The sequence below is a fragment of the Pseudomonas sp. SJZ078 genome (assembly GCF_007828255.1).
GTDB lineage: Bacteria > Pseudomonadota > Gammaproteobacteria > Pseudomonadales > Pseudomonadaceae > Aquipseudomonas.
In genome coordinates, this window is record NZ_VIUG01000002.1 from 1 (window position 1) to 112858 (window position 112858).

Annotated in this window: 105 protein-coding genes; 52 read left to right on the forward strand and 53 right to left on the reverse strand. The window is 60.8% G+C overall.

Annotated elements, in window-relative coordinates; translation table 11 throughout:
- The first annotated feature begins 178 nt into the window (after positions 1–178).
- A complete protein-coding gene (locus FBY02_RS01860; protein ID WP_144922643.1) occupies positions 179–1720 on the forward strand; it encodes an alkaline phosphatase in 1542 nt (513 codons plus the stop codon).
- Between the two features lie 131 nt (positions 1721–1851).
- Here FBY02_RS01860 and FBY02_RS01865 read toward each other — a convergent pair whose 3' ends face one another.
- Together FBY02_RS01865 and FBY02_RS01870 are read right to left on the reverse strand one after the other, a co-directional pair.
- Entirely contained in the window at positions 1852–4377 is a 2526-nt protein-coding gene (locus FBY02_RS01865; RefSeq protein ID WP_144922646.1) for a sulfite reductase flavoprotein subunit alpha, read from the reverse strand.
- A gap of 267 nt (positions 4378–4644) precedes the next feature.
- Positions 4645–6963 (reverse strand): TonB-dependent siderophore receptor, encoded by a 2319-nt coding sequence (locus FBY02_RS01870; protein WP_144922648.1) that lies wholly within the window; start codon positions 6961–6963, stop codon positions 4645–4647.
- Positions 6964–7172: 209 nt separating this feature from the next.
- On the opposite strand from FBY02_RS01870, the gene FBY02_RS01875 reads away from it, so the two are divergent.
- From FBY02_RS01875 to FBY02_RS01890, 4 genes are all read left to right on the forward strand, one after another.
- Positions 7173–7853 (forward strand): Fe2+-dependent dioxygenase, encoded by a 681-nt coding sequence (locus FBY02_RS01875; protein ID WP_144922651.1) that lies wholly within the window; start codon positions 7173–7175, stop codon positions 7851–7853.
- A 3-nt stretch (positions 7854–7856) separates the two neighbouring features.
- Positions 7857–8609, forward strand: a complete 753-nt coding sequence (locus FBY02_RS01880) for a tetratricopeptide repeat protein (protein WP_144922655.1) — start codon at positions 7857–7859, stop codon at positions 8607–8609.
- Positions 8610–8867: 258 nt separating this feature from the next.
- Positions 8868–11087 (forward strand): alpha-xenorhabdolysin family binary toxin subunit A, encoded by a 2220-nt coding sequence (locus FBY02_RS01885; RefSeq protein WP_178115346.1) that lies wholly within the window; start codon positions 8868–8870, stop codon positions 11085–11087.
- 94 nt (positions 11088–11181) lie between these two features.
- The gene (locus tag FBY02_RS01890) at positions 11182–12060 is read left to right on the forward strand and encodes a hypothetical protein (RefSeq protein ID WP_144922658.1); all 879 of its coding nucleotides are present in this window, start codon (positions 11182–11184) and stop codon (positions 12058–12060) included.
- Between the two features lie 46 nt (positions 12061–12106).
- On the opposite strand, the gene FBY02_RS01895 is transcribed toward FBY02_RS01890, so the two are convergent.
- The 5 genes from FBY02_RS01895 to FBY02_RS01915 form a co-directional block, all read right to left on the reverse strand.
- Positions 12107–13270: a type III PLP-dependent enzyme gene (locus FBY02_RS01895; protein WP_144922662.1), complete on the reverse strand. Its 1164-nt coding sequence runs from the start codon at positions 13268–13270 to the stop codon at positions 12107–12109.
- A 421-nt stretch (positions 13271–13691) separates the two neighbouring features.
- Positions 13692–14849, reverse strand: a complete 1158-nt coding sequence (locus FBY02_RS01900; RefSeq protein WP_144922665.1) for a betaine/proline/choline family ABC transporter ATP-binding protein — start codon at positions 14847–14849, stop codon at positions 13692–13694.
- Positions 14846–15499, reverse strand: coding sequence for an ABC transporter permease (locus FBY02_RS01905; protein ID WP_144922667.1), 654 nt, complete (start codon positions 15497–15499; stop codon positions 14846–14848). Before FBY02_RS01905 ends, FBY02_RS01900 begins: the two co-directional genes overlap by 4 nt.
- Before the next feature lie 10 nt (positions 15500–15509).
- A complete protein-coding gene (locus tag FBY02_RS01910) occupies positions 15510–16403 on the reverse strand; it encodes a glycine betaine ABC transporter substrate-binding protein (RefSeq protein WP_144922670.1) in 894 nt (297 codons plus the stop codon).
- A 24-nt stretch (positions 16404–16427) separates the two neighbouring features.
- The gene (locus tag FBY02_RS01915; RefSeq protein ID WP_144922673.1) at positions 16428–17144 is read right to left on the reverse strand and encodes an ABC transporter permease; all 717 of its coding nucleotides are present in this window, start codon (positions 17142–17144) and stop codon (positions 16428–16430) included.
- A 330-nt stretch (positions 17145–17474) separates the two neighbouring features.
- On the opposite strand from FBY02_RS01915, the gene FBY02_RS01920 reads away from it, so the two are divergent.
- The 3 genes from FBY02_RS01920 to FBY02_RS01930 all read left to right on the forward strand — a co-directional run bounded on the left by FBY02_RS01920 (position 17475) and on the right by FBY02_RS01930 (position 20252).
- Entirely contained in the window at positions 17475–19058 is a 1584-nt protein-coding gene (locus FBY02_RS01920) for a peptide chain release factor 3 (protein WP_144922676.1), read from the forward strand.
- A gap of 403 nt (positions 19059–19461) precedes the next feature.
- Positions 19462–19683 carry a hypothetical protein gene (locus FBY02_RS01925; RefSeq protein ID WP_371921389.1) on the forward strand — a complete coding sequence of 74 codons (222 nt, stop codon included), beginning with the start codon at positions 19462–19464 and terminating at the stop codon, positions 19681–19683.
- A 107-nt stretch (positions 19684–19790) separates the two neighbouring features.
- Positions 19791–20252, forward strand: coding sequence for a hypothetical protein (locus FBY02_RS01930; protein WP_144922682.1), 462 nt, complete (start codon positions 19791–19793; stop codon positions 20250–20252).
- Positions 20253–20324: 72 nt separating this feature from the next.
- Here FBY02_RS01930 and FBY02_RS01935 read toward each other — a convergent pair whose 3' ends face one another.
- The 9 genes from FBY02_RS01935 to FBY02_RS01975 all read right to left on the reverse strand — a co-directional run bounded on the left by FBY02_RS01935 (position 20325) and on the right by FBY02_RS01975 (position 32895).
- Positions 20325–21305, reverse strand: coding sequence for a peptide ABC transporter ATP-binding protein (locus FBY02_RS01935; RefSeq protein WP_144922685.1), 981 nt, complete (start codon positions 21303–21305; stop codon positions 20325–20327).
- Positions 21305–22273 carry an ABC transporter ATP-binding protein gene (locus FBY02_RS01940; RefSeq protein WP_144922688.1) on the reverse strand — a complete coding sequence of 323 codons (969 nt, stop codon included), beginning with the start codon at positions 22271–22273 and terminating at the stop codon, positions 21305–21307. The genes FBY02_RS01935 and FBY02_RS01940 overlap by 1 nt, the downstream gene beginning before the upstream one ends.
- Before the next feature lie 10 nt (positions 22274–22283).
- Positions 22284–23195 carry an ABC transporter permease subunit gene (locus FBY02_RS01945; RefSeq protein ID WP_041020610.1) on the reverse strand — a complete coding sequence of 304 codons (912 nt, stop codon included), beginning with the start codon at positions 23193–23195 and terminating at the stop codon, positions 22284–22286.
- Between the two features lie 10 nt (positions 23196–23205).
- A complete protein-coding gene (locus FBY02_RS01950; protein WP_144922691.1) occupies positions 23206–24216 on the reverse strand; it encodes an ABC transporter permease subunit in 1011 nt (336 codons plus the stop codon).
- Between the two features lie 75 nt (positions 24217–24291).
- On the reverse strand, positions 24292–25887 hold the full coding sequence (locus FBY02_RS01955; RefSeq protein WP_144922695.1) for an ABC transporter substrate-binding protein: 1596 nt from the start codon (positions 25885–25887) through the stop codon (positions 24292–24294).
- A gap of 75 nt (positions 25888–25962) precedes the next feature.
- Positions 25963–27336, reverse strand: coding sequence for an OprD family porin (locus tag FBY02_RS01960; protein WP_144922698.1), 1374 nt, complete (start codon positions 27334–27336; stop codon positions 25963–25965).
- Positions 27337–27504: 168 nt separating this feature from the next.
- A complete protein-coding gene (locus FBY02_RS01965) occupies positions 27505–29109 on the reverse strand; it encodes an ABC transporter substrate-binding protein (RefSeq protein WP_144922701.1) in 1605 nt (534 codons plus the stop codon).
- Positions 29110–29409: 300 nt separating this feature from the next.
- Positions 29410–31038: an ABC transporter substrate-binding protein gene (locus tag FBY02_RS01970; protein ID WP_144922704.1), complete on the reverse strand. Its 1629-nt coding sequence runs from the start codon at positions 31036–31038 to the stop codon at positions 29410–29412.
- Between the two features lie 255 nt (positions 31039–31293).
- On the reverse strand, positions 31294–32895 hold the full coding sequence (locus FBY02_RS01975) for an ABC transporter substrate-binding protein (protein ID WP_144922707.1): 1602 nt from the start codon (positions 32893–32895) through the stop codon (positions 31294–31296).
- A gap of 991 nt (positions 32896–33886) precedes the next feature.
- On the opposite strand from FBY02_RS01975, the gene FBY02_RS01990 reads away from it, so the two are divergent.
- The 3 genes from FBY02_RS01990 to FBY02_RS02000 all read left to right on the forward strand — a co-directional run bounded on the left by FBY02_RS01990 (position 33887) and on the right by FBY02_RS02000 (position 35142).
- On the forward strand, positions 33887–34267 hold the full coding sequence (locus tag FBY02_RS01990; protein ID WP_144922716.1) for a DUF6124 family protein: 381 nt from the start codon (positions 33887–33889) through the stop codon (positions 34265–34267).
- A gap of 316 nt (positions 34268–34583) precedes the next feature.
- A complete protein-coding gene (locus FBY02_RS01995; protein ID WP_144922719.1) occupies positions 34584–34868 on the forward strand; it encodes a type II toxin-antitoxin system Phd/YefM family antitoxin in 285 nt (94 codons plus the stop codon).
- Entirely contained in the window at positions 34834–35142 is a 309-nt protein-coding gene (locus FBY02_RS02000) for a Txe/YoeB family addiction module toxin (RefSeq protein WP_144922722.1), read from the forward strand. The genes FBY02_RS01995 and FBY02_RS02000 overlap by 35 nt, the downstream gene beginning before the upstream one ends.
- A gap of 190 nt (positions 35143–35332) precedes the next feature.
- Here the strand turns inward: FBY02_RS02000 and FBY02_RS02005 are convergent, their stop codons facing one another.
- A complete protein-coding gene (locus tag FBY02_RS02005) occupies positions 35333–36046 on the reverse strand; it encodes an SIMPL domain-containing protein (RefSeq protein ID WP_144922725.1) in 714 nt (237 codons plus the stop codon).
- Between the two features lie 213 nt (positions 36047–36259).
- Between FBY02_RS02005 and FBY02_RS02010 the strand changes: the two genes are divergently transcribed.
- From FBY02_RS02010 to FBY02_RS02025, 4 genes are all read left to right on the forward strand, one after another.
- Entirely contained in the window at positions 36260–37522 is a 1263-nt protein-coding gene (locus FBY02_RS02010) for an ATP-binding protein (protein ID WP_144922730.1), read from the forward strand.
- The gene (locus FBY02_RS02015) at positions 37515–38075 is read left to right on the forward strand and encodes a response regulator transcription factor (protein WP_003177957.1); all 561 of its coding nucleotides are present in this window, start codon (positions 37515–37517) and stop codon (positions 38073–38075) included. Before FBY02_RS02010 ends, FBY02_RS02015 begins: the two co-directional genes overlap by 8 nt.
- Positions 38076–38169: 94 nt before the next feature.
- Complete coding sequence (locus FBY02_RS02020; protein ID WP_144922734.1) at positions 38170–39897, forward strand: ABC transporter ATP-binding protein/permease; 1728 nt, start codon at positions 38170–38172, stop codon at positions 39895–39897.
- Between the two features lie 266 nt (positions 39898–40163).
- Positions 40164–40910, forward strand: coding sequence for a FadR/GntR family transcriptional regulator (locus FBY02_RS02025; RefSeq protein WP_144922737.1), 747 nt, complete (start codon positions 40164–40166; stop codon positions 40908–40910).
- Between the two features lie 96 nt (positions 40911–41006).
- Here FBY02_RS02025 and FBY02_RS02030 read toward each other — a convergent pair whose 3' ends face one another.
- Positions 41007–41363 (reverse strand): hypothetical protein, encoded by a 357-nt coding sequence (locus FBY02_RS02030; RefSeq protein ID WP_144922740.1) that lies wholly within the window; start codon positions 41361–41363, stop codon positions 41007–41009.
- 370 nt (positions 41364–41733) lie between these two features.
- On the opposite strand from FBY02_RS02030, the gene kdgD reads away from it, so the two are divergent.
- From kdgD to FBY02_RS02055, 5 genes are all read left to right on the forward strand, one after another.
- Complete coding sequence (gene kdgD, locus FBY02_RS02035; RefSeq protein ID WP_144922743.1) at positions 41734–42645, forward strand: 5-dehydro-4-deoxyglucarate dehydratase; 912 nt, start codon at positions 41734–41736, stop codon at positions 42643–42645.
- Positions 42646–42774: 129 nt separating this feature from the next.
- The gene (locus tag FBY02_RS02040; RefSeq protein ID WP_144922746.1) at positions 42775–44220 is read left to right on the forward strand and encodes an aldehyde dehydrogenase family protein; all 1446 of its coding nucleotides are present in this window, start codon (positions 42775–42777) and stop codon (positions 44218–44220) included.
- 84 nt (positions 44221–44304) lie between these two features.
- A complete protein-coding gene (locus FBY02_RS02045; protein ID WP_144922749.1) occupies positions 44305–45675 on the forward strand; it encodes an MFS transporter in 1371 nt (456 codons plus the stop codon).
- Between the two features lie 13 nt (positions 45676–45688).
- Complete coding sequence (garD, locus tag FBY02_RS02050; protein ID WP_144922752.1) at positions 45689–47242, forward strand: galactarate dehydratase; 1554 nt, start codon at positions 45689–45691, stop codon at positions 47240–47242.
- 205 nt (positions 47243–47447) lie between these two features.
- Positions 47448–48389 (forward strand): AEC family transporter, encoded by a 942-nt coding sequence (locus tag FBY02_RS02055; RefSeq protein WP_144922755.1) that lies wholly within the window; start codon positions 47448–47450, stop codon positions 48387–48389.
- A 121-nt stretch (positions 48390–48510) separates the two neighbouring features.
- Here the strand turns inward: FBY02_RS02055 and FBY02_RS02060 are convergent, their stop codons facing one another.
- From FBY02_RS02060 to gatC, 6 genes are all read right to left on the reverse strand, one after another.
- On the reverse strand, positions 48511–48891 hold the full coding sequence (locus FBY02_RS02060) for a carboxymuconolactone decarboxylase family protein (RefSeq protein WP_144922758.1): 381 nt from the start codon (positions 48889–48891) through the stop codon (positions 48511–48513).
- On the reverse strand, positions 48888–49949 hold the full coding sequence (locus tag FBY02_RS02065; RefSeq protein ID WP_144922761.1) for a calcium/sodium antiporter: 1062 nt from the start codon (positions 49947–49949) through the stop codon (positions 48888–48890). Before FBY02_RS02065 ends, FBY02_RS02060 begins: the two co-directional genes overlap by 4 nt.
- 49 nt (positions 49950–49998) lie before the next feature.
- Complete coding sequence (locus FBY02_RS02070; RefSeq protein ID WP_144922764.1) at positions 49999–50376, reverse strand: septal ring lytic transglycosylase RlpA family protein; 378 nt, start codon at positions 50374–50376, stop codon at positions 49999–50001.
- Positions 50377–50528: 152 nt separating this feature from the next.
- On the reverse strand, positions 50529–51974 hold the full coding sequence (gene gatB / locus FBY02_RS02075) for an Asp-tRNA(Asn)/Glu-tRNA(Gln) amidotransferase subunit GatB (protein WP_144922767.1): 1446 nt from the start codon (positions 51972–51974) through the stop codon (positions 50529–50531).
- Between the two features lie 10 nt (positions 51975–51984).
- Complete coding sequence (gene gatA, locus FBY02_RS02080; RefSeq protein WP_144922770.1) at positions 51985–53436, reverse strand: Asp-tRNA(Asn)/Glu-tRNA(Gln) amidotransferase subunit GatA; 1452 nt, start codon at positions 53434–53436, stop codon at positions 51985–51987.
- A 16-nt stretch (positions 53437–53452) separates the two neighbouring features.
- On the reverse strand, positions 53453–53740 hold the full coding sequence (gatC, locus tag FBY02_RS02085; protein WP_047699507.1) for an Asp-tRNA(Asn)/Glu-tRNA(Gln) amidotransferase subunit GatC: 288 nt from the start codon (positions 53738–53740) through the stop codon (positions 53453–53455).
- 214 nt (positions 53741–53954) lie between these two features.
- On the opposite strand from gatC, the gene mreB reads away from it, so the two are divergent.
- The 8 genes from mreB to tldD all read left to right on the forward strand — a co-directional run bounded on the left by mreB (position 53955) and on the right by tldD (position 65213).
- On the forward strand, positions 53955–54992 hold the full coding sequence (gene mreB / locus FBY02_RS02090; RefSeq protein WP_002555108.1) for a rod shape-determining protein MreB: 1038 nt from the start codon (positions 53955–53957) through the stop codon (positions 54990–54992).
- Between the two features lie 138 nt (positions 54993–55130).
- A complete protein-coding gene (mreC, locus tag FBY02_RS02095; protein ID WP_144922773.1) occupies positions 55131–56273 on the forward strand; it encodes a rod shape-determining protein MreC in 1143 nt (380 codons plus the stop codon).
- Positions 56270–56758 carry a rod shape-determining protein MreD gene (gene mreD, locus FBY02_RS02100; RefSeq protein ID WP_144922777.1) on the forward strand — a complete coding sequence of 163 codons (489 nt, stop codon included), beginning with the start codon at positions 56270–56272 and terminating at the stop codon, positions 56756–56758. Before mreC ends, mreD begins: the two co-directional genes overlap by 4 nt.
- A gap of 30 nt (positions 56759–56788) precedes the next feature.
- Entirely contained in the window at positions 56789–57385 is a 597-nt protein-coding gene (locus tag FBY02_RS02105; RefSeq protein WP_144922779.1) for a nucleoside triphosphate pyrophosphatase, read from the forward strand.
- Positions 57386–57441: 56 nt separating this feature from the next.
- Entirely contained in the window at positions 57442–58899 is a 1458-nt protein-coding gene (rng, locus tag FBY02_RS02110) for a ribonuclease G (protein WP_144922782.1), read from the forward strand.
- Positions 58900–58960: 61 nt separating this feature from the next.
- Complete coding sequence (locus FBY02_RS02115) at positions 58961–62764, forward strand: YhdP family protein (protein WP_144922785.1); 3804 nt, start codon at positions 58961–58963, stop codon at positions 62762–62764.
- A gap of 137 nt (positions 62765–62901) precedes the next feature.
- Positions 62902–63765: a carbon-nitrogen hydrolase family protein gene (locus FBY02_RS02120; RefSeq protein WP_144922788.1), complete on the forward strand. Its 864-nt coding sequence runs from the start codon at positions 62902–62904 to the stop codon at positions 63763–63765.
- 5 nt (positions 63766–63770) lie between these two features.
- On the forward strand, positions 63771–65213 hold the full coding sequence (tldD, locus tag FBY02_RS02125; protein ID WP_144922791.1) for a metalloprotease TldD: 1443 nt from the start codon (positions 63771–63773) through the stop codon (positions 65211–65213).
- 44 nt (positions 65214–65257) lie between these two features.
- Here tldD and yjgA read toward each other — a convergent pair whose 3' ends face one another.
- Positions 65258–65782 carry a ribosome biogenesis factor YjgA gene (gene yjgA, locus FBY02_RS02130; RefSeq protein ID WP_041020876.1) on the reverse strand — a complete coding sequence of 175 codons (525 nt, stop codon included), beginning with the start codon at positions 65780–65782 and terminating at the stop codon, positions 65258–65260.
- A gap of 107 nt (positions 65783–65889) precedes the next feature.
- Between yjgA and pmbA the strand changes: the two genes are divergently transcribed.
- Positions 65890–67236 carry a metalloprotease PmbA gene (gene pmbA, locus FBY02_RS02135; protein ID WP_144922794.1) on the forward strand — a complete coding sequence of 449 codons (1347 nt, stop codon included), beginning with the start codon at positions 65890–65892 and terminating at the stop codon, positions 67234–67236.
- 118 nt (positions 67237–67354) lie between these two features.
- On the opposite strand, the gene FBY02_RS02140 is transcribed toward pmbA, so the two are convergent.
- The 10 genes from FBY02_RS02140 to FBY02_RS02185 all read right to left on the reverse strand — a co-directional run bounded on the left by FBY02_RS02140 (position 67355) and on the right by FBY02_RS02185 (position 74427).
- Positions 67355–67636 (reverse strand): HPr family phosphocarrier protein, encoded by a 282-nt coding sequence (locus tag FBY02_RS02140; protein WP_144922797.1) that lies wholly within the window; start codon positions 67634–67636, stop codon positions 67355–67357.
- Positions 67637–67651: 15 nt separating this feature from the next.
- On the reverse strand, positions 67652–68509 hold the full coding sequence (gene rapZ / locus FBY02_RS02145; protein ID WP_144922800.1) for an RNase adapter RapZ: 858 nt from the start codon (positions 68507–68509) through the stop codon (positions 67652–67654).
- Positions 68510–68511: 2 nt separating this feature from the next.
- Positions 68512–68976 (reverse strand): PTS IIA-like nitrogen regulatory protein PtsN, encoded by a 465-nt coding sequence (ptsN, locus tag FBY02_RS02150; RefSeq protein ID WP_144922803.1) that lies wholly within the window; start codon positions 68974–68976, stop codon positions 68512–68514.
- A gap of 12 nt (positions 68977–68988) precedes the next feature.
- Positions 68989–69297, reverse strand: a complete 309-nt coding sequence (gene hpf / locus FBY02_RS02155) for a ribosome hibernation-promoting factor, HPF/YfiA family (protein WP_003178005.1) — start codon at positions 69295–69297, stop codon at positions 68989–68991.
- 77 nt (positions 69298–69374) lie between these two features.
- Positions 69375–70871: an RNA polymerase factor sigma-54 gene (locus tag FBY02_RS02160; protein WP_144922806.1), complete on the reverse strand. Its 1497-nt coding sequence runs from the start codon at positions 70869–70871 to the stop codon at positions 69375–69377.
- A 219-nt stretch (positions 70872–71090) separates the two neighbouring features.
- A complete protein-coding gene (gene lptB, locus FBY02_RS02165; protein ID WP_144922809.1) occupies positions 71091–71816 on the reverse strand; it encodes an LPS export ABC transporter ATP-binding protein in 726 nt (241 codons plus the stop codon).
- Positions 71816–72361 (reverse strand): lipopolysaccharide transport periplasmic protein LptA, encoded by a 546-nt coding sequence (gene lptA / locus FBY02_RS02170; RefSeq protein ID WP_144922812.1) that lies wholly within the window; start codon positions 72359–72361, stop codon positions 71816–71818. The genes lptB and lptA overlap by 1 nt, the downstream gene beginning before the upstream one ends.
- The gene (lptC, locus tag FBY02_RS02175; RefSeq protein ID WP_144922815.1) at positions 72348–72920 is read right to left on the reverse strand and encodes an LPS export ABC transporter periplasmic protein LptC; all 573 of its coding nucleotides are present in this window, start codon (positions 72918–72920) and stop codon (positions 72348–72350) included. Before lptC ends, lptA begins: the two co-directional genes overlap by 14 nt.
- Before the next feature lie 7 nt (positions 72921–72927).
- Positions 72928–73452, reverse strand: coding sequence for an HAD family hydrolase (locus FBY02_RS02180; RefSeq protein ID WP_144922818.1), 525 nt, complete (start codon positions 73450–73452; stop codon positions 72928–72930).
- The gene (locus FBY02_RS02185; protein ID WP_144922821.1) at positions 73453–74427 is read right to left on the reverse strand and encodes a KpsF/GutQ family sugar-phosphate isomerase; all 975 of its coding nucleotides are present in this window, start codon (positions 74425–74427) and stop codon (positions 73453–73455) included.
- 274 nt (positions 74428–74701) lie between these two features.
- Between FBY02_RS02185 and FBY02_RS02190 the strand changes: the two genes are divergently transcribed.
- The 10 genes from FBY02_RS02190 to hisC all read left to right on the forward strand — a co-directional run bounded on the left by FBY02_RS02190 (position 74702) and on the right by hisC (position 82675).
- On the forward strand, positions 74702–75511 hold the full coding sequence (locus FBY02_RS02190; RefSeq protein WP_041020865.1) for an ATP-binding cassette domain-containing protein: 810 nt from the start codon (positions 74702–74704) through the stop codon (positions 75509–75511).
- Entirely contained in the window at positions 75511–76308 is a 798-nt protein-coding gene (gene mlaE, locus FBY02_RS02195; RefSeq protein ID WP_144922824.1) for a lipid asymmetry maintenance ABC transporter permease subunit MlaE, read from the forward strand. Before FBY02_RS02190 ends, mlaE begins: the two co-directional genes overlap by 1 nt.
- Positions 76308–76775 (forward strand): outer membrane lipid asymmetry maintenance protein MlaD, encoded by a 468-nt coding sequence (gene mlaD, locus FBY02_RS02200; protein ID WP_041020863.1) that lies wholly within the window; start codon positions 76308–76310, stop codon positions 76773–76775. The genes mlaE and mlaD overlap by 1 nt, the downstream gene beginning before the upstream one ends.
- 11 nt (positions 76776–76786) lie before the next feature.
- Positions 76787–77440 carry a phospholipid-binding protein MlaC gene (locus tag FBY02_RS02205; RefSeq protein ID WP_041020862.1) on the forward strand — a complete coding sequence of 218 codons (654 nt, stop codon included), beginning with the start codon at positions 76787–76789 and terminating at the stop codon, positions 77438–77440.
- 8 nt (positions 77441–77448) lie between these two features.
- A complete protein-coding gene (locus FBY02_RS02210; RefSeq protein WP_144923472.1) occupies positions 77449–77754 on the forward strand; it encodes a lipid asymmetry maintenance protein MlaB in 306 nt (101 codons plus the stop codon).
- A 115-nt stretch (positions 77755–77869) separates the two neighbouring features.
- Complete coding sequence (locus FBY02_RS02215) at positions 77870–78109, forward strand: BolA family protein (RefSeq protein WP_144922827.1); 240 nt, start codon at positions 77870–77872, stop codon at positions 78107–78109.
- A gap of 22 nt (positions 78110–78131) precedes the next feature.
- Positions 78132–79397 carry a UDP-N-acetylglucosamine 1-carboxyvinyltransferase gene (gene murA, locus FBY02_RS02220; RefSeq protein WP_144922830.1) on the forward strand — a complete coding sequence of 422 codons (1266 nt, stop codon included), beginning with the start codon at positions 78132–78134 and terminating at the stop codon, positions 79395–79397.
- Between the two features lie 127 nt (positions 79398–79524).
- Positions 79525–80160 carry an ATP phosphoribosyltransferase gene (gene hisG, locus FBY02_RS02225; protein WP_047699553.1) on the forward strand — a complete coding sequence of 212 codons (636 nt, stop codon included), beginning with the start codon at positions 79525–79527 and terminating at the stop codon, positions 80158–80160.
- 123 nt (positions 80161–80283) lie between these two features.
- The gene (gene hisD, locus FBY02_RS02230; protein WP_144922833.1) at positions 80284–81621 is read left to right on the forward strand and encodes a histidinol dehydrogenase; all 1338 of its coding nucleotides are present in this window, start codon (positions 80284–80286) and stop codon (positions 81619–81621) included.
- Between the two features lies 1 nt (position 81622).
- On the forward strand, positions 81623–82675 hold the full coding sequence (hisC, locus tag FBY02_RS02235) for a histidinol-phosphate transaminase (protein ID WP_144922836.1): 1053 nt from the start codon (positions 81623–81625) through the stop codon (positions 82673–82675).
- 255 nt (positions 82676–82930) lie between these two features.
- Here the strand turns inward: hisC and FBY02_RS02240 are convergent, their stop codons facing one another.
- The 3 genes from FBY02_RS02240 to algW form a co-directional block, all read right to left on the reverse strand.
- Complete coding sequence (locus tag FBY02_RS02240; protein WP_144922839.1) at positions 82931–83650, reverse strand: DUF4198 domain-containing protein; 720 nt, start codon at positions 83648–83650, stop codon at positions 82931–82933.
- A 14-nt stretch (positions 83651–83664) separates the two neighbouring features.
- Positions 83665–85770, reverse strand: coding sequence for a TonB-dependent siderophore receptor (locus tag FBY02_RS02245; RefSeq protein ID WP_144922843.1), 2106 nt, complete (start codon positions 85768–85770; stop codon positions 83665–83667).
- A 227-nt stretch (positions 85771–85997) separates the two neighbouring features.
- Positions 85998–87158, reverse strand: coding sequence for a Do family serine endopeptidase AlgW (algW, locus tag FBY02_RS02255; RefSeq protein ID WP_024777501.1), 1161 nt, complete (start codon positions 87156–87158; stop codon positions 85998–86000).
- A 104-nt stretch (positions 87159–87262) separates the two neighbouring features.
- Between algW and FBY02_RS02260 the strand changes: the two genes are divergently transcribed.
- The 4 genes from FBY02_RS02260 to cysN all read left to right on the forward strand — a co-directional run bounded on the left by FBY02_RS02260 (position 87263) and on the right by cysN (position 91587).
- A complete protein-coding gene (locus FBY02_RS02260; RefSeq protein WP_144922849.1) occupies positions 87263–88021 on the forward strand; it encodes a Nif3-like dinuclear metal center hexameric protein in 759 nt (252 codons plus the stop codon).
- A 252-nt stretch (positions 88022–88273) separates the two neighbouring features.
- Positions 88274–89191, forward strand: a complete 918-nt coding sequence (cysD, locus tag FBY02_RS02265; protein ID WP_144922852.1) for a sulfate adenylyltransferase subunit CysD — start codon at positions 88274–88276, stop codon at positions 89189–89191.
- Positions 89192–89293: 102 nt separating this feature from the next.
- On the forward strand, positions 89294–89635 hold the full coding sequence (locus FBY02_RS02270) for a four helix bundle protein (protein ID WP_041020851.1): 342 nt from the start codon (positions 89294–89296) through the stop codon (positions 89633–89635).
- A gap of 53 nt (positions 89636–89688) precedes the next feature.
- Positions 89689–91587 (forward strand): sulfate adenylyltransferase subunit CysN, encoded by a 1899-nt coding sequence (gene cysN / locus FBY02_RS02275; protein WP_144922855.1) that lies wholly within the window; start codon positions 89689–89691, stop codon positions 91585–91587.
- 164 nt (positions 91588–91751) lie between these two features.
- On the opposite strand, the gene FBY02_RS02285 is transcribed toward cysN, so the two are convergent.
- From FBY02_RS02285 to FBY02_RS02295, 3 genes are read right to left on the reverse strand one after another with little or no spacing between them, the layout of a single operon-like run.
- Positions 91752–92660 (reverse strand): acyltransferase, encoded by a 909-nt coding sequence (locus FBY02_RS02285; RefSeq protein WP_144922861.1) that lies wholly within the window; start codon positions 92658–92660, stop codon positions 91752–91754.
- Positions 92661–94760 carry a phosphate acetyltransferase gene (gene pta, locus FBY02_RS02290; RefSeq protein ID WP_144922864.1) on the reverse strand — a complete coding sequence of 700 codons (2100 nt, stop codon included), beginning with the start codon at positions 94758–94760 and terminating at the stop codon, positions 92661–92663.
- 60 nt (positions 94761–94820) lie between these two features.
- Complete coding sequence (locus FBY02_RS02295) at positions 94821–95159, reverse strand: DUF3565 domain-containing protein (RefSeq protein ID WP_144922867.1); 339 nt, start codon at positions 95157–95159, stop codon at positions 94821–94823.
- Between FBY02_RS02295 and FBY02_RS02300 the strand changes: the two genes are divergently transcribed.
- The 3 genes from FBY02_RS02300 to FBY02_RS02310 all read left to right on the forward strand — a co-directional run bounded on the left by FBY02_RS02300 (position 95128) and on the right by FBY02_RS02310 (position 97475).
- Positions 95128–95613: a peptidylprolyl isomerase gene (locus FBY02_RS02300; protein ID WP_024777507.1), complete on the forward strand. Its 486-nt coding sequence runs from the start codon at positions 95128–95130 to the stop codon at positions 95611–95613. The two genes, FBY02_RS02295 and FBY02_RS02300, sit on opposite strands and share 32 nt — an antisense overlap.
- Before the next feature lie 105 nt (positions 95614–95718).
- On the forward strand, positions 95719–96201 hold the full coding sequence (locus FBY02_RS02305; protein WP_144922870.1) for a glutathione peroxidase: 483 nt from the start codon (positions 95719–95721) through the stop codon (positions 96199–96201).
- A gap of 170 nt (positions 96202–96371) precedes the next feature.
- Positions 96372–97475, forward strand: coding sequence for an NADH:flavin oxidoreductase (locus FBY02_RS02310; protein ID WP_144922873.1), 1104 nt, complete (start codon positions 96372–96374; stop codon positions 97473–97475).
- A 136-nt stretch (positions 97476–97611) separates the two neighbouring features.
- On the opposite strand, the gene FBY02_RS02315 is transcribed toward FBY02_RS02310, so the two are convergent.
- Both FBY02_RS02315 and cysZ read right to left on the reverse strand, forming a co-directional pair.
- Positions 97612–98808 (reverse strand): glycosyltransferase family 1 protein, encoded by a 1197-nt coding sequence (locus FBY02_RS02315; protein ID WP_144922876.1) that lies wholly within the window; start codon positions 98806–98808, stop codon positions 97612–97614.
- Positions 98809–98848: 40 nt separating this feature from the next.
- Positions 98849–99604: a sulfate transporter CysZ gene (cysZ, locus tag FBY02_RS02320; RefSeq protein ID WP_144922879.1), complete on the reverse strand. Its 756-nt coding sequence runs from the start codon at positions 99602–99604 to the stop codon at positions 98849–98851.
- Between the two features lie 308 nt (positions 99605–99912).
- Here cysZ and trxB point away from each other — a divergent pair, with 308 nt between their 5' ends.
- Positions 99913–100875 carry a thioredoxin-disulfide reductase gene (trxB, locus tag FBY02_RS02325; protein ID WP_003205459.1) on the forward strand — a complete coding sequence of 321 codons (963 nt, stop codon included), beginning with the start codon at positions 99913–99915 and terminating at the stop codon, positions 100873–100875.
- A gap of 183 nt (positions 100876–101058) precedes the next feature.
- On the opposite strand, the gene FBY02_RS02330 is transcribed toward trxB, so the two are convergent.
- The 6 genes from FBY02_RS02330 to folM form a co-directional block, all read right to left on the reverse strand.
- The gene (locus FBY02_RS02330; protein ID WP_144922882.1) at positions 101059–102309 is read right to left on the reverse strand and encodes an aspartate aminotransferase family protein; all 1251 of its coding nucleotides are present in this window, start codon (positions 102307–102309) and stop codon (positions 101059–101061) included.
- A gap of 199 nt (positions 102310–102508) precedes the next feature.
- Complete coding sequence (locus FBY02_RS02335) at positions 102509–102847, reverse strand: HopJ type III effector protein (RefSeq protein ID WP_144922885.1); 339 nt, start codon at positions 102845–102847, stop codon at positions 102509–102511.
- Positions 102840–103136, reverse strand: coding sequence for a DUF1244 domain-containing protein (locus tag FBY02_RS02340; RefSeq protein WP_144922888.1), 297 nt, complete (start codon positions 103134–103136; stop codon positions 102840–102842). The genes FBY02_RS02335 and FBY02_RS02340 overlap by 8 nt, the downstream gene beginning before the upstream one ends.
- 97 nt (positions 103137–103233) lie before the next feature.
- Positions 103234–103614: a dihydroneopterin triphosphate 2'-epimerase gene (gene folX, locus FBY02_RS02345; RefSeq protein ID WP_144922890.1), complete on the reverse strand. Its 381-nt coding sequence runs from the start codon at positions 103612–103614 to the stop codon at positions 103234–103236.
- On the reverse strand, positions 103615–104175 hold the full coding sequence (folE, locus tag FBY02_RS02350) for a GTP cyclohydrolase I FolE (protein WP_024777516.1): 561 nt from the start codon (positions 104173–104175) through the stop codon (positions 103615–103617).
- 18 nt (positions 104176–104193) lie between these two features.
- On the reverse strand, positions 104194–104904 hold the full coding sequence (gene folM / locus FBY02_RS02355) for a dihydromonapterin reductase (protein WP_144922893.1): 711 nt from the start codon (positions 104902–104904) through the stop codon (positions 104194–104196).
- 241 nt (positions 104905–105145) lie between these two features.
- On the opposite strand from folM, the gene FBY02_RS02360 reads away from it, so the two are divergent.
- Positions 105146–106105: a MerR family transcriptional regulator gene (locus FBY02_RS02360; RefSeq protein ID WP_144922896.1), complete on the forward strand. Its 960-nt coding sequence runs from the start codon at positions 105146–105148 to the stop codon at positions 106103–106105.
- 39 nt (positions 106106–106144) lie between these two features.
- Here the strand turns inward: FBY02_RS02360 and FBY02_RS02365 are convergent, their stop codons facing one another.
- Positions 106145–106750: a hypothetical protein gene (locus FBY02_RS02365; protein ID WP_144922899.1), complete on the reverse strand. Its 606-nt coding sequence runs from the start codon at positions 106748–106750 to the stop codon at positions 106145–106147.
- A 52-nt stretch (positions 106751–106802) separates the two neighbouring features.
- On the reverse strand, positions 106803–107276 hold the full coding sequence (locus FBY02_RS02370) for a PAS domain-containing protein (RefSeq protein WP_144922902.1): 474 nt from the start codon (positions 107274–107276) through the stop codon (positions 106803–106805).
- A gap of 158 nt (positions 107277–107434) precedes the next feature.
- On the opposite strand from FBY02_RS02370, the gene FBY02_RS02375 reads away from it, so the two are divergent.
- The 4 genes from FBY02_RS02375 to FBY02_RS02390 all read left to right on the forward strand — a co-directional run bounded on the left by FBY02_RS02375 (position 107435) and on the right by FBY02_RS02390 (position 110911).
- Positions 107435–107890, forward strand: a complete 456-nt coding sequence (locus FBY02_RS02375) for a flavodoxin (protein WP_144922905.1) — start codon at positions 107435–107437, stop codon at positions 107888–107890.
- Positions 107891–108026: 136 nt separating this feature from the next.
- Positions 108027–108809 carry a class II aldolase/adducin family protein gene (locus FBY02_RS02380; RefSeq protein WP_144922907.1) on the forward strand — a complete coding sequence of 261 codons (783 nt, stop codon included), beginning with the start codon at positions 108027–108029 and terminating at the stop codon, positions 108807–108809.
- On the forward strand, positions 108809–109720 hold the full coding sequence (locus FBY02_RS02385) for an alpha/beta fold hydrolase (RefSeq protein WP_144922911.1): 912 nt from the start codon (positions 108809–108811) through the stop codon (positions 109718–109720). Before FBY02_RS02380 ends, FBY02_RS02385 begins: the two co-directional genes overlap by 1 nt.
- Positions 109721–109999: 279 nt before the next feature.
- A complete protein-coding gene (locus tag FBY02_RS02390; RefSeq protein ID WP_144922914.1) occupies positions 110000–110911 on the forward strand; it encodes an SDR family oxidoreductase in 912 nt (303 codons plus the stop codon).
- Between the two features lie 44 nt (positions 110912–110955).
- On the opposite strand, the gene FBY02_RS02395 is transcribed toward FBY02_RS02390, so the two are convergent.
- Positions 110956–111723, reverse strand: coding sequence for an N-acetylmuramoyl-L-alanine amidase (locus tag FBY02_RS02395; RefSeq protein WP_144922917.1), 768 nt, complete (start codon positions 111721–111723; stop codon positions 110956–110958).
- 350 nt (positions 111724–112073) lie between these two features.
- Entirely contained in the window at positions 112074–112856 is a 783-nt protein-coding gene (locus FBY02_RS02400; RefSeq protein ID WP_144922919.1) for an ATP-grasp domain-containing protein, read from the reverse strand.
- Positions 112857–112858: the final 2 nt, after the last annotated feature.

Genomic DNA, 112858 nt, shown 5'->3' on the forward strand with positions numbered 1-112858 from the left:
CCTCTCCAGATATCTGCACTGCCAAGAGCTGTGAGAGCTTTTGCTGCCTTGAAAAAGAATGGCTAAATAAATCATCCAAGACAGTTGCTCCCACATTTCGTTTTGCGCTGTTCATAAAGCTTCTGTCACACCCGATTAACACGAGCATGCTCTAGTTTCCCCATTTGGGAGGAACACTATGAGTGAGTTCGACCTGGGCCGTCGCCGTGTGATGCAGGCCGTGGGGGCGGGGTTGTTGTTGCCGGGATTGGCGCCGGCGGTGATTGCCTCGGTCAAGGACCGGCCGGTACTGACTGATGGCGTACAGTCCGGTGACTTGCAGGGTGACCGGGTGATGATCTGGAGTCGCAGCGACCGTCCGGCGCGCATGGTGGTGGACTGGGACACCCGTAGCGGTTTCCTCAACCCCCGGCGCGTTGTCTCGCCACTGGCCGACAGCCGCAGCGACTTCACTGCCCGGGTCGAACTCACCGGCCTGCCGCCCGACCAGGCGATTTTCTACCGCGTCCATTTCGAAGACGCCCAGAGCGGCGTCGCCAGCGAGCCTTGGTTGGGTCATCTGCGCAGCGCGCCGCAGTTCAAGCGCGATATCCGTTTTGTCTGGAGCGGCGACACCGTCGGCCAGGGCTTCGGGATCAACCCGGACCTCGGCGGCATGCGCATCTACGAAGCCATGCGCCTGCGCCTGCCGGACTTCTTCATCCACAGCGGCGACACGATTTACGCTGACGGTCCGGTGCCGGCGCAGATCACCACGGAAGGCGGGCGCATCTGGCGCAACCTCACCACCGAAGCCAAGAGCAAGGTGGCCGAGACGCTGGACGAGTATCGCGGCAACTACCGCTACAACCTGATGGACGAAAACGTGCGGCGTTTCAACGCCGAGGTGCCGCAGATCTGGCAGTGGGACGACCATGAGGTGGTCAACAACTGGTCGCCGGGCAAGCAGCTGGACGAGCGCTACCAGACCCGGGATATCGGCACCCTGGTGGGCCGCGCACGCCAGGCCTGGCTGGAATACGCGCCGATGCGCTTGCAGAAGGCCGATGGCGGTGGGCGGATCTATCGCAGGCTCGCCTATGGGCCGATGCTGGATGTGTTCGTGCTCGACATGCGCAGCTACCGCGAAGCCAATGATGCCAACCTCGGCGCGGCCAAACCGTTCCTCGGTCGCGAGCAGTTGGATTGGCTCAAGCGCGAGTTGAAGCAATCCCGCGCTCAATGGAAAGTCATTGCCGCCGACATGCCCATCGGCCTGGGTGTGCCCGACGGCGAAGTCAGCCCCGGTGTGCCACGCTGGGAAGCCGTCGCCAATGGTGACCCGGGCCAGGCCCAGGGCCGCGAAGTGGAAATTGCCGAACTGCTCGGCTACCTGCGCAAGCAGCAGGTGCGCAACTACGTCTGGCTCACCGCCGATGTCCATTATTGCGCCGCCCACCACTATCACCCGGAACAGGCCGCGTTCCAGGATTTCGAACCGTTCTGGGAGTTTGTCGCCGGGCCGCTGAACGCCGGCAGCTTTGGACCCAACGTCCTGGACAAGACCTTCGGTCCCGAAGTGGTGTTCCAGAAAGCGCCCCCGGCCCAGAACACCTCGCCGTTTGCCGGTTATCAGTTCTTTGGCGAGGTGAACATCGACGGGCAGAGCGGGGAGATGAGCGTGGTATTGCGAGATCTGGAAGGGGTGGCGGTGTTCGAGAAAAAACTGCAGCCGGTGTGATCTGCAGATCACAGGGGGACCTTGTGGGAGCGGGCTTGCTCGCGAAGGCGTCGTGTCAGTCATGCATCTATCAACTGATACACCGCTTTCGCGAGCAAGCCCGCTCCCACAAAGGGAAACAGGGTTGTTGGTCAGTAAACATCCCGCCGATACCGCCCCTGCTCGATCAGCCGCTCCACTTCCTCAGCCCCCAGCACATCGTTGAGCACCTGATCCACCCCTGACGCCATGCCCTGCAAGCTGCCGCAGACATAGATCACCGCCCCATCGGCCAGCCATTGCTTGAGCAGCGCAGCGGACTCGCGCAGGCGGTCCTGGACGTAGATTTTCTGTTGCTGATCCCGGGAGAACGCCAGGTCCAGGCGTTCCAGGTCGCCGCAGGTCACCCACTCCTGAAGCTCATCGCGGCAATGGAAGTCATGCTCGCGCTGGCGCTCGCCAAACAGCAGCCAGTTGCGTTGCGGGCCTTCGGCGACGCGGGCCTTGAGCAGGCTGCGCAGGCCAGCCAGCCCGGTGCCGTTGCCCAGCAGGATCATCGGCACGCCCTGGGGCGGCAGGTGGAAGCCGCTGTTGCGTCGAACCCGCAGGCTGATGGCGCTGCCCAGCGGGGCATATTCGGTGAGCCAGCCGGAGCCGATGCCCAGGCTGCCGTCGGCATGGCGTTCCTGACGCACGATCAGTTCCAGCACGCCATCGGCCGGGATCGAGGCGATGGAATATTCACGCAGCGCCAGCGGGGCCAGCGCGTCCAGCAGTGCCTGGGCGTGCAGGCCCACCAGATGGGCGCGGTTTTCCGGCAACTGACGGGTCGCCAGGGCCTGCTCCAGGTGTTGCGGCAAGCCGTCGACCTGGACGCGCGCATTGCCGGCGATACCCAGGCCCTCGAGGAAATGCTCGATGGCCAGCAGGTCGTTGCGCGGTAGTATCTCCACCAGGTCACCGGCCAGCCAGCTGCTTGGCCCAGGGGCGCTGAGGCCCAGCAGATACACGCCCGAGCCACTGCTGTCGGGGTTGAGCAAGGTGCGCTGGCTGAGCGTCCAATGCTCGAAATCGGGGGCTTTCCAGGTGTCCGCCGGCGCCTGTCCGGTCAGTTCGGCCAGTTGCTGTTGCCAATGACGCAAGGCATAAGGGTCGCCGCTGTCGACTTCCACCGGAGCGAACAGAGTCTTGCCGCCGTGCTCCGCCAGCCAGGTGTGCAGGCGTCGAGCGAAACCGCAGAAGTTGTCGTACTGCCGGTCGCCCAGGCCCAGCACCGCATATTGCAGGCGCTCCAGGCCCAGGGGGCGACCCAACACCTTTCGCTCGAAACTCCGGGCGCTGTCCGGTCCTTCGCCGTCACCGAAGGTACTGACCACAAACAAGGCGTGGGTGGAGTTGCTCAGGTCCTGCTCGCTGACACCGGCCAGTGGTTGGACATTCACCGGCAGCCCGGCGGCCTGGAGCTGGCCGGCGGTCTGCCACGCCAACTGTTCGGCAAAGCCGCTCTGGCTGGCAAAGCCGATCAGCCACGCGGGCGCGTCGCCGTGGCTGGCCGCCAGCCCTTGGCGCGCCTGGCGGGCTTGACGTTTCTTGCGGCGGCGGTCCAGGTACAGTAACCAACCGGTGATGAAGAACAGCGGCATGGTCAGCGCCGCCACCGTCACCAGGATCCGCCCGATCAGGCCGAAATAGCTGCCGACATGCAGGGCATAGACGCTGGTCAACAGTTGCGCCTTGAGGCTCTTGTCGCTGTAGCGGCTGTGGCGGCTGACGACGCCGGTGGCCGGGTCGAGGATGATCTGGTTCAGTGCCCGATCATGGGGCGAATCCTTCAACAGGTAGAACACCGTCGCCGGCTGCCCGGCCACCGGCGGCAGGCGCACATTGTAGGACGCCAGGTCCGGGCCGGCGGCGCTGTAGATGCTGCTCCACATGGCCCGGTAATCGGCCACCGGCGGCGGGCCTTCAGGCGCGGGGCCGCGGTTGCGCACTCGTTCTTCCTTCGGCGAGTCGGAGAGCAGGTGGGTCACGCCTTTGTTATACCAGTCGTAGGACCAGGTCAGCCCGGTCAGGGCCGCCAACAGGTAGAACACCAGGCACCAGGTACCGGCTACCGAATGCAAGTCCCAGTTGAAACTGCGGCCTTTCTTCTTCCAGTCGAGGGTCAGCCAGGCACGCCAGCTTCGCCACTGGCGCGGCCAACGCAGGTACAGTCCGGACAGGCAGAAAAACACCAGGATCAACGTGCAGGCTCCAGTGATCTGCCGGCCTACGTCGTCCAGGGCCAGGATGCGATGCAGCTTGAGCAGCAGGCCGAAAAAGTCCTGGCCCGCCACATCGCCCATGAATTGAGCGTTGTACGGGTTGAAGTAGCGCATGGGCCCGCGCTTTTCCCCCGGCGGCGCGGCGAAGATCGCCCGTGCGGCATTGCCGCTGTCGGTCTCGACCCAGAGCATGGCCACGGATTTACCGGCGGCGGCTTCGATCTGTTCCACCAATTCGGCGGGCGGCAGGACACCGGCCGGTTGTTTCTCCACCGTCAGCACCTGCGGGTTCAGCGCCCGCAGGATCTCGTCCTGGAACGACACCGCCGCACCGGTAATGCCCATAAACGCCAGGACCAGCCCGGCACTGATGCCGAAAAACCAGTGCAACTGGAACAGGGTTTTCTTCAACACGTCGCCCGCCTTTCATTCAGTACTGTTCATCACGGCGTGCATTATGCCGTGTGTTATCGAGAAGCATTCATAAACACACATAAAAGCCCCGCTCATGAAGATGGGCGGGGCTTCTATGGGTGGTCAGCGATGGCGAGTCAAACCCTGTGGGAGCGAGCCTGCTCGCGATGGCGGCATGTCAGACGATAGTGTGGTCGACTGATCCACCGCTATCGCGAGCAGGCTCGCTCCCACAGGTGACCGCATCACGGCCCCAGCCATTTGCGATCAGAAATGGAAATTGGTGCTCAGCAACGCCGTTCGCCCCGCCGCCTGGTTGGCAAAGTGGTTTCCGAGCGCCTTGTCGTAGTAGGTTTCGTCGGTCAGGTTCTGTACGTTGAGTTGCAGGTCCAGGTGCTTGCTGACCTTGTAGGCGGCCATGGCGTCATAGCGCACGTAGGAGTCGACCATCGTGGTGTTCGCCACGTTGCCGAACACGTCGTCGACGTAGAAGGCGCCGCCGCCGATGCTCAGCTTCGAAGTGAGTGCGTAGGTGGTCCAGACACTGGCGCTGTTCTTCGGCGTATTCGGCAACTGGTTGCCGTTGGTGACGCTCAACGGGCCGCCATCGACCTGTTCGCTGTCCAAGTAGCTGTAGCCGGCGAACACTTGCCATTTGTCGGTGATCTTGCCGCTGGCCGAGAGTTCGAGGCCGTCGACACGGGTCTTGCCGGCGTTCTCATAAGTCGTGGTATCGACCTGGACCCGGGCGTTCTCTTTCTCGGTGCGGAAGACTGCGGCGGTCAGCGAGAGGCGACTGCCCAGCAGGTCCCATTTGGTGCCGATCTCGTAGTTCTTGGTGGTTTCCGGCTCCATGTCACTTGCCAGCAGGTTGCCGTTGCGGTCCGGCGTACCGCCCAGCGGATTGCCTTCGATGCCTTCGCCGACCATGTTGCCCGGCGGTGTGGCCGAAGTGGCATAGGACGCATAGACGCTGCCGTTGTCGGCCGGTTTCCAGACCAGGCCCAACTGGCCGGTGACGAATTCACTGACATCGTCGCCCTTGGACGTGGTGGTACCGGCGGCGTTGTAGGTCTTGTACTTTGTGTCGAAATGATCGTAGCGCAGGCCCATGTTCACCAGCCATTGCGGTGTCAGCTCCAGAGTGTCGAACGCATAGAGCGCGCGGGTGACGCTGGTGGTGTCGGTGCCGGCATAGTTGCGGGCGATGGTGCCGTTCCACGGATCGTCCGGGTTCGGGTTGGACAACGAGGTGCAGTTGAAGCCACTCGACGAACCGATCATTGACGGGGTGCAGTTGGTGTTCGCGGCGGCGGTGCTCGCTACGGTGTCGGTGTTGACGGCGTAGGAAGATTTTTCACCTTTCTCGCGGCTCAGCTCGATGCCGGTGGAGAAGCTGTTCTTGAACCCGGCGACGTAGAAGTCACCAAACAGGTCGGTCTGGTTGGTGGTGGTGTCGACGTTGCTGACCCGGCTGTTGGCTCGACGCCAGACCGTCCCGTTATTGACGTTGCCTTTGCTGTCGTCGGGTTGGGTCAGGATGTAGTCCTGCATGCTGGAGCCATGGCGCAAGGTGTTCTTGACCGTCAGTGCATCGCTCAGGTCGTGTTCGATGGCGAAGGTCGCCGTGTCGACGCGGGTCTTGCGGAAGTCGCGGTCGGTGAGGCCATAGAAGTTGCTGCTGTCGCCGCCGTCGTTGGGCTTGTCCGGGTTGGACTTGGTGCGGTCGGTCGTTCTTCCTGAAGCTGGCATGCTGTAAGGGATGCCCGCGTCCGGCAGATCATTGCTTTCGAGATGGTAGTAGTCGAGGTTGACCCGGGTGTCCGTGCCGAGGCCGAACGCCAGCGATGGGGCGATGCCCCAGCGGTCGTTATTGACCTTGTCGCGGCCGGCGACGTTGTTCTCGTGGCTCATCAGGTTGAGGCGGCCGGCGGCGCTGTCGCTGAACTGATAGTTGCCATCCAGGGTGTAGCGCTGGGTCTGGTCCGAGCCCCAGGTGAAGCCACCATCGAAGCTGTCGCCCAGGTGGGCCTTCTTGCTCACCAGGTTGATGGTGCCACCTGCCGCGCCACGACCACCGATGGCCGAGTTCGGGCCTTTGCTGACTTCAATGGATTCAATGGCGAAGATCTCGCGGCTTTGCGAGCCAGTGTCGCGCATGCCATCCAGGTAGGTGTCGCCTTGAGCATCGAAACCGCGGATGAATGGACGGTCACCCTGGGGATTGCCGCCTTCACCGGCGCCGAAAGTAATGCCCGGCACGGTACGCAGGGCATCCTGCATATTGAGCGCGCCGGTGTCCTTGAGCACTTGCTGGGGGATGACGGTCACCGAGCGCGGGGTGTCGACCAGCGGTGCGGTGTATTTCGGGGAAGAGGCTTTTTCGACTTGATAGGAGGTCGCGTCCTGGGCTTCGCCGGTGATGCTGGTGGCATCCAGGGCAATGGCCTCGCGCGGGGATTTCTCATCGGTATTCTCCGCCGCCTGGGCCAACTGGGCTGCGGACGTCGCACTCAGCGCGACGCCAATGGCGGACGCCAGCAGACGGGGCGATTGGACCGGTAATTGTGGTGATTGACGCGACATGAAGGTTGCCTTCCCCAAGGTTTCGAGGCCGCGGAATATAGGGTAAACGTGTATTTGTATCAATTGCGAAATATTGCTATTTGATAGGAATTTACGTTCTTTACAATTGGCTCTCACTCCTTGGGCTCCCGTCACACACAATGGGGTTGTGCACAGACAATAAGAATCACTACCATTGGCGTCCCGTTTTTATCCACAGGCTTGATCCCATGCTGCTGCACATTCCCGGTGTGTTTTCTCCTGAAGAAGTGCAGCGCATCCGCGAGGCGCTGGAACAGGCCGAATGGGCAGACGGAAAGATCACCGCCGGTTATCAGTCGGCCAAGGCCAAGCACAACCTGCAATTGCCCGAGGGCCATCCCCTGGCCAAGGAAATCGGCGCCGCGATGCTCGAACGGTTGTGGGGCAACCCGTTGTTCATGTCCGCCGCGATACCGCACAAAGTCTTCCCGCCGCTATTGAACTGCTACACCGCTGGCGGCAACTTCGACTTCCACATCGATAATGCCGTGCGCCAACCCAAGGGCAGCGCCGAACGGGTGCGCACCGATCTGTCGGCCACCTTGTTCTTCAGCGATCCACAGAACTACGACGGCGGCGAGCTGGAGATCCAGGACACCTACGGCTCCCAACGGGTCAAGCTGCCGGCCGGAGACATGGTCTTGTATCCGGGCACCAGCCTGCACAAGGTCAACCCGGTGACCCGTGGTGCCCGCTATGCGTCGTTCTTCTGGGTCCAGAGCCTGGTGCGCGAGGACAGCCAGCGCGCGCTGCTGTTCGAGATGGATGGGGCGATCCAGGCGTTGACCCGCGACGTGCCGGATCACCCTTCGTTGATTCGCCTGACTGGCACCTACCACAACCTGTTGCGCCGCTGGGTCGAGGTGTAGAGGGTGGATGTTCGTCTGCGCCGCAAGGAAGTGCTCGACGGCGAGCGTCTCAAGGCCATGCTGGATGAAAGCCCGGCGCGGGCGGCTCAGGCGATCCTGCTCGCGGCGGGCGAAGGCGTGCTCGATGCCCAGGCGTTGCTGGGGCAGATCCTGCTCGATGGCCAGGGCATCGCCCGGGATCCGGTACTGGCGGTACGTTGGTTCGACATTGCCGCGCGGCGCGGGCATCCGATGGCGCGCAACATGCTGGGGCGTTGCCATGAACACGGTTGGGGTTGTGTCGCTGATGCCAGCGTCGCCGCCCGGCATTATCGCCAGGCCGCCGAAGCGGGACTGGACTGGGCGATGTACAACTACGCCAACCTGCTGGCGACCGGCCGGGGCGTGCCTCGGGATCAGGCGCAGGCATTGAGTCTCTATCGCCGTGCCGCCGAACTGGGCCACGCCAAGTCGATGAACCTTCTGGGGCGCTACCTGGAGGACGGGTGTTTCTGTCCGGCCGATCCGCTGGCGGCTGCCCGATGGTATCGACGTTCGGCCGAAGGCGGCGATTTTCGGGGGCAGTTCAGTCATGCGGCAGTGCTGGCGGGGGAGGGGCTCATTGACGAGGCCCTGGGCTGGTTGCGCAAGGCGCTGGCCACCGGGAACGTGAATTTCCTGCGAGTGAGCGGTGAATCATTGTTGCAGGCCCCTCACCCAGAGATTCGCGCCATGGCGCATGTTTACCGACTACGTTTCTTGCAACTGAACCAATAGTGTCATCAATTCCCGCTGGTTACTTTAGGTTCAGGAAAAGCGCGGTTAACGCTTGGTAATGACTGAATGTTCATCATTGGCTCAGCGCTTGTCTGGGCTGACGAGTGATTGTCTTGTTTTCTAATATTTGAAGAGTAGTGGACGTGCGCGCAACTGCTTTAGAGTCATTTGGCGCGACAGGTAATTATGTTTGTGATTTTTTACTCTGATTACCATCAGCGAAACTTCAATATTATTTTAGAAGACAGGAAGTCTACGATGGAATTTAACTTGGACGATAAGATCGTTGAGGCCGCCATGCAGGCGCCCAAGGTTTTTGTAGAGGCGTCTCTGGGCAGCGGGCGCGAATATAACCGGGAGCCCGGCATACAACTTACCAAAGAGCAGATCGTCAGTTTGCGCAGGTATGAAGTGCTCGGCTTGTCGCTACCTTACCGTTATAACGATGTTGTGGCTTATTTGAATTATGGCGCAGGCGATGATGGCGGTCTTGGGCTGACAGCCAGGGATTTTTTGCGTACGTTCACAGTGACCTATGACCATGCCAAGCGTTGGGCGCCGTTGCGTCGGGAGATCATGCTGACGGGCACTCATCTGAAATTATTTGCCGAAAAGATTATCGAGAATGGCGAAGGGATTGTTGAGGTTTATGAGGACAGTGAAATATCGAAACATCTCCGGGAACATGGAATCAGCACCGTAGAGGGTTACCTGCAGCTCAAGCTCAAACACCCCGGCCTCCCCGACGTGACGCTGCCTTCGGGGGATATTCCAGAGATCAAGTACTACCTCAATGCCATGCTTGCCGATGTGAAGGATTGCCAGGCGAAGGCAGAAAGTGTCAGGTCGGAGCTGGACCGCTTCGGCACGGACCTGCGGGAAAAGGTGCTGCCGGAGGTCAAGCTGCGATTGAAAGCGGTGAGCGAGAACTCCTATCGGCAGGAAGTTCAAGTGCTTCAGGATGATATCGACCAGCGCGCTGCAGAACTCGATGAGCTCAACAAGAAATACGACCAGATGGTGAAGGAAGCGATTATTGCAGCGGCCTCCCTTAATGTTGGTGGACTGATTCTTGGCATTTATCAAGGGGTCCAGGCCGAGAAAATACGCAATCAGCGCAAACAACTGAAGGAAGTGCAGGATATTGCCATCCAGAAAATGGCCAGCAAAAGCCAGACACTCAGTTCTTTGAATCGCGTGCGAGGTGACCTGCAGAACCTGAGTGCCGTTACGATTGAAGCTGAAGTGGCCACCCAGAACCTCATGCTGGTATGGGAAGCGCTCGGCTTATATATCACTTCCTCGGTAAAGGAGGTGGATAAGATCAATGACGCCGTGAGCTTGAGGGGATTTATCCGCAACGTGAAAAAAGTGTTCACGCCCTGGCGGGATATCCGTACCAGTTCCGATGCATTGCTTGCCGTATTTGCAGAAGCTCAACGGGAGTACGAAATGAGTAATTTGATGTCAAGGAGGATGGGGCGAATGATGTTGAGGAGCACCGATTATCCGGCTCTTGAGGTAATGGCGCTACGCAGTCATAACTCGAATGTTCAGAACTCCAGCGTTCGGGCACAGATGCTGTTCCAAAGGCATGCTTATCTGCCGGGTGTAGTAGAGAGAATGACAAGCCTGGCACTTATGATTGACAGTACGACCTTTGGTTTGCGCAGCCGTGCGCAGACAACGATGTATGTATTGGACCGGGCACTGGGCAACCTCAAACAGATTCAGGAGGATTTTGAAAACGCCCATGACAAGAATGAACTACATGAAATTTCCAAGGAAATGGAAGATGAGCTTCATGAGGTGTTCGTTGCCATTGCCCAGCAGACCCGCGAATTGAAAACACTCCAGGTCGACCTTGGCGCCCGCTATGACAAGAGCGCCTCGGCGCAATGGATCGCCACACTGGAGCAAGACCGGGCATTTGCAGAAGATCAAAAAAACAAGGCTGAGGCCAAGCGAGCCGAGTTGGACTCGCAGATGAAATCGGTTGCCGATGCGATTGCGTTGATTGAAAGAAGCGGCGTGGAAAAAATCGGTCAGCAGGCTCAGTTGACTGTGGATAACCTGATGGCGATGGGCATGGCGCCTCCCCAGGTGCAGGTTGCAATGCTGGCCATGGAGACGCTGAAGAAAACGCTCTCCGGCATCGCCGAAACCATTTCCTATCTCAACATGCTTGCCGGGTACAGCCGGCTTCAGGAAAGGGCCAGGCAACTGCGCCTGGAGACAGAGGCGTATACCAGGGACATCACCTTGATCCAGGGCAAAGTCGAACTGGTTCAGACACTAGACGCATTGGACAGTGGACGTGGGAGTTTTCTTAAGGAGTTCCTGAATATCGTTGCGGTGTTTGAACAGTTCACGGGCGTTTTCCAGCAGGATAAATCACAACCTGTCGAGGCGCGCGTGCGCGCCGTATGTGGCCTTATCCCAGGCATGATCAACCATTTGCGCCCCCTCCGCGAATAACCCACGCATCGGAGCGGAGTCTTCCTGACCGCAATGGACATTCCCATTAATGAAGCGATGGCGGACCCGTGTCTGCCATCGCCAAGGGCAGCCTATGGATCAACTTGGCCATGAATGGACGAGGGCACAGCGAAAGACTCTGGATCGCTACGCTCGCTTCCTGGGTTCCCTGCGCTCGATCTTGAATAACATTTCGGTCGTTCTTGAACGGCGTCGAAGTGCGGGTCATCAGCCATCCGTGCCGGCGATGGATTCAAGGTGGAACAACGCATTCTTCAACGGACAGTATCTATCGGCGCTCTGGGGCTACGTCAATGCTCTCGACATTTCCTTGAAAAAGGATGTGGAAGTACTGGCGGTGTTCAGCCGGGATGCTCTCGACGTCACCGCGCGGTTCTCCAGAAGGGAAGCGATTGAACAGGTGGATTTCAGACTGTTCAATTTGTCCCGTTCAGCGCGATGGTTGCTGGCGCCTCCGACAAAGGTAGAGGACCTGACCCATGAGCTTCACCTGCGCTTTATCAACCACAGAAGCGCGATCAGACAGTGGGTGTTTCGTTTCGATGAGCTGTATCGAGAGTCACTCGGGTTGAGCCCGGTGTTCATCAGCGCCATGGATCATCGCGCTTGTCGTTGCCACACCCAACCGAGCGTGGCGCAGATGTTATTTCAAGAAGCGGTTACCACACCCGCCTGGGACCTGGTTTATTCCTCTCGGGACGCTTCGATCAGGGCGGTGGAATACAAGGCCGACATTGCCTTGTTGTTCAAGGAATTCAATAGCCTGATTGGGCAGATGGGCGTGTTCGCGCAGGATTTATATCGGCGTATGGAGGACGTGGTCCTGACCCTCAGGCGCGCGAGCTACGCAGTGCGGCTGGGAGAACTGAATTCAAGATTGAGCGCTGTCATGAATGCGCTGGGTCAATGCATGGCGCTGCTGGAGAATTTCGAGACCTGGCTGCGCAAATAAAAAAGGTCCATGCACGCTGCATGGACCCTCTTATCGACAGATCGCGTTATACGTAGAACGACTTCAGCGGCGGGAAACCATTGAATTCCACGGCGCTGTAGCTGGTGGTATAGGCGCCGGTCGACAGCCAGTACAGGCGGTCGCCGATGGCCAGGTTCAATGGCAGGCCGTACTTGTAGTTCTCGTACATGATGTCGGCGCTGTCGCAGGTTGGACCGGCAATGACCACTTCTTCCATCTCGCCTTTCTTCTCGGTCCAGATCGGGAACTTGATGGCTTCGTCCATGGTTTCGATCAGGCCGGAGAATTTGCCCACGTCGGTGTAGACCCATCGCTCGACGGCGGTACGGGATTTACGGGCGACCAGCACCACTTCGCTGACCAGGATACCGGCGTTGGCAATCAGCGAACGGCCCGGCTCGAGGATGATTTCCGGCAGGTCGTCGCCGAAGTCTTCCTTGAGGAAGCGGATGATTTCCTCGGCGTAGGTTTCCAGGCTGTTGGTGCGGGTGATGTAGTTGGCCGGGAAGCCGCCGCCCATGTTGATCAGTTTCAGCTCGATGCCGTCTTCTTCCTTGAGGCGCTCGAAGATCACCTTGACCTTGGCGATGGCGGCGTCCCAGACGCTGATGTCGCGCTGTTGCGAGCCGACGTGGAACGAGATGCCGTACGGCACCAGGCCCAGGTCGCGAGCCAGGATCAGCAGATCCATGGCCATGTCGGTCTGGCAGCCGAATTTGCGCGACAGTGGCCAGTCAGCGGTGGTCGAGCCTTCGGTCAGGATGCGTACGTAGACTTTCGAACCCGGCGCTGCCTTGGCGATGTTGCGCAGGTCGGCTTCGGAGTCGGTGGCGTACAGGCGCACGCCCTTGTCGTAGAAGTAGCGGATGTCCCGGGACTTCTTGATGGTGTTGCCGTAGCTGATCTGGTCGGGGGTTACGCCCCGGCTCAGGACCTTGTCCAGCTCATAGATCGAGGCAATGTCGAAGTTCGAGCCTTTTTCCTTGAGCAGGTCGATGATTTCCACCGCCGGGTTGGCCTTGACGGCGTAGTAGACCTTGGCGAATTCGAAACCGGCGCGCAGGTCGTCGTAGGCCTGGGAGATCATCGCGGTGTCGATCACCACGAACGGGGTTTCCTGCTTGTCGGCGAACGCCTTCATTTTCTGAAAGGTTTCGCGCGCGAAATAATCTTCGACCTGGATCGACATACGTTGGGACTCCTACTGGCAAACATCAGGATCAATGGGTTTGAGGGCAAGCTGCCCCCGTGAACGTCCTCCGTATCCCCACTTTGGTTCGCCTACTTCCCAAGGCATGTCGCCGAAAGCAAAAAGGCCATGGGCTGCGTGCTGCCCTTGGCCTTGCTGTCTCGTCGTCAGTACTTGAGCCGGATGGATCGTTTCCAGCATGGACGTTCGGCGCGAACTTTAGGGCGTGAGGGGCCTGAGATCAACTAAAAATGTCGCGTTTTTGCACACATCCGTCGTGCGGTCCGCGACAGCTCTTGATGTAACCGACCTGTGTGACGGATTGATGTTCCCCTGGATGAGTGTTTGGAACCGCTGATGTGGCTTCTGCCCTCGCCACAAGAGCAAAAAGCCAATCTCCCGGGTAGGGAGTGATCAGAAATCAAGCCTGCGCGATCTCGGCCGGCGACACGATGCTGGTCTTGCCCCCACGGGACTTGCCGGAGCTCAAGTACTCAGCAATCGACTCCTGGGTCACCTCGCCGAGGAACACCCGCTCGGCGTCCATCACCGGCAGCCACGAGCGGTTGAACTCGTACATGCGCGACAGCAGGATCCGCAAGTGCTCGTCGTAGGCCGCCGTGGCATTGAATTCCCGCAGGAATTGCCCGCAAGTGCCGGTCTGGCGGTGCAGATCGCGACGGCGCACGTAGCCCAGGGCCTTGTTCTCGGCACAGGTGACCACCACGTAGCGACGGTCATGCTCGTCCATCAATTCCAGCGCCTCGGCCACCGGGGTTTCCGGGCTGACCGAGGGGGCGTTGTCGGCCGCGTCCTCGGCCTTGACCAGCAACAGCCGTTTGAGGGTGCTGTCCTGGCCGACGAAATTGCTGACGAACTCGTCGGCCGGATGCGCCAGCAAGGTGTCCGGGTGGTCGCACTGGATCAGCTTGCCGGCGCGGAAGATCGCGATCTTGTCCCCCAGCTTGATGGCTTCGTCGATGTCGTGGCTGACCATGATTACGGTCTTGTTCAGTGCCCGTTGCATCTCGAAGAACTCGTTCTGGATCATCTCGCGGTTGATCGGGTCCACCGCGCCGAAGGGTTCATCCATCAGCAGCAACGGCGCATCGGCCGCCAGGGCGCGGATCACGCCGATCCGTTGCTGCTGGCCGCCCGACAGTTCACGGGGGTAGCGATGCAGGTACTGCTTGGGTTCGAGCTTGATCATGTTCATCAGTTCGCGGGCGCGGTCGTGGCATTTCTGCTTGTCCCAGCCGAGCAGCTTCGGCACTACCACGATGTTCTCCTCAATGGTCATGTTCGGGAACAGGCCGATCTGCTGGATCACGTAGCCGATGTTGCGACGCAGGGTCACCTCGTCGAGGCCGGTGGTGTCTTCACCATTGATCAGCACCTTGCCCGAAGTGGGCGGGATCAGCCGGTTGATCATCTTCAACGTGGTGCTCTTGCCGCAGCCCGACGGCCCGAGGAACACGCAGATCTCGCCTTCGTTGACGATCAGGTTCACCGAGTCCACGGCCTTGACGTCCTTGCCGTTGCTCTTGAAGGTTTTGCTGAGGTTTTGAAGTTCGATCATTTTAATAGCCCTTTTGGAGTCAGCGAGCGTTGCAGCCATTGCAGAAGCAGGTCGGCGAAGATGGCCAGGAGGCTGACCAGCACGGCGCCGACGATCAGCATCGACATGTCGCTGCGGCTGATGGAAGCGAGAATGAGCACGCCCAGGCCACCGGCGCCGATGGTGGCGGCGATGGTCATGACGCCGATGTTCATGACCACGGCGGTGCGCACGCCGGCGAGGATCACGGGTACAGCGATGGGCAGTTCGACCATGCGCAGGCGCTGGCCGAAGGTCATGCCGATGCCGCGGGCGGCTTCCCGGATGCCCGGTTCCACGCCGGTAAGGGCCAGGTAGGTGTTGCGCATGATCGGCAACAGCGAATAGAGAAACACCGCGGTAATCGCCGGCATCGGCCCCAGGCCCTGGCCGAACTTGGAATAGAACGGCAATAACAGGCCGAACAGGGCAATCGATGGGATCGTCAGCAGCACTGTCGCGCTGGCCTGCAAGGGGCCGGCGAGCGCCGGGAAGCGGGTCATGAAGATCCCCAGCGGCACGCCGATGACAATCGCCAGGGTCACGGCGATGCCCACCAGGGTGATGTGCTGCCAGGTCAGGTGCATCACCTGCTGCCAGTCGAGATGGGAAAAGGCGTTCAACAGTTCCATGGCTTTTTCCTCAGTCGATGGGGTGCTGGCGCAAGAAGTCGGCGGCCACCACGGAAGGGCTTTCATGGTCGACGTCCACGCGGGCATTGAGCTGGCGCATGGTTTCGTCGTCGAACAGCTCGGCCAGCGGTTTGAGTTGCGCGGCCAGTTGCGGATGGGCGTCGAGGAATGCCTGGCGCACCACTGGCGCGGCGGTGTAGTCGGGGAAGTAGTGCTTGTCGTCCTCGAGCAATTTCAACTTGAAGGCATTCAACCGGCCATCTGTGGTGTACACCAGCCCGGCGAACACCTGAGCGTTGCGCAGGGCGGTATAGACCAGCCCGGCGTCCATCTGCCGGATATTCTTGCGGGTCAGGTTCATGCCGTACTGCTTGACCATGCCCGCCAGTCCGTCGGAGCGGTTGGCGAACTCGGTGTCCAACGCCACCAGGTGGTTCTCATCCGCTTCGGCCTGCAGCACGCTGTTCAATTGGCTGATGTTGCGGATCTGCGGGTACTGGCGGGCGACTTTCTCCGGCAGGGCCAGGGCGTAGGTGTTGCTGAATTTCGACGGTGCCAGCCAGGCCAGGCCCTTTTTCGCGTCGAGTGCTTTCACCCGGGCGTAGGACTGGGCGCTGTCGAGTTTCTCCGTGACATGGTTGTAGGCCACCAGGGACACGCCGGTGTATTCCCAGAGCAGGTCCAACTGCCCGGTTTCATGGGCGCTGCGGGCTAGGTTGCTGCCCAGCCCTCCGGTGATCTGCGCGTCGTAGCCTTTGCTGCGCAGGTATTGTGCGGTGATTTCCGCCAGCAGCGTCTGCTCGGTGAAGACCCGGGCGCCGAGGCGGATCACAGGTTTTTCCGCCGCTTGTGCAAAACCGGCGAACAGCAGCACGCAGCCCAGTATCAAGCTCAACTTCTTCATGATGATTCCTTTATCCAGCCGGCTTTATGACGGTCGCAGACCACGTTCCAACCAGAGGCGGCTGGCCAGTGTCGCCAGGCCGTCGAGCAACAACGCCAGCAGAGCGGTGCAGGCGGCGCCGAGCAACAGCTGCGGCTGGTTGTTCAAGGCGATGCCAGGGAAGATCAGGCTGCCAAGGCTGTTGGCACCGATCAGGAAAGCCAGCGGTGCGGTGCCGACATTGATCGCCAGGGCGACCCGCACGCCACCGACGATGATCGGCACGGCGTTGGGCAGTTCGACTTTCCACAGCACCTGGCGTGGGGTCATGCCGATGCCGGTGGCGGCTTCCTTGAGCGAACCCTGGACGTTTTTCAGGCCTTCATAGGTGTTGCGCACGATAGGCAGCAGCGAGGCGAGGAACAGGGCGAAGATGGCCGGCCCGCTGCCGATTCCCAGCACGCCGAGGGCGATGGCCAGTACGGCCAGGGGCGGCACGGTGTTGCCGATGTTGAAGACTTGCATGAAGCGCTCGGCGCGCCCGACCATGCCGGGGCGGCTTAAGGCGATACCGGCGGGGATGCCCACGATCAAGGCTGCCAGCATGGAAACCAGTACCAGCATCAGATGGGCTTGCAGGTAGAACAACAGGTCGTCGCGATAATGTCGGATCGTATCGATGCCGATCCAGTGGACCAACAGGGCCAGGAGGGCGACGACGACCACGCCTCCTGTCAGCCCTTTGCCATAGCGGATAGCCACAGGCGGACTCCTTTGTCTTTCAATCGGCGCACGCTTTCCCAGGCGACAGGCCGTAGGGTTGCCGGGAAAACGTTCGCGAAAAGCAGCTCTTTTCGATACCGGTAAACCGGCATGTGGATGGAGCCATGGGCGCTGCCTCGTCAGGCTAACTTGCTGATTTTTCAGCTCCTGACGAACAAATGCAGCAGGGGGGTGGACGTCTCCACGGCGCAAAAGGTTCCCCAGTCGGGAAGCTTCTGGCCACCTTCGATGTGCTCAACGGTTCGGTTCCTGGCACAAGTTGAGCTATAATCGCCGCCCTTTTTTGAATCACCTGCCAGGCGATTTCCCATGACCAAACAGGCCGCCGAAGTCGCGAAACGCCGCACTTTCGCCATTATTTCCCACCCCGATGCCGGTAAGACCACCATCACCGAGAAGCTCCTGCTGATGGGCAAGGCGATTGCGATCGCCGGCACGGTGAAGTCGCGCAAGTCCGACCGCCATGCCACCTCCGACTGGATGGAGATGGAAAAACAGCGGGGTATCTCCATTACCACGTCGGTCATGCAGTTCCCATATCGCGAACACATGATCAACCTGCTCGACACCCCAGGCCACGAAGACTTCTCCGAAGACACCTACCGCACCCTGACCGCGGTGGACTCGGCGTTGATGGTGCTCGACGGCGGTAAAGGCGTCGAACCGCGGACCATTGCGCTGATGGAAGTCTGCCGCTTGCGGGACACGCCGATCGTCAGCTTCATCAACAAACTCGACCGCGACATCCGCGACCCGATCGAACTGCTCGACGAGATCGAGGCGGTCCTGAAGATCAAGGCTGCGCCGATCACCTGGCCGATCGGCTGCTACCGCGACTTCAAGGGCGTGTACCACCTGGCCGGTGACTACATCATCGTCTACACCGCCGGTCACGGTCATGAGCGCACCGAAACCAAAATCATCGAAAGGTTGGACTCCGACGAAGCGCGCGCGCACCTGGGCGACGAGTACGAGCGTTTCGTCGAGCAACTGGAGTTGGTGCAGGGTGCCTGTCATGAGTTCGACCAGCAGGCGTTCATCGATGGTCAGATGACTCCGGTGTTCTTCGGAACCGCGCTGGGCAATTTCGGTGTAGACCACGTGCTCGACGCTGTAGTCGACTGGGCGCCGCGTCCGCTGCCGCGGGTCGCCAACGAGCGCACCGTGGAGCCGGTGGAAGAGAAGTTCTCGGGCTTCATCTTCAAGATCCAGGCGAACATGGACCCCAAGCACCGCGACCGCATCGCCTTCATGCGCATCTGCTCCGGCAAATACGAAAAAGGCATGAAGATGCGCCACGTGCGCACCGGCAAGGACGTGCGCATCGGCGACGCCCTGACCTTCTTCTCCTCGGAACGCGAACAACTGGAAGAGGCCTTCGCCGGTGACATCATTGGCCTGCACAACCATGGCACGATCCAGATCGGCGATACCTTCACCGAAGGCGAAGCCCTGGGTTTTACCGGCATCCCGCACTTCGCCCCGGAGCTGTTCCGCCGCGTACGCCTGAAGGATCCGCTCAAGTCCAAGCAACTGCGTCAGGGCCTGCAGCAACTGGCCGAAGAGGGCGCGACCCAGGTGTTCTTCCCGGAGCGCAGCAACGACATCATCCTCGGCGCCGTCGGTGTGCTGCAGTTCGATGTGGTCGCCAGCCGCTTGAAAGAGGAATACAAGGTCGAGTGCTCCTACGAGCCGATCACCGTGTACTCGGCTCGCTGGATCGAATGCAGCGACAAGAAGAAGCTCGAGGAATTTTCCAACAAGGCTGTGGAAAACCTCGCCTTGGACGGCGGCGGTCACCTGACCTACCTGGCCCCGACCCGGGTCAACCTGGCGCTGATGGAAGAACGCTGGCCGGACGTGAAATTCCGCGCGACCCGTGAGCATCACTAAGCGCTGAGTAGCAGGACCGAAACCCCGTTGCGAGAGCTTCGGGGTTTTTTGTTGCTGCTCTCTTCCCCTGTGGGAGCGGGCTTGCTCGCGAAGAGGCTGTTACATTCGGCATCTTCATGGGCTGTCACACCGCCTTCGCGAGCGAGCCCGCTCCCACAACAGATCTCCAGTGAATAAAAAATTTTGCTCCCGATCCACATCCCCCTGTGTGGGAGCGTGTTCCAGACATAACTGTTCGAACTAACTTCTATTCGAAAGCGGTCTGTCGCCCAGGGCATTCTGTCCCAGGTTCTGCGTCCTACTCTTGTAAGCCAACCTGTTCGGGACTGTTTCCTGAACGCCGTCGGGTCGCGGCTTCATTTCAGAAGAGAGGGCATCGGTTATGAACAGGTTTCTACGCGTCATGTTGTTGCTGAAAGTCATGGTCATGCTGTCACTGGGATCCGCCGCTGTGTGGGCGCAGTGCGATAAGCATGAACAGCACGCTTCAAGCGGGCAAGTGGTGGAGAGTGGACTGCTGCTGGCTGCCGATGAGCAAAAAGACACCGGCGACGAGGAGGATGACGGTCCGACTACCGATGATGAACCGGATGACGGTGGCGATGAAGAGGATAGCCAATCCTGAGTGTTAACTCTCGCCACGATGATCGTGACCTGTCAGTTCTGACAGTAGACGCTTGTGCGGTCGGCTCTTATAACTCAAGTGCAATGTACCTGGGAGCGGAGAGCAAAATGAGCACCAACGACCAGTCAGCACAAGCGACGGGGTACTTGAAGGGATGGGTAGGCGACGTCGCGTTTGATTCAACTTCGCTCACGTTGATGGCTGACGGGAGCAGTGAGGATTTTGTGATCCAGGCCATCTGGACAGGCGACGACGGGCGTCAGAGAGAGCTGATCTTCTATATTCCCGAGCGCGACCGGGAGCCCAAGGTTTATCGGTTTCCTTCGGTTGAAGGTGCTGGCGCCTACTATGAGATCGCGGGAGAGCGAACCATGGATTGGCAGGGCGGTTCCATCACTCGGGAGCGAGTGGATTTTACGTCGTCCGACTCAAGGCAATGGCAGGTAGTGCTGGGGTTCAATGTTGAAGTCAGCCTCGATGGTCAGGCCGTGTGGATCAAAGGAGAGGGGCAGGCCACCGGCGCATCGCCCTGGGGCAGGAGCATGCGCCAGCGCTTTGCCTTAGCGTGAACCTGACTTAGCCCTGTGGCGAGGGGCGGTGTTGTTCTTGAATGAACAACACCGCCCTTTCAACCAGACTCCTTATGCCGCGCCGTCGAGAAATTGCTCGGCGTAGTGGCAGGCGACCAATCGATTATCGAGTGGACGCAGGGCCGGCTCTTCGGTCTTGCAACGTTCGGTGGCGTACGGGCAGCGCTTGTGAAAGGCGCAGCCGGGCGGCGGGTTGAGCGGGTTCGGCAGTTCGCCGACGATCTTGATTTTCGGCTTGTTCGGGTCCGGGTGGATGGTCGGCGTGGCCGACAGCAGCGCCTGGGTGTAAGGGTGCAACGGACGGCTGTAGATCGACTCGTTGGGACCCATTTCCACCGGGCGGCCGAGGTACATCACCATCACGTCGTCGGCCACGTGTTGCACCACCGCCAGGTTGTGGGAAATGAACACGTAGGCAGTGTTGAATTCCTGCTGCAAATCCATGAACAGGTTGAGCACCTGGGCCTGGATCGAAACGTCCAGCGCCGACGTCGGTTCGTCCGCCACCAACACCTTGGGTTGCAGCATCATGGCGCGGGCCAGGGCGATGCGCTGGCGCTGGCCGCCGGAGAACATGTGCGGATAACGCTGGTAATGCTCGGGACGCAAGCCCACCTGCTTCATCATCGCCTGGACTTTTTCCCGCCGCTCGGAGGCCGACAGGCTGGTGTTGATCAACAACGGCTCGGCCAGTTGATCGCCGATCTTCTGCCGCGGATTGAGAGACGCATAGGGGCTCTGGAACACCATCTGCACGTCTTTGCGCAATTGCTTGCGTTCGGCCTTGTTGGCGCCAGCGACTTCCTGGCCGGCGATTTTCAGGGAGCCGGAGGACGGCTCCTCGATCAGCGTCAGGGCCCGGGCCAGGGTGGATTTGCCGCAACCGGATTCGCCCACCACGGCCAGGGTCTTGCCGGCTTCCAGTTCGAACGACACACCGTTGAGGGCACGCACGGTCGCATGGCCCTTGAACATGCCACGGGACACTTCGTAATGACGGGTCAGGTCACGGGCGGTAAGAACGACGGCCATCACGCCACCTCCTGGTTCAGCGGGTAGAAGCAGCGGGCGAGGCTGTTGGATTTCGGATCGAGGGCCGGGCGTTGTTGACGGCAGTTATCCTGCACGTAAGGACAACGCGGCGACAGCAGGCAGCCCTGTGGACGGTCGTATCGGCCGGGCACGATGCCTGGCAATGTCGCGAGGCGCTCGGCGCCCATGCTGTGTTCCGGAATCGCCGCCAGCAATGCTTCGCTGTACGGGTGGGCCGGAATATCGAACAACTGCGGCACCTTGCCCACCTCCACGGCTTGACCGGCGTACATCACGCACACCCGCTGGGCGGTTTCCGCGACGACGGCGAGGTCGTGGGTAATCAGCACCAGGCCCATGTTCTGCTCTTTTTGCAGGGCCAGCAGCAGGTCCATGATCTGCGCCTGGATGGTCACGTCCAGGGCGGTGGTCGGTTCGTCAGCGATCAACAGCTTCGGCTCGCCGGCAATGGCCATGGCAATCGCCACGCGCTGGCTCATGCCACCGGACAGTTGGTGCGGGTAGGCGTCCATGCGGCTCGCGGCGCCCGGGATCTCGACCTTTTCCAGCAGTTCGATGGCACGCTTGCGGGCGGCCTTGCCGGACATCTTCAGGTGCAGGCGCAGCACTTCTTCGATCTGGAAGCCCACGGTGTAGCTGGGGTTGAGCGCGGTCATCGGGTCCTGGAACACCATCGCCAGGTCCTTACCGACGATCTGCCGGCGCTGGCGGGCACTCAGCTTGAGCATGTTCTTGCCGTCGAAGTTCAGCGCATCGGCGGTGACGATGCCGGGATGCTCGATCAGGCCCATCAGCGCCATCATGGTCACGGATTTACCCGAGCCCGATTCGCCAACAATGGCCAGCACTTCGCCTTTTTCCACGCTCAGGTCCAGGCCATCGACCACGGGTACGGCGTTGGCGTCGCCGAAGCGGACGTTGAGATTCTTGATTTCTAGCAGTGACATGGGAATCTCCTCAGGCGGCATTCTTGAGTTTCGGGTCCAGCGCATCGCGCAGGCCGTCGCCCATCAGGTTGATTGCCAGCACGCTGAGCAAAATGGTCAAGCCAGGCAGGCTCACGACCCACCAGGCGCGTTCGATGTAGTCCCGAGCCGAGGCCAGCATGGTGCCCCACTCCGGAGTCGGCGGCTGCACGCCCAAGCCGAGGAAGCCCAGGGCTGCGGCGTCGAGGATGGCCGAGGAAAAGCTCAGTGTTGCCTGCACGATCAGGGGGGCCATGCAGTTGGGCAGCACAGTGATGAACATCAGGCGCGGCAGACCGGCACCGGCCAGGCGGGCGGCGGTCACGTAGTCGCGGTTCAGCTCGCCCATGACGGCGGCGCGGGTCAGGCGCACGTAGGACGGCAGCGACACGATGGCGATGGCGATCACGGTGTTGATCAGGCCTGGGCCGAGGATGGCGACGATCGCCACGGCCAGCAGCAGCGAAGGCAGGGCCAGCATGATGTCCATCAGGCGCATGATGGTCGGGCCGAGGATGCGCGGGAAGAACCCGGCGAACAGGCCCAGCAGGATGCCTGGGATCAGCGACATCACCACCGACGACAAGCCGATCAGCAGTGACAGGCGCGAACCCTGGATCAGCCGGGACAGCAGGTCGCGGCCCAGTTCGTCGGTGCCCAGCAGGAACTGGATCTGCCCGCCTTCGAGCCAGGCCGGCGGCGTCAGCAGGAAGTCACGGTACTGCTCGCTCGGATCGTGGGGCGCGACCCATGGCGCGAAGATCGCGCAGAACACCACCAGGATCATGAACATCAGCCCGGCCACGGCGCCCTTGTTACGGGAAAACGCCTGCCAGAATTCTTTGTACGGGGACGGGTACAGCAGGCTTTGATCGACTGCTACCGAAGGAGTTGGAGTACTCATGGATTTGATCTCAGCGCTGGTGACGGATGCGTGGGTTGGCAAAGCCGTAGAGGATGTCCACGACGAAGTTGACCAGAATCACCAGGCAGGCGATTAACAGGATGCCGTTCTGTACCACGGGATAGTCCCGGGCGCCGATGGCCTCGATCAGCCACTTGCCGATGCCCGGCCAGGAGAAGATCGTTTCGGTCAGGACCGCGCCGGCCAGCAGTGTGCCGACCTGCAGGCCGACCACGGTCAGTACCGGGATCAACGCGTTGCGCAGGCCGTGGACGAACACCACGCGTGTCGGCGACAGACCCTTGGCCCGGGCGGTGCGGATGTAGTCTTCGCGCAGCACTTCCAGCATCGAAGAGCGGGTCATGCGGGCGATCACCGCCAGCGGAATGGTGCCCAGTACAATGGCCGGCAGGATCAGGTGGTGCAGCGCGTCGAGGAACGCGCCCGGCTCATCGGCGAGCAAGGTGTCGATCAGCATGAAGCCGGTTTTCGGTTCGATGTCGTAGAGCAGGTCGATGCGTCCCGACACCGGGGTCCAGCCCAGGGACACCGAGAAGAACATGATCAGGATCAGGCCCCACCAGAAGATCGGCATCGAATACCCCGCCAGGGAGACGCCCATCACCCCATGGTCGAACAGCGATCCTCGCTTGAGTGCCGCGATCACCCCGGCCAGCAGGCCCAGGATACCGGCGAACAACAGGGCGGCCATGGACAGCTCCAGGGTCGCGGGAAACAGTGAGCTGAACTCGGTCCAGACGCTTTCGCGGGTGCGCAGCGATTCGCCGAGATCACCGTGGGCCAGGTTGCCGATGTAGTCCAGGTACTGGGCGTACAGCGGTTTATTGAGGCCAAGGCGTTCCATTGCCTGAGCATGCATTTCGGGATCGACCCGACGTTCGCCCATCATCACTTCCACGGGGTCGCCGGGGATCATGCGAATCAACGCGAAGGTCAGCAAGGTGATGCCGAAGAACGTGGGGATCAATAATCCCAGTCGGCGGGCAATAAAACTAAACATCTTCAGGTGTACCTCATCAGCCGGTTAGGCGTGCCCGGCAGCCCTGGGGTCAGGGATGCCGGGGCATCTTCTTATCTACTTCACCTGGGTGGTGGCGAAGTTATTGGTGGTGAGCGGGCTAATGGCGTAGCCCTCTACGTTCTTGCGCATTGCCGTGAACATCCGGGTGTGGGCCATGCTGATCCACGGTTGGTCCTGGTTGAAAATCACCTGGGCCTGTTCATAGAGCTTGATGCGCTCCTCGGGGTTCACTGTGGCGCGGGCCTGGTCGATCAGCGCCTGGAATTTCTCGTTGCACCAGCGGGCGTAGTTTTCGCCGTTCTTGGCCGCCTCGCAACTGAGCATAGGCGTCAGGAAGTTATCCGGGTCGCCGTTATCGCCCGCCCATCCGGCGGAGACCATGTCGTGCTCGCCATTTTTTGCGCGCTTGAGCATTTCGCCCCATTCCATGACGCGGATATCGACCTTGATCCCGACTTTCGCCAGGTCAGCCTGCATCATCTGCGCGCCGAGCATCGGGTTGGGGTTGGTCGGGCCGCCGCCATTGCGGGTGAACAGGGTGAACACGGTGCCTTCCGGCACGCCGGCTTCCTTGAGCAGCTGGCGGGCCTTGTCCAGGTCCCGGGGCGGATTCTTCAGCTCGTGATTGAAGCCCAGCAGCGTTGGCGGGTAGGGGTTGACCGCCACGGTGGCGTTACCCTTGCCGAACAGCGCGTTGACGTAGGCTTCCTTATCGAAGGCGATGTCGATGGCTTTGCGCACCCGCACATCGCTCATGTACTTGTGCTGGGTGTTCATGGCGACGTAGGACACGGTCATGGCGTCCAGTTCATCGACCTTCAGGTTGGCGTCTTTCTTGATGCTCGGGATGTCATCGGGCTTGGGATACAGCGCGACCTGGCACTCGTTGGCCTTGAGCTTCTGCAGCCGAACGTTGTTGTCGGTGGCGATGGCCAGCACCAGTGCATCGGCCGGCGGCTTGCCGCGGAAGTAGTCCGGGTTGGCCTTGAAGCGAACCTGGGCGTCCTTGTTGTAGCGCTGGAAGATGAACGGCCCGGTGCCGACCGGCTTGCTGTTGAGGTCGCCGGCCTTGTTGGCCTTGAGCAACTGGTCGGCGTATTCGGCCGGGTAGATCGAGGAGAAGGCCATGGCGATGTCGGCCAGGAACGGCGCTTCGCGGCGGGTCAGGGTGAACTTGACCGTGTGCTCGTCGACTTTCTCGACGCTTTTGAGCAGCTCTTTGAAGCCCATGCTTTCAAAGTAGGGGAAGCCCACGCTCGACAGTTTGTGCCATGGGTGATTCGGGTCCAGCTGGCGCTGGAAGCTCCAGACCACATCGTCGGCGTTCATGTCGCGGGTCGGCTTGAAGTATTCGGTGGTGTGGAACTTGACGCCTTTGCGCAGGTGGAACGTGTACGTCAGGCCATCGTTACTGATGTCCCAGGATTCGGCCAGGGCCGGAATCACTTCGGTGGTGCCGGGCTTGAAATCGGCCAGGCGATTGAAAATGGTTTCCGCCACGGCGTCGGCAGTGACTGCAGTCGTGTACTGGACCATGTCGAAGCCTTCCGGGCTGGCTTCTGTGCAAACCACGAGGGGCTTGGCCGTGGCGCCAACGGCGACACTCAGCAACGCAGCGGCGATGGCTGCGCGTAGGGGGATCATGTTCATCGTCATATCCTCTGCAATCGGTGGAACGGCAAAAAACCGAACGGTCGACCTTGTGGGTCGACCGTCGGCGGAAGGTTAGAGAATGTTGAACGGAACGGTGGTGACCAAACGGAACTCGTTGATGCTGCCGTCAATCTGGTTACGGCTGGAGCGGTGTTCGGTGTAGGTGGCACGAATCGCCGTGGCCTTCAACGGACCGCTCTGCACCGCGTAGGAAGCGCCCACACCGGTTTCGTAGTGATTTTCATCGTTCAGGCCGCGGACGTCATAGGCGGTGCCGGTGTAATGAGTACCGTCGATGCCCCAGCCGCGAGCACGATAGATATTAAATTTCAGTCCTGGCACACCGTATTCAGCCATGTTGATGCCATAGGCGATCTGGAAGGATTTTTCGTTCGGACCGTTGAAGTCCGACAGCAGGGAGTTGGCCAGGTAGATGCCGTTGGTTTCGTGCAGGTAGTCGAAGTATTCGTTACCGTTCACCGCCTGATAGGAGAATGTCAGGGTATGGGCCTGGTGGGTCAGGCCCAGCGACAGCGAGTAGGTGTCGTTGTCGATTTCACCCATCTCCTTTTTGCCTTCGTCCACGGTCTTGTAGTAGTTCAGGCCGGTGGTCAATGCCAGCTGCGACGCGTCGCCCAGCTCGTGGGTGGCGCCGAAGTAGTACTGGTTCCAGAAGTCTTCGACCTGAGAAGCGTACAGGCTGGTCTTCAGGCTCTTGAGTGGCTGGTAGTTCAGGCCGACGACGCTGACCTTGTCGGTCTCTGCGCTGTTGTTGGTGTACTCGGAGCGGAATTTCGACAGGCTCTGTTCGGTACGTGGCGAGACGCGGTCAAACACGCCGGCATCGAACGACAGGTTGCTGAATTCTTCGCTGTGCAGGCTTACACCTTCGAAACTCGAAGGCAGCGGACGGTTGCCGATCACGTCGACGATCGGGGTGCTGAAGTTCTGACGACCCGCGGTCAGGGTGGTGTTGGAGATCCGGGCTTTTACGTTGGCCAGACCCAGCTTGCTCCACTGGTCCACGGCATCGCCGTTGTTCTCGGCCAGGGTGCGGTTACCACCGTTGGCAATGTCCTTGCGACTGCGATCCAGGACTACCGCGTTGTAGGCCGCGACTTCGGTGCTGAAGCCCACGGTGCCTTGAGTGAAGCCCGAGGTGTAGTTGAGGATGGTGCCCTGGACCCAGTTGATACGACGATCGGTGGGGCGTGTCTCACCGTGCTTCTGATAGCTGAAGTTTCCGCGTTTCAACAATTCATTGGCATACCAGTTGCGCGTAGTGCCCGACAGGCTTTGGCCGTCGATAAAGCCCTTGGCTTCGGATTGGGCACTGGTACTCGCCAGTTCGGTCGGCACGAATGCCTGGCTTTGCGGCTCTGCGTACGCCGTAGCGGTAACGCTGCTGATGGCCAGGGCCAGTAACGCGGTGCTGCTCAATTTCATGGGTAACGCTCCTTTTTCTTTCTTTATTAATGCCGGTCTTTTTTGGTGATGCGGCTATCGATTTGCTGCTGATAAGAGATCGCAAACGTTTGCAGTTGGCCTGATCGGCGAATTACGGCAAGACCTCTGCGTAAGGGCCCCAAGGGGCCCTCGCTGTGGACTAAACGGTTATGGGTTCAGGCTGACGCCCGAGAACACGTTGCGACCGAAGGGGCTGACTTTGAATCCTTCGACTTTGGCACTCAGCGGCTGGTTGACCGTCGAGTGGGCAACAGGGGTGATCGGCACTTGCTGCTTGAGCAACTGCTGGGCCTGTTTGTAGAGCACGGTGCGCTGGTCGCGGTCGGTGACGACCTTGGCCTGCTTGATCAACTTGTCGTAATCCTGGTCGCACCACATGGAGTAGTTGTTGCCGCCAATGGCGTCGCAGCTGTACAGCGTTCCCAGCCAGTTGTCCGGATCACCGTTGTCGCCGGTCCAGCCGATCAGGCTGATATCGTGCTCACCGTTCTTGGTGCGCTTGATGTACTCGCCCCATTCGTAGCTGACGATCTTCACCTTCAGGCCGATCTTCGCCCAGTCGGCCTGGAGCATTTCGGCCATCAGCTTGGCGTTAGGGTTGTACGGGCGCTGCACGGGCATGGCCCAGAGGGTGATTTCGGTGCCTTCCTTGACCCCGGCGGCCTTGAGCAGCTCCTTGGCTTTTTCCGGATCGTAGGCGGCGTCCTTGATGGTGTCGTCGTAGGACCACTGGGTCGGTGGCATGGCATTGACCGCCAGTTGCCCTGCGCCCTGGTACACCGCGTTGAGGATGCCCTGCTTGTTCACCGCCATGTCCAGCGCACGGCGCACTTCGACCTGGTCGAAGGGTTTGTGGCGGGTGTTGTAGGCGATGTAACCCAGGTTGAAACCGGGCTTCTCGATCAACTGCAGCTTGGGGTCGTTCTTCAACGCTGGCACATCGGCCGGACGCGGATGCAGGGTAATCTGGCATTCGTTGGCCTTGAGCTTCTGCACCCGCACGGAGGCGTCGGTGTTGATGGAGAAGATCAGGTTTTTCAATTTCACCCGTTCCGGTGCCCAGTACTGGGGGTTGGCAACGTAGCGGATGTTGGAGTCTTTCTGGTAGCTCTTGAACTCGAACGGGCCGGTGCCGATGGGTTTCTGGTTGATGTCGCTCGGCTTCCCGCTCTTGAGCAACTGGTCGGCGTACTCGGCCGACAGGATCGCGGCGAAGCTCATGGCGATGTTCTGGATGAACGCGGCATCGACACTGTTGAGGGTCATGACCACGGTCAGCGGGCCGGCTTTTTCCACCTTGGCGATGTTCTTGTTCAGGCTCATGCCGTTGAAGTAGGGGAATTCGGTGGGGTAGGCCTTGCGGAAGGGATGCTGCGGGTCAAGCATGCGGTTGAAGGTGAACAGCACGTCGTCGGCGTTGAAGTCTCGGGTCGGCGTGAAGTAGTCGGTGCTATGGAATTTCACCCCTTCGCGCAGGTGAAAGGTGTATTTCAAACCATCTTCGGAAATATCCCAGCTTGTCGCCAGGCCTGGGACGACATTGGTCGCGCCTTTTTCAAACTCGGCCAGGCGGTTGTACAACGGCTCGGCGGCATCGTTATCGGTGGCGGTCGTGTACTGCGCGGTGTCGAAGCCGGCGGGGCTGCCTTCGGAGCAGAACACCAGGCTACCGACTGCGGCGGCCTGGGCCACGGATGTCGCGGCCAGCAGGCCGGTACTCAGCAATGTAGAAAAAATCAGGGTATGACGCATGACGCTCCCTCTTTCGTTCGGGGGTGTTAAACAGTGAACCGGCGTCCATCCGGGGACAGGTCCGGGACACTGAGTTCATTCCATTGCATACAGCGATGCCATAGGGTCAGCCGATCTGCCAGATTCCTACGGTACGGCCGTGGGTTTGGCAGTCAATGCGTAACGCCTGAAAGACTTGTGAGAAAGGGCGGTACGTCCTCGAACAGCTGCCGTGCTGTGCAGATGTCTTGGAGGTAGGCGATTTCCTGGGCCTTGGCAGATAAATAAACGGCGGCGTCAGGAGACGCCGCCGTTGCTTACCTATTTGTCGCTGATGCTGACACCGTAGAAGGAGTTCAAGCCGAATGGGCTGATCAAGAAGTCCTGCACGTTGGTGCGCATGGGTTGGAACACCGTCGAGTGAGCGATAGGTGTCATCGGCACGGCATCCTTGAGGATGTGTTGCGCCTGCTTGTACAGCTCGGTGCGCTTGGACTGGTCCGAAGTGCGCTTGGCCTGCTTGACGATGTCGTCGAACTTCTTGTCGCACCACTTGGAGAAGTTGTTGCCCTGCAGCGAGTCGCAACCGAACAGCACGTTGAGCCAGTTGTCCGGGTCACCATTGTCGCCGCTCCAGCCGATCAGCATCGCGCCGTTCTCACCGCCCTTGGAGCGCTTGATGTACTCGCCCCACTCGTAGGTGACGATCTTGGCCTTGATGCCGATCTTGGCCCAGTCGGACTGGAGCATTTCAGCCATCAGCTTGGCATTGGGGTTGTACGGACGCTGGACCGGCATCGCCCACAGGTTGATTTCGGTGCCTTCCTTGATGCCCGCTTCCTTGAGCAGTTGCTTGGCTTTCTCAGGGTTGTAGCCTGCATCCTTGATGGTGGTGTCGTAGGACCACTGGGTCGGCGGCATGGCGTTGACCGCCAGTTGGCCGGCGCCCTGATACACCGAGTCGATGATCTGCTGCTTGTTGACGGCCATATCCAGCGCCTGGCGCACTTTCAATTGGGCCATCGGGTTGGGCTGGTCGCTGCCCTTGATCTTGTCCATCACGTTGTAGGCGATGTAGCCCAGGTTGAAGCCCGGCTGGTCCGGCATCTTCAGGTTCTTGTCTTCACGGATGGCCTGCAGGTCGGCAGGGCGCGGGAAGAGGGTGACCTGGCATTCGTTCTTCTTCAGCTTCTGGATACGCACCGACGGGTCGGTAGTGATGGCGAAGATCAGGTTGTCGATCTTCACGTCTTCCGGAAGCCAGTATTCCTTGTTGCCGGTGAAGCGGATGTTCGAGTCTTTCTGGTAGCTCTTGAACACGAACGGGCCGGTGCCGATCGGTTTCTGGTTGATATCGGAAGGCTTGCCTTCCTTGAGCAACTGGGCGGCGTATTCGGCGGACTGAATGGACGCGAAGTGCATCGCCATGTTCTGGATGAATGCGGCATCGACGGCGTTGAGGGTGAACTTGACGGTCTTGTCGTCGAGCTTCTCGACCTTGGCAATGTTGGTGTCCATGCCCATGTCGGTGAAGTACGGGAATTCGGTCGGGTACGCCTTACGGAACGGGTCGTCCTTGTTGATCATGCGGTTGAAGGTGAACAGCACGTCGTCGGCGTTGAAGGTACGGGTCGGCTTGAAGTACGGGGTCGTATGGAACTTGACGCCTTCGCGCAGATGGAAGGTGTAGGTCAGGCCATCTTCGGAAATGTCCCACTTGGTCGCCAGGCCCGGGATCACGGCGGTGCCGCCGCGTTCGAACTGGGTCAGACGGTTGAAGATGGTCTCGGCTGAGGCGTCGAAGTCGGTTCCGGTGGTGTATTGACCCGGGTCGAAACCCGCCGGGCTGCCCTCGGAGCAGAACACCAGGTTAGCCGCCGCTTGGGCGAAGGGGGCGCTGGCTAATAGGCTTGCGCCGACTAAAAACGGAATGACCGCGTGTTTAAGCATGTTGGCCTCATGATTTGTTGTCATTTTTGGATTTGAGGGCGACCTCGTGAGTCGTCCTGCGGATACTTATGCAGGCCCCATACCCAATGCAAGATCCAGAGCGGTTCCATATCTGAAACAGTGGCACGAACGTACCTTAATGTCGCATCTGTGTAAGTTCTGACGCGGTTGATCGTTTGCGCCGGCTTTTTTGGTGCAAACAGTGCCTTGAATCGGTGCGCCATGGGTCTGCGGCGCACCGGTTCGGGGCGGGTTCTACTGCTGCAAACCCACGCCGTAGAAGGGCGTAAGGCCGAACGGGCTGAGTTTGAAATCCACGACCTTTTTGTTTATCGGCTGGAATACCGTGGAGTTGGCAATCGGCGTGATGGGCACCTGTTGCTTGAGGATTTTTTGCGCCTGCCGGTACAGGTCGATCCGTTGCTGGCGGTCGGTCGAGACCTTGGCTTGCTGGATCAGCTTGTCGTAGGCCGGGTCGCACCACTTGGCGTAGTTGCTGCCCTTGACCGCCGCGCAGCTGTAGAGCACGCCAAGCCAGTTGTCCGGGTCGCCGTTGTCGCCGGTCCAGCCATAGATCATGGCGTCGTGCTCGCCATTTTTGGCGCGCTTGATGTACTCACCCCACTCATAGCTGACGATGTTGGCCTTGATGCCGATTTTCGCCCAATCCTGCTGGATCATCTGCGCCGACATCCGCGCGTTGGGGTTGGACGCGCGTTGCACCGTCATCGCCCATAAATTGAGGGTGGTACCTGGCGCCACCCCGGCTTCCTTGAGTAGCGCCTTGGCTTTGGTCACGTCGTGGGGCGCGTCCTTGATGGCCGGATCGAACGACCACTGGGCCGAGGGCAGGGCGTTCTGGGCCAGTTGCCCGGCGCTCTGGTAGACGGCCTTGATGATCGCCGGTTTATCGATGGCCATGTCCAGCGCCTGGCGGACCTTGAGCTGGTCCAGGGGCGGGTGCGTCACGTTGTAGGCGAGGAAACCCAGGTTGAAGCCCGGTTGCCTGAGCACTTGCAGGTTCGGGTCCTGTTCCATCACTTCGATGTCGGCCGGACGCGGGTAGCCGCTGACCTGGCATTCGTTGCGCTTGAGCTTTTGCAGGCGCACGGCGGCGTCGGGGGTGATGGAGAAGATCAGGTTGTCGACCCTCACGTCCTCGGGTTTCCAGTAGGCTGTGTTGGCGGCGTAGCGGATCTGCGAGTCCTTCTGGTAGCGCTTGAACACGAACGGGCCGGTGCCGACGGGTTTCTGGTTGAGGTCGCCGGCCTTGCCTTCCTTCAACAACTGCGCGGCGTATTCGGCAGACTGCACGGAAGCGAAGCTCATCGCCAGGTTCTGCACGAACGCGGCGTCGACGTTGTTCAGGTTGAAGCGCACGGTGTGCTCGTCGACTTTCTCGACGTTCTTGATTGTGGTGTTCAGGCCCATGTCGGTGAAGTAGGGCGACTCGGTCGGGTAGGCCTGGCGGAACGGTTGCTGCGGATCGAGCAGGCGCTGAAAGGTGAACACCACGTCGTCGGCGTTGAAGTCGCGGGTGGGGGTGAAGTAGTCAGTGGTGTGGAATTTCACGCCATCGCGCAGGTGGAAGGTGTAGACCAGGCCATCGGCGGAGACATCCCAACGCGTCGCCAACCCCGGCTCGACTTCGGTGCCGCCGCGCTTGAACTGGGTGAGACGGTTGAAGACGGTTTCGGCCGAGGCGTCGAAGTCGGTACCGCTGGTGTATTGGCTGGGGTCGAATCCGGCGGGGCTGGCTTCGGAGCAGTAGACCAGGGTGGTGGCGGCCTGGGCCATTGGAATGCTGCCGATCAGGGCGAGGGTGAGCAGCAATGGTTTGAAGGTGGTTCTGTCCATGAAATCCCTTGGGCGATGGCGACGGATTGGCGAAGAGTAGCGTTCTGGAGGGCGGTGGGGGAAATAGCCAAAAATGAGGGGGACCCCTGGGTTTGGGCATAGCAGGTCCGGTATCAGGGCTTGATGGGCGCGCATTCCACTGTGGGAGCAAAGCTTGCTCGCGATGGTGGCCTGATGGTTGACTGGGCGGTACATATCCATTGCTGCGGTAACGGCCACCTATGGTTTCGCCCTGACGGCGACTTACTTTCTTTCAGACGCCAAAGAAAGTAAGCAAAGAACGCTCGCCCCAGCGTCCGGCCCCTCGCCAAGGCTCGGGGTCCCTTCGCTCCGGCATTCATCAGGGGGCATCGGCTCCGGTCCGCTGCGCTTGACCTCCACTCGATGGGTTCGACTGCGTCGAACGGCGCTGCGCGCCATCCCCCTGATGAACGCCTCCACTCAGCCTTCCGAAGGGGTGGAAGATCAAAAGCCGCGGCGCGGCTTATTGCTCGACACGGCTCATGAAGGTCTACACCGATCCATTGTGGGAGCGGGCTTGCTCGCGAAGGCGGCGGGGCAGCTGGCATAGATGCTGGATGTACTGCCGCCATCGTCGGATCGCCGCCCGGAGCAAGCTTTGCTCCCACAGAGATACCTGTGGGCGGTTGAGAACGGTCAGTCACCGCAGAACCCCTGTGGGCGAGCCTGCTCGCGATTGCGGTCTGTTATTCAACATTTGCATCGACTGACCCACCGCCTTCGCGAGCAAGCCCGCTCCCACAGTTCGAATTTGCATGCCTGATCTGAGATGGTTAGCCATGAGATACGTAGGAACGATTACTACCGGTGACGAAACATCCGACAACTTTTTAAGGTTGTCCCTCGGAAGTGCGCTCTCTAACCTTTTTCCTGTCGCCACGATTCGGCGGCCGGGAGTGGGAACTCGAAATTAATAGGTCGTCAGCCTCACGACCATAACGGCAAGTGATGGCTCCAATTTCATCTGCACATGAACGAAGGAAAGACAGAACCGAACTTCAACAGAACAAATCCAATGGCGGAACTCGACGCCATTGAAGACCTGCTCAAAGACCGCGCCACCGCCGAGCGGGTCTTGAATCTTTACCTTAACCCCAAGCCACCTGAACAAAGCACCGATCCGCGCATCGACAGTCTGTTTTCGGTGACGGCAAAGGCCGATGCCGACACGCTGCTCACCAGCACTTCTGAAACCCTGGCTTCGGTTAAAGCCATGGCCGAGGACCTGGCTTTCGAGGTAGAGGGCACGCGGCGTAGTGTGGCGTTGGGGATTCAACAATTAGTGGAGTTGTGCCAGCTACTGGTAGACAAGGCGCTGGATCAGCTCGAAGCGCCGGCTATTCAGGGTTGAGCAGGCACCGTGGCGAGGGAGCTTGCTCCCTCCTCATTTCGTACGAGTCGAGTTGTCCGGCGCAGAGTTTTAAAGTTGTACAGAACGTTGTACTATGTGCGCACTCGGCCGTCATCGCTTTTGCTGGACGACTGAGAAGGCATCGAGGTTTAACCAAGTGCCAGATTTACCTTGATACCCTCGCTTGCGGCGTGGATTCATGGACTCCGCTTCTCAGCGGAGGAGACAAGTGCCCCGCTGTTGTTCCGCGGGAAACTCTCAAACCACCAGGACGGTCCTGGTTTCGCCTGAGCTGGCCTCAGGAGGGAATTAGACGATGCATGTAATAACTTTCAGCCAGGCTCGTGCCGGCCTGAAGCAGACGATGGACGATGTATGCCGAGATCATGAGCCGACGGTCATCACCCGTCAGCGTGGTGATCATGTAGTGATCCTCTCCTTGGAGGACTACAACTCTATGGCCGAGACGATGTATCTGTTAGGTACAGAGTCGAATGCCACGCGCTTACGCCGTTCTGTTGCGCTGCACAAAGCCGGGAAAGCCTTTGCCAAGGAGCTTCCTTTAAATGTCGGCAAAACAGAAACAGAAGAACAAAGCTAACGCCCGCGAGAACGTGGTAATTGCATTTGTGCCAGACGGTTGGGAAGACTACCAATACTGGGACGCAAACGATCCAACCAAACACGCGACGGTAAATGAGCTTATCGAGGCCTGTCTTCGCGACCCATTCAAGGGGGTTGGTCGACCTGAACCGTTGAAAGGGGATTTAACGGGCTATTGGTCACGCCGTATCGACAAAGAGCATCGCTTTGTCTACGCCTATGAGAATGACACGCTGACAATCATTTCATGTCGCTTCCACTACACGAAGTAATGACCGACAAAAAGCCCGCGGTTGCGGGCTTTTGTATTTGTGGTGCCTTGAGCGGTGGAGCTCTTGCAGAGGCCCTGCTTCCATTCATCTGACACATTGCGGTGTCAGGGGGGCTGATTGCAGCCCAGCGGGATAAATCCCCTCGCCACAAGGGTGTTTCACTGGGCTGGATGTCTCTGTCAGGCAACCATCACTGCAACACCTCAACCGACCCATCCGCCGTCATGGTCACCTTGCTGGTGCCCGGCTCGACGTCAGGCGTGACGGACTCGGCATCCATGGACCCCGCTTTCATCATCATCGGTGCGCGCATGTAGGGTTGTGGGTAACCGTTGGTGTTGAGGTTCAGGTTGACGATCTTGTAGCCCTTGCCACCCAGGGCTTCGGTGGCCAGTTGGGCGCGGGCCTTGAAGGCGGCGACGGCGTCCTTGAGCAGGGCGTCTTCGCTGCTCTGGCGGGTGGCGGTGGAGATGGTGAAGTCCATGCCGCCCATTTTCAGGTCGGTGAGCAGTTCGCCGGTGAGCTTGGACAGGGCCGCGAAGTCGGCACTTTCCAGGCGCAATTCGGCACGTTCGCGCCAGCCGGTGATTTTCTGGCCCTTGTCGTCGTAGATCGGATAGCTGTTGCGGCTGCCCTGGCGCAGGGTGATGTCCTTGACCTGCTTGGCCTGGCCGATGGCTTTGTTCAGCGTGGTGCTGATGGTGGCAGCGAGTTTGGCCGGGTCGGTGTTTTGCTCTTCGGTGTAGAGGGTGACGATCATCAGGTCGCGGGCCACTTCCTGGCTGACTTCGGCGCGCAGGGAAATCTGGTTGTAGTGCAGTTCATCGGCGGCCAGGGCCGGCAGGCTGGCGACGGTGCCGAGGCTGAGGGCGAGGAGGGTGGCGGGGCGACTGAACATGTGCATGAAAGCTCCTTGGAAAAAAGAGCAGCTTCAAGCGGCAAGCTTCAAGCTGCAAGTAAAAGAGTGTAAGTCTAGCCTCTGGCTTGCAGCTTGCAGCTTGCAGCTTGCAGCTTGCAGCTTGCAGCTGCTGTGGCGCTTTGCCGCATAGTAGCCGCTGCCGCCCGCGCCTTGGTTATACTCCGTGCGATTCGCCTGGAGCGCTCATCAGGAGAGCTCATGCTCGCCCCTTTGCAAATGACTTCCGCCTCGCGCCAGAACCTCTGGCGGCTGACATTCATCCGTATCCTGGTCCTTGCGGCCCAGGCCGGGTCCGTGGGGCTCGCCTATTGGTTCCAGTTGTTGCCGCTGCCTTGGCTGCAACTGGCGATTACCCTGGTGTGCGCTTCGGTGCTGTGTGCGCTGACGGCCATCCGCCTGCGCGCCTCGTGGCCGGTGACAGAGCTGGAGTACGCGGTGCAACTGGCCTGCGACCTGTTTATCCACAGTGCCTTGCTGTATTTCTCCGGCGGTTCGACCAACCCGTTCGTGTCCTATTACCTGGTGCCGCTGACCATCGCCGCGGTGACGCTGCCGTGGCGTTATTCGCTGATTCTTTCCGGCATCGCCCTGGCGCTGTACACCTTGTTGCTGGCGCGGTTCTATCCCCTGGAAACCTTCCCTATTGCCCGGGAGAACCTGCAGATCTACGGCATGTGGCTGAGTTTCGCCCTGGCCGCGGCGGTCATCACGTTTTTCGCCGCGCGCATGGCTGAGGAGCTTCGTCGCCAGGAGGAGCTGCGGGCCATCCGGCGTGAAGAGGGGCTGCGGGACGAACAACTGCTGGCTGTGGCGACCCAGGCCGCCGGTGCCGCCCATGAGTTGGGTACGCCGCTGGCGACCATGAGCGTGCTGCTCAAGGAGATGCAGCAGGATCATCCCGACCCGCTGTTGCAGGACGACCTCAGCGTATTGCAGGATCAGGTCAAGCTCTGCAAGGAAACCCTGCAATACCTGGTGCGCGCCGCCGAGGCCAACCGCCGGCTGGCGATCGACATGCAGGACGTTACCGACTGGCTCGACGAGGCCCTCAATCGCTGGCATCTGATGCGCCCGGAGGCCAGTTACCGCTTCCAGTGCCTGGGCTATGGCACGGTGCCGCGCATGGCGCCGCCACCGGACTTGACCCAGGCGCTGCTGAACCTGTTGAACAACGCCGCCGATGCCTGCCCCGAAGGCCTGGAGGTGGCGCTGGACTGGAATGCCTACGAATTGACCATCAGCATCCGCGACCATGGCGCCGGCGTACCGCTGGCCATCGCCGAGCAGATCGGCAAGCCGTTTTACACCACCAAAGGCAAAGGCCTGGGCCTGGGCCTGTTTTTGAGCAAGGCGAGCGTGACACGCGCTGGCGGCTCGGTGAAACTCTACCCCCATGAGAGCGGCGGCACGCTCACCGAGCTGCGCCTGCCCCATGCCGACCGAGGAGACGAACATGAGTGACGAGATCCAAGTCGACGGCGAAGAACTGCCGCACCTGTTGCTGGTGGACGATGACGCCACGTTTACCCGCGTCATGGCCCGGGCGATGTCCCGTCGCGGCTTTCGCGTGAGCACCGCCGGCTCCGCCGAGGAGGGTCTGACCATTGCCCAGGCCGACCTGCCGGACTATGCCGCCCTGGACCTGAAGATGGATGGCGACTCGGGCCTGGTGCTGCTGCCCAAGCTGCTGGAGCTGGACCCGGAGATGCGCGTGGTGATCCTCACCGGTTATTCGAGCATCGCCACGGCCGTCGAGGCCATCAAGCGCGGCGCCTGCAACTACCTGTGCAAGCCGGCCGACGCCGATGACGTACTGGCCGCGCTGCTGTCCGAGCACGCCGACCTCGACACCCTGGTGCCGGAGAACCCGATGTCGGTGGATCGCTTGCAGTGGGAGCACATCCAGCGGGTGCTGACCGAGCACGAAGGCAACATTTCCGCCACTGCCCGCGCCTTGGGCATGCACCGGCGCACCTTGCAGCGCAAATTGCAGAAGCGCCCCGTGCGTCGCTGAACCTGTGCTGAACGGATGTTGTCCACCCCCTCGCGACACATCGGGCCGTTGCTCTATGATCGGCCCGACTCTTTCTCTTTATTGAGCTTTAACGATGAATCAGAACGCTGAATATTCCGCGGTCAACGATGCAGTGCGCGGGCAGTTTTTCCGCCGTGTCTGGCACATGACCACGCCGTACTGGCGCAGTGAGGAGAAGGGCAAGGCCTGGACGCTGTTGATCGCCGTTATCGCGCTGTCGCTGTTCAGTGTGGCAATTTCGGTGTGGATCAACAGCTGGTACAAGGACTTCTACAACGCGCTGCAAGAGAAGAACAGCGCGGCGTTCTGGCAGCTGATCCTGTATTTCTGCGGCATCGCCGCGGTGGCGATCCTGGGTGCGGTGTACCGCTTGTACCTTACGCAGATGCTCACTATCCGCTGGCGGGCCTGGTTGACCGAGCAGCATTTTGCCCGTTGGCTCGATAACAAGAATTACTACCAGCTGGAGCAGGGTGGCTATACCGACAACCCGGACCAGCGCATTTCCGAAGACCTCAACAGCTTCACCAGCAATACCTTGGGCCTGGGGCTGGGCTTGCTGCGCAACGTGGTCAGCCTGGTGTCATTCTCGGTCATCCTGTGGGGTGTGTCAGGCAGCATCGAGGTGTTCGGCTACACCATTCCCGGCTACATGTTCTGGTGCGCGCTGGTGTACGCGGCGGTCGGCAGTTGGCTGACGCACCTGATCGGCCGTCGCCTGATCGGCCTGAACAACAACCAGCAACGCTTCGAAGCGGACCTGCGTTTTTCCATGGTGCGGGTGCGCGAGAATGCCGAAAGCATTGCGCTGTACAACGGCGAGCCCAACGAAAACCGTCGTCTGAGCGGGCGTTTCGGCCTGGTCTGGCATAACTTCTGGGACATCATGCGGGTGTCCAAGCGCCTGACGTTCTTCACCTCCGGCTATGGCCAGATCGCGATCATCTTCCCGTTCATGGTGGCGGCGCCGCGTTATTTCGCCGGCAAGATCCAGCTGGGTGAACTCATGCAGATCAACTCGGCGTTCGGCAATGTGCAGGAGAGTTTCAGCTGGTTCATCAGCGCCTATACCGACCTTGCCGCGTGGCGCGCCACTTGCGATCGTCTGCTGAGTTTCCGCCAGGCCATGAGCGACAACGAAGCGCGCGTGCCGGCCATCGATGTGCAAAGCCAGGGTAACCAACTGGAGGTGCACCACCTGGGGTTGGACCTGAATGACGGGCGTCATCTGCTCGACGACGCCGACATGACCGTTGGCGCTGGGGAGCGGGTGATGCTCAGCGGCCGTTCCGGCAGTGGTAAATCCACGCTGTTCCGGGCGATGGGGCACCTATGGCCCACCGGGCATGGTCGCATTGTATTGCCGGCGGCGCGTTATCTGTTCCTGCCGCAGAAACCCTATCTGCCGATTGGCAGCCTGCGCGAAGTGCTGAGTTATCCACAGCCCGGCGACGTCTATCCCAACGAACGTTATGCACAGGTGCTGGAAACCTGCCGCCTGCCGCACCTGATCGCGCGGCTGGATGAAAGCAACCACTGGCAGCGCATGCTCTCGCCCGGCGAGCAGCAACGCCTGGCCTTCGCCCGCGCATTGCTTTACGCGCCGCTGTGGCTGTACATGGACGAAGCGACGTCGGCGATGGATGAGGAAGACGAGGCGACGCTGTACCAGGCGCTTATCGATCAGTTACCGGGATTGAGCATCGTCAGCGTCGGCCACCGAAGCAGTTTGAAACGTTTCCATCCACGACATGTGCGTATCGAAAATGGCCATCTCGTGGAGCATGCGTTAACCGCCTGAACATGCAAAACCTGTGGAGCGGGCTTGCTCGCGAACGCACTGTGTCAGTTGACCTTATGCTGTCTGGCACGCCGCTTTCGCGAGCAAGCCCGCTCCCACAGAAGCCTTGCTCCACCGATCCACTGTGGGAGCGAGCCTGCTCGCGATGAGGGCAACCCGGTTCATCGTCGGGCTCAAATAGAAAGGGTCGCTGCACGCTACGGTGATCATACAACCACGTTACGCTATGATAATGCGCATTCAATCGCTTGCCGAGAAAGAGCCCCATGGAAAACCCGATCGACGTACCACGCTTTCCCCGTAAGCGCCGCAGCCTGGCGCAGGAGTTGGTGACGGTGCTGACCGAGCAGATCCGTGACGGCCTGCTCAAGCGTGGCGACAAGTTGCCCACCGAGTCGGCGATCATGGAGGCCCATGGCGTCAGCCGCACCGTGGTCCGCGAAGCGATTTCCCGCTTGCAGGCGGCCGGCCAGGTGGAAACCCGCCACGGCATCGGCACCTTCGTGCTGGACACGCCCAGCCCGAGCGGTTTTCGCATCGACCCGGCCACGGTAGTCACCTTGCGGGACGTGCTGGCGATCCTGGAGTTGCGCATCAGCCTGGAAGTGGAATCCGCCGGGCTCGCGGCGCAGCGCCGCAGCGACGAGCAACTGGCGACGATGCGTGCCGCCCTTGACGCCTTGAAGGAAAGCGCCGCCCACGCCAGCGACGCGGTGGCCTCGGATTTCGCCTTCCACCTGGAAATCGCCCTATCCACCGGCAACCGCTACTTCACCGACATCATGACCCACCTGGGCACCAGCATCATCCCGCGTACCCGGCTGAACTCGGCGCGTCTGGCCCATGACGACCAGCAGCACTACATGGACCGCCTGAGCCGCGAGCACGAGGAAATCTACGAGGCCATCGCCCGCCAGGACTCCGACGCGGCCCGTGCGGCCATGCGTTTGCACCTGACCAACAGCCGCGAAAGGCTGCGCCAGGCTCATGAAGAGGCCCAGGCGCAGGGTTGATCAAAGGTTGGGCGAGAGGCGCCTCGGTGGCGAGGGAGTGGTGTCCGGTTTTCTATCTGCGTGCCTGCCCTGCCTGAGAAATCGCAGGCGCCAGCCCTACGCGCTGATCCGCAACATTTGCGGCTCGGATGTATCGGGATCCCAGCTCTCGTAGCTAACCTCATAACGAAGCTCAACCAATTGGCCGACGTAAGCTGCCAAGTCGGCACGGGTCAGCGTCATTGTCACATCCTTGCGTGGCGTACCTTCCTCGCCGTCGGTCAGAGGTGTAAACGTGCCTACCGGAGTTGGAGGCGTCGAGCCGACGCCCAGAGTCAGTTGGGCGTTCGAGTTCGGGTTGAAAGCTGCATCCGGAATTTTCACGGTTAACGTCTTTGTCTTTGCCAAGCTGATAGTGACTTCCCCGGTGGCTGGAAAATCCTTGAGCATCGGTTTCGCATACGTCTTCGCCATGGTGTCACTCCTCGTGAGGCGGCCTTGATCGTTGCGTCCGGGCGACTCACTTTAAAGATTTCAGAAAAGGACCATAGCCGGGCGTCGCACGGCCACACTGCCGTTATGCCTCCTTCCCGCAATCTCGCCTACTGACAGAGTTGACAGTCTCGATGAGCGGTCCAGGGGACTTGCTCGCAAGTTTCATTGGCTTTCCAATTTCGCCGGATGGCCCGATTTACAAGGCTTCGCGACCAACCTCCATGGCCTCAAACCTGACAAAAGACGAAATGCAGTTGACGTGTGTATTTTAAGTTGTACGATGACCTACAACTTCTGGCCGAAGCTTAACCATTTCACATACCATTTTGCGTCCCAGGGTGTTCGAATAATGAATCCACAAGAACTGAAGTCCATCCTCTCGTCTGGCCTGCTGTCGTTCCCGGTCACCGATTTTACTGCCCAAGGCGATTTCAATCGCGACAGCTACATCAAGCGCCTCGAGTGGCTGGCCCCGTACGGCGCCTCTGCACTGTTCGCAGCGGGCGGCACCGGTGAATTCTTCTCCCTGGCCGCCAGCGAGTACTCGCAAGTCATCAAGACGGCTGTCGACACCTGCGCTACCAGCGTGCCAATCCTCGCCGGTGTCGGCGGTGCCACCCGCCAGGCCATCGAGTACGCCCAAGAGGCCGAACGCCTGGGTGCCAAGGGCCTGCTGTTGCTGCCGCACTATCTGACCGAAGCCAGCCAGGACGGCGTTGCCGCCCACGTCGAAGCTGTGTGCAAATCGGTAAAAATCGGCGTGGTGGTGTACAACCGCAACGTCTGCCGCCTGAACGCGGTTCAGCTGGAGCAACTGGCCGAGCGTTGCCCGAACCTGATCGGTTACAAGGACGGCCTGGGCGACATCGAACTGATGGTGTCGATCCGTCGCCGCCTCGGCGATCGTTTCAGCTACCTGGGCGGCCTGCCGACCGCTGAAGTCTATGCCGCGGCCTACAAGGCCCTGGGCGTGCCGGTCTACTCCTCGGCGGTGTTCAACTTCATCCCGAAAACCGCGATGGACTTCTACCACGCCATTGCCCGTGACGATCACGAGACCGTCGGCAAGATCATCGACGATTTCTTCCTGCCTTACCTGGACATCCGCAACCGCAAGGCCGGTTATGCCGTGAGCATCGTCAAGGCGGGCGCGAAGATCGCCGGCTACGACGCAGGTCCTGTGCGCACCCCGCTGACCGACCTGCTGCCAGAAGAATACGAGGCACTGGCCGCGCTGATGGACAAGCAAGGCAAGCAGTAACCGACCCGACAAAGCCGCTGAGCAATCAGCGGCTTTTTGCGTAAGGCTTGATCGTTCCCATGCTCTGCGTGGGAATGCAGCCAGGGACGCTCGGCGTTCCTTGACAGCTTTTGTAGAAGGAGTAGCTCCGTGACTGATGCAAAGCGTTTCGATAACTACATCAACGGTCAGTGGGTAGCCGGTGCCGACTATTGCACCAACATCAACCCGTCCGATTTGTCCGATGTCATCGGTGAATACGCCAAGGCTGACGCAGCGCAAGTCAACGCCGCCATCGAAGCGGCCCGCGCCGCATTCCCGGCCTGGTCGACCTCGGGCATCCAGGCCCGTCACGATGCGCTGGATAAAGTCGGCAGCGAGATTCTCGCCCGTCGCGAAGAACTCGGCCAATTGCTGGCCCGGGAGGAGGGCAAGACCCTGCCCGAGGCCATTGGCGAAGTGACCCGCGCCGGCAATATTTTCAAGTTCTTCGCCGGTGAATGCCTGCGCCTGTCCGGCGACTATGTGCCGTCGGTGCGTCCGGGCGTCAACGTTGAAGTGACTCGTGAAGCCCTGGGTGTGGTCGGTTTAATCACGCCGTGGAACTTCCCCATCGCCATCCCTGCATGGAAAATCGCCCCGGCCCTGGCCTACGGCAACTGTGTGGTGATCAAGCCGGCCGAGTTGGTGCCGGGTTGCGCCTGGGCCCTGGCGGAAATCATTTCCCGCGCCGGTTTCCCGGCCGGTGCGTTCAACCTGGTGATGGGCAGCGGCCGCGTGGTCGGTGACATCCTGGTCAACAGCCCGAAAGTCGACGGCATCAGCTTCACCGGTTCCGTAGGCGTGGGTCGGCAGATCGCAGTCAGCTGTGTATCGCGTCAGGCCAAGGTGCAGTTGGAAATGGGTGGCAAGAACCCGCAGATCATCCTCGACGACGCCGACCTCAAGCAGGCTGTCGAACTGGCGGTGCAGAGCGCGTTCTATTCCACCGGCCAACGCTGCACGGCATCGAGTCGCCTGATCGTCACCGCCGGTATCCACGACAAATTTGTCGAAGCCATGGCCGAGCGCATGCAGTCGATCAAGGTCGGTCATGCCCTGAAGGCGGGTACGGACATCGGCCCGGTGGTCTCTGAGGCCCAGCTCAACCAGGACCTGAAGTACATCGACATCGGCCAGAGCGAAGGTGCGCGGCTGGTCAGCGGCGGCGGCCTGGTGACCTGCGACACCGAAGGCTATTTCCTGGCGCCGACCCTGTTCGCCGACAGCGAAGCGGCCATGCGCATCAGCCGTGAAGAGATCTTCGGCCCGGTGGCCAACGTCGTGCGCGTGGCCGACTACGAGGCAGCGCTGGCAATGGCCAACGACACCGAGTTCGGTCTGTCCGCCGGTATCGCCACTACGTCATTGAAGTACGCCAACCACTTCAAGCGCCATTCCCAGGCGGGCATGGTGATGGTCAACCTGCCAACCGCCGGCGTGGATTACCACGTGCCGTTCGGCGGGCGCAAAGGTTCGTCCTATGGTTCGCGTGAGCAAGGTCGCTACGCGCAGGAGTTCTACACCGTGGTGAAGACCGCCTACATCGGCTCGTGACCGCAACACCGACCGGGTTGGTTATCCAGCCCGGTCGTACAATCTGCTGACCCGCATAAAAATAAATAGTGGGAGTACTGTTACATGCAAGCGACCAAGCCGACTCACGTCCGCTATTTGATCCTGCTCATGCTGTTCCTGGTGACGACGATCAACTACGCTGACCGCGCCACCATCGCCATCGCAGGCTCCAGCCTGCAAAAAGACCTCGGCATCGATGCCGTCACCCTCGGTTATATCTTCTCCGCTTTCGGCTGGGCCTATGTGGCCGGGCAGATCCCTGGCGGCTGGCTGCTCGACCGTTTCGGGTCGAAAAAAATCTATGCCTTGAGCATTTTCACCTGGTCGCTGTTCACCGTGCTGCAAGGCTATGTCGGTGAGTTCGGCCTCTCCACCGCCGTGGTTGCGCTGTTCATGCTGCGCTTTCTGGTCGGGCTGGCCGAAGCGCCGTCCTTCCCGGGCAACGCACGGATCGTCGCCGCCTGGTTTCCCACCGCAGAACGCGGCACCGCCTCGGCGATTTTCAACTCGGCGCAATACTTCGCCACCGTGTTGTTCGCACCGTTGATGGGCTGGATCGTCTACCGCTTCGGCTGGCAGCACGTGTTTATCGTGATGGGCGTGATCGGCATCGTCTTTTCGCTGATCTGGCTCAAAGTGATCCACAGCCCGCGCCAGCACCCGATGATCAACGAAGCCGAGTTCAATCACATCGCCGCCAACGGTGCGATGGTCGACATGGACCAGGACAAAGGTAAGGGCAAGGAGAAGAAGGCCGACGGTCCGAAGTGGGATTACATCCGCCAACTGCTGACCAACCGCATGATGCTCGGCGTGTACCTGGGCCAGTACTGCATCAACGGTATCACCTACTTCTTCCTGACCTGGTTCCCGGTGTATCTGGTGCAGGAACGTGGCATGACCATCCTCAAGGCCGGCTTCATCGCGTCCTTGCCGGCCATCTGCGGTTTCATCGGCGGCGTGCTGGGCGGGGTGATTTCCGACTACCTGCTGCGCAAGGGCCACTCGCTGACCTTCGCCCGCAAGGCACCGATCATCGGCGGCCTGCTGGTGTCCAGCAGCATCGTGGCGTGCAACTACGTGGACATCGAGTGGATGGTGGTGGGCTTCATGGCCCTGGCTTTCTTCGGCAAAGGCGTGGGCGCACTGGGCTGGGCCGTGGTGTCCGACACCTCGCCAAAACAGATCGCCGGTCTGAGCGGTGGCCTGTTCAACACCTTCGGCAACCTGGCGTCGATCACCACGCCAATTGTCATCGGCTACATCATCAGCGCCACTGGTTCGTTCAAGTGGGCACTGGTATTCGTCGGTTGCAACGCGCTGGTGGCGGTGTTCAGCTACCTGGTCATCGTCGGGCCGATCAAGCGTGTGGTGCTCAAGGAACCAACGGCCAAGGATGCCGGCATCTCCAGCCTGTCCGAAGCTAAATCCTGAAGGAGCGGCAGCAATGCAATTGATTGAACATGCCGACTCGCCCCGTTACATCCGCCTGCACGAGCGGGACAACGTGGTGATCGTCGTCAACGACCAGGGCGTACCAGCCGGGACCGAGTTCCCGGATGGCCTGGTCACCGTGGACTTCGTGCCCCAGAGCCACAAGGTCACGCTGCAGGATATTCCCGAGGGCGGCGAGGTGATTCGCTATGGCCAGGTCATCGGCTATGCGCTGCAACCAATCCCCCGTGGCAGCTGGGTCAAGGAAGATCAGTTGCGCATGCCCACCGCACCACCGTTGGACAGCTTGCCGCTGTCCACCGACGTGCCGGCGGCGGATGCGCCGCTGGAGGGCTACACCTTCGAAGGCTACCGCAACGCCGACGGTACCGTCGGCACGCGCAATATCCTGGGCATCACCACCACGGTGCAGTGCGTGACCGGGGTGCTGGACCATGCGGTCAAGCGCATCAAGGATGAGCTGCTGCCCAAGTACCCGAACGTTGATGACGTGGTGGCGCTGACCCACAGCTATGGCTGTGGCGTGGCGATCACCGCTACCGACGCTTACATCCCGATTCGTACCGTGCGCAACCTGGCACGCAACCCGAACCTGGGTGGCGAAGCGCTGGTGATCAGCCTGGGCTGCGAGAAATTGCAGGCCGGGCAGGTGATGCATGAGAACGACAGCTCGGTGGACCTCAGCGAGCCATGGTTGTATCGCCTGCAGGACTCCAGCCACGGCTTCACCGAGATGATCGAACAGATCATGGAATTGGCTGAAACCCGTCTGAAGAAACTCGACCAGCGCCGTCGTGAAACCGTGCCGGCTTCGGAGCTGATCCTGGGCATGCAGTGCGGCGGCAGCGATGCGTTTTCCGGCATCACCGCCAACCCGGCGCTGGGCTATGCCTCGGACCTGTTGCTGCGCGCCGGGGCGACGGTGATGTTTTCCGAAGTCACCGAAGTGCGCGACGCCATCTACCTGCTGACCTCCCGGGCGCAAACCCGGGAAGTCGCCCAGGAACTGGTGCGCGAGATGGACTGGTATGACCGTTACCTGGCCAAGGGCGAGGCCGATCGTAGTGCCAACACCACGCCGGGCAACAAGAAGGGCGGGCTGTCGAACATCGTCGAAAAATCCCTTGGGTCGATCGTCAAGTCCGGCAGCAGCGCGATCAACGGCGTGCTCGGCCCGGGCGAGCGCTTCAAGCACAAAGGCCTGATCTTCTGCGCCACCCCGGCCAGTGATTTTGTCTGCGGCACCTTGCAGCTGGCGGCGGGGATGAACCTGCATGTGTTCACCACCGGCCGTGGCACGCCGTATGGTCTGGCGATGGCGCCGGTGGTGAAGGTCTCGACCCGTACCGAACTGGCCCAGCGCTGGCCGGACCTGATCGACATCGATGCCGGCCGGATTGCCACGGGCCGCGCTTCGATCGAAGAACTGGGCTGGGAGCTGTTCCACTATTATCTGGACGTGGCCAGCGGCAAGAAGAAGACCTGGGCCGAACAGCACAAACTGTTCAACGACATCACCCTGTTCAACCCGGCGCCGATTACCTGAGCCGGCGGCGAGCGCAGATGTTGCGCTCGCCCATAATCCAATGTGGGAGCGGGCTTGCTCGCGAAAGCGGTGTGTCATTCAACATATGCATCGGATGACATACCGCATTCGTGAGCAAGCCCGCTCCCACAGGAATCTCCAGACGCCAATGCCGTGAGTGGCTTACCATTAGCCACCTAACGACACCCCTCTCAAGGTCCCCGGCATGCTGGCAATTTTCCTCGAAACCCTGAACATCACCGCGCCGGTGTTTGCCATGCTGTTTCTGGGGGTGCTGCTCAAGCGCATCGACTGGATCAACGACAATTTCATTCATATCGCCTCGTCCCTGGTGTTCAACGTCACCATGCCGGCGCTGTTGTTCCTCGGCATTCTCCATGCCGACCTGCATGCGGCATTGCAGCCGGACCTGCTGATCTATTTTTCCATCGCCACCCTGGTGAGTTTCGCCATGGCCTGGGGTTGGGCGATCTGGCGCTGTCCGCGGGAAGATCGCGGCATCTACACCCAAGGTGCGTTTCGTGGCAACAACGGGGTCATCGGCCTGGCGCTGGCGGCCAGCATGTATGGCGACTACGGGATTTCCCTGGGGGCGATTCTCGCGGCGCTGGTGATTCTGTTCTACAACACCTTGTCGACCATCGTGCTGGCGGTCTACAGCCCGGTGATCAAGTCTGACCCGTGGAGCATCTGCAAAAGCGTGTTCAGCAACCCGCTGATCATCAGCGTGATCGTCGCCGCGCCGTTCGCCTATTGGCAGATTGGTTTGCCGAACTGGTTCGAGACGTCAGGCAAATATCTGGCGCAGATGACCTTGCCCCTGGCGCTGATCTGCATCGGCGGTACGCTGTCGTTGGCGGCATTGCGTAAGAGCGGCAAGATGGCCATGAGTTCGAGCCTGGTGAAAATGGTCGGCCTGCCGGCGCTGACCACCCTGGGTGCCTGGCTCTGGGGCTTTCGCGGGGCGGAACTGGGCATCCTGTTCCTATACTTCGGCAGCCCCACCGCCGCCGCCAGCTTCGTCATGGCCCGCGCCGCCGATGGCAACCATGAACTGGCGGCGGCGATCATCGTCATCACCACGCTGATGGCGGCGATCACCACCAACCTGGGGATCTTTGTGTTGCAGTGGGGTGGGTGGATCTAGGCGGGGAGCTGCTCTTTAGGGCCTCTTCGCGGGCAAGCCCGCTCCCACAGGATTTACGCTGAACCTGTGGGAGCGGGCTTGCTCGCGAAGAGGACGGCCCATCCACCATCAATCTCACGTTTTACGCTGGCTTCTGATACGCCTCGATCACTTCCTGCGCCGCCCGAAACGCATCGATTGCCGCCGGCACCCCGGCGTACACCGCGCAATGCAGCAATGCTTCGCGAATCTCCTCCACCGTGCAGCCATTATTCAGTGCGCCACGCACATGGCCTTTGAGCTCCTGCGGGCATTTGAGCGCGGTGAGGGCGGCCAGTGTGATCAGGCTGCGGGTTTTCAGCGGCAGGCCTTCGCGGCTCCAGACGCTGCCCCAGGCATGTTCGTTGACGAAGTCCTGCAACGGTTGGGTGAACTCGGTGGCGTTGCCCAGGGCGCGGTCGACGAACGCGTCGCCCATCACCTGGCGACGCATGTCCACGCCGGTCTTTGGAGTATCGGTCATGGCAAATCCCTCTTGTGGTGTTGGCGGCGCCAGGCGCGCACGGAGGTGAATAGCAAGAATGCCAGCAAGCCCGGCAGGACGTAGAACAGCATCAGCCGTTCCAGCTGGCCAGCCAGGGGCATGCCGGTGGTGAACGACATCACGTGGAGCCCATAGGCCAGGTACAAGCCCAGGAGCAACAAGCCTTCGGCGCGGGTAACCCGATAGCCGGAATAGAACACCGGCAGGCACAGCACCGCCACGCCGAGCATCACCGGCAGGTCGAAGTCCAGCGCGTTCGGCGAAACCGAAAGCGGCGTCGGCGCGACGAGGGCGGTCACCCCGAGGACCCCCAGCAGGTTGAACAGGTTGCTGCCGATCACGTTGCCCACCGCGATGTCGCGCTGGCCGCGCAAAGCGGCGATCAGCGAGGTGGCGAGTTCCGGCAGCGAGGTGCTGACCGCGACGACGGTCAGGCCGATGATGCGTTCGGAAAGCCCCAGGTCGGTGGCCACTTCCACTGCCGCGCCCAGCAGCAGATGCCCGGCGAAAATCAGCATCGCCAGGCCCGCGACAATCATCGACAGGCTCTTGAGCCAAGACCCCGGTGTCACATCGACCGCTATGGCATGGGGACGCCCGGAGTGCCGTGACTGGCGCAGCAACAAGCCCAGGTACATCGCCAGGGCGATCAGCAACAGCATGCCATCCAGCCGCGTCAGTTCTTCGTTCCAGGCCAGCACGAACACCAACAGGCTGGCACCGATCATCAATGGGATGTCCAGGCGCACCAGTTGGCGCGAGACCCGCAGCGGAATGATCAGCGCCGACAGGCCGAGGGTCACGAGGATGTTGAAGATGCCGCTGCCGATCACGCTGCCCACGGCGATGTCGGCGTTCTGCGCCAGGGTCGCTTGCAGGCTGACGGCCATCTGCGGCGCGCTGCTGCCGAAGGCGACGACGCTCAGGCCGATGATCAGGGGGCGTACTTGCAAACGTGCCGCCAGGCCGACAGCGGCCCGCACCAGCAACTCGGCACCGGCAATCAGCAACAGCAGGCCACCGAACAGTTCGATCAGGCTGAACAGCGGTAAATCGGCAAGTAGGGAAATGGCTGGGCTCCGTCTATCAATCGTCGAGGGCTTGCACGCGTACCCGCGCGGTGCCGGTGCGCAGCATGCCCAACTGCTCGGCGGCTTCGCGGGACACGTCGATCAGACGGCCTCGGGAGTATGGGCCACGGTCGTTGATGCGCACCACCACGGCATTATTGTTGCCCAGGTTGGTGATTTTCACCCGGGTACCGAACGGCAGCTGGCGATGGGCGGCGGTCAGGCTGTGTTGGTCGAAACGCTCGCCGCTGGCGGTGCGCTTGCCATGGTGCCTGGCACCGTAATAAGAGGCGACGCCGGTCTGGTCGTAGCCGTGTGGATCGACCGTCCCGCTCTGGCTGGCGCAACCGGCCAGCAGGGACAGCAGGGCGCAGGCGCCGAGGAGACGCATCATTCGAGAGTTTCCAAATACAAATGTGGGAGCGAGCCTGCTCGCGATGAGGACGGCACATTCAGCACTGATGCAAGCTGAACCACCGCTATCGCGAGCAGGCTCGCTCCCACAAGGGAGAGTGGAGCCAGGTCGAATAGCTGGCTCCATGGCAATCAACCCTCGAGCTTGCTTTTCAGCAGTTCGTTGACCTGTTGCGGGTTGGCCTTGCCCTTGGAGGCTTTCATGGCCTGGCCGACGAAGAAACCGAACATCTTGCCGCGCTTGGCTTCGTCCGCCGCACGGTATTGTGCGACCTGTTCGGCGTTGGCCGCGAGCATCTCATCGAGTACGGCGGAAATGGCGCCGGTGTCGGTGACCTGCTTCAAGCCGCGCTTCTCGATGATCTCGTCGGCGCTGCCCTCGCCGTTGGCCATGGCTTCGAAGACCATCTTGGCGATCTTGCCGGAGATGGTGTTGTCCTTGATCCGCAGCAGCATGCCGCCCAGTTGCTCGGCCGATACCGGCGACTCGTCGATTTCCAGCCCCTGCTTGTTCAGCAGGCTGCCCAGTTCGACCATTACCCAGTTGGCCGCCAGTTTGGCATCGCCGCCGATGCCGACGACTTTCTCAAAGTAATCGGCCTGTTCGCGGCTGGTGGCCAGGACGTTGGCGTCATAGCTCGACAGCCCGAACTGCGCCTGGAAGCGCTCGCGTTTCTGCGGCGGCAGTTCCGGCAGGGTGGCGCGCACGTCGTCGAGGAACGAGTCTTCGATCACCACCGGCAGCAGGTCCGGGTCGGGGAAGTAACGGTAGTCGTTGGCTTCTTCCTTGCTGCGCATCGGACGGGTCTCGTCCTTGTTCGGGTCGTACAGGCGGGTCTGCTGGATGACCTTGCCGCCGTCCTCGATCAGTTCGATCTGGCGCTGGATCTCGCTGTTGATCGCCTTCTCGATGAAGCGGAACGAGTTGACGTTCTTGATCTCGCAGCGGGTGCCGAACTCGGCCTGGCCCTTGGGCCGGATCGACACGTTGCAGTCGCAGCGCAGCGAGCCTTCGGCCATGTTGCCGTCGCAGATGCCTAGGTAACGGACAAGGGCGTGGATCGCCTTGACGTAGGCCACGGCTTCCTTGGCGCTGCGCATGTCCGGCTCGGAGACGATTTCCAGCAGCGGCGTGCCGGCACGGTTCAGGTCGATGCCGGTGGCGCCGTTGAATTCTTCGTGCAGGCTCTTGCCGGCGTCTTCTTCCAGGTGCGCACGGGTGATGCCGACACGCTTGATCGTGCCGTCTTCCAGGGCGATGTCCAGGTGGCCCTTGCCGACGATCGGCAGTTCCATCTGGCTGATCTGGTAGCCCTTGGGCAGGTCCGGGTAGAAGTAGTTCTTGCGGGCGAACACGTTGTGCTGGCCGATCTCGGCGTCAATCGCCAGGCCGAACATCACCGCCATGCGCACGGCTTCGGCGTTGAGCACTGGCAGCACGCCAGGCATGCCCAGGTCGACCAGGCTGGCCTGGGTGTTCGGTTCGGAGCCGAACGTGGTGGAACTGCCGGAAAAAATTTTCGACCGGGTGGTGAGCTGGGTATGAATCTCCAGCCCGATCACGACTTCCCATTGCATGTGTGTCTCCTCAGAAGCCGGTTGGGGTGCGGGTGTGCCAGTCGGTATTGAGCTGGTACTGGTGCGCCACATTGAGCAGGCGGCCTTCCTGGAAGTACGGTGCGAGCAACTGCACGCCCACCGGCAGGCCATCGACGAAACCGGCCGGCATGGACAGGCCCGGCAAGCCAGCGAGGTTGGCGGTGATGGTGTAGACGTCTTCCAGGTAGGCAGCGACCGGGTCGCTGTTCTTGGCGCCGAGTTTCCAGGCCGGGTTCGGCGTGGTCGGGCCGAGGATGATATCGACCTCGTTGAAGGCGGCCATGAAGTCGTTCTTCACCAGGCGACGGATTTTCTGCGCCTTGAGGTAGTAGGCGTCGTAGTAGCCTGCGGACAGCGCGTAGGTACCGACCATGATCCGCCGCTGCACTTCGGCACCGAAGCCTTCGCCACGGGAGCGCTTGTACAGGTCGATCAGGTTTTCCGGGTTCTCGCAGCGATAGCCGAAGCGCACGCCGTCGAAACGCGACAGGTTCGAGGAGGCTTCCGCCGGGGCGATCACGTAATAGGCCGGAATCGCGTGCTGCATGTTCGGCAGGCTGATTTCCTTGACCACGGCGCCGAGCTTTTCCAGTTCCTTGACGCTGTTCTGGATCAGGTCGGCAATGCGTGGATCGAGGCCGGCACCGAAGTACTCCTTCGGTACGCCGATGCGCAGGCCTTGCAGCGAGCCGTTGAGGCCGGCGCTGTAGTCCGGCACCGGTTCGTCGATGCTGGTGGAGTCATTGGGGTCGAAGCCGGCCATGCCTTGCAGCAGGATCGCGCAGTCTTCGGCGGTGCGTGCCAAGGGGCCACCCTGGTCGAGGCTGGAAGCGTAGGCAATCATGCCCCAGCGCGACACGCGACCGTAGGTGGGCTTGAGGCCGGTGAGGTTGGTGAACGCCGCGGGCTGGCGGATCGAGCCGCCGGTGTCGGTGGCGGTCGCGGCTGGCAACAGGCGCGCGGCCACGGCGGCGGCGGAACCGCCGGACGAGCCGCCGGGTACGTGTTCCAGGTTCCAGGGGTTCTTCACCGCGCCGTAGTGGCTCGACTCGTTGGCCGAACCCATGGCGAATTCGTCCATGTTGGTCTTGCCCAGGGTCACGGCGCCGGCGGCGGCCAGCTTGGCAACCACGGTGGCGTTGTACGGGGCCTTGAAGTTGTCGAGCATCTTCGAGCCGCAGCTGGTGCGCACGCCCTGGGTGCAGAACAGGTCTTTGTGGGCGATCGGCGCGCCGAGCAGGGCGCCGCCTTCACCGTTGGCACGGCGAGCGTCGGCCGCCCTGGCCTGGCTCAGGGCCAGCTCTTCGGTAACGCTGATGAAGCTGTTGAGCTGTGGGTCGAGCTGGGCGATGCGCGCCAGCAGGGCCTTGGTCAGCTCTTCGGAGGAAAACTTTTTATCGGCGAGTCCGCGGGCGACCTCGGCCAGTGTCATGTGATGCATGAGAGGCTCTTTCCCTTTAGTCGATGACTTTCGGAACCAGGTACAGGCCGTTTTCGACCGCTGGCGCGATGGCCTGGTAGGCCTCGCGGTTGTCGGGTTCGGTCACGACGTCGGCGCGCAGGCGCTGGCTGGCTTCCAGTGGGTGGGCCAGCGGTTCGATACCGTCGGTATTGACCGCCTGCATCTCGTCGACCAGCCCCAGAATGCTGTTCAGGGCGGAAGTGATATGTGGAAGATCGGCTTCATTGAGGCCCAGGCAGGCCAGATGAGCGATTTTTTCCACGTCGGAGCGTTCAAGCGCCATGGGATTCTCCAGTGGAAAACAGAACGGACGCAGTCTGTCCGTGTGTTAGATTGTCGGAACACTACCGCATTTCTACGGCCCTACGGCCGCGATTGTAGGGGTTGGTGCACAGAAAAGCGGCCAATTTAACATATTGGCGCCTTGCCCAAAATCCCTGTCGTTGTTAGAGTTTGCCGCACTTTTTTACCCACGCGTTGCCTAGGGTCCCTTTCCCATGTTCAAGAAACTGCGTGGCATGTTTTCCAGCGATCTTTCCATTGACCTGGGCACTGCCAACACCCTTATTTACGTGCGCGAGCGCGGTATCGTCCTGAATGAACCCTCGGTCGTGGCCATCCGCACCCACGGTAACCAGAAAAGTGTCGTGGCTGTTGGTACCGAAGCCAAACGCATGCTGGGCCGTACACCGGGCAACATCGCAGCCATTCGTCCGATGAAGGACGGCGTGATCGCCGACTTCAGCGTCTGCGAGAAGATGCTGCAGTACTTCATCAACAAGGTTCACGAAAACAGTTTCCTGCAGCCCAGCCCTCGTGTGCTGATTTGCGTTCCATGCAAGTCCACCCAGGTGGAGCGTCGTGCCATCCGTGAATCGGCCCTTGGCGCCGGTGCCCGTGAGGTGTTCCTGATCGAAGAACCGATGGCCGCTGCCATCGGCGCCGGCCTGCCGGTGGAAGAGGCCCGCGGTTCGATGGTGGTCGACATCGGTGGCGGCACCACCGAGATCGCGCTGATCTCTCTCAACGGTGTGGTCTATGCCGAATCCGTGCGTGTGGGCGGCGACCGCTTCGACGAAGCGATCATCACTTACGTGCGCCGCAACTACGGCAGCCTGATCGGCGAATCCACCGCCGAGCGCATCAAGCAGGAAATCGGCACGGCCTACCCGGGCGGTGAAGTCCGCGAAGTCGACGTTCGTGGCCGTAACCTGGCCGAAGGCGTTCCTCGCGCATTCACCCTGAACTCCAACGAAGTGCTGGAAGCGCTGCAGGAATCCCTGGCGACCATCGTCCAGGCGGTGAAGAGCGCCCTGGAGCAGTCGCCGCCGGAGCTGGCATCGGACATCGCCGAGCGCGGCCTGGTGCTGACCGGTGGTGGCGCGTTGCTGCGTGACCTCGACAAGTTGCTGGCCCAGGAAACCGGCCTGCCGGTGATCGTTGCCGAAGATCCACTGACCTGCGTTGCCCGTGGCGGTGGTCGCGCCCTGGAAATGATGGACAAGCACACCATGGACCTGCTCTCCAGCGAATAAGTCTCGCCGGGTCCATGTTGTTCGCTTCCGGGCAGCACTTTGCAGTGCTGCCCGTTGGCGTTTATCTTCTGTCATTCGTATCCAGGCCGGTTTGATGCCGTATGAATAAAGAGAACATTTGCCTGGGAGGAGCGGCCTATTAAACCGCTTTTTGCCAAGGGCCCCTCGTTGGGTGTGCGCCTGCTGGTGCTGGCCGTGCTATCGGTTGCGCTGATGGTGGTCGATGCCCGCTTCACACTGCTCAAGCCAGTGCGCAGCCAGATGTCGCTGGTCCTGATGGAATCCTATTGGATCACCGACCTGCCGCAACGGCTGTGGCAAGGTGTGGCCAGCCAGTTCGGCAGCCGGACCGAGCTGGTCGCCGAAAACGAAAAACTCAAGACCGAGAACCTGCTGTTGCAGGGACGCCTGCAGAAGCTGGCGGCCCTTACCGAGCAGAACGTGCGGCTGCGCGAGTTGCTCAACTCTTCCGCACTGGTCAACGAAAAGGTCGAAGTGGCCGAGTTGATCGGCATGGACCCCAACCCGTTTACCCACCGGATCGTCATCAACAAGGGTGAGCGCGACGGCGTGGTCCTCGGCCAGCCGGTGCTCGACGCCCGCGGCCTGATGGGCCAGGTGGTGGAGTTGATGCCCTACACGTCTCGCGTGCTGTTGTTGACCGATACCACCCACAGCATCCCCGTGCAGGTCAACCGCAACGGTCTGCGGGCGATTGCCAGCGGCACCGGCAACCCGGAACGCCTGGAGCTTCGGCACGTGGCTGACACTGCCGATATCAAGGAAGGCGACCTGCTGGTCAGTTCCGGCCTCGGCCAGCGCTTCCCGGCCGGATATCCGGTGGCGACGGTCAAGGAAGTGATCCATGACTCCGGCCAGCCATTCGCCATTGTCCGTGCGGTACCCACTGCCGCGCTGAACCGCAGCCGTTACCTGCTGCTGGTGTTCAGCGACAACCGCACGCCTGAGGAGCGCGCCAACGACGCTGCCGCGGCCCAGGAAGCCCAGGACCGGCAGGGCGGCGAAGCGGTTGTCCCCGGCGCTGGCGCACCCGTGCCGGCCGCAACGCCGAATCCGCCCGTGTCCACACCGGCTACGCCAGTAACCACACCGGCTGCTACCCCCGCTACCACGCCTGCCAGGTCGGCAACGCCCGCCGCGACACCGGCCAGGCCTGCAACGCATGCACCGGCCACTCATGCACCAGAGGCCCAACCGTCGCGCCCGGCTGCCAGAGTGCCCGCCGCCACGCCCGCCACCAGGGGAGCACGAGAAGAATGAGCAGTACCCACTTCGGTAACGGCTGGATGGTCTGGTTGACCTTCGCCCTGGGCCTGTTGCTCAGCGTTTCGCCGCTGCCGCAATTCATGGAGATCCTTCGCCCGTTGTGGCTGGCCTTGCTGCTGGCTTTCTGGGCATTGGCGCTGCCGCACAAGGTCGGCATGGTCACCGCCTGGTGTCTGGGGCTGGCCGAAGACGTGCTCTATGGAACGCTGCTGGGGCAGAACGCGCTGATCCTGACCTTGATTACCTTTCTGGTGCTGTCGCTACAGCAGCGCCTGCGGATGTTCCCGATGTGGCAACAATGCCTGGTGATCCTGGTGATATTCGGCCTGGCGCAATTGGTACAGCTATGGCTCAGCGCGCTGACCGGCAATCGCCAGCCAACCCTGGCACTGGTGCTGCCGGCCCTGGTCAGTGCCTTGCTCTGGCCTTGGGTCAGCTTCGGTTTGCGTGGCCTGCGTCTGCGTTTCAAGATCAACTGATTGGGTCGGGCTTGAGCGGGAGATGCATTGATGAAACCGCTTTACCTCGCTTCAGGCTCGCCGCGTCGGCGTGAGCTGCTCACGCAGATTGGCGTGTCCTTTACCGCCATCAGCGCGGACATTGACGAAACTCCCCTGAATCACGAAACCCCTTCGGCTTATGTCGAGCGCCTGGCACGCGGCAAGGCTGAGGCCGGGCGGCGGGCATTGCCGATCGACGACGGTGGTTGCGTGTTGGGCGCCGACACGGCGGTGGTGCTCGACGGGCAGATTCTCGGTAAACCACTGGACCAGAGCGATGCGCGCTCGATGCTGTTGGCTCTGTCCGGTCGCGACCATGAGGTGCTGACCGCCATTGCCGTGCTGGATGGCCAACGCTGCGAATCCCGGGTGGTCCGCAGTCGGGTGCGTTTTCGCCCTATCAGCGAAGAGGAAGCGGCGGCCTACTGGGCCAGCGGTGAACCTTTGGACAAGGCCGGTGGCTACGGCATCCAGGGGCTGGGTGCGGTATTCGTTGCCGGGCTGGAGGGCAGCTATTCTGCGGTAGTTGGCTTGCCGCTGTGCGAAACCGCGCAACTGCTGGAGCATTTCGGCATACCCTGTTGGCAAACCTTGAACGTGCGTTGAACGCCGCCTGACCAGATGCAGCCATTATCGTGAAAATGCCTGAACGAGACCCTGCCATGAGTGAAGAGATCCTGATCAACATCACGCCGATGGAATCGCGCGTGGCGGTGGTTGAAAACGGTGTGCTGCAAGAGGTTCATGTCGAGCGCACGCAAAAACGCGGCATTGTCGGCAACATCTACAAAGGCAAGGTGGTGCGGGTGTTGCCGGGCATGCAGGCGGCGTTCGTCGATATTGGCCTGGACCGTGCGGCGTTCATCCATGCCTCGGAGATTTCCATGCGCGAAGGGCCTGCCGTGGAGAGCATCGGCGCGCTGGTCCATGAGGGCCAGAGCCTGGTGGTGCAGGTCACCAAGGACCCCATCGGTTCCAAGGGCGCGCGCCTGACCACGCAACTGTCCATTCCGTCGCGATACCTGGTGTACATGCCACGCACCGCTCATGTCGGCATTTCCCTGAAGATCGAGGACGAGGCCGAGCGCGAACGCCTCAAGCAGGTGGTCAGCGATTGCGTGGAGAAGGAAGGGATCAAGGAGACCGGTGGTTTTATCCTGCGCACCGCGGCCGAAGGTGCCGGCGCCGATGAGATTCTCATGGACATCCGTTACCTGCGCAGGCTCTGGGACCAGATCGCCGCGCAGATCAAGACCATCGCCACCCCCAGCGTGATCTACGAGGACCTGGGCCTGGCGCTGCGCACGCTGCGGGACCTGGTCAGCCCCAAGATCGAGAAAATCCGCATCGACTCCCGGGAAACTTTCCAGAAAACCACGCAGTTCGTCGCCGAGCTGATGCCGGAAATCGCCGATCGCCTGGAACATTATCCAGGCGAGCGGCCGATTTTCGACCTGTACGGGGTCGAGGACGAAATCCAGAAGGCCCTGGAGCGCAAGGTGCCGCTCAAGTCCGGCGGCTACCTGGTGGTCGATCCGGCCGAGGCCATGAGCACCATCGACGTGAACACCGGGGCGTTCGTCGGCCATCGCAATCTCGAAGAAACCATCTTCAAGACCAATCTGGAAGCCGCCACGGCCATTGCTCGCCAACTGCGCCTGCGCAACCTGGGCGGGATCATCATCATCGACTTCATCGACATGGAGGACGAAGAGCATCAGCGTCAGGTGCTGCGAACCCTGGAAAAACAACTCGAACGCGACCACGCCAAGACCAACATCATCGGCATCACCGAATTGGGTCTGGTGCAGATGACCCGTAAACGCACCCGGGAAAGCCTCGAGCAGGTGCTCTGCGAGCCGTGCAGCGCCTGCCAGGGGCGGGGCAAGCTGAAGACCCCGGAAACCGTGTGTTACGAAATCTTCAGGGAAATTCTCCGGGAGGCGCGCGCCTACCAGGCCACTGGCTATAGAGTGTTGGCGAACCAGAAAGTGGTAGACCGCCTGCTCGATGAGGAGTCGGGTAATGTCGCGGAATTGGAGGCCTTTATCGGGCGTACGATTCGCTTCCAGGTAGAGACCATGTACTCCCAGGAACAATACGACGTTGTGCTGCTCTGAAGTGGCTCCTGAAGCGGTGGTCTCGCCGATTTGAATACCTTTGCCTGGGGAGTCCATTGACATGGAGCGTTTGACCCGCATTCTGGCCGTGCTGACCCGCTGGGGCTTGGGTCTGTGCGCGCTGCTGCTGGTACTGCTGGCGCTGTATGTCAGCCTGGGGCGGGAACTGGCGCCGCTGGTAGCCGAATACCGTACCGAGATCGAGCGCCGGGCCACCGAAACGCTGGGCATGCCGTTGCGGGTTGGAAGCCTTGAGGGCAAATGGAGTGGCCTGGCGCCGATTCTGCTGGCTCGCGACGTGATGATCGGCGATGGCGCCAATGCCATGCACCTGGACGAGGTGCGTGCCGTGCCCGACCTGTGGGCCAGCCTGCTGGCCCGCCAGGTACGCATCGCCCACCTGGAGCTCGGGGGCCTGAAGATCAGCCTCAAGGAAGGCGCCGACGGCAAGTGGGCCCTGGAAGGCCTGCCGGTCAAGGACGATCAACCGTTCGACCCGCAGCAATTGTTTGATCGCATGCAGATGGTCTCGAAGCTTTCGATCCTGGACAGCCAGGTGACTTTGCAGCCGCTGGATCAAGCACCGCTGACCCTGACCTATGTGGGCCTGAGTCTCAGGACCGGCGTCAGCCGCCAGCGCCTGGATGCGCGCCTGACCCTGCCCGACGGGCAACCGCTGGCAATCAACCTGCGTACCCGGATCCGCGCCGCCGATTGGAAGAACGGCCAGGCCGAAGCCTACCTGAGCCTGCCACAGAGCGACTGGTCGAAATGGCTGCCGAAGCGCCTGACCCGCGAATGGCATTTCTCCCAGGCCAAGGCCGGCGGCGAGTTCTGGCTGAGTTGGGGGAATGGCACGCTGCAAAGTGCCGCAGTGCGCCTGAATGCGCCGGACATCAGCGGCGCCTACGCCGAGCGCAAGCCGGTACAGATCCGTAACCTGGCACTCAACGGCTATTTCCAGCGCGGCAGCGACGGGTTCACCGCGACGTTCGATTCCCTGGCGATGAGCCTGGGGGAAACCCGCTGGGAATCGCGCTTGCAACTGCAGCAGAGTGCGGCCACCGAGAAGGCTGAAGAACTCTGGCATCTACAGGCCGATCGTCTCGACCTGACTCCGATTACGCCGCTGCTCAATGCCTTGGCGCCTTTGCCCGAGGGGGTCGCGACGGCCATCGACCGTCTCAGGTTCACTGGCGCGCTGCGCAACGTGTGGGTGGACTACCGGCCGCAGAATGCCGGTGATCGCAAGGTCAGCTTTGCCACCAACCTGGACACGGTGGGTTTCAATGCCTATCACGGTGCCCCCGCAGCGCGTAACGTCTCGGGCAGCCTCAGCGGCGATCTCGGCGGCGGCGAGCTGCGCATGGACAGCAAGGATTTTTCCCTGCACCTGGACCCGATCTTCGCCAAGCCCTGGCAATACCTGCAGGCCAATGCGCGGCTGACCTGGAAGCTCGACCAGCAAGGTTTCACCCTGATCGCGCCCTACCTGAAGGTGCTGGGGGAGGAGGGCCGGATTGCCGGCGATTTCCTGATCCGCCTGCATTTCGATCACAGCCAGGAAGACTACATGGACTTGCGGGTCGGCCTGGTGGACGGCGACGGGCGTTACACCGGCAAGTACCTGCCGGCGGTGCTGAGCCCGGCTCTGGATGAGTGGCTGCGCACGGCCATCGTCAAGGGGGCCGTGGATGAAGGGTTTTTCCAGTACCAGGGCTCGCTGAACCACGGCGCCGAGGACGCGGCCCGCAGCATCAGCCTGTTCTTCAAGGTGCATGACGCCGAACTGGCCTTCCAGCCGGGCTGGCCTTCGGTTGGCAAGGTCAGCGGCGATGTCTTCGTCGAAGACAGCGGCGTGCGCATCTTCGCCAGCCAGGGACAATTGCTGGACACCCAGGTCAAGGACGTGGCGGTGAACATTCCCCATGCCCCGAATGGGCAGCATTCCCATCTGCTGCTGGAGGGCGGGTTCGCCGGGGGGCTGGGGGACGGGCTGAAAATCCTGCAGACGGCGCCCATCGGCACGGCTGAGACATTCGCCGGCTGGGAAGGCGAAGGCGGCCTGCAAGGTTCTGTGAAACTCGATATTCCCTTGGCCAAGGGAGACCCACCGAAGATCCTGGTGGACTTCAGCACCGACAACGCCCGGCTCAAGCTCAGCGATCCGGTGCTGGAGCTGACTCAGCTCAAGGGCGATTTCCGCTTCGACAGCAGTAAGGGGCTGAGCGGCAAGAACATCGCCACCCGGGCGTTCGACCGACCTTTGACCGCGCAGATCTTTGCCGATGGCCGTGCCGGTGCGCTCAATACCCGGGTGGTGGCGTCCGGGCGTCTGGAGGTCAAAAAACTCACCGACTGGCTGAACGTTACCCAGCCGTTGCCTGTTTCCGGGGTCGTTCCTTACCAATTGCAGGTGATACTCGACGGCGCCGACAGCCAGTTGTCGGTCAGTTCCAACCTCAAGGGCGTGGCGGTGGACCTGCCGGCGCCCTTCGGCATGACGGCCGACACCGGGCGAGACACGGTGTTCCGCATGACGCTGCAGGGGCCGGAGCGGCGTTACTGGGTCAATTATGGCGACCTCGCCAGCTTCACTTACGCAGCGCCGGGCGGGAAGCCGGCCGATGGTCGCGGCGAGCTGTTGCTCGGGGGCGGCGATGCTGTCTTGCCGGGAGCCAAAGGGGTGCGGCTGCGTGGGACACTGTCGGAACTGGATGTCGGGCCGTGGCAGGACCTGCTGAACAAGTACGCCGGACAGGACCCGAGCGGCAGCGCCAAGCAACTGCTCAGCGGTGTCGATCTGAAGGTGGGCAAGCTCACGGCCATGGGAACGACCCTGGACCAGGCCTCGGTGCAGCTCGACCGTAAGCCGGATGCCTGGGCCCTGGGTCTCGACAGCCAGCAGGCCAAGGGCAGCGCCAGCCTCCCGGATGCGAAAAGCACTCCGATCGGGATCAAGCTCGATTACGTTCGCCTGCCGGCCGCGGACCCGACGGTGCAAGCCGATGAGAACGCGCCGGATCCGCTGGCATCGGTGGACCCGACCCGGATCCCGGCCATGGATATCGCGATTGCCCAATTGTTCCAGGGACCGGATCTGATCGGTGCCTGGTCGTTGAAGGTGCGTCCGACCAGCAAGGGCATTGCGCTGAATAATCTGGACATGGGTCTCAAGGGCATGGTGTTGCAGGGCAGTGGCGGCTGGGAAGGCGTGCCCGGTTCCACCCGCAGCTGGTACAAGGGGCGTATCGGCGGCAAGAACCTGGCTGATGTGCTCAAGGGCTGGGGATTCGCCCCAAGCGTGACCAGCCAGGACTTCCACCTGGACGTCGACGGCAATTGGCCTGGCTCACCGGCGTGGGTCGCGACCAAGCGCTTTTCCGGCAGCCTCGATGCGTCGTTGAGCAAGGGCCAGTTCGTCGAGGTCGAGGGCAGCGCCCAGGCGTTGCGGGTGTTCGGCCTGTTGAACTTCAACTCCATCGGCCGACGGCTGCGGCTGGACTTCTCCGACCTGTTCGGCAAAGGCCTGAGCTACGATCGCGTCAAGGGGCTGTTGGTGGCGAGCAATGGCGTCTACGTGACCCGTGAACCCATTACCCTGACGGGGCCTTCGAGCAACCTGGAACTCAACGGGACATTGGACATGGTGGCTGACCGGGTCGACGCCAAGTTGCAGGTGACATTACCGGTGACCAACAACCTGCCGATTGCCGCGCTGATTGTCGGCGCACCGGCGGTGGGCGGTGCGCTGTTTTTGATCGACAAGCTGATCGGCGACCGCGTGGCGCGTTTTGCCAGCGTAAGATACGACGTCAAGGGGCCGTGGAAAGAGCCGAAGATCACTTTCGACAAACCGTTCTGATAGACAACGCCAACTTCTGTGGGAGCGGGCTTGCTCGCGAATGCGTCGGCACATTCAACATTGTTCTGAGAGATGCACCGCTTTCGCGAGTAAGCCTGCTCCCACAAGGTGAGCGATGCAACAGATGAGGAAGCACCATGCCAGTCGCAGTAATCCAAATGGTCAGCCAAAGCGATGTACTCGCCAACCTGGCCCGGGCCCGTGTGCTGTTGGAGCAGGCCGCCGCTGGCGGTGCTCGGCTGGCGGTGTTGCCGGAAAACTTCGCGGCGATGGGACGGCGGGACGTGGCCGACATCGGTCGTGCCGAAGCCATCGGTCAGGGACCGATCCTGCCCTGGTTGAAACAGACTGCCCGTGACCTCAGGTTATGGATTGTGGCCGGCACGTTGCCCCTGCCGCCGGTGGACCGGCCCGAGGCCAAGGCCCATGCCTGCTCGCTGCTGGTGGACGATCAGGGCCAGATCGTGGCGCGGTACGACAAGCTGCACCTGTTCGACGTGGATGTGGCCGACAATCGTGGGCGCTACCGCGAGTCTGATGACTATGCTTATGGCGGTAACGTGGTAGTTGCCGATACGCCAGTGGGCAAGGTCGGCCTGACGGTCTGCTATGACTTGCGTTTTCCGGAGCTGTACAGCGAGCTGCGGGCTGCCGGCGCCGAGTTGATCACGGCGCCCTCGGCGTTCACCGCCGTCACCGGTGCGGCTCATTGGGAGGTGCTGATTCGCGCCCGGGCCATCGAAACCCAGTGTTATGTGCTGGCGGCCGCCCAAGGGGGCGTGCATCCGGGGCCTCGGGAGACCTTTGGTCATGCGGCCATTGTCGACCCGTGGGGGCGAGTGCTGGCGCAACAGGATCAAGGCGAAGGCGTGCTGCTGGCCGAGCGCGACAGCAGCGAACAGGCGTCCATCCGGGCGCGCATGCCGGTGGCCAGCCATCGGCGCTTTTTCTCGCAGGGCGCTCGACAGCGACCTGTCCAAGACGACGAATTCAAGGCGTAAAACATATGAGCGGGTTGTTGTCCTCAGTCAGTGAACACCTTCTAGCCCCCGGCGGCGTGACCCTCGAAAGCCTGCAAGGCGTGCTGGGCGACCTGGCCGGTCCGGGTATCGACGCGGCCGACCTGTATTTCCAGGGTCAGATTTCCGAGTCCTGGTCCCTGGAAGACGGCATCGTCAAGGAAGGCAGTTTCAACCTTGACCAGGGCGTGGGCGTGCGTGCCCAGTCCGGCGAGAAAACCGGCTTTGCCTACAGCAATGCCATTACCCTCGAAGCCCTAGGGGCTGCGGTCCGTGCGGCGCGTTCGATTTCCCGGGCCGGGCAGAACGGCACGGTGCAGGCCTTCAGCAGGCAGGATGTCGCGCAGTTGTATGCGCCGGATAATCCGCTGGAAGTCATGAGCCGGGCCGAGAAGGTCGAACTGCTCAAGCGCATCGACGTCGCCACCCGGGCCCTCGATCCACGCATCCAACAGGTATCCGTGAGCATGGCCGGTGTCTGGGAACGCATCCTCGTGGCTTCCACCGACGGCGGCCTGGCGGCGGATGTTCGGCCGCTGGTGCGCTTCAACGTCAGCGTGATAGTCGAGCAGAACGGTCGCCGCGAGCGCGGTGGTCACGGCGGAGGCGGGCGTACCGACTACCGCTATTTCCTCAGCGAAGACCGCGCCATGGGTTATGCCCGGGAGGCCCTGCGCCAGGCGCTGGTCAACCTGGAGGCTATTCCTGCGCCGGCTGGCACGTTGCCGGTGGTGCTGGGGTCCGGTTGGTCCGGCGTGCTGCTGCACGAAGCGGTGGGGCATGGCCTGGAGGGCGATTTCAACCGCAAGGGCAGTTCAGCCTACAGCGGGCGCATGGGCGAAATGGTCGCTTCGAAACTCTGCACCATTGTCGACGATGGCACCTTGGCCGGGCGGCGCGGCTCGCTGAGCGTCGACGACGAGGGCACCCCGACCGAGTGCACCACGCTGATCGAGAACGGGGTGCTCAAGGGCTACATGCAGGACAAGCTCAACGCCCGGCTGATGGGCGTGGCCCGTACCGGCAACGGCCGCCGTGAGTCTTATGCGCACCTGCCGATGCCGCGCATGACCAACACCTACATGCTGGGCGGTCAAAGCGATCCGGCGGAAATTATCGCTTCGGTGAAAAAAGGCATCTACTGCGCCAACCTCGGCGGCGGTCAGGTGGACATCACCAGCGGCAAATTCGTGTTCTCCACCAGCGAGGCCTACCTGATCGAGGACGGCAAGATCACCGCGCCGGTCAAGGGCGCCACGCTGATCGGTAACGGACCGGAGGCCATGAGCAAGGTGTCGATGGTCGGCAACGACCTGGCCCTGGACAGCGGTGTAGGGACGTGCGGCAAGGACGGGCAGTCGGTGCCGGTGGGTGTCGGTCAGCCGACCCTGAAGATCGATGCGATTACCGTGGGTGGCACGGGCGCATGACAGGAACAGCGGGTGGAGTACGAGCCTCCACCCGCGGACATCACTCAGCGCAGGCCGCGTTGAGTCTCGTCCAGCTCACGGATGTACTTGAAGATTTTACGGCTCGAAGCCGGTGGCTTGTTCTGCGCGACTTCGTGCTGGGCCTGACGGATCAGCGAGCGCAGCTGCTGGCGATCGGCCTCGGGGTAGTCGACGACGAATTTTTCCAGGGTGCCGTCGTCGCCTGCGATCAAGCGATCGCGCCAGCGTTCCAGGTTATGGAAGCGTTCGTTGTACTGCCGGGTGGAGGCGTCGAGTTGATCGAGCAGGACCAGGATGGCGTCAGTGTCCTGATCACGCATCAGTTTGCCGATGAACTGCAGGTGCCGTTTACGCGCGATGTTCGCGGTGTGCTTGGGCGCATCGGCCAGAGCCCGGCGCAAGGCGTCGGTCAAGGGCAATTTGGCCAGCAAGTCAGGCTTGAGTGTTGTCAGGCGCTCGCCGAGGTCAACCAGAGCATGCAGCTCGCGTTTGACCTGGGATTTGCTTTTTTCACCCTCGTAGAGGGAGTCGTCGTAAGAATCAACCATGGGGGCAGTCCGCAAAGAAACGCCGCCATGATAACCAGTCGGGGGCCGCTTGTCCGGCCCGGTCGCTCGAAGGCCTTACCGAAAGCAGAATTTGAGTGGAGAAAGCCATGAGTGCAGTTCAGAGCGTCGGCCCGCAAGCATTGCCGGCACTGCAAGAACAGGTCGAGCAGATCCTTGCCGAAGCCAAACGGCAGGGCGCCAGTGCCTGTGAGGTGGCGGTGTCCCTGGAGCAGGGTCTGTCGACGTCGGTACGCCAGCGTGAGGTGGAAACCGTCGAGTTCAATCGCGACCAGGGGTTCGGCATCACCTTGTACGTCGGCCAACGCAAGGGCTCGGCCAGCACATCGGCCAGCGGCCCGGACGCGATTCGCGAAACCGTCGCCGCGGCACTGGCGATTGCCCAGCACACCTCCGAAGACGAAGCTTCGGGCTTGGCCGATGCCGCCCTGATGTGTAAGGAGACGCGGGATTTCGATCTGTTCCACGCCTGGGATATCACTCCCGAGCAGGCCATCGAGCAGGCGTTGCGTTGTGAAGCGGCAGCATTCGATACCGATCCGCGGATCAAGAATGCCGACGGCACGACGCTCAATACCCATCAGGGTTGCCGGGTGTACGGTAACAGCCAGGGCTTCATCGGCGGCTATGCCTCGACCCGTCACAGCCTCAGCTGCGTGATGATTGCCGAGGCCAATGGCCAGATGCAGCGTGATTACTGGTACGACGTGAACCGCCAGGGCAGTCTGCTGGCGGATCCGCTGGTGATTGGTCGCAAAGCCGCGCAACGGGCGGCCAGTCGCCTGGGCGCGCGACCGGTGCCGACCTGTGAAGTGCCGGTGCTGTTTGCCGCCGAGCTGGCCGGTGGTTTGTTCGGCAGCTTCCTGTCGGCGGTGTCCGGCGGCAACCTGTATCGCAAGTCCTCGTTCCTCGAAGGCGCCCTGGGTCAGAAACTGTTCCCGGAGTGGATGACCATCGACGAACGCCCGCACTTGATGCAGGCCATGGGCAGTTCGGCTTTCGACGGTGATGGCCTGGCCACGTATGCCAAGCCGTTCGTGGAGAGGGGGGAGCTGGTGTCCTACATCCTCGGCACCTATTCGGGCCGCAAACTCGGCATGCCGAGCACCGCCAATGCCGGTGGCGTGCACAACCTGTTCGTGACCCATGGCGAAGAGGACCAGGTGGCCTTGCTGCGGCGGATGGGCCGGGGCCTGCTGGTGACGGAACTGATGGGCCACGGCCTGAACATGGTCACCGGCGACTATTCCCGTGGCGCGGCCGGCTTCTGGGTCGAAAACGGCGAGATCCAGTTCCCGGTCCAGGAAGTGACCATTGCTGGCAACATGCGCGATATGTTCAAGCAAATCGTGGCTGTGGGGAATGACCTGGAGCTGCGCAGCAACATCCGCACCGGTTCGGTGTTGATCGAGCGGATGATGGTGGCGGGTAGCTGAGGCCAAGGGCATGAAAAAGGCGCGTCATTTCTGAATGACGCGCCTTTTTTGCGTACGTAGAACCCAGGGGGTATCCCCTTGCCACAAAAGCCAGTCTCAAGTCGACATGGCCGAGGGCTTACTCGCCCTCATCAAAATAATTCTTGATCAACGCCTCCAGCGCATCCATTGCTTCCTGCGCTTTGTCCCCTTCCGTTACCAGGTGGATCGTGGTGCCTTTGCCGGCAGCCAGCATCATCATCGCCATGATGCTTTTACCGTCGATCATGGTGCTAGGGTCAGGTGTGCGACCGACGCGGATGGTAGTGTCCTTGAACTGGCCCGCAACCCCGACGAATTTGGCTGAAGCCCGGGCGTGCAAGCCCAACTTGTTGATGATTTCAATTTCCCGAGCAGGCATCGCGATGTGGATCCTTTAGCTGAGGTCGCGGTGGCGAACCTGGACGTTCTTCAGGGATTGTTGGAGGAGCTGGCCCAGGCGCTCGGTCAGGTAGACGGAGCGATGATGACCACCGGTACAGCCGATGGCAATCGTGACATAGGCGCGGTTGCTGGCGGCAAACCGGGGCAGCCATTTGAGCAGGTAGCCGGAGATGTCCTGGAACATTTCCTCGACATCTGGTTGGGCAGCCAGGTAGTCGATCACCGGCTGGTCGAGCCCGGATTGCTCGCGCAGCTCCGGTTTCCAATAAGGGTTGGGCAGGCAACGCACATCGAACACCAGGTCGGCGTCTACCGGCATGCCACGCTTGAAGCCGAACGACTCCACCAGGAACGCCGTGCCTGGCTCCGGCTGGTTCAACAGACGCAACTTGATGGTGTCGCGCAGCTGATACAGATTCAGGTTCGTGGTGTTGACCTTCAGGTCTGCCAGGTCAGCGATCGGCCCGAGCAACTGGCTTTCGTCTTCGATAGCTTCGGCCAGGGAGCGGTTGGCATTGCTCAGCGGGTGGCGCCGTCGGGTCTCGGAGAAACGCTTGAGCAGCGTTTCATCATCGGCATCCAGGTACAGCACATCGCATTGGATATGCCGGTTGCGCACTTCCTCGAGCAGTTCGGGAAAGCGTGACAGGTGGCTCGGCAGGTTGCGTGCATCGATGGAAACCGCCACCAGCGGTTGCGCCAGCTCGGTGTGAATCAGCGCCCGTTCGGCCAACTCCGGCAGCAGGCCCGCCGGCAGGTTGTCGATGCAATAGTAGCCGCTGTCCTCAAGCACATTGAGTGCCGTGCTTTTACCGGAGCCGGAGCGACCGCTGACGATGATCAGGCGCATGATTAATGACCGTTCTGCTCGTCCAGGACTACCTGATACAAGTCTTCGTTGCTCTTTGCGCTGCGCAGTCTTTCGCGCACTTCCTTGCGGTCCAGCATGCTGGCGATCTGGCGCAGCAGCTCAAGATGCGCATCGGTCGCGGCTTCCGGAACCAGCAGTACGAACAGCAGGTCGACCGGTTCGCCGTCGATGGCGTCGAAATCAATGGCGGCTTCAAGGTGCACCAGTGCACTGATCGGGGCGGTACAACCCTTGAGGCGGCAGTGGGGAATGGCGATGCCGTTGCCAAAACCGGTGGAACCGAGTTTTTCACGGGCAATCAGGGCCTCGAAGACGTCCTGCATTTCCAGACCTTCGACGTCAAGGTGGATCAGGTCGGCGATTTGTTCGAGGGCTTTCTTTTTACTGCCTCCCAGCACGTTCACCTTGGAACGGCTGGGGGTCAGGATGGTTTCTAGTCGGATCATGGATTGGGGGGGTTAACGACCGGTAGCGCCCTGGAGGAGGCTCTGGGTCTTTTCCTTATGCTTTTTGAGTTGGCGATCCAGCTTGTCGGTCAGCAGGTCAATCGCGGCATACATGTCTGTGTGCTCCGCATTGGCAACCACCTCTCCGCCGGGAATATGCAACGTGGCTTCGATTTTCTGCAGCAGCTTCTCGACGTTCATCGTGACCTGCACGTTGGTGATCTTGTCGAAATGCCTTTCCAATCGGTCGAGTTTTTCGCCGATGTAGGTACGCAGGGGTTCGGTCACTTCCAGTTGGTGTCCACTGATGTTGACTTGCATACAGCTTCTCCTTCGTTGCCAGTGCATAAAGCGGCAGGCAGAAATGCCTGCCACTGGAACGCTGTGGCGTGGCCTTGTTACATCAACCGCTTGCGTTCACTCGAAGGCGCGATCCCGAGGGATTCACGATACTTGGCGACGGTACGGCGGGCCACCTGAATGCCTTGTGCCTCCAGTAAACCAGCGATCTTGCTGTCACTCAACGGCTTTTTCTGATTTTCCGCGGCCACCAGTTTCTTGATGATCGCGCGGATGGCCGTGGAAGAGCATTCGCCGCCTTCGGAGGTGCTGACGTGGCTGGAGAAAAAATATTTCAATTCGTAGATACCCCGTGGGGTATGCATGAATTTCTGCGTGGTCACCCGGGAGATTGTCGACTCGTGCATGCCCACCGCCTCGGCAATGTCATGCAGGACCAACGGTTTCATCGCTTCGTCGCCATAGTCCAGGAAGCCCCGTTGATGCTCGACGATCTGGGTGGCGACCTTCATCAGGGTTTCGTTGCGACTCTGCAGGCTCTTGATGAACCAGCGCGCTTCCTGCAACTGGTTGCGCATGAAGGTGTTGTCGGCGCTGGTGTCGGCGCGTCTTACAAAGCCCGCATATTGGGCGTTGACCCGTAGCTTGGGGACCGATTCCTGGTTCAGTTCCACCAGCCAGCGATCGTTGTGCTTGCGCACGATCACGTCCGGAACCACGTACTCGGGTTCGGTGGCCTCGATCTGTGAGCCAGGGCGCGGGTTGAGGCTCTGGACCAGTTCGATCACCTGGCGCAGTTCATCTTCCTTGAGCTTCATACGGCGCATCAGCTGGCTATAGTCGCGGCCGCCGAGCAGGTCGATATAGTCGGTGACCAGTCGCTTGGCTTCGGCCAGCCACGGTGTCTTGGCTGGCAGCTGGCGCAGTTGCAGCAGCAGGCACTCACCCAGGTTGCGGGCGCCGATGCCGGCCGGCTCGAACTGTTGGATACGGTGCAGGACGGCTTCGATCTCGTCCAGCTCGATGTCCAGCTCCGGATCGAAGGCTTCGAGGATTTCCTCGAGGGTTTCGTCCAGGTAGCCCTGGTTGTTGATGCAGTCGATGAGTGTCACGGCGATCAGGCGATCGGTATCGGACATCGGTGCCAGGTTCAGTTGCCACAGGAGGTGGCTTTGCAGGCTTTCACCGGCAGAGGTACGCGTGGTGAAGTCCCACTCGTCATCGTCGCTGCTCGGCAGGCTGCTGGCACTGGTCTGGTAGACGTCTTCCCAGGCCGTGTCCACGGGCAGGTCGTTGGGGATGCGTTCGTTCCATTCGCCATCCTCGAGGTTATCCACCGTCGGGGCGGCTTCTTCCTGGTAGGAGGTTTCCTGAATCTCGGTATTGGGTTTCTGCTCGACGTTGTCGGCCAGTGGATCGGTGTTGTCGAAGTCGTCGCCTTCTTCCTGGCGTTCGAGCATCGGATTGGATTCCAGGGCCTCCTGGATTTCCTGTTGAAGGTCCAGGGTCGACAATTGGAGCAGGCGGATGGCCTGTTGCAGCTGCGGTGTCATCGTCAGCTGCTGGCCCATTCTCAAGACTAGCGATGGTTTCATGGCAGGGGCTTAACACCTTATTCGCCGGCGCACATGCGCCATCCACTACAAGGGCGCCGAAGCGCCAAACCTTAAGCAAATTATATGCCTGAAACCGAGGTGTTTGCCTAGGGGTAGCTCTCAATTAGTTTCCCGATGATAGGGGATTCACTGAGAGCGTCCCGAGGCGCTGCCGGGTTGAATCGACGGCGCCGGGACAGCTTGCCAGGCACTTCGCGCTTACAGGCGGAACTCATGGCCCAGATACACTTCCTTGACCAGTTCGTTGGCCAGGATGGTGGCGGAGTCACCTTCAGCGATCAATTGACCGTCATTGACGATATAGGCGGTTTCGCAGATGTCCAGCGTCTCGCGTACGTTGTGGTCGGTGATCAGCACGCCGATCCCCTTGGCCTTGAGATGGTGGATGATCTGTTTGATGTCGCCCACCGAAATCGGGTCCACGCCGGCGAATGGTTCGTCGAGCAGGATGAATTTCGGTGCAGTGGCCAGGGCGCGGGCAATTTCCACCCGGCGCCGTTCGCCGCCGGACAAGCTCATGCCCAGGTTGTCGCGGATGTGGCTGATGTGAAATTCCTGCAACAGGCTTTCCAGTTCCTGGCGACGACCGGCCTTGTCGAGTTCCTTGCGGGTTTCGAGGATCGCCATGATGTTGTCGGCGACCGACAGTTTGCGAAAGATCGACGCTTCCTGTGGAAGGTAGCCGATGCCGGCCTTTGCCCGGCCATGCATCGGCTGGTGGCTGACGTCCAGCTCATCGATCAGGACGCGGCCCTGATCGGCCTGGACCAGGCCGACGATCATGTAGAAACAGGTGGTCTTGCCCGCGCCGTTGGGGCCGAGGAGGCCGACGATCTGGCCGCTGTCGATGGACAGGCTGACATCACGCACGACCTGACGGCCCTTGTAGCTCTTGGCCAGGTGCTGAGCTTTCAGAGTTGCCATTACTGGGCCTTTTGCTCGGTTTTCTTTTTCGGCTGGATCACCATATCGATCCGCGGACGCTGCTCGGTCACCTTGCTGCCGGTGGCGCGGCCGGCGCTGGCGAGTTTCTTGTTGGTGTCGTAGACGATTTTCTCGCCCTGGGTGACGTTGTTGTCCTTGTCGATGACCTTGGCGCGGTCGATCAGGACCACGCGATCCTGGGAGGCGTGGTATTGGATGGTCACCCCGTAGCCCTGCACGGGCTTGGTGTCGCCGGCCGTTTGCAACTGCTCGAAATAAGCCAGGTTGCCCACCGAGGTCACCACGTCGATATCGCCGGACTGGGTGCGGGTGATGGTCACGGTATTGCCGGTGACCTTCATCGAGCCCTGGGTGATGATCACGTCGCCCTTGTAGGTGGCGATACCGTTCTTGTCGTCCAATTGGGCGTCGTCGGCCTGGATACGGATAGGCTGGTCGCGGTCATTGGGAAGAGACCAGGCGCTCGCGCTTCCCAGTGCTGCGCCCAGACTGAGCAAAATAGGGAGGGTTTTAGCGAGCTTCATACTGTCCTCTTACGTTCGATAGCAGGTGTATCCTGCTTTCCTTCAGATACGCTTTCATTCCTGTGCCGGTCGATACACCACCGGCGCCGTCGATTCTAACGGGTTGCTCGGTCTGCGCATATTGTTGTTGCGGGAACACGGTCATGCGAGTGCTGGTGATGATGGTCGTGCGATTCTTCTCGTCGGTTCGCGCGACGCGCACCGAGTCGATCAGTTCCACTTCGGTACCGCCGGAATTGACTTCGGCGCGCTTGCTCTGCACGTGCCAGGGGAACGCCGTGCCACGGAACATGTTCAGGTCCGGATTGGCGACCAGGGTAATGTCGGTGGCCTTGACGTGATCGACCTTGTCTGACGTCATTTCGTACTGCACCTTGCCATCAGGCAAGTATTGCAGTGTATGCGTGTTGGTCGCATACCAGTCGATATCGTTCGCCTCGACCTGGACGGCGGGGCGATCGAGAAAGCGTTCGGGGCTGATGTTCCAGTAGCCCACCGCCGCGAAAATCGCCGCGATGCACGCGAACAGCAGGATGGTGCGAATCTTCTTGCTCAGCATAGATGGCTCACAGGTACGCGGCGTTGGCCGCTTCGAGGCGGCCCTGGGCGCGCAGGATCAGTTCGCAGAATTCACGGGCCGCGCCTTCGCCGCCCCGTGCGGTAGTGACGCCATGGGCGTGTTCGCGAACGAAACCGGCCGCATTGGCCACTGCCATGCCCAGGCCAACCCGGCGAATCACCGGCAGGTCTGGCAGATCGTCACCCAGGTAGGCGACCTGTTCATAGCTCAGGTTGAGTTGGCCCAGGAGCTCGTCCAGAACCACCAGTTTATCCTCGCGCCCCTGATAAAGGTGGGGAATGCCGAGGTTCTTCGCGCGCCGCTCGACCACCGGGGTCTTGCGGCCGCTGATGATAGCCGTCTGCACACCGGCGGCCATCAGCATCTTGATGCCTTGGCCGTCGAGGGTATTGAAGGTCTTGAACTCGCTGCCGTCCTCGAGGAAATACAGGCGTCCGTCGGTCAGCACGCCGTCCACGTCGAACACGGCCAGCTTGATGTCTTTACCGCGTTGCAGCAGGTCTGTATTCATTTACATGACTCCCGCACGCAGCAAGTCGTGCATGTTCAGGGCACCCACCGGGCGGTCTTCGGCGTCGACCACCACCAGGGCGCTGATCTTGTGGTCTTCCATGATTTTCAGGGCTTCGGCGGCGAGCATTTCTGCGCGGGCCGTCTTGCCGTGGGGTGTCATGACCTGGTCGATGGTGGCGCTGTGTACATCGATGGTGCGGTCCAGGGTGCGACGCAGGTCGCCGTCGGTGAAGATCCCGGCGAGCTTGCCGTCGGCCTCGAGGATCACTGTCATGCCCAGGCCTTTGCGGGTCATTTCCATGAGCGCGTCCTTGAGCAGCGTGCCGCGTTGTACCTGGGGCAGCTCTTCACCAGCGTGCATCACGTTTTCGACCTTCAGCAGCAGGCGGCGACCCAGGGCTCCACCGGGGTGGGAGAAGGCAAAATCTTCCGCGGTGAACCCCCTGGCTTCCAGCAGAGCCACGGCCAGTGCATCGCCCATGACCAGGGCCGCAGTGGTGGACGAGGTCGGTGCCAGGTTCAGCGGGCAGGCTTCGTGTTCTACATGAACGTTGAGGTTCACTTCGGCGGCCTTGGCCAGCGGCGAATCCGGGTTCCCGGTGAGGCTGATCAGCCGGATGCCCAGACGCTTGATCAGCGGCAGCAGCGTAATGATTTCATTGGTGGAGCCGGAGTTGGACAGCGCCAGGATGATGTCATCCCGGGTGATCATGCCCATGTCACCGTGGCTGGCTTCGGCCGGGTGGACGAAGAATGCCGTGGTGCCCGTGCTGGCCAGGGTTGCGGCGATCTTGTTGCCGACGTGCCCGGACTTGCCCATGCCAACCACGACGACTCGGCCTTTGCTGGTCAGAATCATCTCGCAGGCGCGTACGAAATCAGCGTCGATGCGGGGCAGCAAGCCTTGCACGGCTTCGAGCTCTAGGCGGATGGTACGTTGTGCCGATTGGATCAGATCGCTGGATTGGCTCATGTCAGAAATCGTATAGCCCGATGAAAAGGCGGCGATTATAACGGCAATGAACAATTCCCTCACGCTAGTTCGTCATGCTTCGTGCAAACACCTCGCCGGGTTTGAATAAAATGTACTCATTTACCTTAAGCCAGGCTTAACCGGGCAGGGGTGGCCCTTGGGCGCGTGGCCGTTGCAGTGATATAGTTCGCCGCCGGTCCGGATGCCCGGCGGTCGCGACGTTTATCGGCTGGCCAGGGCATTCGGATGTGAGGCTGCATCGCAAGGAGTTTAGATGAGTGCCGACAACGCCTACGCGGTCGAGCTGAAGGGGCTGTCCTTCAAGCGAGGGACGCGCAGCATTTTCAATGACATCGATATTCGCATTCCGCGCGGCAAGGTGACCGGCATCATGGGGCCTTCCGGGTGCGGCAAGACCACGCTGCTGCGCCTGATGGGCGCGCAGTTGCGCCCCAGTGCCGGTGAAGTCTGGGTCAATGGCCAGAATCTTCCCAAGCTGTCGCGCAGCGACCTGTTCGATGCGCGCAAACACATGGGCGTGCTGTTCCAGAGTGGCGCGCTGTTCACCGATCTCGACGTGTTCGAGAACGTGGCGTTCCCGCTGCGGGTCCATACCGACCTGCCGGAAGAGATGATCCGTGACATTGTCCTGCTCAAATTGCAGGCGGTCGGGCTGCGTGGCGCCCTCGATCTGATGCCGGACGAGCTGTCCGGCGGCATGAAGCGCCGGGTCGCACTGGCGCGGGCGATTGCCCTCGATCCGAAAATCCTCATGTACGACGAGCCCTTCGTCGGGCAGGACCCGATCGCCATGGGCGTGTTGGTGCGCCTGATACGCCTGCTCAACGATGCGCTGGGCATCACTAGCATCGTGGTGTCCCACGACCTGGCCGAAACCGCCAGCATCGCGGACTACATCTATGTGGTCGGCGATGGCCAGGTATTGGGGCAGGGTACGCCCCAGGAATTGAAGGCTTCGGACAACCCGCGCATTCGCCAATTCATGAAGGGTGATCCGGACGGTCCGGTGGCGTTCCATTTTCCAGCCACGGATTACCGTACCGATCTGTTGGGGAAGCGCTGATGCGCAAGAAATCATTGATAGAAAGAATTCGCCTGTTCGGCCGTTCCGGCATCGACGTGCTGGCGGTACTGGGCCGTTCCACACTGTTCCTGGCCCATGCGTTGCTGGGGCGCAACTCCACGGGTGGCGGTTTTGGCCTGCTGGTCAAGCAACTGCATTCGGTGGGGGTGATGTCCCTGGTGATCATCGTGGTGTCCGGGATCTTCATCGGCATGGTGCTGGCGTTGCAGGGGTTCAACATCCTGTCCAGCTACGGTTCGGAGCAGGCGGTCGGGCAGATGGTCTCCCTGACGCTGTTGCGTGAACTCGGCCCGGTGGTGACCGCGTTACTGTTCGCCGGGCGTGCCGGTTCGGCGCTGACGGCCGAAATCGGTAACATGAAGTCCACCGAGCAGTTGTCCAGCCTGGAAATGATCGGCGTAGACCCGCTCAAGTACATTATTGCCCCGCGCCTGTGGGCCGGCTTCATTTCCCTGCCGGTGCTGGCGATTATCTTCAGCGTCGTCGGGATCTGGGGTGGTTCATGGGTGGCCGTCGACTGGCTGGGCGTCTATGAAGGTTCGTACTGGTCCAACATGCAAAACAGCGTCGACTTTCTCGACGATGTGCTCAACGGCGTCATCAAGAGCGCCGTATTCGCGTTCGTGGTGACCTGGATCGCCGTGTTTCAAGGCTATGACTGCGAGCCCACGTCTGAGGGGATCAGCCGTGCCACAACCAAGACCGTGGTGTACGCCTCGTTGGCGGTTCTGGGCCTTGACTTTATTCTGACCGCCTTGATGTTTGGAGATTTCTGATGCAAAACCGCACCCTGGAAATCGGTGTCGGCCTTTTCCTGCTGGCCGGCATCCTGGCTTTGTTGCTGCTGGCCCTGCGCGTCAGCGGCCTGGCGCCGACCGCGAATACCGATACTTATAAACTTTATGCTTATTTTGACAATATCGCCGGTTTGACGGTCAGAGCCAAGGTGACCATGGCCGGTGTCACCATCGGCAAGGTCACGGCAATCGATCTGGATCGCGACAGTTTCACCGGACGGGTGACGCTGCAGCTGGAAAAGCGCGTGGATAACCTGCCGACCGATTCCACTGCATCTATCCTTACGGCGGGCCTGCTGGGTGAGAAATACATCGGTATCAGCGTAGGCGGGGAAGAAACCCTGCTCAAGGACGGTGGGACCATCCATGACACGCAGTCGTCGCTGGTGCTCGAGGACCTGATCGGGAAATTCCTGCTCAATACCGTTAGCAAAGACGCCAAATGAGGAGCCTTTCGATGATCTCTATCTTGCGACGCAGCCTGTTGGTCCTGCTGGCAGCCCTGCCGCTGATGACCAATGCCCTGGCGGCGCCTTCCGCCCACGACATCATCCAGGACACCACGACCCGGTTGTTGGCAGACCTTGCTGCCAACAAGGAGAAATACAAGCAGGATCCGGGCGCGTTCTATGACGCGCTGAACGGCATTGTCGGTCCGGTGGTGGACGCCGATGGCATCTCCCGCAGCATCATGACGGTCAAGTACTCGCGTAAGGCAACCCCTGCGCAGATGACCCGCTTCCAGGAAAACTTCAAGCGCAGCCTGATGCAGTTCTATGGCAACGCCTTGCTCGAATACAACAACCAGGGCATCACTGTTGGGCCGGCGAAGGACGAAAGTGGTACCCGCACCAGCGTCGACATGCAGGTCAAGGGCAACAACGGTGCTATCTACCCGGTTTCCTACACGCTCGAACAGCTGAACGGCGAGTGGAAGGTGCGCAACGTGATCATCAACGGCATCAACATCGGCAAGTTGTTCCGCGACCAGTTCGCCGATGCGATGCAACGCAATGGCAATGACCTGGACAAGACCATCGATGGTTGGGCCGGCGAAGTCGCCAAGGCCAAGGAAGTGACCGAGCAAGCCAAGGAGAAGCAGGAGCAATGATCGAGTCGGTGGGTGAGTCGGCCGTTCGTCTGGGCGAAGCCGGTGAGTTGTTGCTCAGTGGCGTGCTGGACTATCGCACCGGTCCGGACCTGCGCCAGCAGGGCCAGGCGCTGATCAAGTCCGTCAGTGCCGCCGAGGTGGTCATTGACTGCTCGGCGGTGCAGAAATCCAGCAGTGTCGGCTTGTCGCTGCTGTTGTGCTTCATGCGGGACGCCAAGGCGGCCGGCAAAACGTGGAGCATCCGTGGGATGCCCGAAGACATGCGCGAAATAGCCCAGGTCAGTGAACTGACCGAGCTGTTGGCGCACTCCTGACCCACATCGTTGGAAAAGTCCCCCCGTCAGAGTCCTGCTTCGCGGGGTTCGCAGGCGCGGGGCTTTTTTGTATGATGTGCGACCCGCGCGCACAGGGCGCCGATTGAGGTTGAGCATGCAGGCTGTAGAAGTGAAGAGCTTCCTTGAAGGAAAGCTGCCTGGTACGAAGGTGGAAGTTGAGGGCGAAGGCTGCAACTTCCAGCTGAACGTGATCAGCGATGAACTGGCGGCGTTGAGCCCAGTGAAGCGTCAGCAGAGCATCTATGCCCATTTGAACCCATGGATTGCCGATGGCAGCATCCACGCGGTCACGATGAAATTTTTCAGCAGCGCGGCCTGGGCCGAGCGCACCTGAGCCCAAGGGCCTCGAGATTCTTATGGATAAACTGATTATTACCGGCGGCGTTCGTCTTGATGGCGAAATCCGTATTTCCGGGGCAAAGAACTCCGCCCTGCCGATCCTGGCCGCGACCCTGCTGTGCGATGGACCGGTGACCGTGGCCAACCTGCCGCACCTGCACGACATCACCACGATGATCGAGCTGTTCGGTCGCATGGGCATCGAGCCTGTGATCGACGAGAAACTCGCCGTCGAGATCGACCCGCGTACCATCAAGACCCTGGTTGCCCCATACGAGCTGGTGAAAACCATGCGGGCATCGATCCTGGTGCTGGGGCCGATGGTTGCCCGTTTCGGTGAAGCCGAAGTCGCGTTGCCTGGCGGTTGCGCCATTGGCTCGCGCCCGGTGGACCTGCACATCCGTGGCCTGGAAGCCATGGGCGCGGTCATCGACGTCGAAGGCGGCTACATCAAGGCCAAGGCGCCTGAAGGCGGCCTGCGCGGCGCGCATTTCTTCTTCGACACCGTCAGCGTGACCGGCACCGAGAACATCATGATGGCCGCTGCACTGGCCAAGGGCCGTAGCGTGTTGCAAAACGCTGCTCGCGAGCCTGAAGTGGTGGACCTGGCGAACTTCCTGATCGCCATGGGTGCCAAGATCAGTGGTGCCGGTACCGACACCATCACCATCGATGGCGTCGAGCGCCTGCATTCGGCCACCTACAAGGTGATGCCGGATCGGATCGAAACCGGTACCTACCTGGTCGCCGCCGCCGTCACCGGCGGTCGCGTCAAGGTCAAGGACACTGATCCGACCATCCTTGAAGCCGTCCTGGAGAAACTCAAGGAAGCCGGCGCCGAAGTCACCTGCGGCGAAGACTGGATCGAAGTGAACATGCACGGCAAGCGGCCCAAGGCCGTGAACGTGCGGACCGCGCCATATCCGGCGTTCCCGACGGACATGCAAGCGCAGTTCATTTCTCTCAACGCCATCGCCGAAGGCACCGGCGCGGTCATTGAGACGATCTTCGAAAACCGCTTCATGCACGTCTACGAACTGCACCGCATGGGCGCCAAGATCCAGGTCGAAGGCAACACCGCCATCGTCACCGGCGCCGAGAAGCTCAAGGGCGCGCCAGTAATGGCCACTGACCTGCGGGCCTCGGCCAGCCTGGTGATTTCGGCCCTGATTGCCGAAGGCGATACCCTGATCGACCGCATCTACCACATCGACCGTGGCTACGAATGCATCGAAGAAAAACTGCAGATGCTCGGCGCCAAGATCCGCCGCGTTCCGGGCTAGTTCCGGCTGCATGGGGCACAAGGATGTGCCTGGATTTCGTTTCAAATCGAAGGTGGTCCACCTTCGATGTGTGTCCGGCGCCGCTTGCGTCCGGGCATGAGTACCTTGATAAGGACTGACGTTTCCCATGTTGACCATCGCACTGTCCAAGGGCCGCATCCTTGACGACACCCTGCCGCTTCTGGCTGAAGCGGGCATCGTGCCGACCGAGAATCCGGACAAGAGCCGTAAGCTGATCATCCCCACGACCCAGGCCGATGTGCGCCTGCTGATCGTGCGTGCCACTGATGTGCCGACTTACGTTGAGCATGGCGCCGCCGACCTTGGCGTTGCCGGTAAGGATGTGCTGATGGAATACGGCGGCCAGGGCTTGTATGAGCCCCTGGACCTTCGGATCGCCCGGTGCAAGCTGATGACTGCCGGCAAGGTCGGTGCGCCGGAGCCCAAGGGGCGTCTGCGGGTGGCGACCAAGTTCGTCAACGTTGCCAAGCGTTACTATGCCGAGCAGGGTCGTCAGGTCGATATCATCAAGTTGTACGGTTCGATGGAGCTGGCGCCGCTGATCGGCTTGGCGGACAAGATCATCGACGTCGTCGACACCGGCAATACCCTGCGGGCCAACGGCCTGGAACCCCAGGATTTCATCGCGGACATCACCTCCCGGCTGATCGTCAACAAGGCATCGATGAAAATGCAGCATGCTCGTATCCAGGCTCTGATCGATACCCTGCGCAAGGCAGTGGAATCGCGACACCGCGGCTGATTTACCTGCGCGACCTCGAGTCGCGCCCGTCTATCCGTGTCATAGCCAATTTTCTCAGGTGCCCACGCGAATGGACTGGTAGCTTAGGGCGCCTGAGCATTTGCCATTAATGAGGCCCTCGCTATGACCGCTCCCACTTCGATTCGCCGACTCAACGCTGCCGATCCGGATTTCGCGCATCATCTGGATCATCTGTTGAGCTGGGAAAGTGTGTCTGACGACTCGGTCAATCAGCGGGTGCTGGATATCATCAAGGCCGTGCGCGAGCGTGGCGATGCCGCCCTGGTGGAGTTCACCCAGAAGTTCGATGGCCTGCAAGTGGCGTCCATGGCCGACCTGATCCTGCCGCGCGAGCGCCTGGAGCTGGCCCTGACCCGGATCACTGTGCCCCAGCGTGAGGCCCTGGAAAAAGCTGCATCCCGGGTGCGCAGCTATCACGAAAGACAGAAACAGGACTCCTGGAGCTACACCGAAGCCGACGGTACGGTGCTGGGCCAGAAGGTGACGCCGCTGGACCGCGCCGGCTTGTACGTGCCGGGCGGCAAGGCGTCCTATCCCTCTTCTGTGCTGATGAATGCGATTCCGGCCAAGGTTGCCGGCGTTGCTGAAGTGGTCATGGTCGTGCCGACGCCGCGGGGTGAAATCAACGAACTGGTGCTGGCCGCTGCCTGCATCGCCGGCGTGGACCGGGTGTTCACCATCGGTGGCGCCCAGGCCGTGGCGGCATTGGCGTACGGCACCGAAAGCGTGCCGAGGGTCGACAAGGTGGTCGGGCCGGGTAACATCTATGTCGCCACCGCCAAGCGTCACGTGTTCGGCCAGGTCGGTATCGACATGATCGCCGGCCCTTCGGAAATCCTCGTGGTGTGCGACGGCCAGACCGACCCGGACTGGATCGCCATGGACCTGTTTTCCCAGGCCGAGCACGACGAAGACGCCCAGGCGATCCTGGTCAGCCCGGATGCCGAGTTCCTGGACAAGGTCGCCGCCAGCATCGACAAGCTGCTGCCGACCATGGAGCGCGCCGAGATCATCAACACATCGATCAATGGCCGTGGCGCGCTGATCAAGGTCGATGACATGGAGCAGGCGATCGAGGTCGCCAACCGCATCGCGCCGGAGCACCTGGAGCTGTCGGTCGCCGATCCGCAGGCCTGGCTGCCGCAGATCCGTCATGCCGGTGCGATCTTCATGGGCCGCCACACCAGCGAGGCCCTGGGCGATTACTGTGCCGGTCCCAACCACGTATTGCCGACTTCCGGCACCGCGCGTTTCTCGTCGCCGCTGGGGGTGTACGACTTCCAGAAACGTTCGTCGATCATCTTCTGCTCCGAGCAGGGCGCCTCCGAACTGGGCAAGACGGCTTCGGTACTGGCCCGTGGCGAATCGCTGAGCGCCCACGCCCGCAGTGCCGAGTATCGAATTCTTGATGAGTCCTCCATTGATGGGCAGGGAAATTGAAATGAGTAAATTCTGGAGCCCGTTCGTCAAGAACCTGGTGCCCTATGTGCCGGGCGAACAACCGAAGCTGACCCGCCTGGTCAAGCTCAACACCAACGAGAATCCCTACGGCCCATCGCCCAAAGCTCTTGCGGCGATGCAGACCGAGCTGAACGACAACCTGCGCCTGTACCCGGATCCCAACAGTGACTTGCTCAAAGGCGCTGTGGCCCGCTATTACGGTGTGCAAGCCAACCAGGTGTTCCTCGGTAATGGTTCGGATGAAGTGCTGGCGCACATTTTCCATGGCCTGCTGCAACACGACCAGCCGATCCTGTTCCCGGACATCAGCTACAGCTTCTATCCGGTGTATTGCGGCTTGTATGGCATCCAGTTCGACGCCGTGCCCCTCGACGCACAGTTCCGGATCGATCCGGCGGACTATGCCAAGCCGAACGGCGGGATCATTTTCCCCAACCCGAACGCCCCGACCGGTTGCCTGCTGGCGCTCGACGCAGTGGAGCGGATGCTCAAGGCCAGCCCGGATTCGGTGGTGGTGGTCGATGAAGCCTACATCGACTTCGGTGGTGAGACGGCCATCAGCCTGGTGGACCGTTATCCCAACCTGCTGGTCACCCAGACCTTGTCCAAGTCCCGTTCGCTGGCGGGGTTGCGAGTGGGCTTGGCGGTGGGCCATCCGGATCTGATCGAAGCGCTGGAGCGGATCAAGAACAGCTTCAACTCCTACCCGCTGGATCGCCTGGCAAACGTGGGCGGCGCGGCGGCGTTCGATGATCGCGAGTATTTCCAGCGAACCTGCCGGTTGGTCATCGAGCACCGCGAGTGGGTGGTGGCGCAACTGGAGACCAAGGGTTTTGAAGTGTTGCCTTCGGCGGCCAACTTCATCTTTGCCCGTCACCCCGGGCATGATGCGGCGGGGTTGGCGGCGAAGCTACGGGAGCAGGGCGTGATCGTGCGGCACTTCAAGCAGGAGCGGATTGCCCAGTTTCTGCGGATCAGCATTGGCACGCCGGAGCAGAACCAGGCGCTGATCGAGGCCCTCGGCGAGCTCTAAAGGCTCAAGCCGGCCATGTGGGAGCGGGCTTGCTCGCGAAGACGGAGTGTCAGCCAACCCCTAAGTTGCTGACCCACCGCTTTCGCGAGCAAGCCCGCTCCCACAGTGTTTTCGGGTGTTCAAAGGATTTGAGTGCGCTGCAAATCCCCTGTGGGAGCGAGCCTGCTCGCGATGGCGTACTTTCAGCTCAAGTCTATGTTGCTGACCCACCGCTATCGCGAGCAGGCTCGCTCCCTCAGGTTATGTATCAGGGCCTCATTCGTGATGCGGTTCGCCCAGGAATGTCAGCGAAGTAAATACACCACGGGTCGCCACGTCCTTGTCGTCCTTGAGCGGGATTTCCATCTGCGCGGCGATGACGTTCAAGCCTTCATTGCGCACCAGCACCTGGGCCCGGCCGTCCGCGTCGGTTTCAGTGGATACGGTGTTCGGCGCGCTGCGGTAATCGCCCACCAGTTTTACACCGGCCGCGGGCTTGCCATCCAGCAGGACTCGTACCGGCAGTGACTGGCCGGGACCTACGGTCAGTGGGTCGACGTCTGGCAGGATCACGAACTTGAGCGGCTCCAGCTTCGGCAGCTTCGCTCCTGGCTCATAGATGGCCAGGCTGTATTTGAACGTGTGGGTCGACTCGATCGCGCCGGGCACCTTGCTGCGGCCTTCGTTGATCCACTTCTTGTCGGCGGTCTGCGACCACATGCCGTTGTCCAGTGCCACTGCGAGCACGGCCGGAGGTTTGAGCGGTTGCAGGCGCGCGTGGTCGGGCAGGCGTTGCACCGTGACGGGAATCATCTTGCCGCCCAGGTCATAAGCCCAGGCGCCGCTGATTTTCTGTGCCTTGAACGCGTTGTCCTCGGCGCCGTGGCCGTAAATCACTTCAATGTTGCCGCGCCGTTGTTCGGTCCACAAACCGTGGGCCGAGGCTTGTGTCGCCAGGAACAGGCCGAGCAGGGCGAGTGTCTTGGGGTATTTCATGCCGACTTCCTTTTTTATAGATCGAGGGTGAGACTGACGGTGAAGTTGCGCGGGTTGCCGGGGGTGACCCAGTAGTTGCTGTAGGAGCGCTCGTAGTATTTTTCGTCGAAGACGTTGTTCAGGTTCAGGCCCACGGTGACGTTGTCGCTGGTCTTGTAATGAGCCAGCAGATCCACGGTGTGATAAGCCGGTAGCTCGAAGTCCTTGCCGGCTTCGCCCGAACGATCCCCCACGTAAGTGAACGCCGCGCCGACGTCCGAGCCGCGCAGGCGTCCATCCTGAAATTCATAGACGCCCAGCAGACTGCCGCTGCGCTTGGCCACGCCGAGGATGCGGCTACCCGTTGGAATAGTCTTGTCCCCTTGGGTCACTTCGGCATCGATGTAGGCGAAGGCGCCGATCACGCGGACGGCGTCGGTCAGTTGTCCGCTGACCTGCAGGTCGACCCCCTGGCTACGGGCCTTGCCCATGGCACGACTGGTGTTGGTGCCGGGATCCAGCGCCAGGACGTTTTCCTTTTCGATATGGAACGCCGCCAGAGTGGTGCTCAAGCGATCGTCGAACAGCTCGCTCTTGATCCCGGCTTCATAGCCGACGCCTTCCTCCGGGTCGAAGGTCTTGCCGCTCGCATCCAGGCCGTTGTTGGGCTTGAACGAGGTGGAGGCGTTGGCGAACAGTCCGACTTCAGGCGTCAATTGGTACAGCAGGCCGGCCCGTTGCGTCAGGGCATCGTGGCGTTGGTGGCTGGTGAGCTGGGTGGTGTGATCATCGATGCTTTGCTCGAAATGCTCGTAGCGCACGCCGAGCATGCCTCGCAGTTTGTCGGTGAAGATGATCTGATCCTGAAGATTCAACGCACGGCTTTGGACACGCTCGAAAAAATCCGAGCCGGTGCGCAGCCCGTTGGGTTTGGGCTGGCCGTAAATGGGCTGATAGATGTCGATGGGGTAGTTGCCGCCGTTGATGGTGGTGACGCGCTCGTTCTTGCGGTAATCCTCGTATTCGCTGCCGATCAGCAGTTCGTGCTGCCATGGTCCCGAATCGAACAGGCCACGCAGTTCCAACTGGGTGATGCTGTCGTGCCAATCGTTGTCGCGTTCGCGGTAACGGCGGTTGACGGTGTGGCCATCGGCATTCAGCGGACGTGCTTCGGAGGCGAAGCCCCAGAGTTCGCCTTGTTTGTAATGACTGGCCAGACGCAGTTGCCAAGTGTCGTTGAGCTGGTGTTCGAGGGCGGCCTGGAGCATGTTGTTGTGGTTGTCGATGTCACCGTCGTTGGGTTCGCCCAGGAAGGTCGAGCGGGACATGCCGCCCCAGCGATTACCTGGCGCGACGATGCCCCGATCGAACGTCGAGCTGTGGCGCACGATTTCACTCTCCACCAACAGGCGTGTGTCGGGACTCAGTTGCCATCTGATGGAAGGCGCCACGAATACCCGCTGGCTGTCGACGTGATCGCGAAAGCTGTGATTGTCCTCCACCGCCAGGTTCACCCTCGACAGCAGCGTGCCTTCGGCGTCCAGTGGCGTATTGACGTCCAGCGCGGTGCGGTAGCGGTCCCAACTGCCGGCGCTGGTCTGTAGGGTGGTGAAGGCTTCGGGCTGGGGTTTCTTGGTGACGATATTGACCGTGCCCCCTGGGTCGCCTCGCCCATAGAGGCTGGCCGCCGGCCCCTTCAATACCTCGATGCGTTCGATGTTGGCGGCGTCCGGCGTGCTCGGGTAGCCACGGTTGGCGCTGAAACCGTCCTTGTAGAACTCTGACGTCGTGAAGCCGCGCACGCTGTATTCGTAAAGTGTCAGGCCGCCGAAGTTGTTCTGTTTCGATACGCCGCCGGCAAACTCCAGTGCTCGTTCGACGCTGGTGGTGCCCAGGTCCGTGAGGACGTCAGCCGGAATTACGCTGACCGACTGGGGGATGTCCCGCAGGGCCGTGTCGGTTTTGGTGGCGCTGGCGGAGCGGGTGGCGCGATAACCTTTCACCGGCCCGGTGGGGGATTCGTAATCGGAGGTGACGCTGATGGCGTCCAGTTCCAGAGGCTGGGTTTCCTCGGCAAAGGCCGGGTCGCCCAGCAGGCCCAAGGCCAGGCTGGCGAGGGAAATCCGCTTTAGATATGACATGTTATGTTGTTCCAATTGTTTTAATTGAAACAATATAACACTACTAATGAGAATTTATGCTATCTGTGTTTTATTGGGGCGAGGGGGCTTGCTCCCGCTGGGCTGCGAAGCAGCCCCGGGACAATTAAAGGCAATCAGTCAGATTATCGAGGATGGCCGTTTCAGGGCTGCTGCGCAGCCCAGCGGGAGCAAGCTCCCTCGCCACAGAGTATTTCAGAGCCTGCCGGTCACTGCTCTTCTTTGACCGCTACCGGCGCGGGCGGTGGGCGCAGGCCGATTTCGGCGGTGAGCTTGAGCTCCTTGCCGTTGCGCATCACCTGGATGGTGACTTTGTCGGTGGGCTTGATCCGCGCCACCTGGTTCATCGAGCGACGGCCATCGCCGGCCGGTTCACCATCGATACTCAGGATCACATCACCCAGTTGCAGGCCGGCCTTCTGGGCCGGACCATCGCGGAAAATCCCCGCCACCACGATGCCAGGCCGGCCGGACAAACCGAAGGACTCCGCCAGCTCCTGGGTCAATGGCTGCACTTCAATACCCAGCCAGCCACGAATCACCTGGCCATGCTCGATGATGGATTTCATCACTTCCATCGCCAGTTTCACCGGGATGGCGAAACCGATGCCCTGGCTGCCGCCGGATTTGGAGAAGATCGCCGTGTTGATTCCGGTGAGGTTGCCGTTGGCATCCACCAGCGCGCCGCCGGAGTTACCGGGGTTGATCGCGGCGTCGGTCTGGATGAAATCTTCGTAGTTGTTCAAGCCCAACTGGTTGCGCCCGGTGGCACTGATGATGCCCATGGTCACGGTCTGGCCGACGCCGAAGGGGTTGCCGATGGCAAGGGCGACGTCACCGATGCGGATGCTGTCGGAACGGCCGATGGTGATGGCCGGCAGATTCTTGAGGTCGATCTTCAATACCGCGAGATCGGTTTCCGGGTCGCTACCGATCACCCGGGCCAGGGTCTCGCGGCCATCCTTGAGGGCCACCACGATCTGGTCGGCGCCACTGGTGACGTGGTTGTTGGTCAGCAGGTAGCCTTCCGGGCTCATAATCACGCCCGAACCCAGGCTCGATTCCATGCGTTTCTGCTTCGGCGAGTTGTCACCGAAGAAGCGCCGGAATTGCGGATCTTCAAACAGGGGGTGGCTGGGTTTGTTGATGACTTTGGTGGTGTAGAGGTTGACCACGGCCGGCGCGGCGATGGTCACGGCATCGGCATAGGACACCGGCCCCTGCAACAACGCCTTGCTCTGCGGTGCCTGCTGCAGATTGACATCGAGGCTCGGCAGACCAACCCATTCGGGATAACGCTGGATAATCAGTAGTGCGACCAGCACGCCGGCCAACAGCGGCCAGCCGGAAAAACGCAGCGCCTTGAGCATCTATCACGTCCTACAAAAGTTGCAGGCGGAATGAGACCGCCCATAATGACGCGCATTATACGAGGCCGCGCGCGCCTCGGAACCGGATATTTAGGAGTCTTTTCATGGCCGTAGCCCTGAGCACCCTGGTTGAAGAAGCGGACCGTTACCTGGCGAGCAGCCGGATTGCCGATTACTGCCCCAACGGCCTGCAGGTCGAAGGCGCGCCCCAGGTGATGCGCATCGTCAGTGGCGTGACCGCCAGCCAGGCGTTGCTTGACGCCGCAGTGGAGGCCGATGCCGATCTGGTGCTGGTGCATCACGGTTACTTCTGGAAGGGTGAGAACCCGTGCATCACCGGGATGAAGCAGCGTCGCCTGAAAACCCTGCTCAAGCACGATATCAGCCTGCTGGCCTACCATCTGCCGCTGGACCTGCACCCCGACGTCGGTAACAACGTGCAGCTGGCCCGTCAACTGGAGATCACCGTCGAAGGGCCGCTGGACCCGGAGAACCCCAAGGTCGTCGGCCTGGTCGGCTCCTTGTCCGAACCGATGACGCCTCGGGATTTCGCCCGCAGGGTCCAGGAAGTCATGGGTCGTGAGCCGTTGCTGATCGAAGGACAGCAGATGGTCCGCCGGGTCGGCTGGTGCACCGGTGGCGGCCAGGGTTACATCGACCAGGCGGTGACGGCCGGGGTCGACCTGTACCTCAGCGGCGAAGCGTCGGAGCAGACTTTCCACAGCGCCCGGGAAAACGGCATCAGCTTCGTCGCCGCCGGCCATCATGCGACCGAACGTTATGGCGTGCAGGCGTTGGGCGATTATCTGGCGCGACGCTTTGCCCTGGAGCATATCTTCATCGATTGCCCGAATCCCATCTGACACAACCTAAATCCCCTGTGGGAGCGGGCTTGCTCGCGAAGGCGGTGTGTCAGTCAAACTCTGCGCAACCGAACCACCGCTTTCGCGAGCAAGCCCGCTCCCACAAAGACTGTTGTGTTGCCCGAACCCCCAGGCATATCCATATGCTGTTTCGATCTAGTTGGCGCCCTGAATAGAAGAGATCGCTGTGCTAGGATTCTTCGCTCGAACACGGCCCGCTGGCCGTTCATAAGAAAGTTTTCGTGAGTAGCCATGGTCGACAAACTGACGCATCTGAAACAGCTGGAGGCGGAAAGCATCCACATCATCCGCGAGGTGGCCGCCGAGTTCGACAACCCGGTGATGCTGTACTCCATCGGTAAAGACTCCGCCGTGATGCTGCACCTGGCACGCAAGGCGTTTTTCCCCGGCAAGCTGCCGTTTCCGGTGATGCACGTCGACACCCGCTGGAAATTCCAGGAAATGTACAAGTTCCGCGATCGCATGGTCGAGGAAATGGGCCTGGACCTGATCACCCATGTGAACCCCGAAGGCGTGGCGCAGGGCATCAACCCGTTCACCCACGGCAGTGCCAAGCACACCGACATCATGAAGACCCAGGGCCTCAAGCAGGCGTTGGACAAGTATGGTTTCGACGCCGCGTTCGGCGGTGCCCGTCGCGATGAGGAGAAATCCCGCGCCAAGGAGCGCGTCTACTCGTTTCGCGACAGCAAGCACCGTTGGGACCCGAAGAACCAGCGCCCGGAGCTGTGGAACGTCTACAACGGCAAGGTCAACAAGGGCGAGTCGATCCGCGTCTTCCCGTTGTCGAACTGGACCGAGCTGGACATCTGGCAGTACATCTACCTCGAAGGCATTCCAATCGTGCCGCTGTACTTTGCTGCCGAGCGCGAAGTCATCGAGAAGAACGGCACGCTGATCATGATCGACGACGAGCGCATCCTCGAACACCTGTCCGAGGAAGAGAAGGCCCGTATCGTCAAGAAGAAAGTGCGTTTCCGTACCCTTGGCTGCTACCCGTTGACGGGCGCGGTGGAGTCCGAGGCCGAGAGCCTGACGGACATCATTCAGGAAATGCTCCTGACGCGAACTTCCGAGCGCCAGGGCCGGGTCATCGACCACGATGGCGCAGGCTCGATGGAAGATAAGAAACGTCAAGGTTACTTTTAAGCTTCGAGTTACAAGCGGCAAGCTGCAAGTTAAGGGCGGAATGCGTAACTTCCCAGCTTGGTGCTTGCAGACGGTGCTGCGAGCCGGATTGGATGGCTCGCAATGGATTTCGAGAAACTGATTGTTTGGCAGCGAAGTAAGGATTTGGCGGTAGGGATCTATAGAGAGTTTGCGCGATGTGGGGATTTTGGATTCAAGGATCAAATCACCCGCTCGGCACTTTCGGTGCCTTCCAATATTGCTGAAGGTATGGAGCGCCGTAATGCCAAAGAGAAAATTTATTTCCTTTGGGTTGCGAAAGGTTCCTGCGGGGAGCTGCGTACCCAAATCCTTATTGCTCGGGATATTGCTTACGTCGCAGATTCGCTGGCTGAAAACTGGGTTATGGAAACCCGCGAGCTTTCTCGAATGCTGGGCGGGTTGATCAACAAAATTTCTGACTAGCTGTACGCCGACAAGCTTGCCGCTTGAAGCTTACAGCTCGGAGCTTGAATGCAATGAGCCACCAATCTGATTTGATCAGCGAGGACATCCTCGCCTACCTGGGCCAGCACGAGCGCAAGGAGCTGTTGCGCTTTTTGACCTGCGGTAACGTCGACGACGGCAAGAGCACCCTGATCGGGCGCCTGCTACACGACTCCAAGATGATCTACGAAGATCACCTGGAAGCCATCACCCGCGATTCGAAGAAAGTCGGCACCACCGGTGACGACATCGACCTGGCGTTGCTGGTCGACGGCCTCCAGGCCGAGCGCGAGCAGGGCATCACCATCGATGTCGCGTACCGCTATTTCTCCACCGCCAAGCGCAAGTTCATCATCGCCGATACCCCCGGCCATGAGCAGTACACCCGCAACATGGCCACCGGTGCCTCTACCTGTGACCTGGCGATCATTCTGGTGGACGCCCGCTACGGCGTGCAGACCCAGACCCGTCGCCACAGCTTCATTGCCTCGTTGCTGGGCATCAAGCACATCGTCGTGGCCATCAACAAGATGGACCTCAAGGACTTCGACCAGGGCGTGTTCGAGTCGATCAAGGCCGACTACCTGAAGTTCGCCGAAGGCTTGAAAATGAAGCCTTCGAGCATGCACTTCGTGCCGATGTCGGCCCTCAAGGGCGACAACGTGGTGAACAAGTCCGAGCGCTCGCCGTGGTACACCGGCCAGTCGCTGATGGAAATTCTCGAGACCGTGGAAGTGGCGGGCGACCGTAACTTCACCGACCTGCGCTTCCCGGTGCAGTACGTCAACCGTCCGAACCTGAACTTCCGCGGTTTCGCCGGCACCCTGGCCAGCGGCATCGTGCACAAGGGCGACGAAGTGGTGGTGTTGCCGTCGGGCAAGAGCAGCCGCGTCAAATCCATCGTCACCTTCGAAGGCGAGTTGGAGCAGGCCGGCCCGGGCCAGGCCGTGACCCTGACCATGGAAGACGAAATCGACATCTCCCGGGGCGACCTGTTGGTGCATGCCGACAATGTCCCGCCGGTCACCGACAGCTTCGAAGCGATGCTGGTGTGGATGGCCGAGGAGCCGATGCTGCCGGGCAAGAAGTACGACATCAAGCGTGCGACCAGCTACGTGCCTGGCTCCATTGCCAGCATCGTCAACCGGGTCGACGTGAACACCCTCGAAGAGGGCCCCGCCAGTGCGCTGCAGCTCAACGAAATCGGCAAGGTGAAGATTGCCCTGGATGCGCCGATCGCCCTGGACGGTTACGAGAGCAACCGCACTACCGGCGCGTTCATCGTCATCGATCGCCTGACCAATGGCACCGTCGGCGCCGGCATGATCGTTGCCCAACCCTTGGCCCACGGCAGCAGCACGCATCACGGCAAGCTTGCCCATGTATCGGTGGAAGAACGCGCCCAGCGCTTCGGCCAGCAGCCGGCGACGGTGCTGTTCAGCGGTCTTTCGGGCGCCGGCAAGAGCACCCTGGCTTACGCCGTGGAGCGCAAGCTGTTCGACATGGGCCGTGCGGTCTTCGTCCTCGATGGCCAGAACCTGCGCCATGACCTGAACAAAGGCCTGCCGCAAGACCGTGCCGGACGCACCGAGAATTGGCGCCGAGCGGCCCACGTCGCCCGTCAGTTCAACGAAGCCGGCCTGTTGACCCTGGCGGCATTCGTTGCACCGAGCGCCGAAGGGCGTTTGCAGGCCAAGGACCTGATCGGCAAGGAGCGCCTGCTGACAGTCTACGTCCAGGCCTCGCCGGCGGTATGCGCCCAGCGCGATCCGCAAGGGCTGTACGCCGCGGCCGGCGACAACATCCCGGGCGAGTCCTTCCCGTATGACGTGCCGCTGGACGCCGATTTGGTGATCGACACCCAGTCGCTGACGCTGGAAGAGAGCGTCAAGCAGGTGCTGGATCTGCTGCGCAGCCGCGGCGCGATCTAAGCGTCAACGGCAAACGAAAAGCCCGTCGATGAGCAATCATCGACGGGCTTTTTCATTGGCTCGGATCCTGTGGGAGCGGGCTTGCTCGCGAACGCGGACTGACATTCAAAATGGATATCGACTGTCACACCGCTTTCGCGTGCAAGCCCGCTCCCACAAGGGAGTCAGCGGCGGTTTGGGAATTCCTGGTGCATCTGCGCAAGCAGTGCATCCTTGTCCTGCCACAACTGGTTGATCCAGCCCTGGAACTCCAGGCGATAGGCGCCGTCCTGGTCGTAGTTCCTGCCGACGAACTGCGGCGGGATCGGCAGTTCCTGGAAATGCACCACCACTTCCCCCACGTTGCCGCAGAGCAAGTCCCAATAACCCGGACGCCCGCCCGGATAATGGATGGTTACGTTGATGATCGATTCCAGTTGTTCACCCATGGCATCGAGCACGAACGCGATGCCACCGGCCTTGGGCTTGAGCAAATAACGGAACGGTGACTGCTGCTGGGCATGCTTGCCTTCGGTAAAGCGCGTGCCTTCGGCGAAATTGAAAATGCCCACTGGATTGTTGCGAAACTTCGCGCAGGTCTTGCGGGTGGTTTCCAGGTCTTTGCCTCTCTTTTCCGGATGCTTTTCCAGATAGGCCTTGGAGTAGCGTTTCATGAACGGGAATCCCAGCGCCCACCAGGCCAGGCCAATTACCGGCACCCAGATCAGCTCCTGCTTGAGAAAGAACTTCAACGGGCGGACGCGGCGATTGAGCACGTACTGCAGCACCATGATGTCGACCCAACTCTGGTGGTTGCTGGTGATCAGGTACGAATGCTGGTAGTCCAGGCCCTCCAGGCCGCTGAGGTGCCAGCGGGTGCGGCGCAGCAGGTTCATCCAGGCCTTGTTGTGGCTGATCCAGGCTTCATGGATGTGGCTCATCAGCCAATCGGTGAAGCGTCGGGCGGCGGGGAAGGGCAGCAGGAGCTTGACGATCGCCACGATGAACAGTGGCGTACAGCAGGCAATGGTATTGAGCGCCAGCAGCAGCGAGGCGATGACGCCTCGCACCGGGGCAGGCAGGAAATCCAGCATTTAAATATCCATGGGTCGGTTGGCGGCTTGGATCGCGGTGAGGGCGATGGTGTACACGATGTCATCGACCTGGGCGCCACGGGGCAAGTCGTTCACCGGTTTGCGCAGGCCCTGGAGCATCGGCCCGAGGCTGACACAATCGGCACTGCGCTGGACGGCTTTGTGGGTGGTGTTGCCGGTGTTCAGGTCCGGGAAGATGAACACCGTCGCCCGCCCGGCCACCTGGCTGTTGGGCGCCAGTTGCCGCGCTACGGTTTCGTTGGCGGCGGCGTCGTATTGCAGCGGGCCGTCGATCAACAAGCCATGTTGCGCCTCGTGGGCCAGCAGGGTGGCTTCGCGGACTTTTTCCACTTCCTCACCGCTGGCCGATTCGCCGCTGGAATAGCTGAGCATTGCCACCCGTGGCGTGATGCCGAATGCGGCAGCCGAGTCGGCGCTTTGCAGGGCGATCTCCGCCAGCTCCGCCGCGCTGGGGTGCGGGTTCATCACGCAATCGCCATACACCAGCACTTCCTCGGGGAACAGCATGAAAAATACCGATGACACCAGGGAGCAGCCCGGTGCCGTCTTGATCAACTGCAGGGCCGGACGGATGGTGTTGGCGGTGGAGTGGACAACGCCGGACACCAGCCCGTCGACTTCGTCCAACGCCAGCATCATCGTGCCGATCACCACGGTGTCTTCCAGTTGCTGCTCGGCCATCGGCGCATTCAGGCTTTTGCTCTTGCGCAGTCGCACCATCGGTTCGACGTAACGCTCGCGGATCGAATCCGGGTCGAGAACTTCCAGCCCCGGCGGCAGCTCGATGCCCTGGGCGCGGGCCACGGCTTCGACGTCGGCGGGTTTGGCCAGCAGTACGCAGCGGGCGATGCCTCGGGCCTGGCAAATGGCGGCGGCCTGGACCGTCAGCGGTTCGCTGCCTTCCGGCAGGACGATGCGCTTGTTGGCGGCCTGGGCGCGCTGGATCAATTGATAGCGGAACACCGCTGGTGACAGGCGCATTTCCCGCGGGGTGCCGCAGCGCTGATGCAACCACTGGGCGTCCAGGTGGCTGGCGACGAAATCGGTGATGATCTCCGCACGTTCGCGGTCGTCGATCGGGATTTCCTTGTTCAGGCCATTGAGCAGGTTGGCGGTGTCATAGGAGCCCGTGCTCACCGACAGTACCGGCAGGCCCGCCTGCAGGGCGCCACGGCACAGTTCCATGATGCGTGGGTCGGGCAGTGTATCGCTGGTCAACAACAGACCGGCCAGAGGCACGCCGTTGATGGCGGCCAGGCTCACGGCGAGGATGATGTCGTCGCGATCCCCCGGCGTCACCACCAATACGCCGGGCTTGAGCAGTTCCACGGTGTTGCGCATGGTGCGGGCGCAAATAATGATGTTGCTCATGCGCCGGCTTTCGTAATCGCCGGCATTGAGTACCTGGGCGCCCATCAGGTCGGCCACATCGCGGGTGCGCGGAGCGTTGAGTTCGGGCCGGAAGGGAATACAGCCCAGCAGGCGGAAATCGCCGCTGCGCAGCAAGGGCGAATGCTCCTTGAGCCGGGCGGAAAACGCTTCCATGCTTTCGTCGGTGCGGACTTTGTTGAGGATCACGCCGAGCACTTTCGGGTCTTTCGGCCCGCCGAACAGTTGGGCCTGCAACTCCACCCGTCCGGAAAGCTCGGTCAGTACCTCGTTTTCCGGCGCTGACACCAGGATCACCTCGGCGTCCAGGCTCTTGGCCAGGTGCAGGTTGACCCGGGCGGCGTAACTGGCGTTGCGGGTCGGGACCATGCCTTCGACCACCAGTACGTCCTTGCCGACGGCCGCCTGCTGATAAAGCGTAATGATTTCTTCCAGCAGCTCATCGAGCTGGCCGTCGCCGAGCATGCGCTCGACATGAGCCAGGCCCAGCGGCTGTGGAGGCTTGAGACCGTGGGTACGGGCCACCAATTCGGTCGAGCGTTCCGGGCCGGTGTCGCCGGGGTGAGGCTGGGCTATGGGTTTGAAAAAACCGACCTTCAGCCCGGCCCGTTCAAGGGTCCGCACCAGCCCGAGGCTGATGGAAGTCAGGCCCACACCAAAATCGGTGGGCGCGATAAAAAAAGTTTGCATGCGGATTCTCTAAGGGAGCATGGCAAAGGCGAGGCCTATGTATAGCCGTCTACCATTTATTCAGTCACCAAGAGTATCGCTGACCGGCGCCTGAGCACACCAGCCGCAATCAAAGGGCTGGCCTATTTTTTCAATACGTTGCGTGGGATCCAGCACCCACGCCCGGGACTGCCAGGGGGGCTGGTGGCGCAGGTGCTGGGTATGCCCGCAGGACAGCTCGGCCACCCAGTGACCCTCCTCGTCCTGGTGGAAACCGGTGACCGTCGGTCTGGGCGCACGGGCCCGTTTGTCAGGGTTCCGTTCGCTTTCGGGCAAATCCTTGTTTAGACTTGTCCGTTCTTCATTCTTATGCAAAAGGTCTCGCCCCATGCTGATCGCCGCCAATAAGGCTGTCTCCATCGACTATACCCTGACCAACGACGCTGGTGAGGTCATCGACAGCTCTGCCGGCGGCGCTCCGCTGGTCTACCTGCATGGCGCAGGCAACATCATCCAGGGCCTGGAAAAAGCCCTGGAAGGTAAAACCACCGGTGACGAACTGAACGTGACCGTTGAACCGGAAGACGCCTACGGCGAATACTCCGCCGAACTGGTCAGCACCCTGAGCCGCAGCATGTTCGAAGGCGTGGACGAGCTGGAAGTGGGCATGCAGTTCCATGCGTCGGCGCCGGATGGCCAGATGCAGATCGTTACCATCCGCGACCTGGACGGCGACGACGTTACTGTAGACGGTAACCACCCGTTGGCCGGCCAGCGCCTGAACTTCAAGGTCAAGGTTGTCGACATCCGCGATGCCAGCCAGGAAGAAGTGGCCCATGGTCACGTCCATGGCGAAGGTGGTCACCACCACTGATTTTTCTGCGCTACGCTGAAATGAACAGGAAAGGCGCCATGGGCGCCTTTTTTAGTCGGTTACCGGCCATGGCTGTTTCGAAGATCCGCAAACCTGGAGTTCGTCATGAGTGCTTTTCACGACCTTAAACTGAAAGCTCTGGGTGGTCAGGAGCTTCCTCTGGCGCCTTTCAAGGGGCAAGTCGTGCTGGTGGTCAACGTCGCCTCCAAATGTGGCCTGACGCCTCAGTACGCGGCGCTGGAAAGTCTCTATCAGCAATACAAGGACAAGGGTTTCAGCGTGCTGGGCCTGCCCTGCAATCAGTTCGCCGGGCAAGAGCCGGGAACCGAAAAAGAAATCCAGGAATTCTGCAGCCACGAGTATGGCGTGACGTTTCCGCTGTCCAGCAAGCTGGAAGTGAACGGTCATGACCGGCATCAGCTCTACCGCCTGCTGGCGGGCGAGGGCGCCGAGTTCCCCGGGGACATCACCTGGAACTTCGAGAAATTCCTGCTCGGAAAGGACGGCCGGGTGCTGGCGCGCTTCTCGCCGCGTACGGCGCCGGATGATCCGACTGTGATCCAGGCGATCGAGAAAGCGCTGGGCTGAACCGCAGAGCCCAACTGAACCCCGTGGCGAGGGGATTTATCACCTCGCCACAGGTTTCGCGGCTGGCTTTTGATCCTTAATCACTCCAATCAATAGTGCTACCCAGCACGCCCCGCGCTGCATATTATCCTCGTCATATCGACCTGCGACCTTGTCCCGTGGAGTGCCTCATGCCTGTAAAAGCCCTGTTCAAACCCTTCCAACTCGGCGCGTTCGAGCTGCCGACCCGGGTGGTGATGGCACCGATGACCCGTTCCTTTTCGCCGGGCGGTGTGCCGAACGCCAAGGTCATCGAATATTACCGTCGCCGCGCAGCGGCCGGGGTTGGCCTGATCATCACCGAAGGCACGACGGTCGGGCACAAGGCTGCCAACGGCTATCCGAACGTGCCGCACTTCTACGGCGATGCAGCACTCGCCGGCTGGCAGCAAGTGGTCGATGCTGTGCACGCCGAAGGCGGCAAGATCGTTCCACAGTTGTGGCATGTGGGCAGTGTGCGCCGCACCGGGACCGAACCGGATGCCAGCGTGCCGGGCTATGGCCCGACCGAGAAGCTCAAGGACGGCCAGGTGGTGGTCCACGGTATGACCCAGGCAGACATCGACGAAGTCATCGCCGCCTTCGCCCAAGCCGCAAAAGACGCCCAGCGCATCGGCATGGATGGCGTAGAGATTCATGGCGCCCACGGTTATCTGGTGGACCAATTCTTCTGGGAAGGCAGCAACCAACGCACCGATGGTTACGGTGGCAGTCTGGCCAACCGTTCGCGCTTCGCCATCGAATTGATCCGTGCCGTGCGAGCCGCCGTGGGCGAAGGATTCCCGATCATCTTCCGGTTCTCCCAATGGAAACAACAGGATTACACGGCGCGCCTGGTGCAGACCCCCGAAGCCCTGGGTGAGTTCCTCAAGCCGCTGTCCGAGGCTGGCGTGGATATTTTCCACTGCTCGACACGTCGCTTCTGGGAGCCGGAGTTCGACGGTTCCGAATTGAACCTGGCCGGCTGGACCCGCAAACTCACTGGCAAGCCGACCATCACCGTTGGCAGCGTTGGCCTGGATGGCGAGTTCCTGCAGTTCATGGTCAATACCGACAAGGTCGCGCAACCGGCCAGCCTGGAGAAACTGCTGGAGCGCCTGAACAATGACGAATTCGACCTGGTGGCGGTAGGCCGTGCGCTGCTGGTGGATCCGGACTGGGCGCAGAAAGTGCGCGAAGGTCGGGAGCAGGAGATCCTGCCGTTCAGCCGTGAAGCGCTGATGACGTTGGTTTAAGCGGCGTTTGCTCTGACGCCATCGCGAGCAGGCTCGCTCCCACAATGGATCTGGTCGAACACAGATATGCATTCGCTGAAGATCTGATTGTGGGAGCGAGCCTGCTCGCGATGGCTACTGCACTGGCACCGAAAAATCAGCGCATCGTCGACGGCGCAGGCATCCCCTGCTCACCCACACAAGCCCCCCGCAACTGCGCCTCGAACTGCTCGATCACCGACGCCCAACCCTGGCGGCTGGCGTGCTGGCGGGCATTGAGCCTCACGCAACGTAACGCTTCGGGCTCCTCCAGCAACCAGCGGGCCCCATCGCAGAACGCATCCTCATCCCCCGGCATTGCCAGCACGCCGTTATAGCCATGGCGGATATGCTGTGCCGCGGCGGCCTGGTCGTAGGCCACCACACCCAGCCCGGACGCCAGGGCCTCCAGCACGACATTGCCGAAGGTTTCGGTCAGGCTCGGAAAGACGAACACATCCCCGCTGGCGTAGTGGCTGGCCAGCGCCTCGCCACGTTGGGTGCCGCAGAAAATCGCATCGGGCAATGCCTGCTCCAGCGCAGATCGTTGCGGGCCGTCGCCGATCACCACCAGCTTCATCCGTCGCTGCGGGAACGCACTGCACAGCCTGTCGAAACAACGCTTGAGCAAGCCGAGATTCTTCTCCGGCGCCAGGCGTCCAACGTGGATCACGGCAATATCGTCATCGCCCAGGCCCCAGCTTTCCCGTAGGGAGACCGAGCGCTTGACCGGATGGAACAACTGGCTGTCGACGCCGCGGGACAACAGCATGACGCGCTCGAAATGCCGCCGTTCCAATTCCAGTTGCTGGCTGAGGCTGGGCACCAGCGTCAGGTTGGAGCGGTTGTGAAACCAGCGCAGGTAATGGGTGAGTGCGCGACTGAGCAACCCGAGACCATACTGCTGGGTGTATTGCTGGAAATTGGTGTGGAAGCCACTGACCACCGAAATATCCAGGCGTCGCGCTGCCCGCAATGCCGACAAACCCAACGGCCCTTCGGTGGCGATGTACAGCACATCGGGACGCTGACGCTTCCAGCGCCGCAGCAGTTTGTGCATGGATACCTGGCCCCACTGCAACCCCGGATACCCTGGCAGCGGCCAGCCCCGGCACAGCAGCAAATCGTCGCTGGCCTGGCTTTGATCGGTGGCTTGTCGCGGACGCACCAGCTCAACCCGGTGCCCTCGGGCACACAAACCCTCATGCAAGCGGCCCAAGGTATTGGCCACGCCATTGATTTCCGGCGGGAAGGTTTCGGTGATGAGGGTGATATGCAGGTGTGTGCTCATGACCCCAGTGTCGACCGGGGCCATTTCGCCAGTGTGACGCCTTGGTGATGGATTTGTGACCGGTTCAGCCTTGGCGCGCCAACGCGGCCTCGGCCCCTTGCTCGCGCACCCAGAACAGGGTCGCCCCGGCCACGGCCGCCGGCATCATCAGGATATTGACCACGGGGATCAGCAGCGCCAGGTACACGCTGCCGCCAAAACCCAGGCTCTGCCAGCGTTTCTGTCGCAGCCAGGCGAGCATCTCGTTCCAACCCAGCTTGTGGTTGTCCGCCGGGTAGTCGATGTATTGGATCGCCATCATCCACACGCCGAACAGCAACCACAGTGGCGCGGCCACGAGGTTGACCACGGGAATGAACGACAGCACGAACAGCCCCAGGGCGCGGGGCAGGAAGTAGCCGAGCTTGCGTGCTTCCCGGGCCAGGGTGCGCGGGACCATGGCAACCAACTCGCCCCAACTGAAGGCCGGGAAGTCGTCGGAGCCACGGACCACCACCTCGACTTTCTCTGCCAGAAAGCCGTTGAACGGCGCGGCGATGATGTTGGCGAGCATCGTGAAGGTAAAGAACACCATCAGCACCACCAGTACCACGAACAGCGGCCAGAGGATGTAGCTGAGGAAACTCAACCAGCCCGGCAGCGACGGCATCAATGTGTCGACCCACAGGCTGAATTGATGGCCGGCCAGGTAGATCAGGCCGACGAACAATACGAGGTTGATCGCCAGCGGCAACAATACGAACAAACGCAGGCCCGGGCTCAAGACCAGCTTGAGGCCTTCTTGCAGATATTGCGGGCCGGACAGGACGGGGGCGGGCATGGGAAGCTCCGAGAGAAGGTGAACGCGCCGACCTTACCGGCTTTGCCTCGCGCGGGAAAGCGTCTACACGGCGTGTAACAGGTTTATTGAGCGGACGACTCTATTGGAGGCGCTGCCCGACATAGAACTCACCTATGAGCTGGATTGTTAAACCGTATTTCCTTAATCTTCGCTCCCTCGATACGCTGCACCCATTCTTTTTCAAGGCCGTCGAACCAAAGCCTTCCCTAAGTGCATCAACGGTCTTTTTTATTCCCGCCGCTCAGCCGGCGCTCCGGCCCGCAAGGGCTGGTCAATTGGAGCAGGTCATGTCTGAAGTTCGTCATTCGCGAGTCATTATTCTCGGTTCCGGCCCAGCCGGTTACAGCGCCGCGGTTTATGCGGCCCGTGCCAACCTCAAGCCATTGTTGATCACCGGCATGCAGGCCGGCGGTCAACTGACCACCACCACCGAAGTCGACAACTGGCCAGGCGACGTCCACGGCCTGACCGGCCCGGCCTTGATGGAGCGCATGAAAGAACACGCCGAGCGTTTCGAGACCGAGATCGTCTTCGACCACATCAATGCCGTGGATTTCGCCGCCAAGCCGTACACCCTGACTGGCGACAGCGCGACCTACACCTGCGATGCCCTGATCATCGCCACCGGCGCCAGCGCCCGTTACCTGGGCCTGCCCTCGGAAGAGGCGTTCATGGGCAAGGGCGTTTCCGCTTGCGCTACCTGCGACGGTTTCTTCTACCGCAACAAGCCGGTGGCAGTGGTCGGTGGCGGCAACACCGCCGTCGAAGAAGCCCTGTACCTGGCCAATATCGCCAGCACGGTCACCCTGATCCACCGTCGTGAAACCTTCCGCGCCGAGAAGATCCTGATCGACAAGCTCAACGCCCGCGTAGCCGAAGGCAAGATCATCCTCAAGCTCAATGCCACTCTGGACGAAGTGCTGGGTGACAACATGGGCGTGACCGGTGCCCGCCTGAAAAACAACGACGGCAGCTTTGACGAGATCAAGGTCGACGGCGTCTTCATCGCCATCGGCCACACGCCGAACACCTCGTTGTTCGAAGGCCAGTTGGAACTCAAGGACGGTTACCTGGTGGTCAAGGGCGGCCGCGACGGCAACGCCACCGCTACCAGCGTCGAAGGCATCTTCGCTGCCGGTGATGTGGCCGACCACGTCTACCGCCAGGCCATCACCTCGGCCGGTGCCGGCTGCATGGCGGCCCTGGACACCGAGCGTTACCTGGACGGCTTGCAGAACGCTTCGTTCTGATTCATCAGGTATGAAAAAACCGGCTTTGGCCGGTTTTTTCATGGGCGTCGTTTCCACCCGAATCCTGTGGGAGCGGGCTTGCTCGCGAAAGCGGTGTGTCAGTTAGAGACTAGTTGCCTGACACTCCGCTTTCGCGAGCAAGCCCGCCCCCACAAGGTTTTTTGTGGTCAGCCACATGGCAACTCAGACCAGCTTCGCCAGGCACGCCTCGAGAATATCCAATCCCTCTTCCAGCATCGCCGCCTCGGTAGTCAGCGGCGCCAACAGGCGGATGATGTGCCGCGACTTTCCGCTGGGCATCAGCAATAACCCTGCGTCCCGAGCGAGCGCCAGCAACTGGGTCAACTGTGCCGCTGCCGGGGTACCGTCGACATGGACCAGTTCGATGCCACGCATGGCGCCGACGCCCGTCAGGCGGCCCAGGAACGGTGTCAGTCCACGGCGGCGCCATGATTCGTAGCGGCTGACAATCGCCTCTTCCTGTTGCGTACCCCAGGCGCGCAGGTGCGCATCGGTCATTTCCTCCAGCGTCGCCAGTGCGGCGGCGCAGGCGATGGGGTTGCCGGAATAGGTGCCGCCCAAGCCGCCCTTGGGCAGGTTGTCCAGCAAAGCCTTGCGCCCCACCACTGCCCCCAGCGGGACACCGCCGGCAATGCTCTTGCCCAGGAGGATCAGGTCGGGCTCGATGCCCAGTCGCGAGAACGCAAAGCGCTGGCCGGTGCGCCCGAAGCCGGACTGGATTTCATCGATGATCAGCACGATGCCCTTGTCGTCACAGAACTGCCGCAGGGCCTGGGCAAAAGGGATGTCCAGCGCCAGGAAGCCCGCCTCGCCCTGTACCGGTTCGACGATGAAACAGGCCACATCGTTGACGTCGATCTCCACGCTGAACAATCGCTCCATGGCCTGTAAGGCTTCTGCGCAGGTCACGCCGTTGTCCTTGCTGGGGTAGGGCAGGTGATAGACCGGCCCCGGCAGCACACCGATTTTCTGTTTGTAGGGCGCGACCTTGCCGTTGAGGTTCAGAGTGGCCAGGGTGCGGCCATGGAAGCCGCCGTCGAAGGCGATCACGGCGGTGCGGCCCGTGGCCCCGCGCACGATCTTCAAGGCGTTTTCCGCCGCCTCCGCGCCGCTGTTGGTGAGCATGCCGCTGATGGGGTAGTCCACCGGGACAAACGCGGTCAGGCGCTCCATCAATTCGATATAGGGCGCATGAGGCACGGCATTGAAGGCGTAATGAGTCAATCGAGTGGCCTGCTCGCGAATGGCCTCGACAACGCGTGGATGGCAATGGCCGAGGTTCAGCACGCCGATGCCGCCCACGAAGTCGATGTAGCGATTGCCGTCGGTGTCCCAGACCTCGGCGTTTCTGCCGTGGCTGAGGCTGACGGGGTGCACGACGGAAATCGATTGGCTGATGGTTTCGCTGCTCATGAAGGACGGCTCGCAAGGGAAGAAGGCGTGCGCTATTCAAGCTGCGAGCGAAGGGGGGCGGCAAACGAAATAAAGTTGCCGGGTCAATCTTAAAAGTCGGGATGTGGGAATTGGAGTCTTGCAACGGCTCGTTGTGGCGAGGGGATTTAGCGAAACGTCGCACCGCCCCTCGCCACAGATGCGGGTTGCAACTTTAAAATCAGCGGCGTTGCAGGGGCTGGGCCGCAAACTTCACACCCGCCAGGCCGTGGACCATCAGCGCGCGGATATTGCCGTGGTCTGTGCCCTCGGGGGTTGCCAGCACCGAGCGGTAATGCTCGCCGAACGCCAGCAGCGCTTCTTCGTCGCTCAAGCCTTCGAGCAGAGCCAGGCCGAGGGTCTTGCAGGAACCTTCGTTCTGCCCGGCCGCGTTCTCCACGTTGCCGTTGGTGAAAGGCTGGGGCTGATAGTCATAGCCATCCTTGATGAAAGCCAGGGTCTCGGCGAAGGTGTGTTCGCCGCTCTGGAGACGGGTGCGCAGGGTGTTCAGATCAGGCATCGGGTTTTCCTTTGGCGAACGCCGCTTGCTGTTCGGCGCTGGCTTCTTGCTGGTATTGGGCTTTCCATTCGGCGTACGGCATGCCGTAGACCCGTTCACGGGCGTCATCGAGGCTGATCTCGATCTGGCGTTCATCGGCAGCGGCCTTGTACCACTTGGACAGGCAGTTGCGGCAGAAGCCGGCAAGGTTCATCAGATCGATGTTCTGCACATCCTTGCGGCTATCCAGATGGGCTACCAGCCGACGGAAAGCGGCGGCTTCGAGTTCGAGGCGTTGTTGGTCGGTCATGGTGGTCTCTTCGAGACAGCTGCAAGCGGCAAGCTTCAAGCTGCAAGATGGATTGAGGGAGCCAAGCTTACAACGTGTGGCTTGCCGCTTGAAGCGGCTACGCAGTCGCTCGGCTGGCCGCCAAAGTGATCGACACCGACTCGGCAAAACGCAAGGCGTGGGGTTTGTCGACTTCGACTTCGGCGTATTGCACCGACTCGTTGGTCATGACCAGGTCCAGCAACTCCTGGGTCAGGCGTTCCAGCAGAGCGAAGCGATTGCTTTCCACGTGGGCGATGATCGCCTTGGTGATGGTGCGGTAGTTCAGCGCATGATCGATGTCGTTGTCACGAACCGCTTCCTGTGCCGGGTAGAGGATGGTCAGGTTGATCAAGACATCCTGTTTGTTGAGGATTTCATCCTCGTTGATCCCGATGAAAGTGCGCAGGCGCAGGTCCTTGACCCGGATGCGCGCCATGGCTGGCTGAAGTTGTGGCATTTACTTGCTCCGTCGAATCAATTGCAGGAACTCCTGGCGAGTGGTGCTGGATTCGCGAAAAGCCCCGAGCATCACTGAAGTGTTCATGGTCGAGTTCTGTTTTTCGACACCGCGCATCATCATGCACATATGCTGGGCCTCGATGACCACCGCAACACCGGCGGCCTGGGTAACCTGTTGCACCGCGGCGGCGATTTGCCGGGTGAGGTTTTCCTGGATCTGCAGGCGGCGGGCGAACATGTCCACCAGCCGGGCGATCTTCGACAGCCCCAGGACCTTGCCCGTAGGAATATAAGCCACATGAGCCTTGCCGATGAAGGGCAGTAAATGATGTTCGCACAGGGAATAGAGTTCGATGTCGGCGACGATCACCATTTCGTCGCTGTCCGAATCGAACAGGGCGCCATTGACAATCTGTTCGACGCTTTGCTCGTAGCCATGGCAAAGGTACTGCATGGCCTTGGCGGCACGAGCCGGTGTGTCCAGCAGGCCTTCGCGCTCCGGATCTTCGCCCAGGCCGATGAGGATCTCGCGGTAATTCTGAGGCAGGGATAGCGCCATGATGGATCCTCAAGAAGGCTATTTGACGTGCCGCCCGCCGTTGACGGTCAGGGTCGTGCCAGTGACATAGGGGTTGTCCAGCAGATACCGCAGGCTCTGGTAGATGACTTCGCTACCGGGTTCGATGCCCAGCGCCGACTTGGCCAGGGTCCTGGCGCGATAAGCGTCGTCGTCTTCGGCCTTGAACAGTAGCAGGGCCGGTGCAATACCGTTGACCTTGATCGCCGGTGCGAACTTCGCTGCGAACGACAGGGTCAGGCTGTCGAGCCCAGCCTTGGTGGCGCAATAGGCGATGTGTTTGCTGCTGCCCTTGCGGGTTACATCGTCGCTGATATGCACGATATCCGCGGGATGTGAACGCCGTAGCAGCTCGGCACAATGCAAGTTGATCAGGTACGGCGCAAGCATGTGCACGCCGAACATGGCATTGAAGGCTGCCGATTCATCGCCTGGCGTTTCAACCAGCCATGCAGAGGCGTTGTGCACGATGGCCCGCAACCGGTCAGTGTGCTGCTTGAGCTGTTCGATAAAAGCCAGGATCCCGCCTTCGCTGGAAAAGTCGGCAAACATCACGGTCGCCCCGAGATCCCGGAGCGTCTGGACGCCTGGACGCTCGGTGCGATATGTGATGATGACCGGATAACCGTCTTCCAGCAATCGCCGGGCACAGTGCAAGCCGACACGCTGGGCTGCGCCGGTGAGCAGGATAGGAGCGTCGGTACTGGGCATGGGGGGGGCTCGGTTCACAGCGGAAGAAAACTATATCAGTGACTGCGGGATGTACCTATTTGTAGCGGCTGTACCTGGGTCGGACCGGTCGCCCAGGTGTTTTTTCATGACGGCACGACATGGATAATTTTGTGTCAAAAAATAACAAAGTAGCGTGTCCAGTCGGTTTGCGCTTGTCATCATACGACTAAGAGGGAGTAAACTGGGATCCAATTTACCGCCCGGGCCTGTCAGGACAAAAATGAGCGTAATCACCGACGATCAGTTCGTTATCCAAGCAGCAGCGGGCCTGGTGCGCGAAGACCTGTTTCCCATTCGCGAGGTTTCGCGACTCACGGGGGTGAATCCCGTGACCCTGCGCGCATGGGAGCGTCGCTACGGCCTGATCCAGCCGACACGTACCGAAAGCGGTCATCGCCTGTATTCCATGGGGGATATCGAGAAGGTACGCAGCATCCTTGCTTGGATCGAACGTGGGGTGGCTGTCAGTAAAATCGGCAAGATTCTGAGCAAGACCGAATCGTTGCAACCGGTTTCCGCATTGATTCCATCGGATCTGGTGAGGATTGACTACACACAATGGCAGCGCCAGATCGCGGTCTCAGTCGCCAACTTTGATGACGTGGAACTGGATCGCATCTATGGGCAGATTTTTTCCAGCTACGCGGTGCCGGTCGTGTTTCAGCGCATCCTGATGCCTCTCTGGCAACAACTGCTGCAACGGCAGCAGGAGTTCGGGCAGACCAGCGAATGGCTGTTTTTTGACGGATTCCTGCGCTCGCGTGTTTCCCAGCGGCTTTTGCTCAAGCGCGAGGACCGGTCGCGACGCGTGCTGGTCAGCGCCATTGCCGGACAGTGCCGTGAGCTGGAGTTGCTGGTGACGGCGTTATATGTGTCAAAGGCGGAAGTGGGAATCCGGTTGATGACCGTCGGCCAGCCGTTCGACGAACTGACCCTGGTATGCCAGAAGACTCAACCCGTGGCGTTGGTGCTGGTGTCCAACCATGCGCCGTTCGCCGAGTTGCCCAAGCGCCTGAACAGGTTGGCGATGAGCCTGGATTGCCCGTTGATGTTGGCCGGTGATGCCTCCGACCTGATGCAGGAATGCCTGGCAGGATCATCGATCGGTTGCCTGGGCAATGACGGAACAGTGATTCACCAGCGCTTGCGTCAGTTGCTGGCAGGTAACCTGGATACCTAGGGTAGATCATCCAGGCGTTCGAATTAAGCGTACGGACCGCTAGAGATGCATGGCCGGATGGGATAGGCGATGTTGCTGGAGGATGTACTGACGCAGGCGTTCGGTTTCGTCCTGGTCGTTCTGGTTCAAATGGTAGGCGTACAAGCCTTGGTCGGTTTCCCGTTCGAAGGTGCCTCGCAAGGAAATCCTTTCGTAGCCTGAAGGGCTGAACCACAGGATAAATTGCTTCGGTGGTTTGGTGCGGTTGCGGTTTTCCAGCAATACCCCCTTGCAAGACACCTCGTGAACCCACAAGGCCCCGGGCTGGCCCCTGGCATTTTCCAACGCCACCGGCTCTTCGAGGGTCAGGCGCCATGGGCGTACTTTCGGTCCGTCCTCGTAGATACTCGGCACACCCAGGCGCAGGTGCATCGTATGGAATTCATCTTCCACAAGGTGCAACGGGAAGGTCATCTGCTGGTTTTCGAAGTTGGCTTGCAGCGTGACCTGCTCGTTTGCCGCCAGGCGTGTCAGCAAGTCACGGATCTGCGACCCGCTATTGACCAGCAGGCTGGATGTCACATCCCGCTCATTCAATTGCGGGATGTGTTGCATGGTCCGGATAAAGTCCAACTCATCCTGAGTCAGAAGGGCGTCACGTTGCATGGTGTACTCGAAATGACTTTGCGTTTTCACTGGTGATTGTAGTGAATGACCGTTAATTCGTCGTTTTGTTTGCGCCGTTCGTCGCATCTAGCCGGGCAATCGTCGCACGGGCTTCGGCCAATTCCTTTTCCAGCTGGACGACGCGTTGCTGCGCCTTGACCTGGGCCGTCACGTCTTTTTGCACGCCCACGAAATAGGTGTGACCATCCGCCTCGTTTTTTACCGTGGACAGTGACAATTCATTCCAGAACGGCGTGCCGTCCTTGCGATAGTTGCGAAGGATTTCCCGACAAGCGCCGCCTTGATCCAGGGTCTGGCGAATTCGCTCCAGGGAGGGTTGATCGCGATCACCCGATTGGAGGAAACGGCAATCCTGATAAAGGATTTCATCGCGGTTATAACCGGTCAGCCGTTCGAAAGCCGGGTTGACGTAGATCAGAATGTTGTCTTCGCCTTCCTTTTCGGCGATGACGATTCCGTCATTGGAAGCATTTATCACCAGTTGCATCAGTTGCGCATTGATCATGGAACACGTCCTTTGTATAGCCCATGTAAGTGCCGCATTATTCGAATAACCTGATGAGATGTCTACTGGCCATTAGTGCTTGTCGAGCGTCAATCGTAGCTCTGCGGTTCAGCCTGCTACTATCACGCTTCTTTTTATTCAGGCTCAGGACCAGATTGATGAAAGTCGCCATCCTTTCCGGCTCGGTGTACGGCACCGCTGAAGAAGTCGCTCGACACGCCGCCAAGCTGCTCGGCGATGCAGGCTTCGAAACCCTGCATAACCCGCGAACAACCTTGGCCGATATTCAGGCATTCGGTCCGCAGGCCTTGTTGGCCGTGACATCCACTACCGGCATGGGCGAGTTGCCGGATAATCTGATTCCGCTGTATTCGACAATCCGCGATCAACTGCCGGCATTCTTTCGCGGCCTGCCCGGTGCGGTGATTGGCCTGGGGGATGCCAGTTATGGCGACACCTTCTGCGGCGGTGGCGAGCAGATGCGCGAGTTGTTCGCCGAGCTGGGTGTGCGCGAGGTGATGCCGATGTTGCGCCTGGATGCCAGCGAAAGCGTTACACCTGAAACCGATGCCGAACCCTGGTTGGGTGAGTTGATCGGCGCATTGCGTGGTTGATAGCGCGCGCGGGTTCCCCACGGGTGTCCCGCTCGGCCATTAACCTGGCTGCCAATGCAACTACCGTTCCGGTAAGGGCTGACTAGACTCACTTTCTTGTGCCAATACCTATAACGATAAGCCCGAGGTCAGAGCCGTGAGCATAGCGCCCATCCAATCGACACTCAGCATCAAGGATCAGGTCAGTGCCGCTGAATGGCAAACCCGTATAGATCTTGCCGCCTGCTACCGGCTGGTCGCGCTGCATGGTTGGGATGACCTGATTTTCACTCATATTTCTGCGAAGGTTCCCGGCACCGAAGACTTTCTGATCAACCCATTTGGACTGATGTTCCATGAAATAACCGCCTCGAGCCTGGTCAAGGTCGATCTGGCCGGCCACAAGCTGATGGACAGCCCTTACGAAATCAATCCGGCCGGCTACACCATTCACAGCGCGGTACACGAGACACGAGACGATGTCGCCTGTGTGCTGCACACCCATACCGCTGCCGGTGTGGCGGTCTCGGCCCAGAAACAGGGTGTATTGCCGATCAGCCAGCAGTCGTTGTTCGTGTTGTCGAGCCTCGCCTATCACGCTTATGAAGGCGTGGCCCTGAATCATGAAGAGAAGGCCCGCTTGCAGGCAGACCTGGGGGATCGCCACTTTCTGATGCTGCACAACCACGGGCTGCTGACATGCGCTGGCACCATCGCCGATACCTTCCTGATGATGTTTACCTTCCAGCGGGCCTGTGACATCCAGGTGTTGGCGCAGAACGGCGGGGCCGAGCTGATCCCCATCGAGCCGAACATACTGGCCGGTGCCCGGGCGATGATTGCCGGGGTCACCAAAAGCGCTCAGGGCATGGGCGGTGCGCTGGCCTGGCCGGCGTTGCTGCGCAAGCTCGACCAACAGAACCCGGGCTACAGACACTGATGCCGATGGTCCAGATTCCGCTGCGCATCTGGCGTCAGCGTGGCCAGACCTTCCTGTTCCGGGGCCACACCATCCGGTATTGGGTGGCGGGGCATGGTGAGCCGCTGCTGTTGATCCACGGTTTCCCCACCGCCAGTTGGGACTGGCATTACCTGTGGCAGCCGCTGGCACAGCGTTATCGCGTGATCGCTTGTGACATGCTCGGTTTTGGCGACTCCGCCAAGCCGACGAATCACGTCTACAGCCTGCTGGAGCAGGCGGATCTGCAGCAGGCATTGCTGGCTCATCTGCAGGAGCGGCAAGCGGTGCATATTCTGGCCCACGATTATGGTGACAGCGTGGCCCAGGAGCTGATCGCCCGACATTGTGAGGCGCGCATCGAGATCGCCAGTTGCGCGTTTCTCAATGGGGGCCTGTTTCCGGAAACCCATCGTCCGGTTCTGGCGCAGAAGTTGTTGCTCAGTCCGTTGGGCTGGCTGATGGGGCGTGCTTTTTCACGCGAAGGCCTGGCCAGGAATTTTCGACAGATCTTTGGTCCCTGGCGCGGTCCCAGCGAAAGCGAACTGGACGATTACTGGAGCCTGGTAAAAAAACACGACGGGCCACGGATCATGCACAAACTCATCCGCTACATTCCCGAGCGCCGCGTACATCGCGACCGCTGGGTCCAGGCGATGCAGCGCGGCGAGGTACCGCTGCGGGTGATCGACGGCGCATTCGATCCGATTTCCGGCGCGCACATGGTGGCGCGTTACGAGGCTCTGATCCCTAATGCGGATACGGTGCTGCTGCCCGATATCGGGCACTATCCACAGACCGAAGCCCCGGTGCAGGTGCTCAAGCATTACCTGGCATTTCGTGAAAAGCTCGCGGAGCCGGTGCGGCTGCGGGCCTCGGCGAAATGTCGGTGACCGTCATCGCGGGCAAGCCCGGCTCCCACCGCTGCCCGGATTGAACCTGAGATCTGCACCTACCGCCCATCCTCTGTGGGAGCGGGCTTGCTCGCCAAAGCGTTGGGTCAGCTTGCCTCGACGGTGGACCTGCCGCCGAACCCGGTTCGGGTGGAATCTGGTACCGCATCATCCCCTCACCTTATCGCCTACCATTCACTCTCAACCGTGTTGATTGTGACCGTCAGCCCCGTGCCTGACACTCAGGCTTTAAACCCTCGGTCTGCTGGAGTTCTGCCCATGAGTGAGTCTGTGCGCTTCGAAGATAAGGTGGTGATCGTTACGGGAGCCGGTGGTGGGCTGGGGCGGGCCCATGCGCTGCTGTTCGCCAGGCAAGGCGCCAAGGTGCTGGTCAATGACCTCGGCGGCTCTGCCCAGGGAGAAGGAGCCAATGCCTCGGCAGCGGATCGGGTAGTCGCCGAAATCCGCGAAGCCGGGGGCATTGCCGAGGCGAACCACGATTCCGTCACCGACGGCGACAAGCTTGTGCAAAACGCCCTCGACGCGTTTGGTCGGGTCGATGTCGTGGTGAACAACGCCGGTATCCTGCGGGACAAGACCTTCCACAAAATGGACGACGCCGATTGGGACCTGGTCTACCGCGTCCACGTCGAGGGCGCGTACAAAGTCACCCGTGCCGCCTGGCCGCACCTGCGTGAGCAAAACTATGGCCGGGTGATCTTCACGGCCTCCACCTCCGGCATCTACGGCAACTTCGGCCAATCCAACTACGGCATGGCCAAGCTCGGCCTTTATGGCCTGACGCGTACCCTGGCCATCGAAGGTCGCAAGAACAATATCCTGGTCAACGCCATCGCCCCCACCGGCGGCACGCGCATGACCGAAGGCCTGATGCCGCCGCAGGTGTTCGAGCAACTCAAGCCCGAGCTCGTCAGCCCGCTGGTGGTGTACCTGGCCAGCGAAGCCTGCCAGGAAACCTCCGGATTGTTCGAAGTGGGCGGCGGCTGGATGGGCAAGGTCCGTTGGGAGCGCAGCCTCGGTGTCGGATTCGACCCAAGCAAGGGCTTCGCGCCCGAAGACGTTGCTGCCCATTGGCAGCAGATCTGCGATTTCGACAACGCCGTGCATCCCAATGACAACCTGGAAGCGTTGAAGGAAATGATGGTGAACATGCAGCGTTACGCCGTGTAACCTTTATTGCCCGGGCCGGTTGTCGTTGCCGACGATAACCGTGCTCAGGGACAGTATTTCTTCACCAAGGCTGCCAGGTTCGCCGCTGTCTCGATGTCCATCACCCCATCATGTTTCGCCGGCCGGAAGTGCAACTGGAAGGCGCGTACCAAACGCTGGAAACCCGCGCTCGTCGTGGCCGCTGTGGTGTCATACCCATATTTCCGGAACAGCCCCAACAGATGTTCCCGTGTTGGCACGCCCGCGCACCGGTAGGCCTGCATGAAAGACTGCTGCGTGCTGTCATCGAACCATGCGCCGATGCCTTTCAGATACAACGCGTGCCAGGGGAACATCGGCCCCGGGTCACTCTTGCGCCCGGCGGCGATGTCCGAATGCGCCACGACATTGACCGGAGTGATCTCGGGATAGCGCCGAAGTATGTCGAGGGCCAACTGTTCCACTGCTTCGATTTGCTGCGGCGAGTAAGGCGGGAAGGTGAATGTCCCCTGGTGGTCAGCGGCCAGATTGACAATTTCGACTCCAATGGACGTGTCGTTCAAATTGCTGCGATTGCCCCAACTGCTCACCCCTGCGTGCCAGGCTCGTTTGTTTTCGTCCACCAGATTGAAAATCTGCGGCTCGTTGAAACCTGCCTTCAAATAGCTTGGGTCAGTGAAGTCCGGAATCAGGTAATGGGCACTGGCGGAGGCACCGGTGAGTGCGTTGACGGAAGATGAAAAGTTAGCCGCGGTGTAATGGAAAACCAGGAAGCGAACTCGGCTGTTAAAACCTTTTTTTGATCGATAGCTGTTGTAGTTGATTGACGTCATAAAGAACTCGCTAAAGTTTAAAATCGAAGCAGAATGCTGCGACTGACTTTCAGCGTATCAGTGGATTTTTCATGGGCTTGTAGTGGAGTTCTTACATTGTTGTAGGAATAGGCGTTTGGGTGTTTGGGAATTGATCGTTAATGGAAACAGGGTGTATGGGCTATTTTTCTTATGACGAACTCTGACAGTGATGCAGGAGCGAAAAAATTTCAGTTAGGGATAAGCCGGTATGATAAAACAGCAGTTTAAGCGCGACGATGCTTATGCTGATGAAATAATCGCCACGATGATGCAAGCAATCCCTCAAGTGACCGACATTACCCATAAGGCGGGTTCCATCAGGTATATACTTATCCTGCGCGGCTCAACATCCAGGCAAAGCGCTCGGTGGACCATTCTTTGCGGTCTGACACCTGGCCGTCACCCAGCTCGATCACCCGCAGTACACCGTCCGATCTGAGCACTACGTCTATTGAGAAAAAAGGACTGTCGATCAGCCGCGCGCATTCGATCACCAACTCAGGCACCTCGTCGGTGACGCCATAGGCCTGCCCGTGGAGCACAAAGTAACGACGTTCGGTTTCTTCGAGGTATTCTTCTCGTCGTCTGACGCATATACCGCCTTCAATCTGGCCACGATATTGGCGCATCTTTTCAACAAGCGGCGCTATACCTTCGGGAGTGTTCACCAGACTGCCATTACCCGTGTTAAGCGACTTTACGTAATCCTTGATGAAGTAGCCTGGCCATTGCAGGCCCTCGAGCGCCTGAGTGAAGTTTGCATCGCTATCCAGCACCACCGTTTCACTTGTGTGAGCGACCAACAGCGGATACCACTGCGGCAAATGATGACAGAGTCGATATTGCCTGGCGTCGGTCACTCCAATGACGCCCTTTTCGCGCAGTTGGTTAAGCAAAGCGGCATACGCGTTGGGTCTCAGCATCCATCCACGATATAAAACCGAGTCTCCGGGCATGAGGGGCGCAGAAGTCCTGAAAAGACCTGCTTCGAAATCTTCAAAAGAGAACAGCACAGTCCTCAGTCCTGCGATCATTACCGCTTCGTACTCTTCAGCGTACTGCTCATCGGGACGTTCTTTATCAAATGGGTCGCTAGGATAGATGAGGTGCATAA

What these genes read in the sequence shown, in the direction of transcription:
- FBY02_RS02000 (WP_144922722.1), top strand. Translation starts at nt 34,834, where the DNA reads ATGTCGGCAAAACAGAAACAGAAGAACAAAGCTAACGCCCGCGAGAAC.
- FBY02_RS02180 (WP_144922818.1), bottom strand. Translation starts at nt 73,452, where the DNA reads ATGAATACAGACCTGCTGCAACGCGGTAAAGACATCAAGCTGGCCGTG.
- hisG (WP_047699553.1), top strand. Translation starts at nt 79,525, where the DNA reads ATGTTGACCATCGCACTGTCCAAGGGCCGCATCCTTGACGACACCCTG.
- FBY02_RS02335 (WP_144922885.1), bottom strand. Translation starts at nt 102,847, where the DNA reads ATGCCTGATCTGAACACCCTGCGCACCCGTCTCCAGAGCGGCGAACAC.
- gatA (WP_144922770.1), bottom strand. Translation starts at nt 53,436, where the DNA reads ATGCATCACATGACACTGGCCGAGGTCGCCCGCGGACTCGCCGATAAA.
- folE (WP_024777516.1), bottom strand. Translation starts at nt 104,175, where the DNA reads ATGGCGCTATCCCTGCCTCAGAATTACCGCGAGATCCTCATCGGCCTG.
- algW (WP_024777501.1), bottom strand. Translation starts at nt 87,158, where the DNA reads ATGCTCAAGGCGCTGCGTTTTTCCGGCTGGCCGCTGTTGGCCGGCGTG.
- FBY02_RS02010 (WP_144922730.1), top strand. Translation starts at nt 36,260, where the DNA reads ATGCTCGCCCCTTTGCAAATGACTTCCGCCTCGCGCCAGAACCTCTGG.
- FBY02_RS01875 (WP_144922651.1), top strand. Translation starts at nt 7,173, where the DNA reads ATGCTGCTGCACATTCCCGGTGTGTTTTCTCCTGAAGAAGTGCAGCGC.
- hisC (WP_144922836.1), top strand. Translation starts at nt 81,623, where the DNA reads ATGAGTAAATTCTGGAGCCCGTTCGTCAAGAACCTGGTGCCCTATGTG.
- FBY02_RS02395 (WP_144922917.1), bottom strand. Translation starts at nt 111,723, where the DNA reads ATGACGTCAATCAACTACAACAGCTATCGATCAAAAAAAGGTTTTAAC.
- rapZ (WP_144922800.1), bottom strand. Translation starts at nt 68,509, where the DNA reads ATGCGCCTGATCATCGTCAGCGGTCGCTCCGGCTCCGGTAAAAGCACG.
- FBY02_RS02260 (WP_144922849.1), top strand. Translation starts at nt 87,263, where the DNA reads ATGGCCGTAGCCCTGAGCACCCTGGTTGAAGAAGCGGACCGTTACCTG.
- folM (WP_144922893.1), bottom strand. Translation starts at nt 104,904, where the DNA reads ATGCCCAGTACCGACGCTCCTATCCTGCTCACCGGCGCAGCCCAGCGT.
- FBY02_RS01870 (WP_144922648.1), bottom strand. Translation starts at nt 6,963, where the DNA reads ATGTCGCGTCAATCACCACAATTACCGGTCCAATCGCCCCGTCTGCTG.
- cysN (WP_144922855.1), top strand. Translation starts at nt 89,689, where the DNA reads ATGAGCCACCAATCTGATTTGATCAGCGAGGACATCCTCGCCTACCTG.
- ptsN (WP_144922803.1), bottom strand. Translation starts at nt 68,976, where the DNA reads ATGATCCGACTAGAAACCATCCTGACCCCCAGCCGTTCCAAGGTGAAC.
- hpf (WP_003178005.1), bottom strand. Translation starts at nt 69,297, where the DNA reads ATGCAAGTCAACATCAGTGGACACCAACTGGAAGTGACCGAACCCCTG.
- FBY02_RS02185 (WP_144922821.1), bottom strand. Translation starts at nt 74,427, where the DNA reads ATGAGCCAATCCAGCGATCTGATCCAATCGGCACAACGTACCATCCGC.
- kdgD (WP_144922743.1), top strand. Translation starts at nt 41,734, where the DNA reads ATGAATCCACAAGAACTGAAGTCCATCCTCTCGTCTGGCCTGCTGTCG.
- FBY02_RS02285 (WP_144922861.1), bottom strand. Translation starts at nt 92,660, where the DNA reads ATGCTGGATTTCCTGCCTGCCCCGGTGCGAGGCGTCATCGCCTCGCTG.
- FBY02_RS02115 (WP_144922785.1), top strand. Translation starts at nt 58,961, where the DNA reads ATGGAGCGTTTGACCCGCATTCTGGCCGTGCTGACCCGCTGGGGCTTG.
- FBY02_RS02160 (WP_144922806.1), bottom strand. Translation starts at nt 70,871, where the DNA reads ATGAAACCATCGCTAGTCTTGAGAATGGGCCAGCAGCTGACGATGACA.
- FBY02_RS01995 (WP_144922719.1), top strand. Translation starts at nt 34,584, where the DNA reads ATGCATGTAATAACTTTCAGCCAGGCTCGTGCCGGCCTGAAGCAGACG.
- mlaE (WP_144922824.1), top strand. Translation starts at nt 75,511, where the DNA reads ATGCGCAAGAAATCATTGATAGAAAGAATTCGCCTGTTCGGCCGTTCC.
- FBY02_RS02105 (WP_144922779.1), top strand. Translation starts at nt 56,789, where the DNA reads ATGAAACCGCTTTACCTCGCTTCAGGCTCGCCGCGTCGGCGTGAGCTG.
- lptC (WP_144922815.1), bottom strand. Translation starts at nt 72,920, where the DNA reads ATGCTGAGCAAGAAGATTCGCACCATCCTGCTGTTCGCGTGCATCGCG.
- FBY02_RS02015 (WP_003177957.1), top strand. Translation starts at nt 37,515, where the DNA reads ATGAGTGACGAGATCCAAGTCGACGGCGAAGAACTGCCGCACCTGTTG.
- tldD (WP_144922791.1), top strand. Translation starts at nt 63,771, where the DNA reads ATGAGCGGGTTGTTGTCCTCAGTCAGTGAACACCTTCTAGCCCCCGGC.
- FBY02_RS02365 (WP_144922899.1), bottom strand. Translation starts at nt 106,750, where the DNA reads ATGCAACGTGACGCCCTTCTGACTCAGGATGAGTTGGACTTTATCCGG.
- gatC (WP_047699507.1), bottom strand. Translation starts at nt 53,740, where the DNA reads ATGGCGCTTGAACGCTCCGACGTGGAAAAAATCGCTCATCTGGCCTGC.
- FBY02_RS02215 (WP_144922827.1), top strand. Translation starts at nt 77,870, where the DNA reads ATGCAGGCTGTAGAAGTGAAGAGCTTCCTTGAAGGAAAGCTGCCTGGT.
- hisD (WP_144922833.1), top strand. Translation starts at nt 80,284, where the DNA reads ATGACCGCTCCCACTTCGATTCGCCGACTCAACGCTGCCGATCCGGAT.
- FBY02_RS02390 (WP_144922914.1), top strand. Translation starts at nt 110,000, where the DNA reads ATGAGTGAGTCTGTGCGCTTCGAAGATAAGGTGGTGATCGTTACGGGA.
- trxB (WP_003205459.1), top strand. Translation starts at nt 99,913, where the DNA reads ATGTCTGAAGTTCGTCATTCGCGAGTCATTATTCTCGGTTCCGGCCCA.
- FBY02_RS02030 (WP_144922740.1), bottom strand. Translation starts at nt 41,363, where the DNA reads ATGGCGAAGACGTATGCGAAACCGATGCTCAAGGATTTTCCAGCCACC.
- FBY02_RS02055 (WP_144922755.1), top strand. Translation starts at nt 47,448, where the DNA reads ATGCTGGCAATTTTCCTCGAAACCCTGAACATCACCGCGCCGGTGTTT.
- FBY02_RS02400 (WP_144922919.1), bottom strand. Translation starts at nt 112,856, where the DNA reads ATGCACCTCATCTATCCTAGCGACCCATTTGATAAAGAACGTCCCGAT.
- rng (WP_144922782.1), top strand. Translation starts at nt 57,442, where the DNA reads ATGAGTGAAGAGATCCTGATCAACATCACGCCGATGGAATCGCGCGTG.
- FBY02_RS02020 (WP_144922734.1), top strand. Translation starts at nt 38,170, where the DNA reads ATGAATCAGAACGCTGAATATTCCGCGGTCAACGATGCAGTGCGCGGG.
- FBY02_RS02060 (WP_144922758.1), bottom strand. Translation starts at nt 48,891, where the DNA reads ATGACCGATACTCCAAAGACCGGCGTGGACATGCGTCGCCAGGTGATG.
- FBY02_RS02385 (WP_144922911.1), top strand. Translation starts at nt 108,809, where the DNA reads ATGCCGATGGTCCAGATTCCGCTGCGCATCTGGCGTCAGCGTGGCCAG.
- FBY02_RS02330 (WP_144922882.1), bottom strand. Translation starts at nt 102,309, where the DNA reads ATGAGCAGCGAAACCATCAGCCAATCGATTTCCGTCGTGCACCCCGTC.
- FBY02_RS01885 (WP_178115346.1), top strand. Translation starts at nt 8,868, where the DNA reads ATGGAATTTAACTTGGACGATAAGATCGTTGAGGCCGCCATGCAGGCG.
- FBY02_RS02025 (WP_144922737.1), top strand. Translation starts at nt 40,164, where the DNA reads ATGGAAAACCCGATCGACGTACCACGCTTTCCCCGTAAGCGCCGCAGC.
- cysD (WP_144922852.1), top strand. Translation starts at nt 88,274, where the DNA reads ATGGTCGACAAACTGACGCATCTGAAACAGCTGGAGGCGGAAAGCATC.
- lptB (WP_144922809.1), bottom strand. Translation starts at nt 71,816, where the DNA reads ATGGCAACTCTGAAAGCTCAGCACCTGGCCAAGAGCTACAAGGGCCGT.
- FBY02_RS01895 (WP_144922662.1), bottom strand. Translation starts at nt 13,270, where the DNA reads ATGTCGATCCAGGTCGAAGATTATTTCGCGCGCGAAACCTTTCAGAAA.
- cysZ (WP_144922879.1), bottom strand. Translation starts at nt 99,604, where the DNA reads ATGCCCGCCCCCGTCCTGTCCGGCCCGCAATATCTGCAAGAAGGCCTC.
- gatB (WP_144922767.1), bottom strand. Translation starts at nt 51,974, where the DNA reads ATGCAATGGGAAGTCGTGATCGGGCTGGAGATTCATACCCAGCTCACC.
- FBY02_RS01930 (WP_144922682.1), top strand. Translation starts at nt 19,791, where the DNA reads ATGAGCACCAACGACCAGTCAGCACAAGCGACGGGGTACTTGAAGGGA.
- FBY02_RS01945 (WP_041020610.1), bottom strand. Translation starts at nt 23,195, where the DNA reads ATGAGTACTCCAACTCCTTCGGTAGCAGTCGATCAAAGCCTGCTGTAC.
- FBY02_RS02120 (WP_144922788.1), top strand. Translation starts at nt 62,902, where the DNA reads ATGCCAGTCGCAGTAATCCAAATGGTCAGCCAAAGCGATGTACTCGCC.
- FBY02_RS02270 (WP_041020851.1), top strand. Translation starts at nt 89,294, where the DNA reads ATGGATTTCGAGAAACTGATTGTTTGGCAGCGAAGTAAGGATTTGGCG.
- FBY02_RS01950 (WP_144922691.1), bottom strand. Translation starts at nt 24,216, where the DNA reads ATGTTTAGTTTTATTGCCCGCCGACTGGGATTATTGATCCCCACGTTC.
- mreD (WP_144922777.1), top strand. Translation starts at nt 56,270, where the DNA reads ATGAGCAGTACCCACTTCGGTAACGGCTGGATGGTCTGGTTGACCTTC.
- FBY02_RS01925 (WP_371921389.1), top strand. Translation starts at nt 19,462, where the DNA reads ATGTTGTTGCTGAAAGTCATGGTCATGCTGTCACTGGGATCCGCCGCT.
- murA (WP_144922830.1), top strand. Translation starts at nt 78,132, where the DNA reads ATGGATAAACTGATTATTACCGGCGGCGTTCGTCTTGATGGCGAAATC.
- FBY02_RS01960 (WP_144922698.1), bottom strand. Translation starts at nt 27,336, where the DNA reads ATGAAATTGAGCAGCACCGCGTTACTGGCCCTGGCCATCAGCAGCGTT.
- pta (WP_144922864.1), bottom strand. Translation starts at nt 94,760, where the DNA reads ATGCAAACTTTTTTTATCGCGCCCACCGATTTTGGTGTGGGCCTGACT.
- FBY02_RS01940 (WP_144922688.1), bottom strand. Translation starts at nt 22,273, where the DNA reads ATGTCACTGCTAGAAATCAAGAATCTCAACGTCCGCTTCGGCGACGCC.
- mreB (WP_002555108.1), top strand. Translation starts at nt 53,955, where the DNA reads ATGTTCAAGAAACTGCGTGGCATGTTTTCCAGCGATCTTTCCATTGAC.
- FBY02_RS02370 (WP_144922902.1), bottom strand. Translation starts at nt 107,276, where the DNA reads ATGATCAATGCGCAACTGATGCAACTGGTGATAAATGCTTCCAATGAC.
- FBY02_RS02300 (WP_024777507.1), top strand. Translation starts at nt 95,128, where the DNA reads ATGCTGATCGCCGCCAATAAGGCTGTCTCCATCGACTATACCCTGACC.
- FBY02_RS01905 (WP_144922667.1), bottom strand. Translation starts at nt 15,499, where the DNA reads ATGGAACTGTTGAACGCCTTTTCCCATCTCGACTGGCAGCAGGTGATG.
- FBY02_RS02360 (WP_144922896.1), top strand. Translation starts at nt 105,146, where the DNA reads ATGAGCGTAATCACCGACGATCAGTTCGTTATCCAAGCAGCAGCGGGC.
- FBY02_RS02045 (WP_144922749.1), top strand. Translation starts at nt 44,305, where the DNA reads ATGCAAGCGACCAAGCCGACTCACGTCCGCTATTTGATCCTGCTCATG.
- FBY02_RS02245 (WP_144922843.1), bottom strand. Translation starts at nt 85,770, where the DNA reads ATGTCATATCTAAAGCGGATTTCCCTCGCCAGCCTGGCCTTGGGCCTG.
- mlaD (WP_041020863.1), top strand. Translation starts at nt 76,308, where the DNA reads ATGCAAAACCGCACCCTGGAAATCGGTGTCGGCCTTTTCCTGCTGGCC.
- FBY02_RS02190 (WP_041020865.1), top strand. Translation starts at nt 74,702, where the DNA reads ATGAGTGCCGACAACGCCTACGCGGTCGAGCTGAAGGGGCTGTCCTTC.
- pmbA (WP_144922794.1), top strand. Translation starts at nt 65,890, where the DNA reads ATGAGTGCAGTTCAGAGCGTCGGCCCGCAAGCATTGCCGGCACTGCAA.
- FBY02_RS02070 (WP_144922764.1), bottom strand. Translation starts at nt 50,376, where the DNA reads ATGATGCGTCTCCTCGGCGCCTGCGCCCTGCTGTCCCTGCTGGCCGGT.
- FBY02_RS02310 (WP_144922873.1), top strand. Translation starts at nt 96,372, where the DNA reads ATGCCTGTAAAAGCCCTGTTCAAACCCTTCCAACTCGGCGCGTTCGAG.
- FBY02_RS01965 (WP_144922701.1), bottom strand. Translation starts at nt 29,109, where the DNA reads ATGCGTCATACCCTGATTTTTTCTACATTGCTGAGTACCGGCCTGCTG.
- FBY02_RS02205 (WP_041020862.1), top strand. Translation starts at nt 76,787, where the DNA reads ATGATCTCTATCTTGCGACGCAGCCTGTTGGTCCTGCTGGCAGCCCTG.
- FBY02_RS01990 (WP_144922716.1), top strand. Translation starts at nt 33,887, where the DNA reads ATGAACGAAGGAAAGACAGAACCGAACTTCAACAGAACAAATCCAATG.
- FBY02_RS02005 (WP_144922725.1), bottom strand. Translation starts at nt 36,046, where the DNA reads ATGCACATGTTCAGTCGCCCCGCCACCCTCCTCGCCCTCAGCCTCGGC.
- FBY02_RS01890 (WP_144922658.1), top strand. Translation starts at nt 11,182, where the DNA reads ATGGATCAACTTGGCCATGAATGGACGAGGGCACAGCGAAAGACTCTG.
- FBY02_RS01920 (WP_144922676.1), top strand. Translation starts at nt 17,475, where the DNA reads ATGACCAAACAGGCCGCCGAAGTCGCGAAACGCCGCACTTTCGCCATT.
- FBY02_RS02295 (WP_144922867.1), bottom strand. Translation starts at nt 95,159, where the DNA reads ATGGAGACAGCCTTATTGGCGGCGATCAGCATGGGGCGAGACCTTTTG.
- FBY02_RS02305 (WP_144922870.1), top strand. Translation starts at nt 95,719, where the DNA reads ATGAGTGCTTTTCACGACCTTAAACTGAAAGCTCTGGGTGGTCAGGAG.
- FBY02_RS01910 (WP_144922670.1), bottom strand. Translation starts at nt 16,403, where the DNA reads ATGAAGAAGTTGAGCTTGATACTGGGCTGCGTGCTGCTGTTCGCCGGT.
- garD (WP_144922752.1), top strand. Translation starts at nt 45,689, where the DNA reads ATGCAATTGATTGAACATGCCGACTCGCCCCGTTACATCCGCCTGCAC.
- FBY02_RS01955 (WP_144922695.1), bottom strand. Translation starts at nt 25,887, where the DNA reads ATGAACATGATCCCCCTACGCGCAGCCATCGCCGCTGCGTTGCTGAGT.
- FBY02_RS02140 (WP_144922797.1), bottom strand. Translation starts at nt 67,636, where the DNA reads ATGCCTGCTCGGGAAATTGAAATCATCAACAAGTTGGGCTTGCACGCC.
- FBY02_RS01935 (WP_144922685.1), bottom strand. Translation starts at nt 21,305, where the DNA reads ATGGCCGTCGTTCTTACCGCCCGTGACCTGACCCGTCATTACGAAGTG.
- FBY02_RS01970 (WP_144922704.1), bottom strand. Translation starts at nt 31,038, where the DNA reads ATGCTTAAACACGCGGTCATTCCGTTTTTAGTCGGCGCAAGCCTATTA.
- FBY02_RS01975 (WP_144922707.1), bottom strand. Translation starts at nt 32,895, where the DNA reads ATGGACAGAACCACCTTCAAACCATTGCTGCTCACCCTCGCCCTGATC.
- yjgA (WP_041020876.1), bottom strand. Translation starts at nt 65,782, where the DNA reads ATGGTTGATTCTTACGACGACTCCCTCTACGAGGGTGAAAAAAGCAAA.
- FBY02_RS02340 (WP_144922888.1), bottom strand. Translation starts at nt 103,136, where the DNA reads ATGACCGACCAACAACGCCTCGAACTCGAAGCCGCCGCTTTCCGTCGG.
- lptA (WP_144922812.1), bottom strand. Translation starts at nt 72,361, where the DNA reads ATGAAGCTCGCTAAAACCCTCCCTATTTTGCTCAGTCTGGGCGCAGCA.
- FBY02_RS01860 (WP_144922643.1), top strand. Translation starts at nt 179, where the DNA reads ATGAGTGAGTTCGACCTGGGCCGTCGCCGTGTGATGCAGGCCGTGGGG.
- FBY02_RS02375 (WP_144922905.1), top strand. Translation starts at nt 107,435, where the DNA reads ATGAAAGTCGCCATCCTTTCCGGCTCGGTGTACGGCACCGCTGAAGAA.
- folX (WP_144922890.1), bottom strand. Translation starts at nt 103,614, where the DNA reads ATGCCACAACTTCAGCCAGCCATGGCGCGCATCCGGGTCAAGGACCTG.
- FBY02_RS02315 (WP_144922876.1), bottom strand. Translation starts at nt 98,808, where the DNA reads ATGGCCCCGGTCGACACTGGGGTCATGAGCACACACCTGCATATCACC.
- FBY02_RS01900 (WP_144922665.1), bottom strand. Translation starts at nt 14,849, where the DNA reads ATGATCGAACTTCAAAACCTCAGCAAAACCTTCAAGAGCAACGGCAAG.
- FBY02_RS02240 (WP_144922839.1), bottom strand. Translation starts at nt 83,650, where the DNA reads ATGAAATACCCCAAGACACTCGCCCTGCTCGGCCTGTTCCTGGCGACA.